General features: G+C 64.3%; 100 protein-coding genes, 1 tRNA gene and 2 pseudogenes (1 of these 103 running past the window's edge). 43 read left to right on the forward strand and 60 right to left on the reverse strand.

Features of this window, described 5'->3' with window-relative positions:
- Positions 1–112: 112 nt before the first annotated feature.
- From LB557_RS22480 to leuS, 3 genes are all read right to left on the reverse strand, one after another.
- A complete protein-coding gene (locus LB557_RS22480) occupies positions 113–2,587 on the reverse strand; it encodes a DNA translocase FtsK (protein WP_224643380.1) in 2,475 nt (824 codons plus the stop codon).
- Positions 2,588–2,863: 276 nt separating this feature from the next.
- On the reverse strand, positions 2,864–3,442 hold the full coding sequence (locus LB557_RS22485; protein WP_015315162.1) for an LPS assembly lipoprotein LptE: 579 nt from the start codon (positions 3,440–3,442) through the stop codon (positions 2,864–2,866).
- Positions 3,429–6,053 (reverse strand): leucine--tRNA ligase, encoded by a 2,625-nt coding sequence (gene leuS, locus LB557_RS22490; RefSeq protein WP_224643379.1) that lies wholly within the window; start codon positions 6,051–6,053, stop codon positions 3,429–3,431. Before leuS ends, LB557_RS22485 begins: the two co-directional genes overlap by 14 nt.
- 153 nt (positions 6,054–6,206) lie before the next feature.
- Between leuS and LB557_RS22495 the strand changes: the two genes are divergently transcribed.
- Together LB557_RS22495 and LB557_RS22500 are read left to right on the forward strand one after the other, a co-directional pair.
- Positions 6,207–6,869, forward strand: coding sequence for a YggS family pyridoxal phosphate-dependent enzyme (locus LB557_RS22495; protein WP_224643378.1), 663 nt, complete (start codon positions 6,207–6,209; stop codon positions 6,867–6,869).
- A 128-nt stretch (positions 6,870–6,997) separates the two neighbouring features.
- The gene (locus LB557_RS22500; protein WP_140822680.1) at positions 6,998–8,047 is read left to right on the forward strand and encodes an aldo/keto reductase; all 1,050 of its coding nucleotides are present in this window, start codon (positions 6,998–7,000) and stop codon (positions 8,045–8,047) included.
- Positions 8,048–8,107: 60 nt separating this feature from the next.
- On the opposite strand, the gene LB557_RS22505 is transcribed toward LB557_RS22500, so the two are convergent.
- Positions 8,108–9,013: a LysR family transcriptional regulator gene (locus LB557_RS22505; protein WP_224531008.1), complete on the reverse strand. Its 906-nt coding sequence runs from the start codon at positions 9,011–9,013 to the stop codon at positions 8,108–8,110.
- 121 nt (positions 9,014–9,134) lie between these two features.
- Here LB557_RS22505 and LB557_RS22510 point away from each other — a divergent pair, with 121 nt between their 5' ends.
- Entirely contained in the window at positions 9,135–10,316 is a 1,182-nt protein-coding gene (locus LB557_RS22510; protein ID WP_140719877.1) for an MFS transporter, read from the forward strand.
- A gap of 56 nt (positions 10,317–10,372) precedes the next feature.
- Complete coding sequence (locus LB557_RS22515; RefSeq protein WP_224643377.1) at positions 10,373–11,407, forward strand: aldo/keto reductase; 1,035 nt, start codon at positions 10,373–10,375, stop codon at positions 11,405–11,407.
- 207 nt (positions 11,408–11,614) lie between these two features.
- On the opposite strand, the gene LB557_RS22520 is transcribed toward LB557_RS22515, so the two are convergent.
- Entirely contained in the window at positions 11,615–11,887 is a 273-nt protein-coding gene (locus LB557_RS22520) for an usg protein (RefSeq protein WP_140874681.1), read from the reverse strand.
- Between the two features lie 318 nt (positions 11,888–12,205).
- On the opposite strand from LB557_RS22520, the gene acs reads away from it, so the two are divergent.
- Positions 12,206–14,161, forward strand: a complete 1,956-nt coding sequence (acs, locus tag LB557_RS22525) for an acetate--CoA ligase (RefSeq protein WP_015315154.1) — start codon at positions 12,206–12,208, stop codon at positions 14,159–14,161.
- Positions 14,161–14,907, forward strand: coding sequence for an MOSC domain-containing protein (locus LB557_RS22530; protein WP_140662531.1), 747 nt, complete (start codon positions 14,161–14,163; stop codon positions 14,905–14,907). Before acs ends, LB557_RS22530 begins: the two co-directional genes overlap by 1 nt.
- A 15-nt stretch (positions 14,908–14,922) precedes the next feature.
- Here the strand turns inward: LB557_RS22530 and LB557_RS22535 are convergent, their stop codons facing one another.
- From LB557_RS22535 to LB557_RS22545, 3 genes are all read right to left on the reverse strand, one after another.
- The gene (locus tag LB557_RS22535; protein WP_224643376.1) at positions 14,923–16,191 is read right to left on the reverse strand and encodes an SAM-dependent methyltransferase; all 1,269 of its coding nucleotides are present in this window, start codon (positions 16,189–16,191) and stop codon (positions 14,923–14,925) included.
- A gap of 333 nt (positions 16,192–16,524) precedes the next feature.
- Positions 16,525–18,003 carry a TadE/TadG family type IV pilus assembly protein gene (locus LB557_RS22540; protein ID WP_224643375.1) on the reverse strand — a complete coding sequence of 493 codons (1,479 nt, stop codon included), beginning with the start codon at positions 18,001–18,003 and terminating at the stop codon, positions 16,525–16,527.
- Positions 18,004–18,387: 384 nt separating this feature from the next.
- Entirely contained in the window at positions 18,388–19,257 is an 870-nt protein-coding gene (locus LB557_RS22545; protein WP_015315150.1) for a transglutaminase-like domain-containing protein, read from the reverse strand.
- A gap of 193 nt (positions 19,258–19,450) precedes the next feature.
- On the opposite strand from LB557_RS22545, the gene LB557_RS22550 reads away from it, so the two are divergent.
- Positions 19,451–20,116 (forward strand): HAD-IA family hydrolase, encoded by a 666-nt coding sequence (locus LB557_RS22550; RefSeq protein ID WP_015315149.1) that lies wholly within the window; start codon positions 19,451–19,453, stop codon positions 20,114–20,116.
- A 9-nt stretch (positions 20,117–20,125) separates the two neighbouring features.
- Here LB557_RS22550 and LB557_RS22555 read toward each other — a convergent pair whose 3' ends face one another.
- Positions 20,126–20,347 (reverse strand): DUF1674 domain-containing protein, encoded by a 222-nt coding sequence (locus tag LB557_RS22555; protein ID WP_015315148.1) that lies wholly within the window; start codon positions 20,345–20,347, stop codon positions 20,126–20,128.
- Positions 20,348–20,452: 105 nt separating this feature from the next.
- Here LB557_RS22555 and htpX point away from each other — a divergent pair, with 105 nt between their 5' ends.
- Entirely contained in the window at positions 20,453–21,475 is a 1,023-nt protein-coding gene (htpX, locus tag LB557_RS22560) for a zinc metalloprotease HtpX (RefSeq protein WP_224586336.1), read from the forward strand.
- Complete coding sequence (locus tag LB557_RS22565) at positions 21,472–22,860, forward strand: RsmB/NOP family class I SAM-dependent RNA methyltransferase (protein ID WP_224643374.1); 1,389 nt, start codon at positions 21,472–21,474, stop codon at positions 22,858–22,860. The genes htpX and LB557_RS22565 overlap by 4 nt, the downstream gene beginning before the upstream one ends.
- A gap of 88 nt (positions 22,861–22,948) precedes the next feature.
- On the opposite strand, the gene LB557_RS22570 is transcribed toward LB557_RS22565, so the two are convergent.
- Positions 22,949–23,881 carry a phytanoyl-CoA dioxygenase family protein gene (locus LB557_RS22570; RefSeq protein ID WP_224643381.1) on the reverse strand — a complete coding sequence of 311 codons (933 nt, stop codon included), beginning with the start codon at positions 23,879–23,881 and terminating at the stop codon, positions 22,949–22,951.
- A gap of 421 nt (positions 23,882–24,302) precedes the next feature.
- Here LB557_RS22570 and LB557_RS22575 point away from each other — a divergent pair, with 421 nt between their 5' ends.
- Together LB557_RS22575 and purH are read left to right on the forward strand one after the other, a co-directional pair.
- Entirely contained in the window at positions 24,303–26,027 is a 1,725-nt protein-coding gene (locus LB557_RS22575) for a heparinase II/III family protein (RefSeq protein ID WP_140712389.1), read from the forward strand.
- Positions 26,028–26,130: 103 nt separating this feature from the next.
- Entirely contained in the window at positions 26,131–27,747 is a 1,617-nt protein-coding gene (gene purH, locus LB557_RS22580; protein ID WP_224643373.1) for a bifunctional phosphoribosylaminoimidazolecarboxamide formyltransferase/IMP cyclohydrolase, read from the forward strand.
- Between the two features lie 40 nt (positions 27,748–27,787).
- Here purH and LB557_RS22585 read toward each other — a convergent pair whose 3' ends face one another.
- Entirely contained in the window at positions 27,788–29,161 is a 1,374-nt protein-coding gene (locus LB557_RS22585) for an MFS transporter (RefSeq protein ID WP_224643372.1), read from the reverse strand.
- An 85-nt stretch (positions 29,162–29,246) separates the two neighbouring features.
- A complete protein-coding gene (locus LB557_RS22590) occupies positions 29,247–34,034 on the reverse strand; it encodes an NAD-glutamate dehydrogenase (protein WP_224643371.1) in 4,788 nt (1,595 codons plus the stop codon).
- A gap of 138 nt (positions 34,035–34,172) precedes the next feature.
- Between LB557_RS22590 and LB557_RS22595 the strand changes: the two genes are divergently transcribed.
- Both LB557_RS22595 and LB557_RS22600 read left to right on the forward strand, forming a co-directional pair.
- Entirely contained in the window at positions 34,173–34,736 is a 564-nt protein-coding gene (locus LB557_RS22595) for a peroxidase-related enzyme (RefSeq protein ID WP_224643370.1), read from the forward strand.
- Positions 34,737–34,873: 137 nt separating this feature from the next.
- Positions 34,874–36,694, forward strand: a complete 1,821-nt coding sequence (locus LB557_RS22600) for an aromatic amino acid ammonia-lyase (RefSeq protein ID WP_224643369.1) — start codon at positions 34,874–34,876, stop codon at positions 36,692–36,694.
- Between the two features lie 2 nt (positions 36,695–36,696).
- Here LB557_RS22600 and LB557_RS22605 read toward each other — a convergent pair whose 3' ends face one another.
- On the reverse strand, positions 36,697–37,308 hold the full coding sequence (locus tag LB557_RS22605; RefSeq protein WP_015315138.1) for a LysE family translocator: 612 nt from the start codon (positions 37,306–37,308) through the stop codon (positions 36,697–36,699).
- Between the two features lie 439 nt (positions 37,309–37,747).
- Between LB557_RS22605 and LB557_RS22610 the strand changes: the two genes are divergently transcribed.
- Positions 37,748–38,374, forward strand: coding sequence for a DUF1062 domain-containing protein (locus LB557_RS22610; protein ID WP_224643368.1), 627 nt, complete (start codon positions 37,748–37,750; stop codon positions 38,372–38,374).
- Between the two features lie 57 nt (positions 38,375–38,431).
- Here LB557_RS22610 and typA read toward each other — a convergent pair whose 3' ends face one another.
- Complete coding sequence (gene typA, locus LB557_RS22615; RefSeq protein WP_015315136.1) at positions 38,432–40,261, reverse strand: translational GTPase TypA; 1,830 nt, start codon at positions 40,259–40,261, stop codon at positions 38,432–38,434.
- A 198-nt stretch (positions 40,262–40,459) separates the two neighbouring features.
- Here typA and LB557_RS22620 point away from each other — a divergent pair, with 198 nt between their 5' ends.
- Complete coding sequence (locus LB557_RS22620; protein WP_140874660.1) at positions 40,460–40,741, forward strand: hypothetical protein; 282 nt, start codon at positions 40,460–40,462, stop codon at positions 40,739–40,741.
- Positions 40,742–40,934: 193 nt separating this feature from the next.
- Here LB557_RS22620 and LB557_RS22625 read toward each other — a convergent pair whose 3' ends face one another.
- On the reverse strand, positions 40,935–42,218 hold the full coding sequence (locus tag LB557_RS22625) for an MFS transporter (protein ID WP_181172862.1): 1,284 nt from the start codon (positions 42,216–42,218) through the stop codon (positions 40,935–40,937).
- A gap of 74 nt (positions 42,219–42,292) precedes the next feature.
- On the opposite strand from LB557_RS22625, the gene LB557_RS22630 reads away from it, so the two are divergent.
- Both LB557_RS22630 and LB557_RS22635 read left to right on the forward strand, forming a co-directional pair.
- Positions 42,293–42,910: a TetR/AcrR family transcriptional regulator gene (locus LB557_RS22630; RefSeq protein ID WP_140712373.1), complete on the forward strand. Its 618-nt coding sequence runs from the start codon at positions 42,293–42,295 to the stop codon at positions 42,908–42,910.
- Positions 42,911–42,954: 44 nt separating this feature from the next.
- The gene (locus LB557_RS22635) at positions 42,955–43,548 is read left to right on the forward strand and encodes a hypothetical protein (protein ID WP_224643367.1); all 594 of its coding nucleotides are present in this window, start codon (positions 42,955–42,957) and stop codon (positions 43,546–43,548) included.
- A gap of 9 nt (positions 43,549–43,557) precedes the next feature.
- On the opposite strand, the gene ppa is transcribed toward LB557_RS22635, so the two are convergent.
- From ppa to LB557_RS22665, 6 genes are all read right to left on the reverse strand, one after another.
- Positions 43,558–44,091, reverse strand: coding sequence for an inorganic diphosphatase (gene ppa / locus LB557_RS22640; protein ID WP_140616548.1), 534 nt, complete (start codon positions 44,089–44,091; stop codon positions 43,558–43,560).
- Positions 44,092–44,281: 190 nt separating this feature from the next.
- Positions 44,282–44,788, reverse strand: a complete 507-nt coding sequence (locus tag LB557_RS22645) for a GNAT family N-acetyltransferase (RefSeq protein ID WP_015315131.1) — start codon at positions 44,786–44,788, stop codon at positions 44,282–44,284.
- Between the two features lie 244 nt (positions 44,789–45,032).
- Positions 45,033–45,671 carry a TPM domain-containing protein gene (locus LB557_RS22650; protein WP_224643366.1) on the reverse strand — a complete coding sequence of 213 codons (639 nt, stop codon included), beginning with the start codon at positions 45,669–45,671 and terminating at the stop codon, positions 45,033–45,035.
- A gap of 9 nt (positions 45,672–45,680) precedes the next feature.
- The gene (locus tag LB557_RS22655; RefSeq protein WP_224643365.1) at positions 45,681–46,568 is read right to left on the reverse strand and encodes a TPM domain-containing protein; all 888 of its coding nucleotides are present in this window, start codon (positions 46,566–46,568) and stop codon (positions 45,681–45,683) included.
- 4 nt (positions 46,569–46,572) lie between these two features.
- A complete protein-coding gene (locus LB557_RS22660; RefSeq protein WP_411970566.1) occupies positions 46,573–47,406 on the reverse strand; it encodes a TPM domain-containing protein in 834 nt (277 codons plus the stop codon).
- Between the two features lie 77 nt (positions 47,407–47,483).
- A complete protein-coding gene (locus LB557_RS22665; protein ID WP_015315127.1) occupies positions 47,484–48,122 on the reverse strand; it encodes a LemA family protein in 639 nt (212 codons plus the stop codon).
- A gap of 163 nt (positions 48,123–48,285) precedes the next feature.
- Here LB557_RS22665 and LB557_RS22670 point away from each other — a divergent pair, with 163 nt between their 5' ends.
- From LB557_RS22670 to LB557_RS22695, 6 genes are all read left to right on the forward strand, one after another.
- Entirely contained in the window at positions 48,286–48,537 is a 252-nt protein-coding gene (locus tag LB557_RS22670) for a hypothetical protein (RefSeq protein WP_015315126.1), read from the forward strand.
- 13 nt (positions 48,538–48,550) lie between these two features.
- On the forward strand, positions 48,551–49,435 hold the full coding sequence (gene pdxY / locus LB557_RS22675; RefSeq protein ID WP_015315125.1) for a pyridoxal kinase PdxY: 885 nt from the start codon (positions 48,551–48,553) through the stop codon (positions 49,433–49,435).
- Positions 49,432–50,223, forward strand: a complete 792-nt coding sequence (locus LB557_RS22680; protein WP_140822725.1) for a DUF429 domain-containing protein — start codon at positions 49,432–49,434, stop codon at positions 50,221–50,223. The genes pdxY and LB557_RS22680 overlap by 4 nt, the downstream gene beginning before the upstream one ends.
- 147 nt (positions 50,224–50,370) lie before the next feature.
- Positions 50,371–51,015, forward strand: coding sequence for a carbonic anhydrase (locus LB557_RS22685; protein ID WP_140616544.1), 645 nt, complete (start codon positions 50,371–50,373; stop codon positions 51,013–51,015).
- Positions 51,012–51,446, forward strand: a complete 435-nt coding sequence (locus tag LB557_RS22690; protein WP_224644327.1) for a nuclear transport factor 2 family protein — start codon at positions 51,012–51,014, stop codon at positions 51,444–51,446. Before LB557_RS22685 ends, LB557_RS22690 begins: the two co-directional genes overlap by 4 nt.
- An 89-nt stretch (positions 51,447–51,535) precedes the next feature.
- The gene (locus LB557_RS22695; RefSeq protein ID WP_224713095.1) at positions 51,536–53,590 is read left to right on the forward strand and encodes a M3 family metallopeptidase; all 2,055 of its coding nucleotides are present in this window, start codon (positions 51,536–51,538) and stop codon (positions 53,588–53,590) included.
- Between the two features lie 34 nt (positions 53,591–53,624).
- On the opposite strand, the gene LB557_RS22700 is transcribed toward LB557_RS22695, so the two are convergent.
- From LB557_RS22700 to LB557_RS22715, 4 genes are all read right to left on the reverse strand, one after another.
- Positions 53,625–55,109: a M81 family metallopeptidase gene (locus LB557_RS22700; protein WP_224644055.1), complete on the reverse strand. Its 1,485-nt coding sequence runs from the start codon at positions 55,107–55,109 to the stop codon at positions 53,625–53,627.
- Between the two features lie 78 nt (positions 55,110–55,187).
- Complete coding sequence (locus LB557_RS22705; protein WP_015315119.1) at positions 55,188–56,012, reverse strand: carbohydrate ABC transporter permease; 825 nt, start codon at positions 56,010–56,012, stop codon at positions 55,188–55,190.
- A complete protein-coding gene (locus tag LB557_RS22710; protein WP_015315118.1) occupies positions 56,009–56,878 on the reverse strand; it encodes a carbohydrate ABC transporter permease in 870 nt (289 codons plus the stop codon). Before LB557_RS22710 ends, LB557_RS22705 begins: the two co-directional genes overlap by 4 nt.
- A gap of 432 nt (positions 56,879–57,310) precedes the next feature.
- A complete protein-coding gene (locus LB557_RS22715; RefSeq protein ID WP_224644056.1) occupies positions 57,311–58,537 on the reverse strand; it encodes an ABC transporter substrate-binding protein in 1,227 nt (408 codons plus the stop codon).
- Positions 58,538–58,718: 181 nt separating this feature from the next.
- Between LB557_RS22715 and LB557_RS22720 the strand changes: the two genes are divergently transcribed.
- Genes LB557_RS22720 through LB557_RS22730 form a run of 3 tightly spaced genes read left to right on the forward strand, consistent with a single transcriptional unit; the run spans position 58,719 to position 61,460 of the window.
- On the forward strand, positions 58,719–59,489 hold the full coding sequence (locus tag LB557_RS22720) for an SDR family NAD(P)-dependent oxidoreductase (RefSeq protein WP_224586370.1): 771 nt from the start codon (positions 58,719–58,721) through the stop codon (positions 59,487–59,489).
- A gap of 2 nt (positions 59,490–59,491) precedes the next feature.
- The gene (locus LB557_RS22725) at positions 59,492–60,562 is read left to right on the forward strand and encodes an ABC transporter ATP-binding protein (RefSeq protein WP_140616538.1); all 1,071 of its coding nucleotides are present in this window, start codon (positions 59,492–59,494) and stop codon (positions 60,560–60,562) included.
- Positions 60,563–60,578: 16 nt separating this feature from the next.
- A complete protein-coding gene (locus LB557_RS22730; RefSeq protein WP_140662492.1) occupies positions 60,579–61,460 on the forward strand; it encodes a MurR/RpiR family transcriptional regulator in 882 nt (293 codons plus the stop codon).
- 163 nt (positions 61,461–61,623) lie between these two features.
- Here the strand turns inward: LB557_RS22730 and LB557_RS22735 are convergent, their stop codons facing one another.
- Both LB557_RS22735 and LB557_RS22740 read right to left on the reverse strand, forming a co-directional pair.
- A complete protein-coding gene (locus LB557_RS22735; RefSeq protein WP_224644057.1) occupies positions 61,624–61,938 on the reverse strand; it encodes a DUF167 domain-containing protein in 315 nt (104 codons plus the stop codon).
- Positions 61,939–61,945: 7 nt separating this feature from the next.
- Positions 61,946–62,239, reverse strand: a complete 294-nt coding sequence (locus LB557_RS22740; protein ID WP_015315112.1) for a YggT family protein — start codon at positions 62,237–62,239, stop codon at positions 61,946–61,948.
- 148 nt (positions 62,240–62,387) lie between these two features.
- Between LB557_RS22740 and LB557_RS22745 the strand changes: the two genes are divergently transcribed.
- The 4 genes from LB557_RS22745 (at position 62,388) to LB557_RS22760 (ending at position 64,300) form a co-directional block, all read left to right on the forward strand.
- Positions 62,388–62,463: transfer RNA gene (locus LB557_RS22745), tRNA-Ala, on the forward strand.
- A gap of 321 nt (positions 62,464–62,784) precedes the next feature.
- On the forward strand, positions 62,785–63,534 hold the full coding sequence (locus tag LB557_RS22750) for a helix-turn-helix domain-containing protein (protein WP_224713096.1): 750 nt from the start codon (positions 62,785–62,787) through the stop codon (positions 63,532–63,534).
- Between the two features lie 242 nt (positions 63,535–63,776).
- Positions 63,777–63,980, forward strand: coding sequence for a nitroreductase family protein (locus LB557_RS22755; protein ID WP_224529567.1), 204 nt, complete (start codon positions 63,777–63,779; stop codon positions 63,978–63,980).
- 68 nt (positions 63,981–64,048) lie between these two features.
- Positions 64,049–64,300 (forward strand): hypothetical protein, encoded by a 252-nt coding sequence (locus LB557_RS22760; RefSeq protein ID WP_015315110.1) that lies wholly within the window; start codon positions 64,049–64,051, stop codon positions 64,298–64,300.
- 51 nt (positions 64,301–64,351) lie between these two features.
- Here the strand turns inward: LB557_RS22760 and LB557_RS22765 are convergent, their stop codons facing one another.
- The 4 genes from LB557_RS22765 to LB557_RS22780 form a co-directional block, all read right to left on the reverse strand.
- Positions 64,352–65,296, reverse strand: a complete 945-nt coding sequence (locus LB557_RS22765; RefSeq protein WP_224644059.1) for an energy transducer TonB — start codon at positions 65,294–65,296, stop codon at positions 64,352–64,354.
- Positions 65,293–65,760, reverse strand: coding sequence for a TonB system transport protein ExbD (gene exbD, locus LB557_RS22770; protein ID WP_140616534.1), 468 nt, complete (start codon positions 65,758–65,760; stop codon positions 65,293–65,295). Before exbD ends, LB557_RS22765 begins: the two co-directional genes overlap by 4 nt.
- A 13-nt stretch (positions 65,761–65,773) precedes the next feature.
- Positions 65,774–66,700, reverse strand: coding sequence for a tonB-system energizer ExbB (gene exbB, locus LB557_RS22775; RefSeq protein WP_224644060.1), 927 nt, complete (start codon positions 66,698–66,700; stop codon positions 65,774–65,776).
- A gap of 65 nt (positions 66,701–66,765) precedes the next feature.
- Positions 66,766–67,557 (reverse strand): ATP-binding cassette domain-containing protein, encoded by a 792-nt coding sequence (locus LB557_RS22780; protein WP_181166325.1) that lies wholly within the window; start codon positions 67,555–67,557, stop codon positions 66,766–66,768.
- A 289-nt stretch (positions 67,558–67,846) separates the two neighbouring features.
- On the opposite strand from LB557_RS22780, the gene LB557_RS22785 reads away from it, so the two are divergent.
- The gene (locus LB557_RS22785) at positions 67,847–68,581 is read left to right on the forward strand and encodes a cysteine hydrolase family protein (RefSeq protein ID WP_140616531.1); all 735 of its coding nucleotides are present in this window, start codon (positions 67,847–67,849) and stop codon (positions 68,579–68,581) included.
- On the opposite strand, the gene LB557_RS22790 is transcribed toward LB557_RS22785, so the two are convergent.
- The 9 genes and pseudogenes from LB557_RS22790 to LB557_RS22830 all read right to left on the reverse strand — a co-directional run bounded on the left by LB557_RS22790 (position 68,539) and on the right by LB557_RS22830 (position 77,823).
- Positions 68,539–69,480, reverse strand: coding sequence for an LLM class flavin-dependent oxidoreductase (locus LB557_RS22790; protein WP_224644061.1), 942 nt, complete (start codon positions 69,478–69,480; stop codon positions 68,539–68,541). The two genes, LB557_RS22785 and LB557_RS22790, sit on opposite strands and share 43 nt — an antisense overlap.
- A gap of 138 nt (positions 69,481–69,618) precedes the next feature.
- Positions 69,619–69,774, reverse strand: coding sequence for a hypothetical protein (locus tag LB557_RS22795; protein ID WP_015315103.1), 156 nt, complete (start codon positions 69,772–69,774; stop codon positions 69,619–69,621).
- Positions 69,775–70,037: 263 nt separating this feature from the next.
- Positions 70,038–70,982, reverse strand: coding sequence for an ABC transporter permease (locus tag LB557_RS22800; RefSeq protein ID WP_224644062.1), 945 nt, complete (start codon positions 70,980–70,982; stop codon positions 70,038–70,040).
- Positions 70,979–72,034, reverse strand: coding sequence for an ABC transporter permease (locus LB557_RS22805; protein ID WP_224644063.1), 1,056 nt, complete (start codon positions 72,032–72,034; stop codon positions 70,979–70,981). The genes LB557_RS22800 and LB557_RS22805 overlap by 4 nt, the downstream gene beginning before the upstream one ends.
- Positions 72,035–72,270: 236 nt before the next feature.
- Positions 72,271–73,617 (reverse strand): annotated as a pseudogene (locus LB557_RS22810) (ABC transporter ATP-binding protein); the annotation flags it as partial.
- A gap of 160 nt (positions 73,618–73,777) precedes the next feature.
- Positions 73,778–74,809, reverse strand: a complete 1,032-nt coding sequence (locus tag LB557_RS22815) for a BMP family protein (protein ID WP_140662476.1) — start codon at positions 74,807–74,809, stop codon at positions 73,778–73,780.
- Between the two features lie 152 nt (positions 74,810–74,961).
- Positions 74,962–76,167, reverse strand: coding sequence for a 3-oxoadipyl-CoA thiolase (gene pcaF / locus LB557_RS22820; protein WP_224642653.1), 1,206 nt, complete (start codon positions 76,165–76,167; stop codon positions 74,962–74,964).
- Position 76,168: 1 nt separating this feature from the next.
- On the reverse strand, positions 76,169–76,969 hold the full coding sequence (locus LB557_RS22825; protein WP_224642652.1) for a CoA-transferase subunit beta: 801 nt from the start codon (positions 76,967–76,969) through the stop codon (positions 76,169–76,171).
- Positions 76,966–77,823: a CoA transferase subunit A gene (locus tag LB557_RS22830; protein ID WP_224642650.1), complete on the reverse strand. Its 858-nt coding sequence runs from the start codon at positions 77,821–77,823 to the stop codon at positions 76,966–76,968. The genes LB557_RS22825 and LB557_RS22830 overlap by 4 nt, the downstream gene beginning before the upstream one ends.
- A gap of 122 nt (positions 77,824–77,945) precedes the next feature.
- On the opposite strand from LB557_RS22830, the gene LB557_RS22835 reads away from it, so the two are divergent.
- Positions 77,946–78,716 (forward strand): IclR family transcriptional regulator C-terminal domain-containing protein, encoded by a 771-nt coding sequence (locus LB557_RS22835; protein ID WP_015315095.1) that lies wholly within the window; start codon positions 77,946–77,948, stop codon positions 78,714–78,716.
- Positions 78,717–78,770: 54 nt separating this feature from the next.
- Here LB557_RS22835 and LB557_RS22840 read toward each other — a convergent pair whose 3' ends face one another.
- The 9 genes and pseudogenes from LB557_RS22840 to LB557_RS22880 all read right to left on the reverse strand — a co-directional run bounded on the left by LB557_RS22840 (position 78,771) and on the right by LB557_RS22880 (position 88,223).
- Positions 78,771–80,069, reverse strand: coding sequence for an NAD(P)/FAD-dependent oxidoreductase (locus tag LB557_RS22840; RefSeq protein WP_224642648.1), 1,299 nt, complete (start codon positions 80,067–80,069; stop codon positions 78,771–78,773).
- 2 nt (positions 80,070–80,071) lie between these two features.
- Positions 80,072–81,442, reverse strand: a complete 1,371-nt coding sequence (locus LB557_RS22845; protein WP_318013365.1) for a glutamine synthetase family protein — start codon at positions 81,440–81,442, stop codon at positions 80,072–80,074.
- A gap of 5 nt (positions 81,443–81,447) precedes the next feature.
- Positions 81,448–81,732: pseudogene (locus LB557_RS31875) on the reverse strand (glycosyl transferase family 1); the annotation flags it as partial.
- A 592-nt stretch (positions 81,733–82,324) separates the two neighbouring features.
- Positions 82,325–83,146 (reverse strand): hypothetical protein, encoded by an 822-nt coding sequence (locus LB557_RS22855; protein WP_140719804.1) that lies wholly within the window; start codon positions 83,144–83,146, stop codon positions 82,325–82,327.
- A gap of 285 nt (positions 83,147–83,431) precedes the next feature.
- On the reverse strand, positions 83,432–84,193 hold the full coding sequence (locus tag LB557_RS22860; RefSeq protein ID WP_140874621.1) for an SDR family NAD(P)-dependent oxidoreductase: 762 nt from the start codon (positions 84,191–84,193) through the stop codon (positions 83,432–83,434).
- A gap of 10 nt (positions 84,194–84,203) precedes the next feature.
- Positions 84,204–85,016: an ABC transporter permease gene (locus LB557_RS22865; protein WP_023771844.1), complete on the reverse strand. Its 813-nt coding sequence runs from the start codon at positions 85,014–85,016 to the stop codon at positions 84,204–84,206.
- The gene (locus LB557_RS22870; protein ID WP_181173941.1) at positions 85,016–85,906 is read right to left on the reverse strand and encodes an ABC transporter permease; all 891 of its coding nucleotides are present in this window, start codon (positions 85,904–85,906) and stop codon (positions 85,016–85,018) included. The genes LB557_RS22865 and LB557_RS22870 overlap by 1 nt, the downstream gene beginning before the upstream one ends.
- A 36-nt stretch (positions 85,907–85,942) precedes the next feature.
- Positions 85,943–87,106 (reverse strand): PotD/PotF family extracellular solute-binding protein, encoded by a 1,164-nt coding sequence (locus LB557_RS22875; protein WP_224642642.1) that lies wholly within the window; start codon positions 87,104–87,106, stop codon positions 85,943–85,945.
- Positions 87,087–88,223 carry an ABC transporter ATP-binding protein gene (locus LB557_RS22880; protein WP_140822759.1) on the reverse strand — a complete coding sequence of 379 codons (1,137 nt, stop codon included), beginning with the start codon at positions 88,221–88,223 and terminating at the stop codon, positions 87,087–87,089. Before LB557_RS22880 ends, LB557_RS22875 begins: the two co-directional genes overlap by 20 nt.
- A 114-nt stretch (positions 88,224–88,337) precedes the next feature.
- Between LB557_RS22880 and LB557_RS22885 the strand changes: the two genes are divergently transcribed.
- Positions 88,338–89,150, forward strand: a complete 813-nt coding sequence (locus tag LB557_RS22885) for a response regulator transcription factor (protein ID WP_140719800.1) — start codon at positions 88,338–88,340, stop codon at positions 89,148–89,150.
- A 27-nt stretch (positions 89,151–89,177) separates the two neighbouring features.
- Here LB557_RS22885 and LB557_RS22890 read toward each other — a convergent pair whose 3' ends face one another.
- The 5 genes from LB557_RS22890 to LB557_RS22910 form a co-directional block, all read right to left on the reverse strand.
- Complete coding sequence (locus tag LB557_RS22890) at positions 89,178–91,238, reverse strand: 3-hydroxyacyl-CoA dehydrogenase NAD-binding domain-containing protein (protein WP_224642641.1); 2,061 nt, start codon at positions 91,236–91,238, stop codon at positions 89,178–89,180.
- 119 nt (positions 91,239–91,357) lie between these two features.
- Complete coding sequence (locus LB557_RS22895) at positions 91,358–92,305, reverse strand: ABC transporter permease (RefSeq protein WP_015315084.1); 948 nt, start codon at positions 92,303–92,305, stop codon at positions 91,358–91,360.
- Positions 92,306–92,308: 3 nt separating this feature from the next.
- The gene (locus LB557_RS22900) at positions 92,309–93,289 is read right to left on the reverse strand and encodes an ABC transporter permease (protein ID WP_015315083.1); all 981 of its coding nucleotides are present in this window, start codon (positions 93,287–93,289) and stop codon (positions 92,309–92,311) included.
- Between the two features lies 1 nt (position 93,290).
- Positions 93,291–94,811 (reverse strand): sugar ABC transporter ATP-binding protein, encoded by a 1,521-nt coding sequence (locus LB557_RS22905; protein WP_224642639.1) that lies wholly within the window; start codon positions 94,809–94,811, stop codon positions 93,291–93,293.
- A gap of 49 nt (positions 94,812–94,860) precedes the next feature.
- Entirely contained in the window at positions 94,861–95,874 is a 1,014-nt protein-coding gene (locus LB557_RS22910) for an ABC transporter substrate-binding protein (RefSeq protein ID WP_015315081.1), read from the reverse strand.
- A 210-nt stretch (positions 95,875–96,084) separates the two neighbouring features.
- Here LB557_RS22910 and LB557_RS22915 point away from each other — a divergent pair, with 210 nt between their 5' ends.
- From LB557_RS22915 to LB557_RS22950, 8 genes are all read left to right on the forward strand, one after another.
- On the forward strand, positions 96,085–98,502 hold the full coding sequence (locus LB557_RS22915; RefSeq protein ID WP_224642637.1) for a glucan 1,4-alpha-glucosidase: 2,418 nt from the start codon (positions 96,085–96,087) through the stop codon (positions 98,500–98,502).
- 49 nt (positions 98,503–98,551) lie between these two features.
- The gene (gnd, locus tag LB557_RS22920) at positions 98,552–99,568 is read left to right on the forward strand and encodes a phosphogluconate dehydrogenase (NAD(+)-dependent, decarboxylating) (RefSeq protein ID WP_140618400.1); all 1,017 of its coding nucleotides are present in this window, start codon (positions 98,552–98,554) and stop codon (positions 99,566–99,568) included.
- Between the two features lie 22 nt (positions 99,569–99,590).
- Positions 99,591–100,967 (forward strand): glucose-6-phosphate dehydrogenase, encoded by a 1,377-nt coding sequence (zwf, locus tag LB557_RS22925; RefSeq protein WP_224642635.1) that lies wholly within the window; start codon positions 99,591–99,593, stop codon positions 100,965–100,967.
- Between the two features lie 14 nt (positions 100,968–100,981).
- Positions 100,982–101,686 (forward strand): ROK family protein, encoded by a 705-nt coding sequence (locus tag LB557_RS22930; RefSeq protein WP_015315077.1) that lies wholly within the window; start codon positions 100,982–100,984, stop codon positions 101,684–101,686.
- Between the two features lie 189 nt (positions 101,687–101,875).
- The gene (locus tag LB557_RS22935) at positions 101,876–102,358 is read left to right on the forward strand and encodes a MucR family transcriptional regulator (RefSeq protein WP_224642633.1); all 483 of its coding nucleotides are present in this window, start codon (positions 101,876–101,878) and stop codon (positions 102,356–102,358) included.
- A gap of 125 nt (positions 102,359–102,483) precedes the next feature.
- Positions 102,484–103,584, forward strand: coding sequence for an aminotransferase class I/II-fold pyridoxal phosphate-dependent enzyme (locus LB557_RS22940; RefSeq protein WP_224642631.1), 1,101 nt, complete (start codon positions 102,484–102,486; stop codon positions 103,582–103,584).
- Positions 103,585–103,742: 158 nt separating this feature from the next.
- The gene (locus tag LB557_RS22945; protein WP_015315074.1) at positions 103,743–104,981 is read left to right on the forward strand and encodes an MFS transporter; all 1,239 of its coding nucleotides are present in this window, start codon (positions 103,743–103,745) and stop codon (positions 104,979–104,981) included.
- Between the two features lie 15 nt (positions 104,982–104,996).
- Positions 104,997–105,266 carry a hypothetical protein gene (locus LB557_RS22950; protein ID WP_051041236.1) on the forward strand — a complete coding sequence of 90 codons (270 nt, stop codon included), beginning with the start codon at positions 104,997–104,999 and terminating at the stop codon, positions 105,264–105,266.
- A 37-nt stretch (positions 105,267–105,303) separates the two neighbouring features.
- On the opposite strand, the gene LB557_RS22955 is transcribed toward LB557_RS22950, so the two are convergent.
- From LB557_RS22955 to hemC, 6 genes are all read right to left on the reverse strand, one after another.
- On the reverse strand, positions 105,304–106,020 hold the full coding sequence (locus LB557_RS22955) for a glutamine amidotransferase (RefSeq protein ID WP_224642629.1): 717 nt from the start codon (positions 106,018–106,020) through the stop codon (positions 105,304–105,306).
- Positions 106,021–106,035: 15 nt separating this feature from the next.
- Positions 106,036–106,515 carry a TerB family tellurite resistance protein gene (locus tag LB557_RS22960; RefSeq protein WP_015315071.1) on the reverse strand — a complete coding sequence of 160 codons (480 nt, stop codon included), beginning with the start codon at positions 106,513–106,515 and terminating at the stop codon, positions 106,036–106,038.
- Positions 106,516–106,551: 36 nt separating this feature from the next.
- Positions 106,552–108,144 carry a heme biosynthesis protein HemY gene (locus LB557_RS22965; protein ID WP_224642628.1) on the reverse strand — a complete coding sequence of 531 codons (1,593 nt, stop codon included), beginning with the start codon at positions 108,142–108,144 and terminating at the stop codon, positions 106,552–106,554.
- A gap of 10 nt (positions 108,145–108,154) precedes the next feature.
- Entirely contained in the window at positions 108,155–109,633 is a 1,479-nt protein-coding gene (locus LB557_RS22970; RefSeq protein ID WP_224642627.1) for a COG4223 family protein, read from the reverse strand.
- A 109-nt stretch (positions 109,634–109,742) separates the two neighbouring features.
- Positions 109,743–110,459: a uroporphyrinogen-III synthase gene (locus tag LB557_RS22975; RefSeq protein WP_224642626.1), complete on the reverse strand. Its 717-nt coding sequence runs from the start codon at positions 110,457–110,459 to the stop codon at positions 109,743–109,745.
- A gap of 2 nt (positions 110,460–110,461) precedes the next feature.
- Positions 110,462–111,388, reverse strand: coding sequence for a hydroxymethylbilane synthase (gene hemC / locus LB557_RS22980; RefSeq protein WP_224642625.1), 927 nt, complete (start codon positions 111,386–111,388; stop codon positions 110,462–110,464).
- A gap of 101 nt (positions 111,389–111,489) precedes the next feature.
- Between hemC and tsaD the strand changes: the two genes are divergently transcribed.
- Both tsaD and LB557_RS22990 read left to right on the forward strand, forming a co-directional pair.
- The gene (gene tsaD / locus LB557_RS22985; protein ID WP_224642657.1) at positions 111,490–112,575 is read left to right on the forward strand and encodes a tRNA (adenosine(37)-N6)-threonylcarbamoyltransferase complex transferase subunit TsaD; all 1,086 of its coding nucleotides are present in this window, start codon (positions 111,490–111,492) and stop codon (positions 112,573–112,575) included.
- On the forward strand, positions 112,572–113,483 hold the 5' portion of the coding sequence (locus tag LB557_RS22990; protein ID WP_224642624.1) for an NAD(P)H-dependent glycerol-3-phosphate dehydrogenase. It continues 111 nt past the right edge of the window; the window shows 912 of its 1,023 coding nt (coding positions 1–912); its start codon is at positions 112,572–112,574; its stop codon lies off the right edge, out of view. Before tsaD ends, LB557_RS22990 begins: the two co-directional genes overlap by 4 nt.

A 113,483-nucleotide genomic window follows, 5' to 3' on the forward strand; every position in this document is an offset into this window, starting at 1 on the left:
TCAGGGGCGGGTCGCTTCAACATGACCCAGTGAATCAAAAACCCCCGGCAAAAGCCAGGGGTTTGTCAGCAATCTGAAGGCCGGGCAACCGGCCTTTTTTATGCGTTGCTGATCAAGGGGCCGATCGATCCGTGCCGTCATCCCCAGGGATGGTTACCGGTGGGCGCTTGCCCGCCATGATCTCGCGCTTGCCGACATGGTTCGGTGCGCCGACCAGACCCTCCTTCTCCATCCGCTCGACCAGTGAAGCGGCGCGGTTGTAGCCGATGCCAAGGCGGCGCTGGATGTAGGACGTCGAACATTTCTTGTCGCGCAACACCACCTTGACCGCCTCGTCATAGCTGGAATCGCCGTCCTCGGCGGCAACGGCTCCCTTGTCGAAGACCGCTCCCTGGTCGTCTTCCTCTTCCTCTTCATCCTCGTCGGCCGTCACGGTCTCCAGATATTCGGGGCGGCCCTGCGCCTTCAGATGCGCCACGACATGCTCGACCTCGGCGTCGGACACAAAGGGGCCGTGCACGCGGGCGATGCGCCCGCCGCCCATCATGTGCAGCATGTCGCCCTGGCCGAGCAGCTGCTCGGCACCCTGCTCGCCCAAAATGGTGCGGCTGTCGATCTTGGAGGTGACCTGGAAGGAGATGCGGGTCGGGAAGTTGGCCTTGATCGTGCCGGTGATGACGTCGACGGAAGGCCGCTGCGTTGCCATGATCAGGTGGATCCCGGCGGCGCGCGCCATCTGCGCCAGGCGCTGGATTGCGCCTTCGATCTCCTTGCCGGCGACCATCATCAGGTCGGCCATCTCGTCGACGATGACGACGATGTAGGGCATCGGCGCTAGGTCGATCTCCTGCTGTTCGAACAGCGGTTCGCCGGTGCCCTTCTCGAAGCCGGCCTGCACGGTCATGACGACCGTCTCGCCCTTGTCGCGGGCAGTGGCGGCACGCTCGTTGTAGCCGTCGATGTTGCGCACGCCGAGCCGCGCCATCTTGCGATAGCGGTCTTCCATCTCGCGCACCGCCCATTTGAGCGCGGTAACCGCCTTCTTGGGATCGGTGACGACGGGCGTCAGAAGGTGCGGGATACCGTCATAAACTGACAGCTCGAGCATCTTCGGGTCGACCATGATCAGCCGGCATTCTTCCGGCTTCAACCGGTAGAGCAGCGACAGGATCATGGTGTTGATGGCGACCGACTTGCCGGATCCGGTGGTGCCGGCGACGAGCAGATGCGGCATTTTCGCCAGCTCGGCGATGACAGGTTCACCGCCGATCGTCTTGCCGAGGCAAAGCGCCAGCTTGCAGCTGGTCTTGCGGAAGCCCTGCGATTCGATCAGTTCACGGAAATAGACGGTCTCGCGTGTCTCGTTCGGCAGCTCGATGCCGATGACGTTGCGGCCGGGCACCACGGCGACGCGCGCCGAGACCGCCGACATGGAGCGGGCGATATCGTCGGCAAGACCAATCACGCGGGAGGATTTGACGCCCGGGGCCGGCTCGAACTCATAGAGGGTAACGACCGGGCCGGGGCGAACATGGATGATTTCGCCGCGCACGCCGAAATCCTCCAGCACGCTTTCCAGGAGATCGGCATTCTGCTCAAGCCGCTCCTGCGACATGTAGAAGCCCTGCCCTTCCGGCGGCTGCTGCAGCAGCTCCTCCGAGGGAAGCGCGTAGCCTTCGCCCGTCACCGGCTGCACAACCTTTCCGGCCATGGGCAGCGACGGCGAACGCACGGCGGGAACGGTTTCCTCCACGCGTTGCAAAAGTGGCGCCGGGGCGGCGCTGGCTGCGGCAGGCGCCGTCGCGGCCGTTGTCCGACCCAGCCGGGCGGCTCTGCCCGCCGGGACGGGCGGCTCGACCACCACCTTGTTGGAGTTGGCCGGAGAGACGCCCGGCAGGGCAAGTGGAACCTGGCCAGGAAGGCATTCGATGACACGGAACAAGGCGGTGACATCGGCCACCGCCGGTCCGGAGACATCGGCCCGCGCGGTGGCAACCGGCGGAGCCGGGACCGGTGCACGCGGGACCGGGCTGACTTGGCGGGCGGGCGTCACGTCGACCAGAAGCGGCGCCAAGCCCTCGAAGAAGGCGTGATCCGAAAGATAGGGCCGCCGGGCTTTTTCAGCGGGGGCTGCTTTGACCGGCGCGCCATTCCCGCCAACGGGCGCCGGGCGCGTGGCCGCCCGTGCCGTTGCTGGCACCTTTAGAGCCGCCGGCGCAACGCCTTGCGCCGTCTCCCCGCTACGCGCCGGCTGAGCGGGCCCGGCCGGTGCCGGTCCGCGATGCATGACGGCGCCAGGGCCGACCTGCTGTGTCGGGAGCGCCTGCCGTGCGTCCTGCTCGGCAACGTCGTCCTGCGGTTGGCGGTGCTTTGGCTCATAGTCCGGCGTGCGTGTAAAACGCACATTGGGCGCAAGGAAAAAATACTCTTGCCACGCCGGGCTTTCGGTGTCGCCACCCTGCGGGAAAGAAGCGCCGGACTGGCGGACATCGACCTTGCCGCGCGGGCCGCCGGAACGCTCTCCTTGGGGGTCATCGGGCGCAGCTGTGTGCAACGAATTGATCCGAGAAAAACGCCTGGCTTCCATGCTCAAGACTCACTGTGAAACGACTGCCGAGCAATAGGGAGCGAGTGGTTAACAGTTGCTTCCCGTCAGCGTCGCTGGAGCGATCGAGACGCATCTTTCGCGGCGAAGCGCTGGGCTGGAAAGCGGGGCGAACCTTGGTCACGGGAAAAACCCGCGGACAGCATTCACATGGCGCCAAAAGCCCAGCTGCCGGCGCGTTTCCGTCGCCCGGACACAGGATCGGGACATCGAGAGGATGAAAGAGGGCGTTCGGCCCTCTTTGAGACGGCGAACGCGCTAGCTGGCCGCCTTGCCGTGCCGGGCCAGATCCTGGGCGATCGACAGCTGCAGGGCTTCAGCCAGTTCGCGCGCGGCGCGGTTCTCGGCGTCGATCTGCGCCCGGTAGGAGGCAAACTCCTGACGCGGCCTGTCGAAGGACGAGGTGATCGCCCGCTTGCCGACGGCGATCACCGCGCCGGTTTTCACATCGGTCAGCGTGTAGCCCGCGGTCAACGTCACCGAACCGGCGGTCGGCTCGTCCTGATCGGTTCCATTCTGTACCAGCGCCGAGGATTCAACGCCTTCGCTCACGCCGAGGTCGAGGGAATAAAGCGGCGAGGCGGGCTCGCCTGCGCCGCGCCCGAACCCGAAGATCAGATTGTTACGCACCTGCTGGGCATAGCGCGTCCGGACCGGCTTGACGGCGATCGATGCCATCTCGGCATTGGCGGTCGAGCCCGTCGACAACGGCGCGCTCGAATAGAGCGGCCGCACCTGACAGGCCGAAATGAGCGCCAGCGAACCGACGAGGCCGGCAAGCGCGATGCGGCGCAGCAGACGGCCCAGCTCTGTCTTTTCCCGATCAGGCAACGACATTGACGATCCTCTGCGGCACGATGATCACCTTGCGCGGAGCCTTACCTTCAAGTGCTTTCTGCACGAAGTCGAGAGCCAAGACCGCTTTTTCGACCGCACCTTGGTCCGCGTCGCGGGCAATTGTCAAATCCCCCCGCTTCTTGCCGTTGACCTGCACCGGATAGGTGACTTCGTTGTCGACGACCAGTGCCGGATCGAAGACCGGCCACGGCCGTTCGGCCACCAGATCGACGCCGCCCAGCGTCTCCCAGCACTCTTCGGCCAAGTGCGGCATCACGGGCGCGATCAGATGCACCATGATCTCAACCGCCTCGCGGCAGGCGCTTTTCAGCGCCGGAACGGCCTTGCCTTCCGCCACTTCGTTGAGCGGGGCTGTCAACGCGTTGGCAAGTTCATAGATGCGAGCAATGGCGCGGTTGAAGGCGAGCTTCTCGATGTCTTCGCCGACCGCCTTCAGGATCTTGTGCGCGGCCTTGGAAACCGCCGCGGCCTCGCCATCATTGGCCGCCTCGGGCGCAACCCCTGCCAGCGTCTCGGCCGCCGTCGACACCAACCGCCAGATGCGCTGCATGAAGCGATGCGCGCCGGCGGCACCGTCGTCGGTCCACTCGACATCGCGCTCGGGCGGCGAATCCGACAGCATGAACCAGCGCGCCGTGTCGGCGCCGTAGCCATCGGTGATGTCTTCCGGGCTCACCGTGTTCTTCTTCGACTTCGACATCTTCTCGAGCGGGCCGATGGTGACCGCCTCGCCGGTGGCGACGTCGATGGCGCGGCGCTTGCCGTCGACGTCCTCCAGACGAACCTCGGTCGGCGCCAGCCAGCGCCCATTCGACGCCGAGCCGACACGGTAGGTTTCGTGCACCACCATGCCTTGCGTGAACAGGCCTTTGAACGGCTCGGCCAGGGCAACATGGCCGGTCTCGCGCATGGCGCGGGTGAAGAAGCGCGAATAGAGCAGATGCAGGATCGCATGCTCGATGCCGCCGATATATTGGTCGACCGCCAGCCACTCGTTCGCTGCCTTGGGATCGGTCGGCTCATGTGCCCAGGGCGCGGTGAAGCGGGCGAAATACCAGGACGAATCCACGAACGTATCCATCGTGTCGGTTTCGCGCCGCGCGTCCTTGCCGCATTGCGGGCACTTCACATGCCGCCAGGTCGGGTGACGGTCGAGCGGATTGCCTGGCCGGTCGAAATCGACATCGTCGGGCAGCTTGACCGGCAGATCGGCCTTCGGCACCGGCACCACACCGCAATCCTCGCAATGGATCATCGGGATCGGGCAGCCCCAGTAGCGCTGGCGCGAAATGCCCCAGTCGCGCAGGCGGAAATTCACCTTGCGCTCGGCCATTGGCCGGTTGCCGATGGTCTTTTGCTCCAGCAGCCTGGCGACTTCATCGAAAGCGCTGTCCGGCGTCATGCCGTCGAGGAACCCCGAATTGATCATCGCGCCATCGTCGACATAGGCCTCGTCGACGATCTGGAACGTCTTGGGATCGGCGCCGTCAGGCATCACCACCGGCACCACCGGCAGGCCGTATTTGTTGGCGAAGTCGAGGTCGCGCTGGTCATGCGCCGGGCAGCCGAAGATGGCGCCGGTGCCGTATTCCATCAGCACGAAATTGGCGACGTAGACAGGCAGCGTCCAACTGTCGTCGAAGGGATGGACGACGCGGATGCCGGTGTCGAAGCCCTTCTTCTCGGCCGTCTCGAGCGCCGCCACTGAAGTGCCCATATGGCGCACTTCGTCGATGAACTTCGCCAGGGCCGGATTGGTCGCCGCGGCCTTCTTGGCCAGCGGATGATCGGCGGCGATTGCCATGAACGAGGCGCCGAAAATGGTGTCCGGCCTTGTCGTGTAGACTTCCAGCTCATGCTCGCCGGCGATTTCCGAGGCCAGCGGCCAGCGGATCAGCAGGCCTTCCGAACGGCCGATCCAGTTCTGCTGCATTAGCTTCACTTTTTCGGGCCACTCGTCGAGACCGTCCAATGAATCCAACAAATCCTGGGCAAAGTCGGTGATCTTGAAGAACCATTGCGTCAGCTCGCGCTGTTCAACCAGCGCGCCGGAGCGCCAGCCGCGCCCGTCGATGACCTGCTCGTTGGCGAGCACCGTCATGTCCTCCGGATCCCAGTTGACCTTGGAGGATTTGCGCGTCACCAGCCCCTTCTCGACGAAGTCGAGGAACAGCATCTGCTGGCGGTGGTAGTAATCGACGTCGCAGGTGGCGAATTCGCGCGCCCAGTCCAGCGACAGGCCCATTACCTTGAGCTGCTCGCGCATGGCGGCGATGTTCTGGTAGGTCCATTCCTTGGGATGCACCTTGTTCTGCATCGCGGCGTTCTCAGCCGGCATGCCGAAGGCATCCCAGCCCATCGGATGCAGCACGTTGAAACCCTTGGCGCGCTTGTAGCGGGCCACCACGTCGCCCATCGTGTAATTGCGGGTATGGCCGATATGGATGCGCCCCGACGGATAGGGGAACATTTCCAGCACGTAGTATTTCGGACGCGGATCGTCGTTGTGCGCTTCGAAAAGCTTCTTCTCGGCCCAGGCCTTCTGCCATTTGGGTTCTGACGCGCGCGGGTTGTATCGTTCGGTTGCCATGGGACGTTTTTCACTTAAAAGCATACGGACTGCGGGCAAGAGCCCGGCAGTTCATGAAATGTGGTCCGGGTGTTCACCATGGTTTGGCAAACCCGTCAACCATATGGGCATCGCGGCTGACAAAAACGCGGGTCAAAACAGCGGGATTTGCATATGGGCGACACCGTTCAGCAGTTTTTCGCGGTCAAGGCGAAGATCGCCGCCGCCGAGCGGGAGGCCGGCCGTAAAGCCGGCGCGGTGACGCTGGTGGCAGTCTCCAAGACCTTCGACGCCGCCGACATAGGCCCGGTCATCGAGGCCGGCCAGCGCGTCTTCGGCGAAAACCGCGTGCAGGAAGCGCAAGGCAAATGGCCTGACCTGAAGGAAGCTTTCCCTGGCATCGAACTGCACCTGATCGGCCCGCTGCAGTCGAACAAGGCGAGGGAAGCGGTGGCGCTGTTCGAGGTCATCGAGACGCTCGACCGCGACAAGATCGCCGCGGAGCTCGCCAAGGAAATTGTCCGGCAAGGCCGTGCGCCAAAACTCTATGTCCAGGTGAACACCGGTTCCGAACCGCAGAAAGCCGGGATCGAACCGAGCGAGGCGGTCGCCTTCGTCAGACGCTGCCGGGAAGTGCACGGCCTCGGCATCGAAGGCCTGATGTGCATCCCGCCGGCGGACGAGAACCCCGGCCCCCACTTCGCCTTGTTGGAGAAACTCGGCAAGGAGGCCGGGGTCGCCAAACTGTCGATGGGCATGTCCGGCGACTTCGAGACCGCGATCGCCTTTGGCGCCACCAGCGTCAGGGTCGGTTCGGCGATTTTTGGAAGCCGGTAGTCCGAATTTCCAGCTTGCCGTGCATATCGCTAGGCCTGATCCACAAGCACCATTATACCAGTGCTTGAAACGAAACGTGCCGTTCCTATTTGCCTTGATGTCACCGCACATCCTCCTGGAGTCTCACGATGCGTTACAATCAGCTTGGAAACACGGGGCTATTCGTCTCCGAACTTTGCCTCGGCACCATGACCTTCGGCGCCGCCGGCCAGAACGCCCAATGGGGCCTGATCGCCAGCCTCGACCAGAAGGGCGTCAACGAGATCGTCGGCCGCTCGATCGCCGCCGGCGTCAACTTCTTCGACACGGCCGACGTCTATTCCGTCGGCGAGTCCGAACGCCTGCTTGGTCAGTCGCTTAGGGATCTCGGTGTTACCCGGTCAAACGTGGTCATCGCCACCAAGGTCCACGGCGCCATGGGTGAGGGACCAAACCAGCGCGGCTCCTCGCGCGGCCATATCATGGATTCGGTCGACGCCAGCTTGGAGCGGCTGCAGCTCGACCATATCGATCTCTATCAGTTGCACGGCACCGATGCGGTGACGCCGATCGACGAGACGCTGCGGGCACTTGATGATCTCGTCTCCAGCGGCAAGGTCCGCTATGTCGGTGTCTCCAACTGGCAGGCTTGGCGCATCGCCAAGGCGCTCGGCATCGCCGACCGCAAGGGCTTTGCCCGCTTCGAGACCGTCCAGTCCTATTATTCGATCGCCGGCCGCGACCTCGAACGCGAGATCGTGCCGCTGATCAACGAGGAGAAGCTCGGCCTGATGGTGTGGTCGCCGATGGCTGGCGGGCTGCTGTCCGGCAAATATGGGCCCGGCGCGCCGGGCAATGGCGAGGGCCGCCGCGCGTCCTTCAACTTCCCGCCGGTCAACGAGGACCGCGCCTGGGCGGCGGTCGCCGTCATGCGGGAGGTCGCCGAGAAGCATGATGTCGGCGTCGCGACCGTGGCGCTCGGCTATGTCCTGGCAAAGCCTTTCGTGATGAGCGTGATCATCGGCGCCAGCCGCATGGACCAGCTCGAGCAGAACCTTGCCGCCACCAGCCTCAAGCTCGATGCCGACGATCTCGCCAGGCTTGACGAAGTGAGCGCACTACCCGCCGAATATCCCGGCTGGATGGTCGAACGCCAGGGCGCCGGCCGTCGTCCGGGGCCTTTCGTGCCGAAGGCATAGCGCGTACCGCTGGCAAGTCGGTCCTTCAACGCCGCGCGTCTCATCGACGCGCGGCGTTGATTACAGCCGAACGGTCTCGGCAAGAAAGTCGAGAAAGGCCCGCACACGTGCCGGCAGGTGTTTGCCCTGGCCGACATAGACGGCATGCGTCGGCTCTTCGTCGCCGGGGTTGAAATGTTCCAGCAGCGGCACCAGCCGGCCGGCGGCAATGTCGGGTTCGACATGCCAGCGCGCCAGTCGGGCGATGCCGGCCCCGGCGACGGTCGTTTGGCGCATCGCCTCGCCATCGGTCAATGCCAGGTTTCCGACAACCGGGGTGATCACCGGCGCGCCTGCCGTATCGATAAAAGGCCAGCCGTCGATATGCCGCGCGAAACTGAAGGCGAGCATGTTGTGACGCCCGAGATCGGACAGCGTGCGCGGCGTGCCATGTGCTTCGAGATAGGAAGGTGCCGCGACCACCACCATTCGGCTTTGACCGAGCTTGCGCGCCACCAGCCTCGATTCGCGCAGCGGCCCGGCGCGGATCGCTACATCGGCCCGCTCTTCCAGCAGGTCGATCACGCTGTCGGTCAGCACAGCCTCGACGAAAATTTCGGGATAGCGCTCCAGAAAGCGCGGCAGCAGTTCCATCAGCCGGTGTTGGCCGAACGGCACGTAGCTGTTAACTCTCAGCCTGCCGCGCGGCGCGGCTCCTGCCGCCGCTTCACGCTCGGCCTTATCCATGTCGGCGAGCACGCGCACGCCGCTGTCGTAGAACGCCGTCCCTTCCGGCGTGAGCTGGAGCTTGCGCGTCGAGCGGCTGACAAGCCGCGCCCCAAGCCGGGTTTCGAGCCGTGCTATCAGCTTGCTCACCGCCGATGGCGTCATCCGCAGCTGCCGCGCCGCGGCCGAAAAACTACCCGCCTCGACGACGCGCACGAAGACTTCGATCTCGCCGGAACGGTTGATGTCGGGCCTGGCCATCTGTGAATCTATTTCACAAGAAGTGTGCCTTGGGCAAGTCTGGTTCACAACATCGCGGATCATGATCTTCAGGGCCGGGGCGCGGACTGAGCGTCCTTCGCCGACAGATGGGACCATCGCCATGCCTCTTGCTCTTTATGCCCTCGCCGCCGGTGCTTTTGGCATCGGTGTTACCGAATTCGTCATCATGGGCCTGCTTATCGATGTCAGCAAAGACCTCGGCGTGTCGATCTCCGCCGCCGGCCAATTGATCTCTGCCTATGCGCTCGGTGTCGTCATCGGTGCACCCTTGTTGACCATTGCCACGGGCAACTGGCCGCGCAAAACCGTGCTGCTGGCGCTGATGGCGATCTTCACGATTGGCAACCTCGCTTGTGCGCTGGCGCCCGATTACTGGACGCTGATGGGTGCCCGCATCATCACCGCCTTCGCCCACGGCACCTTCTTTGGCGTCGGCTCGGTCGTCGCCACTGGTCTGGTCGCGCCCAACAGGAAGGCTTCGGCGATCGCGCTGATGTTCACCGGCCTGACCATCGCCAACATCTTAGGCGTGCCCTTCGGCACCTGGCTCGGCCAAGCCTTTGGCTGGCGTGCGACCTTCTGGGCGGTGACCGCCGTCGGCCTGGCGGCCTTCGCCGTCATCCTCGCCCTGGTGCCGCGCGGCCAGGCAGCGCCCGAGAAGAGCGATCTGCGCGCCGATCTCGCCGTTCTGCGCCGCACGCCCGTCCTGCTCGGCCTCGCCACCACGGTGCTCGGCTATGCCGGCGTCTTCGCCGTCTTCACCTACATCGCCCCGTTGCTCACCGAGATCAGCGGCTTCAGCGAAGCCGCTGTATCGCCGATCCTGCTCGTCTTTGGCGGCGGCCTCATCGCCGGCAATCTCGCCGGCGGCAAGATCGCCGATCGCTGGCTGGTGCCGGCGGTGCTCGGCAGCCTCGTGGTGCTGGCGCTGGTGCTTGCCACGATGAGCTTCGCCATCCACAGCCAGGTCATGGCCGTGATCTATGTCGGCCTGCTCGGCGCCGCCGCCTTCGCCACAGTGGCGCCGCTGCAGATGTGGGTGCTGGAAAAGGCGCAAGGCGCCGGCCAGAGCCTGGCCTCATCGTTCAACATCGCCGCCTTCAATCTCGGCAATGCGGCCGGCGCCTGGCTTGGCGGCGCGGTCATCGCCCATGGCCTTGGACTGGGTTCGCTCACCTGGGTCGCCGCCCTGCTGCCGCTCGCGGCGCTCGCCGTGGCTGGACTGGCGCTGCACCTTGATGGTGGCACCACATCAGGTGCGCCTGTCTCCGTCCGGTCGTGACGCCAGCCGGCACCCGAATCCTCTCGACCTCTTCACAAACCACCAGGAGCAAGAAAATGGACTATCGACGTCTCGGCGCATCGGGCCTGAAAGTCCCGGCGCTTTCATTCGGCGCGGGCACCTTCGGCGGCTCCGGCCCGCTGTTCGGCGCCTGGGGCAACAGCGATGCGCAGGAAGCGCGGCGGCTGATCGACATCTGTCTCGAGGCCGGCGTCAACCTGTTCGACACGGCGGACGTCTATTCGAACGGCGCCTCGGAGGAGGTGCTCGGCGAAGCGATCAAGGGCCGTCGCGATGCGGTGCTAATCTCGACCAAGACAGCGCTGCCGATGGGCGACGGGCCGGGCGACTACGGCTCCTCGCGCTCGCGGTTGATCAAGTCGGTCGACGCCGCGCTGAAGCGCCTCGGCACCGACTATATCGACCTTCTACAACTGCACGCCTTCGATGCCGGCACGCCGATCGATGAGGTGCTGTCGACGCTGGATGACCTCGTTCGCTCGGGCAAGCTGCGCTATGTCGGCGCCTCCAACTTCTCCGGCTGGCAAGTGATGAAGTCGCTCGGCTTGGCGGAGAAGCACGGCTATCCCCGCTACGCCGCGCATCAGGTCTACTATTCGCTGCTCGGCCGCGATTACGAATGGGAACTGATGCCGCTTGGCCTCGACCAGGGCGTCGGCGCGCTGGTCTGGAGCCCGCTCGGCTGGGGCCGCCTGACCGGCAAGATCCGCCGTGGCCAGCCTCTGCCGGAAAAGAGCAGGCTGCACGAGACGGCTGATTTCGGGCCGCCGGTCGGGGACGAGCATCTCTATCGGGTCATGGATGAGCTCGACGCGGTGGCGCAGGAAACCGGCAAGACGGTTCCGCAGATCGCCATCAACTGGCTGCTGCAGCGCCCGACCGTTTCCTCCGTCATCATCGGCGCCCGCAATGAAGAGCAGCTGCGCCAGAACCTCGGCGCCGTCGGCTGGACGCTAACGCCGGAGCAGGTGAAGAAACTCGATGCCGCAAGCGAAGTCACCGCGCCCTATCCGTACTTTCCCTATCGCCGCCAGGAAGGCTTCGCCCGCCTCAACCCGCCGGCGGTTTGAGCCGCGCTGGCGTTGAAGCTGCCATCTCCCCCCTTGCGGGGGAGATGTCCGGCAGGACAGAGAGGGGTGTGAAGGAACGCGGCGTTGACTAGAACCACTAGCGGCGAACGGCCCCATGGATAATTGCTGAGATGTCGACGGGACAGCACCCCCCTCTGCCCTGCCGGGCATCTCCCCAGCAAGGGGGGAGATCAGCTGTATCACCGCTCAATGCAGCACGAACTCGCCATCCACCTTGCGCCATTCATTCGGCGCGATCAGCTTCTGGTGCGTGTAGACCACCGAATGCAGTGGCCCGTCGAGCTTGGCTTTCCAGAATTCGATGAACCGGATCAGCACCGGAAACCTCGGAGCGATGTCGTAGTCCTGCCAGACGAAGCTCTGCAGGAGATGCGGGTGGTCGGGGAAATGATAAAGAATCTTGGCCGTGGTCAGGCCGTAGCCTTTGAGCATCAGGTCCATTTCAAGATGGTGGTGCATTATGGTCCCCTTGGGCGGTCCCCTGGTTGATTCTCCTTTCCTCCCAGCTGCCAATTGTGCGCGCCGTTACTTAACTGTCTATTGATTTTTGTTGATCTCAAAGGGAACTTTTCGCGTAAAAACATGCGGTTAGCAGCGAACCGCGTCGAGTGCTGACAGTTCCGGAAAGCGCCCCTGCGGCATCCCGCCGCGCGAATCCAACGTCTAATGTTGCCGTCGCGACGGAACTGGTAATAATGCCGCCGAATTCGCGGCTGCGTCGCCGCGATCCCGCGGGCGTTTCAAGCCGGCGGACTGGTTCGGGAGGAAAGCCAAGAAATGTCCGAGGTTCATGTCCATCGCGTCCAGCCGGCGTGGAAGAAGAACGCCCTGATCGACAATGACACCTACCTCAAATGGTATGCCGACAGCGTGAAGAACCCGGACAAGTTCTGGGGCAAGCACGGCAAGCGCATCGACTGGTTCAAGCCCTTCTCCAAGGTCAAGAACACCTCCTTCGACGGCAAGGTCTCGATCAAGTGGTTCGAGGATGGCCAGACCAATGTCTCGTACAATTGCATCGACCGCCACCTGAAGAAGCGCGGCGACCAGACCGCCATCATCTGGGAAGGCGACAACCCCTACGACGACAAGAAAATCACCTACAACGAACTCTACGGGCACGTCTGCCGGCTCGCCAATGTGATGAAGAAGCACGGCGTCAAGAAAGGCGACCGCGTCACCATCTACATGCCGATGATCCCGGAGGCGGCCTACGCGATGCTGGCCTGCACGCGTATCGGCGCTATCCATTCGGTCGTCTTCGGCGGCTTTTCGCCGGACGCCTTGGCCGGCCGCATCGTCGATTGCGAATCGACCTTCGTCATCACCGCCGATGAGGGTCTGCGCGGCGGCAAGCCCATTCCACTCAAGGAAAACACCGACAAGGCGATCGACATCGCCGCCAAGCACCATGTCAAGGTCAAGACCGTTGTGGTCGTGCGCCGCACCGGCGGCAAGATCGGCTGGGCGCCGGGACGCGATGTCTGGTATCACGACGAAGTCGCGACGGTTAAGTCTGATTGCAAGCCGGAGAAGATGAAGGCGGAGGATCCGCTGTTCATCCTCTACACGTCGGGCTCGACCGGCAAGCCGAAAGGCGTGCTGCACACCACCGCCGGCTACCTCGTCTATGTGTCGATGACGCACCAATATGTCTTCGACTATCATGACGGCGACATCTATTGGTGCACCGCAGATGTCGGCTGGGTGACCGGCCACAGCTACATCGTCTACGGGCCGCTCGCCAACGGCGCCACCACGCTGATGTTCGAGGGCGTGCCGAACTACCCCTCTCAGTCGCGCTTCTGGGAAGTCATCGACAAGCACAAGGTCAACATCTTCTACACCGCGCCGACGGCGCTGCGCGCGCTAATGGGTGCCGGCGACGCGCATGTGAAGAAGACCTCTCGCAAGTCGCTGCGCGTGCTGGGCTCGGTCGGCGAGCCGATCAACCCGGAAGCCTGGGAGTGGTATTTCAACGTCGTCGGCGACGGCAGGGTCCCGATCGTCGATACATGGTGGCAGACCGAGACCGGCGGCATCCTGATCACGCCGCTGCCGGGCGCCACCGACCTCAAGGCGGGTTCGGCGACACGGCCCTTCTTCGGCATCAAGCCGCAGCTGGTCGATAGCGAGGGCAAGGTGGTGGACGGTGCGGCCGACGGCAACCTCTGCATCACCGATTCCTGGCCCGGCCAGATGCGCACCGTCTATGGCGATCACGACCGTTTCGTGCAGACCTATTTCTCCGCCTACAAAGGAAAATACTTCACCGGTGACGGCTGCCGCCGCGACGCCGACGGCTACTACTGGATCACCGGCCGCGTCGACGACGTCATCAACGTCTCCGGCCACCGCATGGGCACGGCCGAGGTCGAATCGGCCCTGGTCAGCCATGACAAGGTTTCCGAGGCCGCCGTCGTCGGCTATCCCCATGATATCAAGGGCCAAGGCATCTATTGCTACGTCACCCTGATGGCCGGCGGGCAGCCGAGCGAGGATCTGCGCAAGGAGCTTGTCGCCCATGTCCGCAAGGAGATTGGCGCCATCGCCACGCCGGACAAGATCCAGTTCGCGCCCGGCCTGCCCAAGACGCGTTCGGGCAAGATCATGCGGCGCATCCTGCGCAAGATCGCCGAGGATGATTTTTCCGCGCTCGGCGACACCTCGACGCTTGCCGATCCGGCCGTGGTCGACGACCTCGTTGCCAACAGGCAGAACAAGAAGGGCTGATGCGGGAAGACGCGGTATTGGGCACCGTCACTCAGTTGTGGCGCTATCCGGCAAGTTCGCTCGCCGGCGAGCGCCGGGACACCATCCTGGTTGGACCGGCTGGGATCGAGGGCGACCGCCTGTTCGGCCTTGTCGATGCTTCGGACAATGAGATCGCCCGGCCCGATCGTGACGCCAAGTGGAACAAGGTGCCGCGCATCCGCACCCGGCTGAGCCGCGACAGCGAACTGGAAATCGCCGTCCCCGATGGCGACTGGCTCGCCGCCCCCGGCGCCGAATGCGACCGCGTCGTGTCGGCCTATCTCGGCTTCCGCGCCTCGATCCGGCCGTTCCGCGGGGAGAACGCGGCCGGCTATGCCGGGCCGCTGACCGCGGAGCGCTACCGCAAGGCGCCGATCCATCTCCTGACCACCGCCTCGCTGGCACGGCTGGAGGCGCTCCATCCGGAGGGGGTCGCCGATCCGCGCCGCTTCCGTCCCAACATCGTCGTCGACATGGCCTCGGTCGACGGCTCGTTTCCTGAAACCGAATGGATGGGCAAGAAGCTCGCCATCGGCGACCTCGTCCTGACCATCTCGGAGCCGTGCCGCCGCTGCGGCTTCACCATCATCGCCCAGGATGGTTTCGACCATGACCCCGCCATCCTGCGCAATCTGGTCCGCCACAACGCCCACAACCTCGGCGTCTACTGCACCGTCGACCGGCCCGGTCGTGTCGAGACCGGCGCGCCGATGCGGTTCGTCTGACCTTCCGGCCCAAGCCTATCGATAAAGATCCGCCCGCGTCGGTGGCAGGCCGCTCGGGCCTCGCGCGCGTTTGGTGGCGACAGTCTGGAATATCTGCGCCGAGGCGCGTTCGAAGGTGATGGAGCAGCCGCTCAGGTAAAGCAGCCACAGCCGCGCCTTGGCTTCGCCGACCTCGGCGATCGCCTCGTCGAACCGCGCCTGCAGACGCTCGGCCCACAGCCTGCAGGTGCGGGCATAGTGCTCGCGCAAATTCTCGACATCATAGACGAGGAAGCCGTGTGCTTCGAGATTGCTTGATGTCATGCCGATCGTGTCGAGTTCGCCACCCGGGAAAATGTATTTGATCAGCGCCTTGTATTCCGGCCCCTTGCGCAGGGTCTTCTTGACGTCGCCCTTGCTGCGCCTGGTGATGGCGTGATGCAGATAGATGCCGCCCGGTTTCAGCAGCCGGTGGACAGCGGAGAAATAAGCGGCATGGTTTGCCAGGCCCAGATGCTCGAACATGCCGATGGACGATATCTTGTCGAAGGTGCCGGTGAGCTCCGCATAGGACTTTATCTCGATGGTGATCTTGTCCTCCAGACCCTCGGCGCGAATGCGCTCGCGCGCTAGTGAGGTCTGGGCTTGCGAGAGCGAGACGCCGTGTCCGACGACACCATAGTTTTTCGCGGCGTGGATCAGCATCGCGCCCCAGCCGCAGCCGATGTCGAGCAATCTTTCGCCGGGCTTCAGCCGAAGCTTGCGGCAGATATGGTCGAGCTTGTCGACCTGCGCCTCGTCGATGCCGTTTGCGAAATCCTGGAAATACCCGCAGCTATAGACCATGCGCTCGTCGAGAAAGAGCCCGTAAAAGGCATTCGAGATGTCATAGTGATGCTGGATCGCCTCCTTGCTGGAGCCGCTGACGAACGGGTTGCGCCCCGCGAGATCGACCCGCGACGCCATCTGCTTTCTCGAAAACAGCACCGCCGGCAAGTCACGCAGAAGCGCCCGTTTGGGCAACGCCTTCAGCTTCGACCGCAGCTTGCCCGTCGAAGGCAGGGCATAGAAATCGAACAGCGATCCGTCCTCGATGTCGACGGCCTTGGATATCCACATCTCGATAAGGGTCGACAGGGACGGTCGGCGAACGATCTGCCAGACAATGTCGTGGTCGTTGATGACCAGCACGGGGCCGGTGGCGGGGCCGATCCGCTCGCCGGTCCACAGCCTGATCGCGAAGCCGGGCTTGATCGCCTCGACTACCGTTCGAACGATGCGCGCAGCTCTTTCGGTGGCGTCCATGCCCTTCCCCGCGGTCGATGACGCGATGTTGTCCTTTTGGGCCGCGGATCGCAAGCACGTCACGCTTTTTCCACCCGGCATCTTGTCATTTGCTGCAACGCACCCCATCATGAGTGTGTGTTCAACAAATCGAAAGGAGGTGATCCGATGTCGAGTGATTTCGTTTTCCAGAACGTGGGCTCAGCGGATTGCACTTTCGGGAAGCAGTCTTCCCGTTAAGGCGCGAGATGCGCGGTTGGTGACGTAAGCGTCACCACCATTGAGCCGCGCCATGGACGGAAACACGGAAGGCCGCCGGCTTCGAAAGAAGCGGCGGCCTTTTCCTTTTTACGTCTATTGGGTCAGTACGACCTTTTCGGTGTTGCGGATGATTTCCTGAAAGGCATTATCCAATTCCAGCCCGGTGGACACCTCGAAATAATGTCTCTCGGCGGCGGAGGCGTCTTTCGAAGAACAATCCTTTAGCACCGCCTTTGCCTGATCCCTCTCGGTTGCCGACATATCCTTATCGTTGAGGTCGAAGCCGATGGTGAAAATCTCGATGTCGTCATTTTTCATATTGTCGCACAGCGTTTCAGCATTGCCGCGCGCAAGATTGCCCTGGCTGTTGTATCTCCCAGCAACACCCGCGAAGGCGGTATTGAACTGGCCATCGGTCATCAGGATCGCAACCTTGGCGACCTTCTTCGCATCGGCGTTCGAAGCGCCGTTGCCGAGACCGGCATTCTCGATCGCAGCGCGCCATTGCGGCGACAGCATATAATACGTCCACTGAATGGCGATCGCGCCGGCCGTATAACCATCGGCCTGGAAGTCGTCGATCGAATCAAGCAATGCCTCAGAATCCGCGGTCAGCGGGATCACTTGCGCGTCAGGACACTTGTTCATTCCCTGGTCGCTGAGATGATCGTCCCGATTCACCAGGGCATAATATTTCTTGCCGTTCCTGTCTGTGCGAACCGTGTCAGGGCCATCGGCGCTCAAGTCGGCATCGCCGTTCTTATTCTTGCGCTCTGTAGCGCAATTATCCGGGTGTGGCATGGCCGCCCCAACAATGGAGACGTAGTCGCTGAAGGACGGCAGCAGATTTTTGCCCGTCTTGGCAACGAGAAGCGAACTGCCGGCGACGGGTGGTAGTTCAGAACTCCCTTGCTTCTCGGCATAGACGTTTTCGGCCAGTTTTCCGGCGTTCACGCCAGATGCATAGGGCACAATCGCGACACGGACGCGGGGGTTCTTCGGGTCTTGGTTCTCGAGCATCGTCTTGACGGCGTTCGTCGCAGCGACTTTCAGATCGCCGATCTTGTTGACGTTGCCCCGCCTGGCCATCGATCCCGTTATGTCGAGCATCATGGCCACCTCTATCTGCTTGTCGGAATAGAGCGCTTTGGTGGAAGCGCCGACGCGCTGCATGTCACTGGTGCTGAACAACGGGAAATAGAGGCCGACATCGACGTGGGCATCCGCCTGGACCGTGTTGGCGGTCCTGTCGACGATCAGCTTGTCGAGCACGATCTGGCCAGCGTGCAGAATGCCCCCCGTGCCGTTGGCGTCGAGAAAGGCCTGCACGGATTTGTTTGCGTCGGCCTCCTTGATGGCGCCGGTGGTCAGGTCACGTGCCGTCGATGTCACTGCCGCGTCGAGCACGCCCTGCAGGCTCGATCTGGCGTTGTAGAGCTGCGTGATATTGACCGAGAAGCCTGCGGCCAGCGCCAAGACCGAGGCAGCAAAGCCGAACAGGACCGCGAAATTTCCACTGCGGTCTCTGGCGAAGCCGCCGACCGCGTGAACAAGACCCCCGTAATTCCGCATCCAACAGCCTCCACTTGCCTCGGCCTCGTCGCCGCATCGGGGGCAATGCAGGATTCCAGCCGGAACGGGAGGCGACCCGATCCGCGATCGGGAATTCACCCGCAGAACATTGCTTTTATTGGATTTTCACGGGGTAAGAAGGTGAACGGTCGGTAAACGTCAGCGTGTATCCGCGCGCACCTTTACCGGACGCTTACCATGCCCATAGCGAAGTGCTGGTCCGGTGTCCGGCGACGTCTTGTTGCGGCACAGCATCTCTGTCCCGAAGCGGGCCAACTGTCCCAGGATTGCGAAGCATGTCGAGGCACAAACCCGGTCAGGTGTGTTGAGATTCAGGTCAGGCCAAGCCATTTGCAGCCCGGCCTCACCTGAATATCAACGCAGCTAGGCCAGCATCCGCGCGCTGACCGTCCTGTCGATGCCGTGATAGGGTGGATTGAACAGCCTGCCTTCCTGTTCGTAGGTCCATACCTTGAACAAGCTCAGCCGGTGCGGGCCGAAACTGTGCAGCAAGGGAACGTCGGTGGCGTCGCGGCCGCGCGCAATGACGACGCGACCGGTCCTCGGCCGGTTGTGGCGCGGGTCGAACGTATACCACTTGCCGTCCAGGAAGGCTTCCATCCAGGCCGAGAAATCCATCGGCGCGGGATCCGCCGGCACGCCGATATCGCCGAGGTAGCCGTTCACGTAGCGCGCCGGAATGTTCATGCAGCGGCAGAGCGTGATCGCCAGATGGGCAAAGTCTCGGCACACCCCGACACGTTCCTCGTGCGCTTGCGCGGCGGTGCGGGTCGAACGGGCATAGCCGTAGCCGAAGGACAGGCGGTTATGGACATAGTCGACGATCGCCTGCACCCGCGCCCAGCCGGAAGGAAGATGGCCGAAGAGCTGCCAGGCAAGGTTACTCAGATGATCCGTCTCGCAATAGCGGCTGCCCAGGAGATAGAACAGCACCTCGTCGGGCAGCTCGGCGACGGGCATTTCCCGGGCCAGCGTATTGACCTCATCCGTCTCGCCGCTGTCCTCCACGACCGCGTCATAAAGGATGCGAAAGCCGCCGGCCGGCGCAGTGAAGCGGCGGCAGGCATTGCCGTGCAGGTCATGATAGAGTCTGGTCGGCACCGAAGGCGAGGTCAGGACACGCGTCTGCCGCTTGATGTCGGCCTGCCTGTCCTTGTGAATCTCGAGCAGCGAAATCACCGGAGTGGCCTCGGCGCACTCGATGGCAATCTCATAGCCGAGGCGTATCAGCATGGGCGTCGTCCCTTGGTTCGCGTGGTGGGAATTGTACGTTTGAAACGTTGCAAGGTGACGGTGGTTCCCTGGATCGCGCCCCAAATGCGCTCGCGCGCCTTTCCCCAAATGCGCTCGCGCGCCTTTCCATGTCACCGCCTTGGCGTTACGGTTGCGTCCTCCTCGACCCCTCCCCCGCACTTCAAGGAAAATCATGTTTGCTGGCAGAAAATTCGCCGCCTTCCTCTTCGATATGGACGGCACGCTCATCAATTCCATCGCCTCGGCGGAGCGGGTCTGGGGCGATTGGGCGCGGCGCCACGGCCTCGATGTCGCGGCCTTCCTGCCGACGATCCACGGCGTACGGGCGATCGAGACCATCACCGCCCTGGCGCTTCCGGGCGTCGACCCGGGACACGAAGCGGATCTGCTGCTGAAGGCCGAGGCCGACGATCTCGACGGCATCGTCCAGATCGCCGGCGCCGTGGCATTCCTCAATTCCCTGCCGCCGGAGCGCTGGGCGATCGTAACCTCGGCGCCACGCTCGTTGGCGCTTGCACGCATGAAGGTCGCCGGCATTCCCGTCCCCGCGGTCCTCGTCGCGGCGGAGGACGTTTCCCGCGGCAAGCCGGCGCCAGATTGCTTCCAGCTCGGCGCAAGACGCCTTGGCTTCGACGCGCGCGATTGCCTGGTGTTCGAGGACGCCCCGGCCGGCATCGCGGCGGCGGAGGCGGCGGGCGCTTCGGTCATGGTGATCAACGCCACGCACCAGCACCCCCTGGCAACACAGCACGCCGCGATATCAGGTTATGACGCAATCGGCATCACCGTCGACGAGCGAGGCTGGGTTGCGCTCGAGCCGCAGCGCAACGCTGCTTGAGATCAGTCGCTAGAAATCACTGGTCAGGCCTTTGACCTCCCAGTCACCATAGCGGCCGGGCTCCTTGCCGCCACGGCCGCCGATCTCCCGCGGAAGTGCTGCTTCCTTGCGGCGGTAGTCCTGCCGCCTTGCCTCGGCTTCCTGCAGCGCGCGGCGGGCGGCGGGCGTCAGCTCCCGTGGCGGCGTGCCATCGTCCGGGCCGGGCGGCGTTTTACTGGTTTCGTCGTTCATGCGATATTTCCAGTGGATTGAAACGGGAACGGGCGTTTCCCATCATATAGCGATGACCTCACGAGGATCGAGCCTTTTTCACCACCATCCGGACAGGAGCAGACGATGAACACCATTCGCACCGCCATGCTTCTCGCCGCCATGACGGCGCTGTTCATGGGCGTCGGTTTTTTGATCGGCGGTTCGGGCGGCATGATGATCGCGTTGGTCATTGCCGCCGGCACCAATTTGTTCAGCTACTGGAACGCCGACAAGATGGTGCTGTCGATGAATCGCGCCGTCGAGGTCGACGAGAAAAACGCGCCGGAATATTACGCCATCGTCCAGGCGCTGGCCAAACAGGCCGGCCTGCCGATGCCCAGGACCTATCTGATCGACAATCCGCAACCGAATGCCTTTGCCACCGGCCGCAATCCGCAGAACGCGGCGGTCGCCGCCTCCACCGGCCTGCTGCAGCGGCTGACCCATGAGGAGGTCGCCGCCGTGATGGCGCATGAGCTCGCCCACGTCCAGCACCGCGACACGCTGACCATGACCATCGTCGCCACCTTTGCCGGCGCCATCTCGATGCTCGGCAATTTCGCCTTTTTCCTCGGCGGCAGCCGCGAAAACAACAATCCGTTCGGCTTTGTCGGCGTGCTGGCGGCGATGATCGTGGCGCCCTTCGCCGCCATGATCGTGCAGATGGCGGTCAGCCGTACTCGCGAGTACGAGGCCGACCGGCGCGGCGCCGAAATCTGTGGACACCCGCTGTGGCTGGCCTCCGCGCTTGACAAGATCGCCCGCGGGGCCGAACGCATTCCCAATCCCGATGCCGAGCGCAATCCGGCGATGGCGCATCTCTTCATCATCAACCCCCTGCATGGCGAGCGCATGGACAGTCTGTTCTCCACCCATCCGAGCACCGACAACCGCATCGCCGCGCTGCAGGCGATGGCACAGCGGATGGGAGAAGGCGCTCCGCCAGCCACGCAGCGCCAAGCGCCGATGTCAACGCAGGCTGACGAGCCGGAGATGACCGGGCCTTGGGGCAAGCCAACCGCACCGGAACGGGCGACCGAGCCGGCCAGCCCAAAATCCAATCCGTGGGGTCGCAATCCGACCGGGCCCAAGGGCCGGTGGTCGTGAGCGTCGCGGGCAGGGCACCTCGACGCACGGTTTCAGGCGATCAGGATCACAATGCCGGCGGCGAATTCGTTGCCGGCCTTGCCGCGCGCAAGACGGCGGCGCGGCTGCTGGCCGCCGTCATCGACGCCCGTACGCCGCTCGACGGCCTGACCGATCACGAGAACGGCCATCCGCAATACAAGGCGCTCGATCTGCGCGACCGTGGCTTGGTCCGCGCCATACTGGTCACCGCGCTGCGCTACCGCATGACCATAGCGGGGCTCCTGGCGCGGCGCCTGGAAAAGCCGCTGCCGCCCAACGCGACCGCCTTGTCGCATATCCTGCATGTGGCGGCGGCGCAGATCCTGTTCCTCGATATTCCCGACAGCGCCGCCGTCGACCTCGCGGTGACGCACGCCAAGTCCGATCCGCGCACGCAGCGTTTTTCCGGCCTGGTCAACGGGGTGCTGCGCACGCTCGCGCGGGCCAAGGAATCCGAGCTTCCGGCCGCGCTTGCCGCCACCAACGAAGCGCCGAAATGGTTTTCCGACCGGCTGAAGGCCGCCTACGGCGCCGAGAAGGCCCGGCGGATCCTGGCTGCCCACCGCCACGAGGCGCCGGTTGATTTCTCGGTCAAGGCCGATCCCGAACTCTGGGCCGAAAAGCTTGGCGGCATTGTCCTGCCGACGGGCACGGTTCGGGTGGAGAAGCTTGCCGGCGCCGTCACCGAATTGCCGGGCTTCGCGGAGGGTGCATGGTGGGTCCAGGACGCGGCCGCCAGCTTGCCGGCAAGACTGTTCGGCGATGTCAGCGGATTGCGCGTCGCCGATCTCTGCGCCGCGCCCGGCGGCAAGACCGCGCAGCTCATTCTCGCCGGTGCCAAGGTCACCGCCGTCGACACTTCGAAGAACCGGCTGGCGCGGTTGACGCAGAACCTTGCCCGCCTCGGCCTCTCCGCCGAAATCGTCCAGGCCGATCTGCTCAAATACGAGCCGGCGGAGTTGTTCGACGCCGTGCTTCTCGACGCGCCATGTTCCTCGACCGGCACCGTTCGGCGACATCCCGACGTGCCGTGGACCAAGACGGCGGCGGACGTCGAAAAACTCGCCGACCTGCAACGCAGGCTGCTCGCCCGCGCCGTGATGCTGGTCAGGCCCGGCGGCCGGATCGTCTTTTCCAATTGTTCGCTCGATCCGCGGGAAGGCGAGGAACTCTACCGCGCCTTCCTGGTCGACAATCCGGGGGTGACCACCGATCCGATCCGGCCGGGTGAATTTGCCTGTCTCGACCCGTTCCTCACATCCGATGGCGCGCTGCGCACCACGCCCGCCGACATGGTGCTGGGCGCACCCGCGATTTCCGGCCTCGACGGCTTCTACGCGGCCCGCATGCGGCGTGCCGGCTAAAGCAATCCCAGGAAAAGCGTGTAACGGTTTTCCGTCCGGAATTGCGTGAAGACAAAGAGCTAGAGCGGCGGCTATCCCATCGAACGCTCTAAAGCATGTCATCAAGGCTCCAATGATTGCCCCAGCGGGCATCGATTTCGTCGTCGACATTCTGGTAGCGGATATCCGTCGACAGGCGGATCAGCCCATCGAGGCTCTGGTTGGTCGTCGAGGCATGGATCATGTAGGGCGAGTGAAGGACGATGTCGCCCGCTTCGAAATCCGCCATCAGCCAGCGCGTGTCGAACCGCTCCGCCATATCGGGCAGGTCCTTCGACACCCAGCCGCCCTCACTCATGTTGCGATTATAGGCACTGATGCGCTCCTGCGGACTGAGAGCGGAATTGTCCTTGTTGAACTGTCTCTCCAGGGCGGCGCCGACGGCGTGTGATCCCTCCAGGTAGACCAGGCCGCCCATGTCGATGGTCGCGTCGCCGATCGGTATCCAGGTCGTCACCACCCGGTTGGTGCCTCCGCGCAGATAGACGAGATCGTAATGCGCCGGCGTCGCGGTGGCCGTTCCAGGCAAGGTGAAGCGCATGATCTTGCGCTTGTGCAGATAGGATAGGCCGCCCACGAAAGCGTCCATCAAGCGCGACAGGCGCGGCTGCGCGCAAAAGCCTTCATAACCGGTTGACCGGACCACCGACATCAGCCGGCGCTCGGCGAGCTGACGGTCGATGGCACGATCCGAAGCGATGCCGAGCGAGGGATCCGTCCCGGGTTCCAAAAGCCCGCTCTCTGCAAGATGGGAAAGCACCCAGCCACGAAAATCGATCATTTCCCTGCGGGGCAAAAGGCCCTTCAGCCAGACATAGCCTTGGGTCGCATAAAGATGCCGGATGGCTTCAATGCCGACGGACGGGTCGGTCGCGGAAAGGTATCCGAGCCTGTTCGGCATTGTCGACAGCAGCTTGCCGTCAGCTGTGAGGGCAACCGGCGGGGTGTCCGGAAATGCCTGCTCATCCGTTGATACCGACATTTCAATCACCTGGATCGTTTCGACCTTGGCCGGAGAATAGCTTATCATTCGGCCCCTTCCTATGGATAGGAAACCGACCTCCATTTGCTCATGCCGTTTCAGCTGCGCATCCTGTTCGCGAGGCAATTGCTGGCTACCGATTCGATCGAACGGTCGCGACGAGGGTCGGTATCGCCGATGCCTTCCGCGTTCCGCGGCCCTTTCGGGACCGCGAAAACTGCTGGCCCAGCGCGTTGGCCGCCGCCGCAAGAAGACATAAGTCGCAGGAAAACCGGCTGTATGGCCCGGAAAAGACGTGACTTTTTTAGGGGCGACCCGGCCACGGCCCCGTTGCGCGCCTTACCGAGGCGAAATCCGCCTTCGCATAAGTTCTTGAATCATATAAGCTTGTGCTTGGGATAGAGGACGACCAGGAGGGGTTTTGGCACTTGCTGCCGGCAACACGACGCGTCTGTGGACGCTGGTCGCGAAGGAGTTCTGGCGCAAGACGCGCCGGCGCCTGCGCGCCGGGCCGATCTATCGCTGGCGCTATTCGGGCCGCACGCCCGAACGTGTCCTGATCGCACCGCCGGACCTGCGCCTCGCCGATCCGCAGATCGCGCTCGAGATCTACTACGGCCGTTATCCCCTGTCCGGCCACCTGGTCGAGACCGGCGGCAAATCCCCTTTCCAGATCAATGTCCCCAATCACGGTTGGCAGAAAACGCTGCATGGCTTCCGCTGGCTGCGCCATATGCGCGCCGCCGGCACCGAGCTTGCCGCCGCCAACGCCCGTGCCCTGGTTTCGGACTGGATCGCCATGCATGGCAATCATATTTCGGGCGTTGCCTGGGAGCCAGGCACGACCGCCAAACGCATCATTGCCTGGCTGCAGCACTCCTCCATCGTGCTGCAGGGTGCCGAGTTCCCCTTCTACCGCGCTTTCCTGAAATCGCTGGCCATGCAGATCCGCTATCTCAGGTCGATGGCGCGCGAAATGCCCGACGGCAAGGACCGGCTGCGCGCCCGCATCGCCCTGGCCTTCGCGGCGCTGTCCCTGCCGGCGCCGGCCTCGGCGCTGCGCGGCGCCACCCGCAACCTCGCCGGGGAACTCAATCGCCAGATCCTTGCCGACGGCGGTCACATCTCGCGCAATCCAATGGCGGTGCTGGAAATCCTCGCCGACCTCCTGCCGCTGCGCCAGACCTATGCCAACCAGGCCGAAGCGCCGCCGCAGGCGCTGATCGGTGCCATCGACCGCATGCTGCCGGCATTGCGTTTCTTCCGCCACCAGGACGGCAGCCTCGCCCGGTTCAACGGCATGGGCGCCACCATCCATGACCGCATCGCCACCATCCTGCGCCATGACGACACCGCCGGCGCACCGCTGCTGCATGCGCCGCATTCGGGCTATGAGCGGCTGGCGATGGGCGGCACCACCGTCATAGCCGATACCGGCCTGCCGCCACCGGTCGACGTGTCCAATGCAGCGCATGCCGGCTGCCTTGCCTTTGAACTGTCGTCGGGCCGCCAGCACTACATCGTCAATGCCGGCATCGACACCTACGGCGCCGCCGAGTTCCGGCCGCTGGCCCGCGCCACCGCCGCGCATTCGACGGCCACCATCAACGACACGTCTTCGGCGCGTTTCACCCACGCGCTGCGGGTAAACGACCAGTTGGGTTCACCGTTGATCGGCGGCCCGCAGCAAGTGCAGTGCAAGCGCATCGACCAGAAGGGCGTCCACGGCTTCATCGCCCGTCATGACGGCTATCTCCAGCGTTTCGGCTTCCTGCATGAGCGCGAGCTGAAACTCTCCTCGGACGGCAATGTGCTGGTGGGCCGGGACCGGTTCCAGCGGCCGGGCAGCACAGCGATCCGCAACAATGGCCGCGATTTCATCACCGTGCGCTTTCACATCCACCCCGACATCAATCTGCTGCAGGACGAGCAGGAGCGGCTGGTCCTGACCGGCGATCAGGCCGATACCTGGGTGTTCACCTCCAGCGAAGTGGTGCCCGAAGTTGAGGAATCGATCTATTTCGCCGGTCTTGGCGGTCCGCGCCGCAGCCGCCAGATCGTGCTCGCCTTCAAGGCGTCCGAAATTGCCGACGTCCACTGGCAGCTGACCCGCACAAAGATCGCCGGTTATTCCGAAAACAATTGAGCTTGCGGCGGCAATGGCATGCCGCGAAAAGCCAACGCTTGATTTCCGAGCCTCATGTGCTACGGCGCGGGCACGCTCCTCCAGACAAGAAAGGCCGCCAGCCATGGCCGTTCCTGCCAAGAACATTCCCGCCCCGGACCTCGTTCCGGTCCGCCGTGCGCTGCTCTCCGTCTTCGACAAGACGGGCTTGATCGACTTTGCCAGGGCACTGGCCGCGGCCGGCGTCGAGCTGGTCTCCACCGGCGGCACGGCAAAAGCGATCGCCGAGGCCGGCATGGCGGTGCGCGACGTCTCCGAGCTCACCGGCTTCCCCGAGATCATGGATGGCCGCGTCAAGACGCTGCACCCGTCCGTGCATGGCGCGCTGCTTGGTGTGCGCGACGACCCCGAGCACGCATTGGCGATGCGCAAATACGGCATCGAGCCGATCGATCTCGTCGTCTCCAATCTTTACCCGTTCGAGGAAGTCCGCCGCTCCGGCGCCGACTACGCGGCGATCGTCGAGAACATCGACATTGGCGGCCCGGCGATGATCCGCGCGTCGGCCAAGAACCACGCCTATGTCGCCATCGTCACCGATCCCGGCGATTACGCCGCTGTGCTCAACGCGCTGGAGATGAACATCGGCTCTCTGTCGTTGGATTTCCGCAAGAAACTGGCGGCGAAGGCCTTCGCCCGCACCGCCACCTACGATGCGGCGATCTCGGGCTGGTTCGCCGAGGCGCTGGAGATCGAGCATCCAACCTGGCGCGCTTTCGGCGGCAGGCTGGCCGAGGTGATGCGCTACGGCGAGAACCCGCACCAGGGCGCCGGCTTCTACGTCAATGGCGACAAACGGCCGGGCGTCGCCACGGCGCGGCAGCTGCAGGGCAAGCAGCTATCCTACAACAACATCAACGATACCGACGCCGCTTTCGAACTGGCCGGCGAATTCGATCCCAATCGCTCGGCCGCCGTCGCCATCATCAAGCACGCCAACCCGTGCGGCGTAGCCGAAGGCACATCGCTGAAAGCGGCCTACGCAAAGGCGCTCGCCTGCGACCCGGTCTCGGCCTTCGGCGGCATCGTCGCCTTGAACCGCACCCTTGACGCGGAGGCGGCTGAGGAAATCGTGAAAACCTTTACCGAGGTGATCATCGCGCCCGACGCCACCGACGAGGCCGCGGCAATCATAGCTGCCAAGAAGAATTTGCGCCTGCTGGTCACCAGCGGCCTGCCGGACCCGCGCACGGCCGGCACGACGGTCAAGTCGGTTTCAGGCGGCCTGCTGGTCCAAGGCCGCGACAATGCCGTGGTCGACGACCTCGACCTGAAGGTGGTGACGAAGCGCGCGCCGACGCCGGCTGAAATGGCCGATCTCAAATTCGCCTTCCGCGTCGCCAAGCACGTCAAGTCGAACGCCGTAGTCTACGCCAAGGACGGCGCCACGGTCGGCATCGGCGCCGGCCAGATGAGCCGGGTCGATTCCTCGCGCATCGCCGCGCGCAAGGCGATCGACGCGGCGGAGGCGGCAGGCATGGCGGAGCCGTTGACCAAGGGCTCGGTGGTCGCTTCGGACGCCTTCTTCCCCTTCGCCGACGGCCTGCTGTCGGCCATCGAAGCCGGTGCCACCGCCGTGATCCAGCCGGGCGGTTCGATGCGCGACGACGACGTCATCGCCGCCGCCGACGAACATGGCATCGCCATGGTGTTCACCGGCGTGCGGCATTTCAGGCACTAACCTGCCGCTCGGCGGCCAGTGGGATGAATTATCGAAGCATCTACTCCGGCCGATCCGCCGGATAGGGTGTGCGAACCAGGATCGCCATGCCGATGGCCAGGAACAAAATAATCGCCGCCATGCCAAGCCGGGCCGAGCCGCTGGTGGCGGTAATCGTCGCCACCATGAACGGCGCCAGGAAACTGGTCGCCCGACCGGCCAGCGCATAGATGCCGAAATAGCGACCGGATTCGGCTGCGGTCACGCTGCGCGCCATGTAGGAGCGCGACGAGGCCTGCACCGGCCCGAAAGCCAGGCCGATCAGCAGGCCGTACATGATGTAGGCCTTTTCGGCCGCCGTACCGAACAGGCCGCCTGAATCGGAGGTCGAAAGCTGGATCAGGCCGAGCAGCGTGAACCCAGGGCCGGTCGAGACCACGCCGATAGTGGCGATGGACAGCATGACCAGCGAAATCATCACCACCGCCTTGGAGCCCAGCGCGGTGTCCAGGCGGGCGGCGACCCAGCAGCCGAAGATGGCGACGACATTGAGGATGATGCCGAACATCCCGATCTCGGTGATCGACCAGTGGAACATGCCCGCCGCGAAGGTGCCGCCCAGCGCCAGCAAGGCATTGACGCCATCCTGGTAGATCATGCGGGCGACGAGAAAGCGGAAGATGCCGCCGCGCTTGCGCACCTCGGCCAGTGTCGATTTCAGCTCCGACAGGCCTTCGCGCACCGCCGGCCCGATCGGGATGCCCTTGATGGCGTCGGGCGTAAAGAAAAACATCGGCAGGATGAATAGGAAATACCAGCCGGCCGACAGCGGCCCGGTGGCGCGAGCATCCTCGCCCAGCTGCGGATCGAGCCCGAACAGCGGGGTGATGCCGATGATCGTCTTGCCGGTCTCCGGTGAGCCGGCCAGGCAGGTGACGACGAAGATCAGTGCGATCATGCCGCCGAGATAACCGAGGCCCCAGGCCATGTTGGAGATGCGGCCGATCTCGCTCTTTGGCACCAGCCGCGGCATCATGGAATCGTTGAAGACAGTGGAGAACTCCGCCGCCACCGACGCCAGCGAGAACAGCGCCACGACCAGGAACAGGTTGGAACCCGGCGCGGCGAACCAGAGCAAGGTGAGACTGGTGATCTTGATCGCCGCGAAAAACGCGATCCACGGCTTGCGCGGCCCGGTCTGGTCGGCGATCGATCCGAGGATCGGCGATAGCACCGCGATGACCAGCCCGGCCGCGGCGATGCCATAACCCCAGACGGCCTGGCCAGTGGTTGGATCACCCGCCATGCGCGAAACGAAATAGGGGCCGAAGATGAAGGTGGTGACGACCGTGAAGAACGGCTGCGCCGCCCAGTCGAAGAACATCCACCCCCAGATGCCGCGCCCGGATGCCCGCTGCACTGTCTCTACCGCCATAGTGATTCCCCCGGCGTCCGCTCCGCCCATTTCGGGCGCCATGTCTGCATGTTTCGAATGATCATGCAAACGGACAACCGCTGGCTCACATGCCCGTCAGATCGCTCATCAGCCCCGACGCAACCGACAGCCGCGACACGGTGATGTCGCCGCCCTCCGTCAACGCCTGCAGCCGTTCGCGGATGCGCGCCACCCGCTCGCCACCGGCTTCGAGCCAGGCCGCCACCGGATCGGCCGCCTCGGCATGGCCGGTAAGCGCGGCGATAGCGATGCCGCGCCGCGCCGCGCCGATCGTGTCGGTGGCGCGGGACAGAGCGAGCTGGTCATAATAGTCCGATGGCGTGATCGAGCGCGCCGCATCCTCGACGCGCGGGATGCGAAAGGCATCGCTGACGGCGAAGAACGCCTTGGCCGCCGCGACGATATCGGCACCGGCGGTGCGGGCCGTCAGCGCGACGTCCGGGATGAGCTCCGCCGCCTCGCTCATCGCCAGCTGCTCGGCCAGCTTTTCCGGTGCGCCCGCCTTGAACAGCCCGTGCCGCTTCTCCTCGATCCGCTCGCGCGAAAAAGCCGGCAGCAGCGAAACGAGCTTGGGCTCCAGCGCCTTGCGCGCATCCTGCAGTTCGGCGATGCGCTGGCCGAGCGGTGCCGTGCCGGCATCGTTCTTCAGGTACCAGCCGCTGCTCATATAGATAAGCCGGCTCACCATCTGATAGAGATCGAGTTGCACCTGGCCGTCGACCAGGTTGTCGAGCGCGTCGATCTCGCGATAGAGCGCGGGCAGCGCAAAGCCATCGCGCACCACGGCGAAGGTGCGCACCACATCGGCTGCGGTGCGCCCCGTCGCCTCCTGCAGCCGGTTGACGAAGGACGGCCCACCGCGATTGACCAGATCGTTGGCGACGACACGCGCGATGATCTCGCGGCGCAACCGGTGGCCATGGATCTCGGAAGCGTATTTCTTCGCCATCCGGTCCGGGAAATAACCCATCAGGTCGCGGTCGAAATGCGCATCGTCAGGCACGTCGCTGGCGACGATGTCGGAAAACAGCACGATCTTGGCATAGGCGAGCAGCACGCCGAGCTCGGCCCGGGTCAACGGCTCGCCGCGCGCCTCGCGCTCGGCAAGCGCTGCCGGCGACGGCAGTGTTTCCACGACACGATCGAGCAGGCCGCGTGCCTCCAGCGCCGTCATGAAGCGGCTCTGATGCGCGATGTCGGCGAGGCCGCGCTTGCGGGCGATCGAAAGCGCCAGCGTCTGCTGGTAGTTGTTGGACAGCACCAGCCCGCCGACCTCGTCGGTCATCTCGGCCAGCAGCTTGTTGCGCGCCGGCCGCGTCAGCGATCCCTTGCGCATTGCCGACGCCAGCGCGATCTTGATGTTGACCTCGACGTCGGAGCAGTTGACGCCGCCCGAATTGTCGATCGCATCGGAGTTGCAGCGGCCGCCATTCATGCCGAACTCGATGCGCGCCCGCTGCGTCACACCCAGGTTGGCGCCCTCGCCGATCACCTTGGCGCGCACCTCGAGCGCCGTGATGCGGATGGCATCGTTGGCACGGTCGCCGACCTCGGCATTGGTCTCGGTCGATGCCCTGAGATACGTGCCGATGCCGCCGAACCACAAGAGGTCGACCGGCGCCTTGAGGATGGCGGTCATGATCTCGACCGGCGTGGCGGTCGTCTTGGCAAGTCCGATCGCCGCCGCCGCGGCAGCCGGCAAGGTGATCGATTTCTGGCTGCGCGAAACGATGACGCCGCCATCCGACAGCTTGGTCTTGTCATAGTCCTGCCAACTCGAACGCGGCAGCGCGAACATGCGCTCGCGCTCTGCCATCGAGGCCGCCATGTCGGGATCGGGATCGATGAAGATGTCGCGATGGTCGAAAGCGGCGATCAGCCGCGTTTTCGGCGACAACAGCATGCCATTGCCGAACACGTCGCCCGACATGTCGCCGACGCCCACGACAGAGAAGGGCGAGGTCTGGATGTCGCGGTTCATCTCGCGGAAATGCCGCTTGACCGCTTCCCAGGCGCCCTTGGCGGTGATGCCCATCTTCTTGTGGTCGTAGCCGGCCGAACCGCCGCTGGCGAAGGCATCGTCGAGCCAGAAGCCGTGCTTTTCGGAGATGGCGTTGGCGGTGTCGGAGAAGGTTGCCGTGCCCTTGTCGGCGGCGACGACGAAATAAGGATCGTCCTGGTCGCGGCGCACGACACCTGCCGGTGGAATGACGCCGTCCAGGCCGATATTGTCCGTGATCGAGAGCAGGCTGGAAACGAAGTTCTTGTAAGCCGATGTGCCGGCCTCGAAGATCGCGTCGCGTCCGGCGCTCATCGGCAGTTTCTTGGGATAGAAGCCACCCTTGGCGCCGACCGGCACGATGACGGCGTTCTTGACCTGTTGCGCCTTGACCAGGCCGAGCACCTCGGTGCGATAGTCCTGGGCGCGGTCGGACCAGCGCAAGCCGCCACGCGCAACCGGGCCGAAGCGCAGGTGCAGGCCTTCGACCTCCGAGCCGTAGACGAAAATTTCGCGCCATGGCCGCGGCGCCGGCAATCCCTCGACCGCCTGCGACTCGAGCTTGATCGCCAGCGACTGGCCTTTCTCTTTCGTATCGGCAACGAAATGATTGGTGCGCAGCGAGGCTTCGATCAAATTGAGGTAGCGGCGGATGATGGTGTCGTCGTCAATGTTGGGCACATCCTCCAGCGCATCCTTGATCTTGGCCTTGAGGTGCTTTGCCGCCACCACGCCTTCGGTTTCGGCCGTCGGGCCGAGCCGGGCGATGAACAGCGCGTGCAGGCCGCGCGCGATCTCGGGATAGCGGTTGAGTGCGGCGGCGATGAAATCCTGGCTCTGCGGGATGCCGACCTGCTGCAGGTAACGGCCATAGGCACGCAGGATGGTGATCTCGCCCGACCACAGGCCGGCGGTCTGGGCGAGGCCGTTATAGCCGTCATTGTCGACGTCGCCCCGCCACACCGACAGGAAAGCGTCCTCGAACAGAGCACCGCCGTCGGCGAGGTCGATCGGCTTGCCGTAGCTGTTCTCCAGTTCCATGTCGTGGATGAAGACCAGGCCCGACTGGTCGTCGCCGACTTCGAAAGTCCGCTCGCTGATGACGCGGAAGCCGATGTTCTCCAGCACCGGAACGCGCCGCGACAGTGCCACCGGGCTGCCATGGTGATAGATCTTCAGCGCCGCCTGGTGCGGCTTCTGCTCGGCATGGCGGTAATAATCGATGGCGATCGGATTGCCGGCGCTGATCTTGGCGATTCGTCCGGCGTCGGCCAGCGCCACGCCAGCGCTGAACGTATCCCGGTAGCTCTCTGGCAGCCGCGCGGCGATGGCTTTCAACGCCGGGTCGCTGCCGCTGGCTTCGGCCGCATCGGCAAGCGCATCTTCCCAGGTGCGCACGATGTCGCGGATCGCCGCCTCTATCGTCGCCTGCTCGACCTTCGGCGTCTTGCCGCCGGAGCGGCCGATGATGAAGTGCACGCGCGCCAGCCCGCCTTCCGGGAAAGCCGGGTAATAGGCCGACAGCCGGCCCTCGAACGCGGTTTTCAGATAGGTGCCGATCTTCTCGCGCACGACGCTGTCGTAGCGGTCGCGCGGCACGAAGACGAGGATCGAGACGAAACGGTCGAACTGGTCGACGCGCACCAGCGCCCGCACGCGCGGCCGCTCGACCAGGCCCAGAATGGCAGCGGCATGCTTGCGCAGGATCGGCACCGGAACCTGGAACAGCTCGTCGCGCGGATAGCTTTCCAGCACGTTGATCAGCGCCTTGCCGGAGTGGTCGTGGCGGTCGAACCCCGACTTGGCGATGATGGTTTCGGCCTTGGACCTGAGATACGGGATCTTCATCACCGAGCGCGTGTATGCGGTCGAGGTGAACAGGCCGACGATGCGCAGTTCGCCCGCCAACGCACCTTTGGCGCTGTAGGTCTTGACGCCGATGTAATCGAGATAGATGCGCCGGTGCACCAGCGACTTGGCATTGGCCTTGGTGACGATCAGCGGCTCCGGTCCGTGCAGGAAAGCGCGGATTTCCGGCGTCGTCGTCACCGCTTCGGTGCCGCGTCTCAGCACCAGCACGTCCGGGTCGGTCAGGATGCCGAGGCCGGGTTTTTCGGCCCGCTCCAGATTGCCGCTTTCCTCGCCGCCGGTGTACTTGAATTCACGCATGCCAAGGAAAGTGAAATTGTCGTCGCGCAGCCACTCCAGGAAGGCGATCGCCTCGGCGACGCTCTTCTTGTCGAGCGGCACCGCCGAATAGCGGAATTCGGAGATGGCCTGATCGAGCCGGGCTAGCATCGGCCGCCAGTCGTTGACGGCGGCATGGACCTGGCCGAGCATCTTGCGCAGCCGCTCGGCCAGGCCATTTGCTTGTTCGGGCGTCAGCCGGGGAATATGGACATGGATCACGCTGAGCCGGTCGTGGCTGCCGTCATCCCTGGCGAAATTGCCATCGCCGAGGATTTCGTCGACACCCGTCTTGCCATGGCGGACCGTAATCACCGGATGGGTGACCAGGGTCGGTTCGCCGGCGGTTTCTGTAACCTCGCCGAGGATGGAATCGAACAGGAATGGCATGTTGTCGTTGACCACCGTGATGACGGTCACCGGACGGCCTTCGCGAACCACGCCCGAATCGGCGTCGACGGCGACGACGCACTCACCCTTTTTGTGGGCGGCGACCGCCTGGCCGGCGAGATCGGCGGCACGCTCGAGGTCGGCCACGTCATAGGCGGCGATATCCTCCGCCGGCGCGCGGGCGAGCAGGTAATCGGCGAGCCTGGCCGGTCTGTCATCGGCCTTTGCCGCAGGTGCCTTCTTCTTCGACTTAGCTGCGGATTTTACGCTGGCCATGACGCTTCTTCCCTCCCGTCGCATGCTTTTGCGACTATGGTAGCAGATGACCGCTGTTTGGCGACAAAGGTTTGACGGCTTGCCAAGAATTCTCGGAATTCGGCGGCAAGGCTTCGCATGACGAGGAGAAATGACACGATGACGGGCAAAATCACCGCGCTAGACCTGGCCGCCGGAGAACTGAGCGAGCCGACAAAAGCCTATTTCGCCAAATGCGAGGAAAAGCTCGGCCTCGTCCCCAACGTGCTCAAGGCCTATGCCTTCGAGGACAAGAAACTGCGCGCCTTCACCGACATGTACAATGATTTGATGCTGGGCGAGTCCGGCCTGTCGAAGCTGGAACGCGAGATGATCGCGGTCGCCGTCTCCTCCATCAACCACTGCTACTACTGCCTGACCGCGCATGGCGCGGCGGTGCGCCAGCTCTCGGGCGATCCCCTGCTTGGTGAGATGATGGTGATGAATTTCCGCGCCGCCGATCTTTCGCCGAAGCAAACGGCAATGCTCGACTTCGCCGTCAAGCTGACGGAGGAGCCGGCCAGGATCGTCGAGGCCGATCGCGCGGCCCTGCGCCAGGCCGGCTTCAGCGATCGCGACATCTGGGATATCGCCTCGACCGCGGCCTTCTTCAACATGTCGAACCGTGTCGCGGCCGCGATCGACATGCGGCCGAACGACGAATACCACGCCATGGCGCGATAGGGCCACGCGCGTTCCACCATCGGTCCTACTTCGCATCAAGCGTTGACAGGCGAATGCCGCCGGCTAGTTTTCCGGGAAAATTTCCGAGGGGTGAACTTGATGCCCGAGGCCAACGCTTCGTGAATGGGAGTCCCCCTATGCTTGATGCAATTGCCAAACCCGGGGTTTTTCTCCGCGCCCTGACCATGACGCTGGCGCTTGCCACTCCACCCGCCCACGCCTTCGAGGCGGTGACAGCCTACCAGCCCATTTTCGAGACAGCCGCGGCCAAGACGATAACGCTGACTGGCCATGACCTGACCGTCGAACAGGTCATCGACATCGCTCGCAACGGCGCCAAGGTCGAGCTCAGCCCCGAGGCGCTGCAACGTTCGGCGGACGCTTATGGCCTGCTGCTCGAAGGTGCTGCCGAAGGTGCCACCATCTACTGGTTCAACCGTGGCGCCGGCGACCAGCGCGAGACGGTGATCTTCTCGGGCGATCCGACGACGCCGGAAAACAGTAAGCTGCTCAAGGATCAGCAGCTCGCCCGCTTCAAGGGCGGCGTCAACAGAGGCTACGGGCCGGAGCTGCAGGAAGAAGCGCTGGTACGCGCCATCATGGCGATCCGCGCCAACACCATGTCCTACGAGGCTGCCAGCCCGCAGCTGACGCATATGCTGGTCGACATGCTGAACAAGCGGGTGACGCCGGTCGTGCAATCGCGCGGCACGCTCGGCGAAGGCGACCTCGCGACGCTTGGCAATATCGGCGCGGCCATGGTCGGGGAAGGCGAAGCCTATCTCGATGGCGTCAGAATGCCGGCCACACAGGCCCTTTCGCAGGCCGGTCTGAAGCCTCTCGAGCCTTTCGCCGCCGACCAGGCCGCGCTGATCAGCACCAATGCCTACGCACAGGCACAGGCCGTGCTTTTGCTGGAGGACGCCCGAAAACTGCTGGAGTGGACCGACCTCAGCTACGCCATGGGGCTGAACGGCATGAATTCCAGCGTGACGCCGATTTCCGCACCCGTGCAATTCATGCGGCCTTACCCATGGCTGACATGGGATGCCGCGCGGGTCATGGACATGATCAAGGGCAGCTATCTCTTCGACGAGGATCAGGCCCGCATCATCCAGGATCCGGAAAGCATGCGCGCCTCCAGCCAGCGCCAGGGCTCGGCCTGGCAGGCCTGGGCGGATCTGCGCCAATCCGTGCTGCTCTCCATCAATTCGTCGGATCACAATCCGGCCGTGCTGCCGGGCCTGACGCCGCAGAGTTCGCCGGAGCTGAGCACGCCGCAATTCATGAAATATTACATCAAGGGCGGGCCGCTGAGCGGCGGCAAGTCCGGCTACATCTTCTCCAACGCCAACTGGGATCCCTATCCCATGGCCAATCAGGTCGAGGCTTTCACCATCTCTCTCACCAATCTCGGCGTCGCGGTGGCGCAGCGCATCGAGCGCTTCCGCAATCCCTTCTTCACCGTGATCAAGCCGACCGATGCGCTGAAGCCCGACGAGCGCAAGGACATCCCGACCTTCGACGGCTATCTGCCGACCGATCTCTGGCAGGAACTGGCCGACCTCGGCACGCCGGTGACGCCGAATGGCCAGGCGATCGTCGCCACCGTCGAGGACCTGGAAGGGCAGACCCGCATCAAGACGCAACGCGCCCGCGAGGCGGTCGACATATCCTTCCATCTCTTGGCGCAGGACCTGTTGACGGCAAGCTATTGGATGGAAATCCGCAAGGCGCAGAACCCGCAGCGGAAATTCGGCGAGGCGCCAACCGCGGCGCTCGAGGCGCTGCGCCAGGTGATCCCCTGGCACCAGGCGGCATCGGAACGGCAAAAGCGGCCGCTCGGCATGGTCGCCTACGATTTCATGCAGGAGAACCCGGCCTCGAAATTCTATTCCGGCGGACCGCAGGCGCCGAAGGCGGCCGCCATGCCTGCGGCCGGCGTCTTGCCCAGATAGCCTTACCGCGCCGCGATGGCCGCCGCCGCACCGGCCATCGTCGTGGCGCTGACGCGGTTGGCGATCTTCATGGCGCGCTTGCTCCTGAGGAGCTTGCGCGCCTGCGAGGCGGCGAGCACCCAGGCGAGATCGATGGCGATCAGCACCACCGCCATGGTCGCCGTCAGTTCGACCCAGCCGACGAGACTGACCGAAGCGAGGTCGATGATGGTCGGCAACAGCGCCAGGTAAAACATCATGATCTTGGGATTGCCGAGCGTGACGGCCATGCCGGCGAAAAAAAGCTTGCCGGCCGAATCCTCACGCGGCATCTCGCCCTCCTTGGCGTCGACAGGCGCCGTCCACATCTTCCAGGCGAGATAGGCCAGGTAGAGAACGCCGATCCATTTCACAACGACGAAAGCGAGATGGAAGGTCTGCGCCACCACGGCCAGCCCAAACACCGCCAGCGACAGCCAGATGCCTTCGCCAATCCACATGGCAAGCAGGAACGGAAACACATCGCGAAACCCCTTCGAGATAACGCGCGCGACAAGCGCCGCGATCGATGGGCCAGGCGAACCGGCGGCCACGAACAAGGCGGCGGCGAAAATCAGCAGCGAGGCGAGGTGCATGGCGAGGGTCTCCGCGTCAGGGCTTCATCAATCACAATAACCCGACAGCTGCGTCTCTGGCAAAGGCAAGACAATATGAGCCATGGGCGCTGACCCCCTCAGCGTGACTTGCGGAGCCCCTTGCAGCCCCAGCATCACGCCGCTAGAAGGGCCGCCGCGAAACAATTTCGAGCTTCACTTTGCCCCAGTAACCACCGGTCTCGTCAACTCCCCCGACACACCTGCATGGCGCCGCATCAGCGGTGCCTGTTTGTTTTTTTGATGTGTTCCTCTGGGCGGCGGTTCGAGACCGGTTTGGCACTGCTGAACCGCTGTCGCTCGGCTTACCGCCAGCGACACCTGACGTCACAATCTCCGCAGCCGCCCGCCACGCCGCGCCCGCATGGGCATCTCGATAGCGCCGACCGGATGAACTTCCCAACGGGAAGGACTTACCGGCATGTCTTGCGCCCTGCGCGTCCACTGGGCGATCGCGCCAGAAATCGCACCACGACCCCTGATCAACTGCAATCGCTGTGGCTTCGTGAAAGCCTACCGCTGCAGCGAGAAATTCCGCGTCAACGCCAACGGCAAGCGCATCGACGCGTGGCTGATCTATCGCTGCGTCGACTGCGACAATTCCTGGAATTTCGGCATTTTCGAGCGCTGCAACCGGCGCGATATCGCGCCGGCACTGCTGGCGGCGCTCGAAAGCAATGATCCGGCACTGGTCCGGAGCCATGCCTTCGACATCGTCGCCCTGCGCAACCAGGTGGGACGCGTCGAAGAGTTCCCCGACGCCGTCGTGCGCAAGCAGGTGATCGGCGGGATTAAGCAAGGCGCGACGGTGCTGGATCTCCGGCTTGGTCTGGAAATACCGGTATCGTTGAGGCTCGACCGGCTGCTTGCCAACGAACTCGGCATCTCGCGGTCGCGCCTTCACGCACTGGACGAGCGGAGGCTGCTGACCATCGAGCCGGATGGAGCAAAGGCCCTGCGCAAACCGGTCCGAGAGGGAGCGACAATCCGCATCGATCTCGCCAGCGAGCCCGACCGGCGGACCATCATCTCGGCCGCTGGTGGATGAACGAAAGAGGGCGGAGAACAAGTGCTCCGCCCTCTCAAACTCTCGGAAAGGGAAACTTTACGCCGCGCCGACCGCCTTCGACGACTTCTCGAAACGCTTGCGCTCGTTCGGGTCGAGATAGAGTTTGCGCAGGCGAATGGTCTTCGGCGTCACCTCGACCAGTTCGTCGTCCTGGATCCAGGCCAGCGCGCGCTCCAGCGTCATGCGGATCGGCGGGGTGAGCTTGACCGCCTCGTCCTTGCCGGCGGCGCGGATGTTGGTCAGCTTCTTGCCCTTCAGCACGTTCACTTCGAGATCGTTGTCCCGGCTGTGGATACCGATGATCATGCCCTGATAGACCTTGACGCCGGGATCGATGACCATCGGACCGCGATCTTCAAGGTTCCACATGGCGTAAGCCACCGACTCGCCCTGTTCGTTGGAGATCAGCACGCCGTTGGTGCGGCCAGGCAACTCGCCCTTGTAGGGCTCGTAGGCATGGAACAGCCGGTTCATCACGGCGGTGCCGCGCGTATCGGTCAACAGTTCCGACTGGTAGCCGATCAGGCCGCGCGTCGGCGCATGGAAGACGATGCGCTGGCGGTTGCCGCCCGAGGGACGCAGCTCGACCATTTCGGCCTTGCGTTCCGACATCTTCTGCACGACGACACCGGCATGCTCCTCGTCGACGTCGATGACGACTTCCTCGACCGGCTCCAGCAATTCGCCATTCTCGCCCTTCTGCATGACGACGCGCGGACGCGAGACGGCGATCTCGAAACCTTCGCGGCGCATGGTCTCGATCAGGACGGCGAGCTGCAATTCGCCGCGGCCGGAAACGAAGAACGAATCCTTGTCGGGCGATTCTTCGATTTTCAGCGCGACATTGCCTTCGGCCTCGCGCAGCAGACGGTCACGGATGACGCGACTGGTCACCTTGTCGCCTTCGGTGCCGGCCAACGGGCTGTCGTTGACGAGGAAGGACATGGTCACGGTCGGCGGATCGATAGGCTGTGCATGCAGCGCCTCGGTCACCGCCAGGTCGCAGAACGTGTCGGCGACGGTGCCCTTGGACAGGCCGGCGATGGCGACGATGTCACCCGCCTGCGCTTCTTCGATCGGCTGACGCTCGAGGCCGCGGAAAGCGAGAATCTTTGAAATGCGGCCGGTCTCGATCTGGGTGCCGTCATTGTGCAGCACCTTGACCGCCTGGTTAGACTTCAGCGTGCCGCTCTCGATGCGGCCGGTGATGATGCGGCCGAGGAACGGGTTTGCTTCCAGGATGGTGCCGATCATGCGGAACGGACCGGGATGAACGGTCGGCGCCGGCACATGCTTGATGACGAGGTCGAACAGCGGCGCAAGCTGCTGGTCCTTCGGGCCTTCCGGATTTTCCGACACCCAGCCGTCGCGGCCCGAACCATAGAGGATCGGGAAGTCGAGCTGCTCGTCGGTGGCGTCGAGCGCGGCGAACAGGTCGAACACCTCGTTGACCACCTCGACATGGCGCGCGTCCGGCCGGTCGATCTTGTTGATGACGACGATCGGTCTCAAGCCGACCTTGAGCGCCTTGCCGACGACGAACTTGGTCTGCGGCATCGGGCCTTCGGCGGCGTCGACCAGCACGATGGCGGAATCCACCATCGACAGGATGCGCTCGACCTCACCACCGAAATCGGCGTGGCCGGGCGTGTCGACGATGTTGATGCGCGTGTCCTTCCAGTCGACCGAGGTCGCCTTGGCCAGGATGGTGATGCCGCGTTCCTTTTCGAGATCGTTGGAATCCATGGCGCGCTCGGCGACGCGCTGGTTGTCGCGGAAGGAGCCGGACTGTTTCAAAAGCTGGTCGACCAAGGTGGTCTTTCCATGGTCGACGTGCGCGATGATCGCGATATTACGGAGGTTCATGATTCTGGTCTCGGAAGCGTTGCAGGCAGCAGGCCAAGGGCGCTGCCTCTTTCGGTTGCGCGGCTCATACAGGGTTTTTCGCAGTTGCGAAAGGGGACGCGCGACACCAAATACTCATCAAATCTTAAGCATCTGCGTGTGAAATGATTTTGTTAACCAAGGCGGGAACCTTTTCAGGGCCCGGACAGTTCGAACGTGATGACCGATAGACTCAACCGATTTTGGCCGCTTATCGCTTCCGCCGCCTTTGCGATGCTGCTGGCGGCCAACGCCGCGCAGTCGGCCGCGACGCTGGAGGAAACGCGCCCTGTCCTGCCGGCTGATGCGCCTTCCGCACAACAGGCCTTTGCCGACGCGCCCGACGGCGTCGACCCCGTGGTGACGGGGCCGGTCAGTGCCGCCTTCAAGCAGAGACAGGCGAGCGCCAACTGCGACGCGGCGGTCTGGCCCAACATTCCAATGGTCTGCTACCCCGACTGATCGTCCGCGCCCGTTCTTACACGCCGAGGTGTGTTGAGATTCAGGTCAGGCCGGGCCGAAAATAGTGGTTTTCGAGAATCCGAGCGGAGCGTACATTTTGTACGTGAGCTCAATTCTACTGCGACGCAGTAGAATTGAGAAGCGCAGGAATCCGCCGTTTGCAGGCCGGCCTCACCTGAATTATCGACGCGCCTCAAGCCGCCTGCGGTTCGGGATCGAAGGCCGGCCGGCTGGTGTTGATCAGGAGCGAAATACAAGCCGCCGCGATCGCCGTCATGCCGGCAATCAGGAACGCCAGTTCGTAGTTGCCCTGCAGTTCGCGCATGGTGCCGCCGAAGGCAGCAGCGGTGGCGGCACCCACCTGATGGCCGGCCACGATCCAGCCGAACACGATCGGCCCGCTGCGGTCGCCGAAGGCTTCGTTGGCGAGCCTTAAAGTCGGCGGCACGGTGGCGATCCAGTCGAGACCATAGAGCACCGCGAAGATGATCAGGCTGGTTGCCGAGAAACCTGAATAGGGCAAATAGATCAGCGACAGGCCACGGATGGCATAGTAGACGCCGAGCAGCTTGCGCGGATCGTAGCGGTCGGTGAGCCAACCGGACAGCGTGGTGCCGATCAGGTCGAAAATGCCCATCATCGACAACAGGCCGGCGGCCTGCACCTCGCCGATGCCCATGTCGCCGCAGAAGGCGATCAGATGGGTGCCGACCAGCCCGTTGGTGGTGAAGCCACAGACGAAGAAGGTGGCGAACAGGTACCAGAAAACCCGCGTGCCGGCGGCGCGGCGCAGCGTGCTGAGCGTATGCGCCAGGAAATTGCCCTGTGACGCGGGCGAAGTCGGCGGCACATCATCCGCCTCGGCGCCATAACGCACCATGCCAATCGAGGCCGGGCGCTCCGGCACCAGCAACCAGACCAGAGGGATCAACGCCGCGGTGGCGATCGCGACAGCGATGACGACAGGCTGCCAGCCGCCTGTCTGGGCGAGCGAGGCGATCAGCGGCAGGAAAATCAGCATGCCGGTGGCGCTGGAGGCCGACATCAGCCCCATGACAAGACCGCGATTGGTCTTGAACCAGCGGTTGACGATGGTGGCGCCAAGGACGCTGGCGACAGCGCCGGATCCGATGCCGGAAAAAACGCCCCAGGTGATGAACAGATGCCATGGCTTGGTCATCAGCAGGCTGAGCGTGGTCGAAGCCGACATCACCACCAGCGACGCCAGCAGCGTGCGGCGCAGCCCGATGCGCTCCATGAGCGCCGCGGCGAACGGACCGGTCAGCCCATAGAGCAGGATGCCGACGCCCGCGGCCAGCGAAATGACGTCGCGCCGCCAGCCGAAGCTGTTTTCGAGCGGCAGCATCATGACGGAAGGCGCCGAGCGCAGGCCGGCCGCGATCAGCAGGCAGAGGAAGATGACGCCCACCACCACGAACGCGTAGCGCTGGCCAAAGGGACGGGATTGAGCTATCATGTTACTGACCGGTACGTTGCAAGATGGGAGCATGTATACGTACCGATCGGTAACATTGTCAATCGAGTCCCATGATGCCAAGCGACAAAAATATTGAACTGACCATCAGCGACGGTCATGCGTCGGCGCCACCGAAGGCCGCCAAGAAGATCCTCGACGTGGCCTATGACCTGTTCTACCGGCGCGGTATCCGGGCGATCGGCGTCGACGAAATCGTCAAGCGTGCCGGCGTCACCAAGCCCAGCCTCTATCGCAGCTTTCCCTCCAAGGACGAGCTGGCCGCTTCCTACCTCAGGCAATACGATCGTGAATATTGGGAGCGTTTCGACGAGGCCGTCGCCGCCAATCCCGGCGACCCGCGCGCTCAGATCAAGGCTTTCCTGACCCGCATCGGCAAGCGAACGCAGGTGGCGGACTATCGCGGCTGCGGCATGACCAATGCGGCGGTCGAATATCCCGACCACAGCCATCCGGCTCGCGTCGTCAGCGAGGCCAACAAGCAGGAATTGCGCCGCCGCCTGCGCGCCATGGCGGCTGCGATGGGCGCGCAAGACCCCGACACGCTGGGCGACGGGTTGCTGCTGCTTATCGAAGGCGCCTATATCAGCGGCCAACTGTTCGGCCTCGGCGGCCCCGCGCAGTCGGTTGCCCGCAACGCCGACCTGCTGATCGAAGCCAGCTTGAAGAAATAGCGATTGGCGATACGCTGGGACGACCTCCAAGGGAGATCTCCGCCATGCGCAGCCTGTTGATCCCGCTCACCTTCGCCGGCCTTTGCCAGGCGGCGCAGGCCGGCGACATATCCAGCACCTACACCGACCTCGACTGGAAGAAGGACTGCGTGACCTATGCGCAGGCCGAGCAGGGCGACGGCGACTGGGCCGACCTCGCCTGCTCCGGCTATCGCGGCTATCCCGTGCTGGTCGGATATGACGACGCCCGCGAATCGCTGTTCTATGGTTTTCCGCCCGGCGGCGACATGACGTCCACCTGGGAAAGTTTTTCCGCCTTGAATTCGTCCGGAGCCAAGGTCGAGTGGCGCGTCGAAACCAATGGCGACAAAGCCGCGCCGTTCGCGGTCATCCACCGCCGCTCGATCAGCAATGGCGAGGACGAGACCAAGAAGACCGAGGTGCTGCTCGTCGCCAAGGTCGCCCAGATGGACGCCCGGGACGGCTGCACCGTCGGCCTGGTGTTGGCCACCGGTAACCCCGCCGCCAACGACCAGGCGCGCAAGATCGCCGACGAGAAGGCGAAAGGCTTCGCCTGCGGCAAGGACAAGCGCGTGGTGATTGGCGACGTGCCGGCTTTCGGCCGGGTCGATAACTGACCGCTCGAGCTACTTGCTCGCCTTCGCCCGGTCGATCGCGTCCATGATCATCTTCTTGGCGTATTTGGAATCATGCCAGCCCTCGATCTTGACCCATTTGCCGGGTTCCAGATCCTTGTAGTGCTCGAAGAAGTGCTGCACCTGCTGGCGCGTGATGTCGGGCAGCTGCGTGTATTCGGTGACGTTCTCGTAGCGCAGTGTCAGCTTCGGTGACGGCACCGCGATGATCTTTTCGTCCTGGCCGGCATTGTCTTCCATGATCAGCACACCGATCGGCCGCACGTTGATCACGCAGCCCGGCACCAAGGCGCGCGTGTTGCAGATCAGCACGTCAATCGGGTCGCCGTCGCCCGAAAGCGTGTGCGGCACGAAACCGTAATTGCCGGGGTAGCGCATCGAGGTGTGCAGGAAGCGGTCGACGAACAGCGTGCCGGCCTCCTTGTCCATCTCGTACTTGATCGGCTCGCCGCCGATCGGCACCTCGATGATGACATTGACGTCCTCAGGCGGATTCTTTCCGGTGGCTATGGCTTCGATGCGCATGTCTTTTGTCCCTCTCTCGGTCGGCAGGAGATAGCGGGCGGCGCAAAATGGTGCAATGCGGCGAATGGTGCTTACAGGCGTCCGGCGAGACGCGATGGCGGTCAACCCGTTCAATCATCGGCACAAGATGTTTCAAGGTCGTGATGTGCGTGAGCCCGGGACCACGCGTTCCGCGATTATCCCCAGGCGGTCACTCCCAGACGAAGGCGACCTTCTTCAGCGCCTTCTGCTCGAAAATCTCGACCCCTTCGGCGATGTCGCGGCCGCCGGCCCCGGCATAGAAGGCAAGTGCGTTCTGATTGTCTTCCAGCGCCCACACCACCATGCCTTTCAGCCCATGGTCGGCGAGACGTGCCCTGGCCGCCGAAAACAGCCGCCTGCCGAGCCCGATGCCCTGATATTCCGGGCGCAGGTACAATTCGTAGATCTCGCCCTGCTGCTTGAGCTCCTTGGCGCGATTCTTGCCGATCGTCGCATAGCCGGCGATCGTGCCGCCGATCTCGACGACGAGGACGGTGGCGGCGCGGCGGATGGCGTTGGCCCACCAGTCGCTTCCGCGACGGTTGATCATAGATGTCAGCGTGCGGTGCGGAATGATTCCGCTATACGCGCCGCGCCAAGCCTCGAGGTGCACTTCGGCGATGGCGCCGGCATCGCGCGGGTCTGCCTTCCGAATGTCGATCGTCAGCGTATTCATGATTTGTTAACCATAAACCCGCATCGCCCGATTGCAAGAGTCCCGGCGGCCGATGGTCCGCTTTCGCACAGACGATCATGACACTGCCGACATTGGCCAAAGCCTGCCTGAAAACGCGCTCAGCCGAGGCGGATGGCGCGGCTTTCGAGTACCGAAACCCAGCGGACTTTTAGGTCCGTGGGCATCGGAAGCGCAGAAAGCCGCGTCAGGCGTCCGGCTGAGTAGCGTTTGCAGGTAGGGCTTTTCAGATTTCGACCAGATGGTCGTCGAGCTCGTTGGTATCGCCCGAAGTAACCGGAAAGTGCTCGGCCAGCACGGCCCCGACCCCCTCGATCGCCTTGACGAAACCGTCGGCAAGCCGATCGTGGCCGGCATGCGCGGTCAGATCGCGCACCACGCCGTCCCAGACATGCTGGCCGACCTTGGCGTCGATGCCCGAATCGGCGACCACTTCTGCGTAGCGCTCGGCGATCGAGACGAAGATCAGCACGCCGGTGCGCGCCGTGGTGCGGTGGACGTTGCGGGCGAGGAACTGCTTGACCGCATTGGCGTGCGCGGCCTGATAGCGCAGCCGACGCGGCACCATATGGATGCGCAGGCCGGGCAGCGTCCACAACATGGCCAGCACGCAGGCCATGGCCAGCAACTGAGCGATGACGAAATGTGGCAGGCGGATGGTGAGCCACCAGGCCTCCAGCCCATAGGCGACCGCGAGACTGACGACCAGCATGCCGAGGGTCGCCATCAAGGCTGCGGGAGCGAAGTAGCCGTCGCTGGCATGCGCCACGACGCAGTAGATCTCGCCGTCGGTTTGCGCTTCGGCGGCGCGGATCGCAGCGGCGATGCGCTCATGATCCTGCGGGCTGATCGGTCGTGTCGCCATGATCTTGTCTCACCAGCTTCCTGAAGAACCGCCACCGCCGGACGAGCCGCCGCCACCGGAAAACCCGCCGCCACTGCTTGAGCCCGACGACCAGCCACTGCCGGAACCGCCCGAGGACCAGCCGCCGCTCGACGACCTCGTCCAGCCGCTGGCTCCGGATGATCCGCCCGCTCCCTGGCCATAACGAAACGTCATACCCAGCCATCGATACACGCCCGGCGACAGCTTTGTGCCGAACATCGGCGGCAGGAAGGCCATTGCCAGGCCACCGAAGAACATCGTCGCCCACAGGATCAGGAACACCGCGACGACCGGATCCATGGGGGTGCTGCTGTCGGCGGGATTGCGCCGGCCGCGCGCCTCCAACTCCTCCGGATTGCCGTTCAGCACCATGATCATGTCGTCGACGGCCTTGGAGATGCCGCCCGGGAAATCGCCGGCGCGGAAGGCCGGCACCATGTCGTTCTCGATGATCAACTTGGTGTGCAGGTCGGTCAGCGTGCCTTCCAGCCCATAGCCGACTTCGATGCGCATCTTGCGGTCGTTTGGCGCGACCAAAAGCAGGACACCGTTGTTCTCCTTGGCCTGGCCGAGCTTCCAGAAGCGGAACAGCCGGTTGGCGTAGGGCTCGATCTCCTCGCCGCCGAGGCTGGGAATGGTGGCGACGACGATCTGGTCGGAGCCCTTGGTTTCGAAGTCCGCCAGCTTCTGCGTCAGCGCGGCACGTGTGCCGGCATCGATGATGCCGGCATTGTCGACCACGCGGCCGGTGAGAGCCGGAAGGTCGGCGGCCACGGCGGCGATCGAGGCAAGCAGCAGAGACGCCAGGATAATCAAGGCCAGGCGCAGCCGCGAAGCGCATTGGCCGGGCATTGAAGGGACGGCAGCTCTGGCCATGGCCTTACCAGCCTCCCGAGGAGCCGCCGCCGCCGGACGAACCGCCGCCGCCCGAAAAACCGCCACCGGAGGACCCTCCGCCGGAGGACCAACCGCCGCCGCCGGACGACCAGCCGCCGGACGATGATCGCCGGTGCGGCTTGAAGGTCATGCCGAGCCAGCGATAGCGTCCGGGCCCGAGTTTCTGGCCGAAGATCGGCGGCAGGACCGAGGCCGCGATGCTGCCGAAGAAAATGATCGCCCAGATGCCGATAAAAATGGCGAAGAACAGGTCGTCGGAATTGAATGGTGCCTGCTCGTTGCGCTTGCCGCGCGCTTCCAGTTCTTCCGGATTGCCCTCCAGCACCATGATCATGTCGTCGACGGCCTTGGAGATGCCGCCCGGGAAATCGCCGGCGCGGAAGGCCGGCACCATGTCGTTCTCGATGATCAGCTTGGTGTGCAGGTCGGTCAGCGTGCCTTCCAACCCGTACCCGACCTCGATGCGCATCTTGCGGTCGTTTGGCGCGACCAAAAGCAGGACGCCGTTGTTCTCCTTGGCCTGGCCGAGCTTCCAGAAGCGGAACAGCCGGTTGGCGTAGGGCTCGATCTCCTCGCCGCCGAGGCTGGGAATGGTGGCGACGACGATCTGGTCCGAGCCCTTGGTTTCGAAGTCGGCGAGTTTTTGGGTCAGCGCCGCACGTGTGCCGGCATCGATGATGCCGGCATTGTCGACCACGCGGCCGGTCAGCGCCGGAAGATCGGCGGCGAAGGCGGCGAACGGGAGGAAGAGGATGCCGGCAAGAAGGCCAAGAAAGGAAAGGTAGGCGTTCCGTAGCGCCCCCCTTGAGGAGGAGATGTCCGGCAGGACAGAGGGGGGTGTTTGCACGCCGGCGGTCCGTCTTTTCGGGAATTCGTTCCGAGGACAGTCGCCGTTCACCCGCCCTGCTTCGTGCCGAAATCGACCTTCGGCGGCTGCATCTTGTCTTCGTCGACGGTGAAGTTGGCGAAGGGCTCGTTGCCGCGGAACCAGAATGTCGCCCACAGCACCGACGGGAAGGTCTTCAGCGTCAAATTGTAGTCCCTGACCGCCTGGATGTAGTCGCGCCGCGCCACCGCGATGCGGTTCTCCGTGCCTTCGAGCTGCGCCTGCAGCGCCAGGAAATTCTGGTTGGCCTTGAGGTCGGGATAGGCTTCCGACACCGCGATCAGCCGCGACAGCGCGCTGGTCAGCCCGGCCTGGGCATCCTGAAACTTCTTGAGGGCTTCCGGATCCTTCAGCGTTTCGGGCGTCACCGTGATCTGCGTCGCCTTGGCGCGCGCTTGGACAACCGCGTCGAGCGTGTCCTTTTCATGCGAGGCATAGCCCTTGACCGTCTCGACCAGATTGGGAATGAGGTCGGCGCGGCGCTGATACTGGTTCAACACCTCGCTCCATGCCGCCCTGGCGTTTTCTTCCGCCGTCGGGATCGTGTTGTAGCCGCAGCCGGCAAGCAGCGGCAGCACGATTGCCATCATCAGGAAGGCGGGCAACGTGCGAAATGTCGATGGTCGAGCAAGGCGCTGGGCAAGCATGAAGGGATCCCTCGATAGAAGTTGCATCCGAAGCATTACCACAATCGGCGCGCAAGAAAACGGCCTCGGCCTCTGAAGCAGGCTCGGCATGAATTGTGCCCGCGCAAGGCCCTGTGATTGGCCCGGTGAACGCGATAAGGTTCGATCAGAACGGGATATCATCATGGCGAAACGCCAGGACAGCGACAGCGAATCGCGCCGTATCCTCCAGCGCGTCGCGCAGGAGACCGATCCGGCCGGCAATTCTTTCGTGGCACGGACGACGAAAGGCATGCGCGACCACGTCTCCGCGGCCGATGCCGATCGCACGGATCCGATCGAAGTCTGGGGTACGCGTGTTGGCAGGATACTCGGCCTGCTTCTGGCGCTGGGCCTGATGGTCTGGCTCGTGCTTTTCCTCACCCGGGGCAGCTAGGAATCAAGAGACAATGAGCGCCGAAAAAGCCGACGCGCCGCGCGCGGTCATCGTCATATCCAGCCATGTCGCCCGCGGCTCCGTCGGCAACCGCGCGGCCGTCTTCGCGCTGGAGACACTGGGCTTTCCGGTCTGGGCCGTACCTACGGTCACCCTGCCCTGGCATCCCGGCCATGGCCGCGCGACCCGCATCGTGCCGCCGCTCGACCAGTTCAAGGCGCTGATGGCCGATCTGGAGCGCGCGCCGTGGCTGGGTGAGGTCGGGGCCGTGCTGTCGGGTTATCTCGGCGAGGCCGGCCAGGCCGAGGCGGTCGCCTCGCTGGTCGCCGCGGTCAAGGCGAGGACGCCCGATGCCGTCTATATCTGCGATCCGGTGATGGGTGATTCCGGCGGCCTCTACGTGCCCGAGCCCACCGCCGCCGCCATGCGCGACCGGCTGATGCCGATCGCCGACATCGCCACGCCCAACCGCTATGAGCTGGAATGGATGGCCGGCGCGCCGCTGCCCGATCTGAAATCGGTGATCTCGGCCGCACTCCATGCCGGACCGTCGACCATGCTGGTCACCTCGGCTCCGTCGATGATGTCAGGCGGCACAGGCAATCTGCTGCTCGACGGCACCCAGGCGCTGCTGGCCGAACACCGCCTGATCGACAAGCCGCCGAACGGCCTTGGCGACTTGACGGCAGCGGTCTACCTGGCGCGCATCCTGTCCGGCCAGCCGGCGATCAAGGCGCTGCAGTCAACGACGGCGGCGGTCTACGAAATCCTGGCGCGCACCGCAAAACGCGGCGGCGACGAACTGCAGCTCGAAACCGACGCGCAGAGCCTGTCGCACCCGATGGCCATGGTCCAGCTTCGCCACCTCACGCATCCGGGGCGGGATCGCCGGGCGTGACCCCGGCCAAGGTCGTGCTCGTCGGCGCCGATGGCTGCAAGGCCGGCTGGATCGCCGTGCGGAGCGAACCCGGTTCGACACGTCGTGACCCAGATACGGCGCCTTCGGTCGATGTCTTCCCTTCGTTCGCCGCCCTGCTGGCGGCGATCCCCGATGACGCGATCGTCGCCGTCGACATGCCGATCGGTCTACCGGAATTTTCGCAAAAGGGCGGACGCGGGCCGGAAGCGCTGGTGCGGCCGCTGCTTGGCGCTCGCCAGTCCAGCGTCTTCTCGATTCCGTCCCGTGCCGCGCTCTATGCCGACACCAGCGGCTTCACCACGATCGAAGCCTGGTACGCGGCGCATATCAGGGCAAGCGAAGCGGCCAAGGCCACATCCAACCCGCCGCGCGGCGTTTCCATCCAGGCCTTCGGCATCTTTTCGAAAATCCGCGAGATCGACACATTGCTGATCGCGCGGCCCGAACTGCGCGGCCGCATCTTCGAATCGCATCCGGAAGTCGCCTTCTGTCGCCTGAACGGCGATCAGGCCATGCGGTTGCCGAAGAAGATCAAGGGCAGCGTCAATCTGGCCGGCATGGCGGAGCGCAAGGCGCTGCTTTGCCGGCACGGCTATGACATGGATTTCCTCGACCAGCTGCCGCCACGTGGTGCGGCCGCCGACGATTTCCTCGATGCGGCGGCCATGATGCTGATTGCCGGCCGCATCGCCAGCGGCGACGCGAAGCCGTTTCCCGACCCGCCTCGCGCTGACGGTTTTGGCATACCGGTCGCCATTTGGGCGTGACAATGTCGGCGGGCGTCCCGCTCTGGCGCATGGCATTTATAGCTAGCCCCTACAATTCTGCATTGCTCGTAACGGGTTTTTGCCGTTAGAGGCTTTCCTCGACCGCAACGAGCTGCCGCCTCCAACCCGGAAAGGCCTTAGCCGCCCATGCCTCATCTTCCCGAACACCTCCTCGCCGGCTACCGCAATTTCATGAACGGCCGCTACCTCACCGAGAGCGGCCGCTATCGCGAGCTCGCCCGCGAAGGCCAGGCGCCCGAGACCATGATCGTCGCCTGTTGCGACTCGCGATCCGCGCCCGAGGCGATCTTCGACGCCGGCCCCGGCGAACTCTTCGTCTTGCGCAATGTCGGCAATCTGGTGCCGCCTTACGAGCCGGACGGCGAGTTCCATTCGACCTCGGCCGCGCTCGAATTCGCGGTGCAGAGCCTCAAGGTCAAGAATATCGTGGTCATGGGCCACGGCCGCTGCGGCGGCATCCGGGCCGCGCTCGACACCAACTCCGCGCCGCTGTCTCCCGGCGACTTCATCGGCAAGTGGATGAGCTTGATCGCGCCGGCCGCCGAGACGGTGTCGGCCAGCACCTTCATGACGGCGACGGAACGCCAGACGGCCCTGGAGCGCATCTCGATCCGCTACTCCCTCGCCAATCTCAGGACCTTTCCCTGCGTCTCGATCCTTGAGGGCAAGGGGCGGCTGTCATTGCACGGAGCCTGGTTCGACATTTCGACCGGCGAGCTCTGGGTGATGAACAAGGAGACCGGCGATTTCGAGCGGCCGGTGCTGGAATGAACGGTGGGGCGCGCCAGGCGATGAGCGTCCGGCCGGTCGTTTTCTCGGCGGCCGCGCTGATGATAGCGATCGTTGCCGCTCGCGCCGATGACCGCGCCATCATAAGCCGCTGGTATTCGGCGCTGCTGGTCGCCGATCGCACCGAGCTGGCGGACCTGCTCGCCGACGACGTCCGCATCAAGCTCGACGACCTCGGCGTTGTCCAGAGCAAGCAGGAATTCATCGCCTCGCTCGACGAATGGAAAGGTGCGGTTGCGGGAGCCGCGATCCGCCACCGCATCGAGAAGACCGAAGGTGGGGTCATCACCGTGATCGCCTGCTACGACTTCCCCAACAATGACATGCTGATGCAGGAGACCTTCGCGGTGAGCGACAACCGCATCACCGCCAGTTCGCAGGCGGCAATCGCTGAAAACTGCGAGGGCTACTGAGCGGAGCGGCCAACTGGCATATTGCGGGCCCGCGGACCGCGCCCTACATCGGTGACACCCTCCTTCCTGACGCCAGCGAAAGACCCTCCATGCCCTCTCCGAAAGCCGTCGATCTCGCCGCCCATCCGTTGACCGCGTGGCGAGGGCCGCTCGGCCTGCCCGATTTCGCCCATATTGGCGACGGTGATTTTTCTCCCGTCTTCGACGCCGCGCTGAAGGCGCATGAGGCCGAGATCGACGCGATATCAAGCAACAAGGATACGCCGAGCGTCGAGAACACGCTTGCCGCGCTTGAGCTCGGCGGCGAGGCGCTGGATCATGTCTCATCGATCTTCTGGTGCCGCGCCGGCGCCCACACCAACGAGACCATCCAGGCCCTGGAGCGTGATATTTCGCCGAAGATGTCGCGGCACTTCTCGGCCATCTCGATGAACGAGAAGCTGTTTGCCCGCATCGACGATCTCTACCAGCGCCGCGAGAGCCTTGACCTCGATCGCGAGACGCTGCGCGTCCTGGAGAAGACCTGGAAAGGCTTCGTCCGTTCCGGCGCCAAGCTCGACGCCGACGGCAAGACGCGGCTGGCCAAAATCAACGAGGAGCTGTCGTCGCTCGGCACGACTTTCGGTCAGAACGTGCTCGCCGACGAGCGCGACTGGGCGCTGTTCCTCGACGAGGCCGATCTCGCCGGCCTGCCGGATTTCGTGAAAAGCTCGATGGCCGAGGCCGCCGAGATGCGCGGCCAGAAGGGCCGCTACGCCGTCACCCTGTCGCGCTCGATCTATGAGCCGTTCACAACCTTCTCCGAACGCCGCGACCTGCGCGAGATCGCCTATCGCGCCTTCACCATGCGCGGCCAGAACGGCGGTGCGTCCGACAACACGTCCGTGGTGCGCGACATGCTGAAGCTGCGCGCCGAAAAGGCGAAGCTGCTCGGCTACGCCTCCTTCGCCGCGCTCAAGCTCGACGACACCATGGCCAAGACACCGAAGGCGGTGCACGCACTGCTCGACCCGGTTTGGGAAAAGGCATTGGAAAAAGCCGCCGCCGACCAGAAGGAGCTGGAGCGTCTGGCGGCCGAGGCCGGCAGCAACGAAAAATTCGCCGCCTGGGACTGGCGCTTCTACCAGGAGAAGCTGCGCGCCGAGAAGTTCGCTTTCGACGAAGCGGAGCTGAAACCCTATCTGCAGCTCGACCGCGTCATCGACGCCTGCTTCGACGTCGCGACACGGTTGTTCGGCGTCACGTTCGAGGAGAAGAAAGGCATCGCCGCCTGGCATCCGGACGCGCGCGTCTTCGTGGTCAAAAATGCCGACGGCAGTGAGCGCGGCCTGTTCCTCGCCGACTATTTCGCGCGGCCGTCAAAACGCTCCGGCGCCTGGATGAGCGCGCTGAAGTCCGGTTACAAGCTTGGCCATGGCTCGAAGCCGGTGATCTACAACATCATGAACTTCGCCAAGCCGCCAGCGGGCGAACCGGCTTTGCTGTCGGTCGACGAAGCGAAGACCTTGTTCCACGAATTCGGCCATGCGCTGCATGGCATGCTGACCGACGTCACCTGGCCGTCGGTGTCAGGCACCTCGGTCAGCCGCGACTTCGTCGAACTGCCCTCGCAGCTCTACGAGCACTGGCTGACGGTGCCGGCGGTTCTGGAAAAGCACGCGCTGCATGTCAAGACCGGCAAGCCGATGCCGAAGGCGCTGCTCGACAAGATGCTGGCCACGCGCACCTTCGGCGCCGGCTTCGCCACCGTCGAGTTCACCGCCTCTGCCTTGATGGACATGGCCTACCATGCACGGCCCGACGCGCCGGAAGAGCCGCTTCGTTTCGAGACCGAAACGCTTGCGACGCTGCATATGCCGGATACGATCGCCATGCGCCATCGCACCCCGCATTTTGGCCATGTCTTCGCCGGCGAGGGCTATTCGGCCGGCTACTATTCCTACATGTGGTCGGAGGTGCTGGACGCCGATGCTTTCGCCGCCTTCGAGGAAACCGGAGACCCCTTCAACCCGGCGCTGGCCGAGCGGCTGAGGAAGAACATCTACGCCGCCGGCGGCTCGAAGGATCCGGAAGAGCTCTACACGGCGTTTCGCGGCAAAATGCCGTCGCCGGAAGCGATGATGGTCAAGCGCGGATTGGTGTAGGCAATCGCCGAAGTCGGCGCCGACGTTAACCTCGTTATCCTTGGCTGCCGACCCAAGGATCCTTTACCCTTGGCCACACCGGCCGCGTCAGCTTCGTGTAATTCGTCGCCGCCGGATTGCTGGGATAGGAACTCGGCGCCGCGACATAGATGATCTCGGCGGCGATCGGCTCGAAGCCGGCGTAGAAATGGTTTGTCGACTTGATCAGCAAAATGTCTTTCGACAGCGGATCGATGCCGATGTTGGAGAAGACATCCGGCTCGAAGGTCTGGGTGCGGTTGGTGTTCAGGATCACATCGACTTCGGTGCCCTCGATGCGCACCACCGCTGATGGTCCCAATGTCACCCGGCTCGGGCCAAAACTCTGCCAGCCCTCGGCAACCGCTTTCAGTACCTTGACGCGTGCATCGATCGGTTCGCCCGCCTGCGGGCCGGCCTTGCCGCCGAAACGCAGGTCGATGACGGCGCCCTCGCCGGCCGCCTGGCAGAAAGTCACCGCGATCGGATCCCAGATCGTCGCCACGCCGAACTTGTCCAGGCCCCGCGCCAGCATCTGGCGTAGCACGAAGGTGCCGTCGCCGGGAACGCCTCCGCCGGGGTTGTCCCAGATATCGGCAATGACCACCGGCTTGCCCGGTCTTTGCTTGCGCACGGCCAGCGCCCGATCGATGCCGTCGGCCGTACTCAGCATCGTCATCGCGGTCGTTTCGCGCATGGCATAGAGCTCGCGTCCAAGCCGCTCCGCCAGCGCATCGCCCTTGGCCTTGTCATTGTCGGTAACGACAAGGATGCGCGTGCCCATTTCGGGCACGTCGGCGGCCATGAAGCCGTGGATGACCGAGACCGACAGCACGCCGTCCTTGCCGTGCAGCGCCTTGATGCGGTCGACGAAGGAGCGCATCGGTTCGCGGCTGGTCGGCAGCACCTGGATCATGCGGCAGTCGAAAGTTGAGATGACCGGCTTGATCTCGCCGCGCGCCGCGGCCAGGCCAAGCGCGACCACATGCTCGCCGCGCTCGTAGAAATCGGTGTGCGGGAATTCGAGGAAATAGGCCATGATGTCGGACGCCGCCACGCGCTTCGGCGTCAGATGGCTGTGCGGATCGAACTCGCAGGCAATCACCACGCTTGGCCCGACAATGCCACGCACGCGCTCCAGCAGGTCGCCCTCGCAGTCGTCATAGCCTTGCGCCACCATGGCACCGTGCAGGCCCAGAATGACGGCATCGACCGGCAAGGCGGCCTTGAGCTGGCCGAGGATTTCGTCGCGGAGCGCCTCATAGGTCTGCCGCTGCACGAGGCCGCCGGGCTCTGCCCAGGTGGCGGTGCCTTCGATCACGGTCAGGCCTTCGGCGGCCGTGCGGCGGCGCAGCGCCACCATCGGCGAGGAGCACAGGGTCGGCGTTTCCGGATGCTTGCCCGGCCCGGCATAGAACGCCATCTCGAAAGAGGCCCGGTCGGTTGGCACCGGCGAGAAGGTGTTGGTTTCCGTCGCCAGCGAGGCGGTGAAGATACGCATGAAAACTCCGTGGACTTCTTGTTTTCGCAATTCCGGACGGATAACCGCTGGGCACTTTTCCTGGAATTGCTGGGATTGCTATTTGACAGCCCCGAGCGCCAAGCCCCGGACAAGATAGCGCTGCAGCCAGATGAACAGGATCGCCACCGGCAGCGTCGCCAGCAGCGTCGCCGCCATCACATGGTGCCATTCGATCGTGTAGCGCCCGGCAACCAGCGAGAACACCTGGATCGGCAGCGTATAGCTCTCCTGGCTGCGCAGCATGGTGAGCGCCACGACGAATTCGTTCCAGGCATTGATGAAGGTGAAGATCGCCGTCACCGCGATCGCCGGCAGGCAGAGCGGCAGGAACACTTTTCGCAGCGTCAGCCAGCGGCCGGCGCCTTCCATCCAGGCGGCTTCCTCGAGGTCGCGCGGAATGGTGTCGAAATAGCTCTGCAGCATCCACACGGTGAAGGCGACGTTGAACGCCATGTAGATGAAGCCGAGCGCGGTGGTCGATTCGACCAGTCCCCAGGCAGCCATCAGCCGGAACAGGCCGAGCACCAGCACGATCGGCGAGATCATCTGTGAGATCAGCAGGAACTGGCGGAACGCTCCATATCCGGCAAAGCGGAAGCGCGACATGGCATAGGCCGCCGGGACGGAGATGAGGATGGCGCCAACGGTGGCGATGACAGACACATAGAGCGAATTGGCCAGCGCCCGGCCGAAGCCGGTCGCCACCCACATGTCGGCAAAATTCGACCACCGGAACTCGCTCGGCCACCAGGTCGGCGTCAGCACTTCGGTACGCGGCTTGACCGCTGTCAGGAACATCACCGCGAAGGGAAAGATCGTCACCACGATCAAGGGCGCCAGCAGCAGCCAGGCGATGATGGTGCGCTTCAGCTTGGCCTTCATGCGCGTTGCTCCCGCATGGCAAGGCGCACATAGATCATGGTGAAGATCAGCAATATGGCGAACATCACCAGCGAGACCGCCGACGCCTCGCCGAGTTTGCCGATACGGAATGCCAGCTTGTAGAGGTGGGTGACCAGTATGTCGGTCGAGTTGGCCGGCCCGCCCTGCGTCATCACCCAGATAATCGGGAACGAGTTGAAGACGTAGATGGTGTTGAGCACGATGGCGATGTTGATGAAGGGTTTCAGGAGCGGAAAGGTGATCTCGCGGAACTGCTGCAGCGGCGTTGCCCCTTCGAGCGCCGCCGCCTCGTAGAGATCGTCCGGGATCGACGACAGGCCGCCGAGAAAGATCGTCGTGGTGAACGGCACCGTCACCAATATGCCGATCAGCACCTGCATCGGAAACGCCGTCTCGGCGCTCGCAAGCCACTGGATGTTGTGGTCGATCAGGCCAAGTCCGATCAGCGCCGAATTCAACATGCCGCTTTCACCGCTCAGCGCCCAGCGCCAGACCACGGCCGTCATGGTCAGCGACACTGCCCAGGGCAGCATGATGATGACGCGGGCAAGGCCACGCCCATAGAAATCGGTATTGAGGATCATCGCCACCGGGACCGAGAGCAGCAGCGCTCCGCCGACCACCAGCACCGTCCACAGCCCCGTGCGCCAGAGCGCGGCGACGAAGTCGGGATCGGCGGCCAGCGCGGCGAAATTGGCAAGACCGCTGAACTCGCGCAGCTGACCAAAGCGATTGACGTCATGCGTGGCGATCTGGATCAGGTCCCAGACCGGCCAGAAGATGACCACCGCCGCCAGGAACAGACTGGGCAAGGTCAGGAGGTAGGGCAGGAAGCGATTTTGCATCGGCTGATTTTATACCGCGTTGCGAGGCATCAGTAGCACTGGTTGGCCAGTTGACCTGTTCTTCCCAGGCGCTCGGTTTCGAACTCTTCCCCGGCGTCGGCGCCGCCCCTCACCTGCCTGCCGGCATCCTCTCCCCGTATAGAGACGGGGAGAGGGGAGCTTTCATCACCGCTTTCGCCAGTCACCAGCGTCCCAGAAAGGCTCCGAGATGCCGGCCGCCCTTTCTCCCCGTCACTATACGGGGAGAAATGCCCGGCAGGGCAATGAGGGGCGGCGCTGACGTCGACAATTCGTCCAAAGTGGTTGCTTGTCAGTCTTCGTTATTTACGTGGAGCGCAGCCAAATGTCTGTTTTGGAAATGTGGCGCGCCCCACCTGAGTCGGGGGCGCGCCACGGGCGCAGGGAGATACGCCCTATTGTGGGGCGCGGCCCCTACTTCTTCAGCACTGCGTTGGCCTTCGCCGCCGCTTCCTTCAAGCCTGCCTCGGGATCGCCGCCGAGATAGATCTTCTGCATGGCATCCGACGTGATCTGGGCAACTTCTTCCCAGCCTGGGATGACCGGCGCGAAACGGGCATCCGGCAGCAGGGCGGTAAAGGCGGCCAGGTCGGCGTTGTTGACGTAATAGTCCATCTTGGCCTCTTCCTTGTTCACCGGCAGGAAGCCTTCGCCCTGCGTGAACTTGGCGCGCTGTTCCGTGGTGAACAGGAAGTCCATCAGCTTCCAGGCCTCGTCCTTGTTCTTGGAGTTCTTGAACATGATCATGGAGTCTGTGACGCCATAGGTGCCGCGCGCACCGGTCGGACCGGCCGGAATGGCGGCAACGCCATATTTGAGGCTCGGCGCCTCGTCCTTGATCTGGTTGGACAGGAAGGGCGCCGTGATCATCATGCCGACCTTGCCCTGCTTGAACAGGTTCTGCACGTCCTCGCGATTGTTGGAGGTGACGCCGGGCTCCGTCAGCCCCTCGTCGATCATCGACTTGTAGAGCTTGGCCGCTTCGAGCGCGCCCGGCGTGCTCAGGCCCGACGTGCCGTCCTTGTTGAGGATCTCGGTGCCCTGCGACCACATCGCGTAGTAGTAATAGACGTCGGTCTCGATCTCCTTGCCCTGAAGGCCGAAACCGAAGGCACCCTGCGCCTTGATCTTGCGAGCATCCTCCTGCAATTCGGTCCAGGTTGCCGGTGGCTTGGCGATGCCGGCCTTCTCGAACAGCTCCTTGTTGTAATACATGGCGCGCGCCGAGGCGGCGATCGGCAGGCCGTAGGTCTTGCCGCCCATGATCGAGGGCGACAGGAAGGTGTCGATGAAGCGACCCTTGAATTCGGGCGTGATGTAGCTGTCGAGCGGCTCGGCGACGTCCTGCTGGACGAAGTCGATCAGCCAGCGCGTGCCTATGATGGAGAGATCGGCGTTGGTGCCGGCGGTGATGTCGGTGGTCAGCTTCTGCAAGAGCACATCCCACGGCACCACCTCGAATTTGACCGTGATGCCAGGGTTCTTCGCCTCGAACTCGTTCTTGACCTGCTCGAAATACGGACCGGTCTTGGCGCTGTATTCGGCGACGGTAACCCGCACTTCGCCGGCCTCTGCCTGCGCCGCGAAGGCCAGAATGCCCATTCCGGCGATCAGGCCGGCAGTCCATTTCGCAAGGTTCATCCGATCTCTCCCATTGTTTCGCGCATTCGCGCTCCTTGTGCCGGTGCCGGCACAAGATTTATGTGACTTTCCTACATTATCGATGAATTCGCCGCGCGCAAGCGGATTAATATGTTGCTTAATTACATCCTGTTCTTTAGCCTCTCCGGCATCTGCCTGACCTGCGGGAGGAGCAAGCGCCGTGGTTTCGAGAGCCGAATTCGAAGGCAGGACCGCCGTCGTCACCGGCGCCGGTGGCGGCCTTGGCTCGGCGATCGTCGCACTGCTGGCCGGCAGGGGCGCGCGGGTGGTCGGCTGCGACCAATCAGAGGAGGCGCTGGCGAGCCCGCACCTTGCCTCGCGGCATGTCTTCGACCTTCTCGACCGGGCTTCCATCGAGGCGGGGATCGCCGCCGTTCTCGATCGGGACGGCGTGCCAGATATCCTGGTCAACAATGCCGGCTGGACGCGCGCCGAAACGCTCGATGCGCTAACGGCGGACACGATCGAACATGAGCTCGACCTCAACCTGACCGGTGTGATGACTTTCGCCGACCCGCTGGTTAAGGCGATGGCTGCACGCGGTTCGGGCAGCGTCGTCTTCATTTCTTCCGTCAACGCCATCGCGCATTTCGGCAATCCGGCCTACGCCGCCGCCAAGGCCGGCATCAACGCCTATGCCAAGTCGATCGCCGTCGAGCTCGGCCGTAGCGGCGTGCGCGCCAATGTCGTCTGCCCCGGATCGATTCGCACCGCCGCCTGGGACCATCGCCTTGCCAAGAACCCTGACATAATCGGCAAGCTGCAGCGGCTCTATCCGCTCGGCCGCATCGTCAACGCCTCGGAAGTCGCCGAAGCGGTGGCTTTCCTTGCCTCGGACCGCGCCTCGGGCGTAACAGGCGTGGTGATGCCCGTGGATGCGGGACTGACCGCCGGCTGCCTGCCGTTCATCGACGACATACTGGGAGCGTGACCATGACCGACGTCGAGTTTCGCAACCTCTCGAAATCCTTCGGCCAGCACAAGATCCTCGAGGAGATCAGCCTCGACATCAAGAGCGGCGAGTTCGTCGTGCTCGTCGGCCCGTCCGGCTGCGGCAAGTCGACCTTGCTGCGCATGCTGGCGGGCCTGGAGACCATCAGTTCCGGCGACCTCCTGATCGGTGGCACGCGCGCCAACGACCTGCCACCACAGCAGCGCAACATCGCCATGGTGTTCCAATCCTACGCGCTGTTCCCGCACCTGAAGGCTTCCGACAATATCGGCTTCGGTCCGAAAATCCGGGGCGAGAGCCGCGCCGCCATCGACCAGAAGGTCAAGAAGGCGTCCGGCGTCCTCAACCTGTTCTCCTATCTCGACCGGTATCCCCGCCAGCTCTCGGGCGGCCAGCGCCAGCGTGTCGCCATGGGCCGCGCCATCGTTCGCGAACCCTCGGTGTTCCTGTTCGACGAGCCGCTCAGCAATCTCGACGCGCAGTTGCGCGTGCAGATGCGCACCGAGATCAAGGCGCTGCACCAGCGGTTGAAATCCACCATAGTTTACGTCACCCACGACCAGATCGAGGCCATGACCATGGCCGACCGCATCGTCGTGATGGACCGCGGCAGGATTCAGCAGGTCGGGCCGCCGCTGGAGCTCTATGACAGGCCGGCCAACAAGTTCGTCGCCGGCTTCCTAGGCTCGCCGTCCATGAGTTTTGTATCCGGGGCACTGAAGACGACGCCCGGGACGACCTGGTTCGAGTCGGTCGGCGGCGGCCGGCTTGCGCTTGCCGGCGACCCGGTGCCGGCAGGCAGTGCCGTTGAGGCGGGGATCCGGCCGGAGCATTTCATCGTCGGTGAAGCCACCGACGCCATGACGCTCAAGGTTGATGTGGTCGAGCCGACCGGCTCCGAAACCCATGTCTACGGCGCCATTGGCACCGATACGGTGCGCGCCGTGTTCCGCGACCGGGTGCCGGTGCGGCCGGGCGACCTGCTGCCGGTCTCGGTCGACCCCGGCAACATCCATCTGTTCGACACGGCGACGGGCCTGCCGCTGAGATGACGACGGAAACGCGGATATGAAGACGCCGGCCGATATCATCACGCGGCTGCAGCTGATGTCGCAGGACGGCACCAAGTCGGATCGCCGGCTGGCGAGCCTCGTCCTGTCCGACCTCGACTTCGCCTCCAAGGCCGCGATCTCCGAGATCGCCGCGCGGGTCGGTGTCAGCGAACCGACGGTCACCCGCTTCTGCCGCAATCTCGGCTGCGAGGGGTTGCGCGACTTCAAGTTCTACCTGGCCCAGGCCATCGCCATCGGCGGCCAGTATCTGTCGCCGGAGCCACTGAGCCGCGACGCCCGCGAACAGCGCATTGCCTCGACCATCACCGAAGCGGCGGTTACAGCCATCCAGCGCGCCAGCGAGAACCTCGACATGACGACGCTGGTCGACGTCGCCGCGCGCCTTGCGGCATCAGGCAATGTGCTGTGCATAGGTTCGGGTGGCATTTCCTCGATGATGGCGACCGAAATGCAGAACCGGCTGTTCAGGCTCGGCCTGCCGGTTCTGGCACAGATCGACGGACAGTTGCAGCGCATGTATGCCGCCGTTGCCACGCCAGACACCACGGTGGTCGCCTTCTCGGTCTCCGGCTATGCGCGCTCGGTCATCGAGGCGGTGCAGGTCGCCCAACAATATGGCGCCGCCACGGTGGCGGTCACCGCGCCCGACTCCGCACTGGCCAAGGTCGCCGACACTGTCATCCACCTGCAGCCGTTCGAGGACGGCAACATCTACAAGCCGACATCGTCACGTTACGCGTTGCTGGCGATCGTCGACATGATCGTGACCTCGGTCGCCGAGACACGCGGACCGAAGGTGCTGGAGAACCTGCGCCGCATCAAGCAGAGCGTGAACACGCTGAAGGTCGACGACCCCCGTTTGCCGCTGGGCGATTGACGAGCCGGCGCCGAAACCGCCAATTTCTCCCCAAGCGGGGATAAGGAGTGGTCCGCGCAGCGGACGGAAAGCCAACTGATTGGCTTCCGAACGACCAATGCCCGGAGCGACGGCGCAGGACCGGGTCCGGCAGGACAGAGGGGGGCGCTGTCCTGCCTGCATCTCAATTTTGGAAAAGCGCTTCGACACCTGTTACCAGCGCCTCCGGATCACCCAATATTCGCAACGTCTTGAGGCGGGCCGTACCGCCGGCGACGACCGAAACGGCCGATGCCGGAACACCTAGCGCCTTGGCGACCAGCCTCTCCAGCGCTTGATTGGCGGCGCCATTTTCCGGCACGGCGCGGACCCGCGCCTTCACGTGACTTCGTCCGTCCGCCAATGTTTCTACAATGTCGAGCCGGTCCACGGAAGACTTCGGCGTCAGCCGCACGAACAGATCGACGCCGTTCTCGCGCATGCGGAACGGCGCGCTCATGCGATCGTCAGGCCAGCAGCAGCGGCGCGACCGTGGTGAGAATGAACTGCCTGAGGAAGAACAGGATCAGCAACAGGATGATCGGTGAGATGTCGATACCGCCAAGGTCGGGCATGAAGCGGCGGATCGGCCGCAGCGCCGGCTCGGTCAGGCGGTAGAGCATGTTCCCGATGCTGCCGACGAACTGGTTGCGCGAGTTGACGACATTGAAGGCGTAGAGCCAGGAAAAGATCGCCGAGGCGATGATCACCCACCAATAGAGGTCGAGCGCCATGACGATGGTTTGTATGAGGGCGAGCATGCCGGACTCCAATTGTTGCCGACATGTAGCCATTACGCGCCAAACCGGCAAGGGCAGGGTTCCGCCACGCGACCGGCAGCCGGTTTTTCGGTGAAGCGCCGCCTTGACAGGAAACCGCGGCGCCCGATAAATGCGCCATCCGCTGGACGGGGCTGTAGCTCAGCTGGGAGAGCGCGTCGTTCGCAATGACGAGGTCAGGAGTTCGATCCTCCTCAGCTCCACCAGCGGAATAATCGTCCGGCTTTTGACCGTCCCGGCAAGGCGCGGCCGGCATCCGCCACGGCGCGATGCAAGGCGTAGCCCCGATCCCCCCAAAAATGGCCAAATGGCATTTCGCCGTTTCCGAGGCGAAATGGTTGTCAATTGGACTTATGGCGATGGCCGGTGTCCGGTAGGCGCTATTTTTTTTGGAAGCCGCCCCATTAGAGTGGCGTTCTCAAATCAGTTTTTTCTGTGTGTTGTGACAGGGCGTTTCGGCGGGGGCGACCGAAAGCGCTATACGGATTCCGAGTCGAAATGAAGTATCCGCCTGCGAAAGCAAACTAGTGTCCATTCGCCAGAATCTTGCTGCAAATCTCAGGCGGCTCTGCAAGGACCATGCTTCTGTCAGCGCGGTATGCCGCGAGCTTGGCATCAACCGCACACAATTCGAGCGTTACCTGCAAGGGCAGACCGTGCCCAACAAGGCCACCGCCAAGCTGATCTGCGATTATTTCCGCGTCGACGAAGCCGAGCTGTACCGGTACCCCGGCGCCCCCTCGCCCGCGGCTCCCGGTCTGCCGCCGATCTCCGAAAGCCTGTTCACCCAGATGATCCGGCCGCCCGCTCCGTCGATTGCGGGCGGCACCTATTTCACCTATTTTTCGATCCCCGGCAGATCCGATCTGCTGGTGCGGGCGATCACCTTCGTGCGTCGCGAAGCCGAGCTGGTCACGTTCCGCAGGGTCACCGGATGGTCGGAGCATCATCGCTCGACATGGGCGCGGGCACGCGGCAATCATTATGGCGTGGCGATCTCGCGCCTTAACTGGATCTATTTCAGCGGCGTCAACCGCCGCCAGACAGGCGAGCCGTCGCTGATCTCGGTGCAATGGGCGCCTATCTCCGAACCGGTGCTGACAGGCAAGGCCATGCTTCTGACCGAAGCCGGGCCGGCATTCGTGTCGGTCATCATGCGGCAGGATAGGTCCAATATCCGGCCCAGGCATGCGATCCGCATGGCGCATGTCGTCAGGCTCGATGATCCCAGCCTCGACCAGCTCGTCGTCAGCCTCGCTCGCGACGGGCTGGGTTAGCCGCTTGCTTACGCTGAATAAGAACAAGAATATCCCGAAAAAGCGTATGCCAGCGATTGCCTACTCCATAACCGAGTAAAATCGATTTTTTTAGACTTTCTAGCCAAGAAAGATATTTTAGCTCATGGCTGATTTACTACAGTTTTAACAAACCAGTAACTCTTCCGACCTTACCTTTCTTCCCGCGGATCCCTTTCCGGGATCTTTCAACAGATCCCTGGGGGTCGGGGAAAGGGACGAAAATGACCAAGAAAGTGAACATTGGCCAGAACATGATGTTGGCGGCAACCAGGCACGGCTTGTCGGCCTGCCCCACGGCGGCGCTGAGCCATTCGGCGATCAAGCGCCTTCTGGGCCTCGACCGCCTCACCGACGCGCCCATCTATGCGTTGACCCTCTCAATCCCGGAACTTGATCCGCATTCGGCCGGTCGATCGATCAATTAGCCGGCGTAGTACATCTAGTGCAGCCAGTACGCATTCCCTAAAGTTCCATTCGATGACAGGAGCAGAACATGTCAAATCAGGCCTTACGTCAGTCAGAGCTCGACAGTCTCCAATATATCGCGACGATGACCAATGAGCTGGTGCAGATGGCCGAAGCGAGCCGCTTCCCCATGATCTCCTATCTGCTCGGTATGGCCTATGCCGAAGCCTTCGACGTCTTGCGCGGCGCACGGCCGGCACGACACGCGCAGCTCAGCGGCAATCCGATGCACCCCAAGGCACACCCGAAAGACAACCACGCTCAGCCAAGAACAGCGTAGCGCGATGCAATTGTCGGGCTTGCGGGACGGCTCGCACGGATTTGAGGGGCATTAGTCCCGCAAACTGAACACGAATGGCGCTGTACGGCTGACGCGCGGGCCGAGTTCCGCCGGTGGCGCCGGCACGGTCGCGCCCTGCAGCACCGCAAGTGCTGCTCGGTCGAGTTCGGCATCGCCGGACGAACGGGCGACCCGGGCCGACAGGACCCGGCCGGATGGGTCCATTGTAAAAGTCACGTTCACATTGCCCTGCGCGCGCCGGGATTTCGCGGCGCTCGGATAGCGCTTGTGGCGATTGATCCACGCCGTCAGCCGCGATTCCCATTTGGCCGGGCTGACACCCGAGAACCCGGCCGCCGATTTCGTCGCCGCCGCCTTGGCGGCAGGCTTGGCCTCGGCTCTCGCGGCACTTGCCGTCTTCGGTGGCTCGGCCTTTTCCTTCTTCGGCCTTGGCTTGGGCTTGTCGACCGGCTTTTTAACCTTGGCTTCGGCCGGTTTCTTTTCCTTGCGCCGTTCCGTCGGCTTTGCCCGCGGCAGCGGAACGACAGCCTCCGGCGCGACGGTCTCGACAATATCGGGGACGACCTGTTCCAGCGGCGGCTGTTCGACCGGTTCGGCCTTCGTCATCTCCGTAGGTTCGTTCGGCGGCACCATCACGGCCTCGGTAACAGGCTCCGCTTGCTCGACCATCTTGTCAGGCTCGGCCTCGGCGGCCTTCTCGGTCTGTTCGACTGGCTCGGCCCGGTCGGGAATGGCCGCGTCGGGCATCGCGGCCTGTTCGGGCACCGACGGCGTCACCATCATCGGCGCCATCTCGACCACTAGGGCCGGCGGCGGCCCGCCATCCGACAGGTCGACTGGATTGAAATTCTGCACGGCATACGCGACCGCGACATGAGCCCCAAGCATCAGCACCGCCGCGCATGCCCATAGGCCAAGGTCGCGCCAGTCGAAGCGCGACAGCACCACCGTGGGCGAGGCGGCGGATGGCGTCATGGAGCGGCCGCTTTGCCTGGCGCCGGTGCGGCGATATCACCTGCCGGCGCGGCCTCCAGGCCGACCAGCGCGATCTTCAGATAGCCGGCGGCCCGCAGCAGGTTCATCGCCTCCATCAGCTCGCCATAGGCGACCGCCTTGTCGGCTCGCAGGAATATCCGCGTCTGCTTGTCGCCCTTGGTGCGGCTGTCGAGCGTGGCGGCAAAAGCCGGGCGCGGCACCGTGTCGTTGCCGATCGCCAGGCTGAGATCGTTCTTCAGCGTCAGGAACAGCGGCGTCTCCGGTCGCGGCGCCGGCGTCGCGGTCGAACCGGGCAGGTCGACATTGACATCCACCGTCGCCAGCGGTGCGGCGACCATGAAGATGATCAGGAGCACAAGGATGACATCGATGAAGGGCGTGACGTTGATCTCGTGGCTTTCCTCGAGGTCGTCGTCCAGGGTCTGTCGAATTCTGCTCCCCATGGCGTCGCTCCCGCTACTCCGCCGCCAAGGCTGTCGCCGGCGCTATCGTGCGGAAATCAAGGTCGCGGCTGACCAGCCGTTCGACGCCGGCCGAGGCGTCGGCGAGGATCTGCCGGTAGCCGGCTATCGAGCGGGCGAAAACGTTGTAGATCACCACCGCTGGGATTGCCGCGACCAGACCCATCGCGGTGGCCAGCAGGGCTTCGGCGATGCCCGGCGCGACCACGGCGAGATTGGTGGTCTGAGCCTGCGAGATGCCGATGAAGGCGTTCATGATGCCCCAGACGGTGCCGAACAGGCCGACGAAAGGCGCGGTGGAACCAATCGTCGCCAGCAGGCCGGTGCCGCGCGACATGCGCCGCGACGCAGCCGCCTCGATGCGCGACAGGCGCGAGCTGACCCGTTCCTTCAGTCCGTCGCCGCCGACGTGGTCGAGCGCATTGGCCGAAAGCGCGGCCTCTTCTTCCGCTGCCCGCACCAGGAGCGCGCCGGGATCGCCACAGCGGTCGAGCGCGCGGCTCGCCTGCTTCAGCGTGGCGGCATCGCCGATCGCGCGGACGGCACGGCGGAGGCGCAGCTTGCCGCCGAAAATCTCCAGCGATTTGGCCAGCCATATCGTCCAGGTAACGAGCGACGCGAAAGCCAATCCAGTCATCACCGCCTTCACGATGATGTCGGCGGCCTTGAACATGCCCCATGGCGACAGGTCATTCGGCAGGTTCAGGTCCATAGCCCCCGCAGGCGCGGCCTCGGCCGGCGCTGTCGCGCTCGGCTGGCCGGCTGGTTGCGCGGGCGCCATGGCAGCCGGTGCAGCTTGTGCCGGCGCGGCAGGGGCCTCAACCGCTGGAGAAGAGCCGGCCGGTTGCTCCTGGGCCGTGGCGCCGGTCGCCCCCAGGACAAGCGATGCGACCAACGCCGCCAACAAACCATATCTCGACATGAGCTTCTTCCTTGTTCTCACGGCGGCCAGCCGCTTGCCGGTTCCTGCAACCGCCGGCGACGACTTCACTGCACATAGCCGACGGGTTGGCCGGTGACGGGATGCGCGAACACACCCATCTCGACGCCGAAAATGTCCTTGAGCACATCGCTCAGCATGATCTCGCTCGGTGTGCCGCGCGTCAGCAGCCTGCCGTCCTTCAGCGCGATCAGCTCATCGCAGTAGCGCGCCGCCATGTTGGGGTCGTGCAGCACCACGACGACGCACAGGTCGCGCTTGCGGCTGAGCTCCCTGACCAGGCCCAGCACCTCGACCTGATGCGCGATGTCGAGCGCCGAGATCGGCTCGTCGAGCAGCATGACGCCGGCATTCTGCGCCACCAGCATGGCCAGCCAAGCGCGCTGGCGCTCGCCGCCGGATAGTTCATCCACCAGCCGCTCAGTGAATCCTTCCATGTCGGTCAGCATAAGGGCCTGCTCGACATGGCGCCTGTCCTCGGCGCCGAAACGGCCAAGCGCACCATGCCATGGATAGCGTCCGAGCGTTGCCAGCTCGCGCACGGTCAAGCCCGTCGCCGCCGGCGTCGTCTGCGGCAGATAGGCAAGAGCCCGCGCCAGCTCGCGCGCGCCCCATTGCGATAGCGGCCGTGCGGCGAAAGTGATGGCGCCGGAGCTTGCCGGCTGCTGGCGCGCCAAAAGCTTGATCAGCGTCGATTTGCCCGAACCGTTATGGCCGATCAGCCCGTAGACGCGCGCGCGCCGCAATTCGAGCGAGACCGGACCGAGCAGCGTCCGTTCGCCGACAGCGAAACGCACGGCATCGATATCGAATGCGGTCTGGCTATCGGCTTCGGCCATGGTCACGGCATTTCTCCAGCCCCGCCGCCGCATTCCGATCCTGTCTGCGGAGGCAGGTCCCCGGTTGACTATGAAACATGATATTGTTAGTCAAGATTTAAGATGGGAATGCACCGCAAAAACCTGAAACGCTCCGGGGCCGGTGCCATTGTTGCCGCGTACGGGCCCTCACCCGCGCAGCCGGCCGATCCGCGCCGGCGATCTCGGTCCCGGGCCACACGATGTCGGCATCCGGTGTCGCCGCATCGATGCGGACACGCTAGGGTGAGCCGGCGGCAAGGAGCTCCGGATGATCAAGGCGACACCCTTCGACTACCCCTATGACGGCAGGCTGGTTGCCGAAAACACCGCGCTCGTCGTCATCGACCTGCAACAGGATTTCCTGTCGACATCGGGCTATTTCGCCAGGAAGGGGTATGACCCCTCGCCGCTGCGGGCGATCCTGCCCGCCGTGAACCGCCTGATCGCGGCCGCGCGCAAAGCCGGCGTCACGGTCATCCACACAAGACAGGGTTACCGCGCCGACATGGCCGACATGACGCCCTACGAGAAATGGCGCCGCAAGCGTTCCGGCCTCGACGGCACCGACGTCCTGCTGCGCTCAGGCGCTGGGTTCCAGATCGTCCCGGAGATCGACGTCGCGCCGCACGACATCATCGTCGACAAGACCTGCAACAGCGCCTTCACCTATACGGATTTCGAGCTTGTGCTGCGGGCGCAAGGCATCACGCATCTGATGTTTTCCGGATGCACGACGGATGTCTGCGTCCACACCACGCTGCGCGAGGCCTGTGACCGCAATTTCCAGTGCCTGACGATTTCGGACGCCTGCGCCAGCGGCGACAGACAAGCGCATGAAGCGGCGTTGCACATGGTGACGGTCGAGGACGGCGTCTTCGGCGTGCTGGCCGATTCGGACGCCGTCATTGAAGGCCTGTCGCGGCTTGGCGACAGCCTGAAGCAGCAGACGATTGATGGGCTTCACCCCGCTGCTCGCGTCTCCAATCCTGGGCGAGGCGCATAAGCTCTAGGCTGGAACTCGCTGGCCTCCCGGCGCGCCAGGGAGTTGCGCAGCAGCGCCAATGTTTCCCGGCCGGCCGTCGCGATCTCGCGCGGCGTGTCGACGCCGACGATCATGAACTCATCGATCCCGAGCCCGGCATAGGCGAGCAGCGACAGCGCGGCCTGAGCAGGCGGGCCGGATAGGTCGACCGCCTTGTGGCCGGCGGCGGAAACACCCTGGTGGATCCTGACCGGAAGCGCGAAGCGCAGTTTGCCCGCACGGCCATGTTCGGCCGCGGCGCCACGTGCCCGCTCCATCAATTGCCTGATGTCGTCGATCGGCCCCGGCGCCAGTTCGAAGACATCGGCATGCCGGCCGGCCACCTTCAGCGCCGTTCCGGATTGCCCGCCCATGCGGACCACGAGGTCGGCGCCATGCGGGCCCTTGCGCGGCACATAACCGCTTTTGATGCTGTAGAAAGCGCCTTCGTGATCGAAGGGCCGGTCGTTCGACCACAGCCGCTTCAACAGCACCAGATATTCGTCGATGCGCTGCCAGACGACGCCATGTCCGACCGGCCGTGTCTCGGCATCGTCGTCGTTCAAGGGCTCGCTGATCATCCTGAGCGTCAGCCGTCCGCCGCTCTCCCTGTCGATGGACGCCAGCTGGCGGGCAGCGACCGTGGGTTCGATCACGCCGGCCCAGTGGGTGAGCACCACTTGCAGCGAAGCGGTGCGGTTGAGCACCTGCGAGGCCAGATCCATGTTGGTCAGCAGCCCGGCCGAATCGTCGACGACGATCTTCTGGAAACCGCCGTCCTCGATCAGCCCGAGCTTGGTCGAGGTCTCGGCGAAGTCATAGAAAAAGGGAACCGCCGCGTCGGCGGTCTTGCCGGGTACATGCGTGAATTCGATCGGCATTGTCATCTCCTCCATCACTGGAATCACTGATGCTGTGAAATGCGAATCCTCAGGCGCGCGAAAACGCCCCGGGATCCGGCTCATTCAACTCCGATTGCCTGAAAGCTGTGGGGCAGCAGCCCCTGTCGATCCCGCGCCTTAGGGAATAAGGCCCAGCACGACTGCCCCGGTGAACACGAACGCAAGGGCAAAGACGAGATAGGCGAAAGCGCCGGCATAGGCCGGGCGAAAGCCCTGGGCATTGGCCACTCGCTGGCCGTTGCTGTCGGTCTGGGCGTTCTGGAAATAGGACATGTCGACCTCCGTCTCGCCGCTTAATCTATAAAACTTGTAGACTTTGTCGATTGCTATTTTTGGGCAACTGACAGAATTATTTTCTCGTTGACCGCCAAAAATTGGTGTGAAGTTGCTGTGAGCTGGGTCCCAGGCAATCGATCGGAAAAGCGCGGGGGTATCGATGTGAGGCGTCCCAAGGTCCAGCTTCTTCATTCCGGGACAGCTTGACGCCCTTCCTCTCCCCCTCCGGAGGGATAGGAAGGACACCAAATCCTACTCGTCTAACGCTCTTCCCTTCGAAACGGCTTGAGCAGCGCCGATGGCGCCACAGCGTTGCGCGACATGACGGCCATGGCGACGATGGTGAAGATGAACGGCAGCATCAGGAACGCCTCGTAGGGGATGTGTCCAAGCCCACTCGCCTGCATTCGCAATTGCAAGGCATCGACGAAGGCGAACAGCAGCGCGGCCCCTGCCGAGCGCCAGGGATCCCAACGGCCGAAGACGACCAGTGCGATCGCCACCCAGCCGCGCCCGGAAACGACGCCGAAGGTGAAGGCGTTGAACTGCGCCATCGACAGGAAAGCACCAGCGAGCCCCATCAGGGCGCCACCGAGAATGACGGCCTGGAAGCGCGTGGCGATGACGCTGACGCCGGCGGAGTCGGCCGCGCGCGGGTTCTCGCCGACCATGCGCACCGACAACCCCCACGGGGTGCGGTAAAGGATGAAGGCCGCCAGAGGAATGGCCAGAATGGCCATGTAGACCAGCGCGAACTGGTTGAACACCGCAGGTCCCAGCACGGGAATGTCCGAGAGAACCGGGATCGGCAGCGTCTGAAAACCCTTGATGCTCGGCGGCACCGATTGCTGGCCGAAGATCAGCCGGTAGAGGAAATAGGCCAGCCCCGACGAGAACAGGGTGACGCCGATACCGCAGACATGCTGGCTGAGACCGAGCACCACCGTGAACAACGCATGCAGCGCGCCCATCAGCATGCCGGTCACTACCGCCACCAGCACACCGAGCCACAGGCTTCCACTGAGGCTGGTGGCGGTGAAGCCGGTCATGGCGCAAAGCAGCATGATGCCTTCGATGCCGAGATTGAGCACGCCGGCCCGTTCGGAGAACATTTCGCCGAGCGTGGCGAAGGCCAGCGGCGTGGCGATGCGGATGATGGCGGCGAGAAAGCCGACCTGAAAAATCTGCTCGAACACCGCGCTCATCCGATGGCTCCGACGCGGCGGATGCGATAGGCCGTGAACAGCAGCGCCACCAGCATGGCAAGCAGCGCCGTGCCCTGGATGACGTCGCTGAGGAAGGCCGGCACGCCGGTCGCGCGCGACATAGCCTCGGCGCCGGTCATCACGGCTGCAAGGAAGATCGCCGCCGGCACGACGCCGAGCGGGTTGAGCCGCGCTAGCATGGCGACGACTATGCCGGAATAGCCGTAGCCCGGCGAAATATCGCTCATCACCTGGAAATGCACGCCGCCGACCTCACCGACGCCGGCCAGCCCCGCCAACGCGCCCGACAGCAGCGCCGTCGACAGCAGCACGCGCTCGACATGGATGCCGCCATAGCGTGCCGCTTCCGGGTTTTCGCCGGTGACCCTGATCCGGAAGCCCAGCGTCGTGCGCACGATCAGGAACCAGATAACCGGGGCCGCGATCAGCGCCGCGACGACACCGAGATGCAGCCGTGTGCCTTCGATCAGCACCGGAAAGTTCGCCGAATCCTCGATCGGCGGCGAGATCGGATAGCCGCTGAAGCTGTCCTTCCACGGTCCCTCGATCAGTGCCATCAGGGCATAATAGATGACCGAGTTGAGCAGCAAGGAGCTCACGACATCGTCGACCTTGAACTTTACCCGCAGCGTCGCAGGCACCAGCGCGACCGCCGCGCCCGCGGCCGCCCCCGCCAGCGCCATGAAAAGCATGGCAAGCGATCCTGGCATCGGGATCGCACCAACGAAACAGCTCGCCACCGCGCCGGCCAGCAATTGCCCTTCCGCGCCGATGTTCCAGAACTTTGCGCGGAAGGCGACCGCTACCGCAAGTCCGGTAAAGATCATCGGGGCGGCGCGGACCAGCGTTTCGGTGACGGCGTAGCTGTCGCCAAGCGAGGCCGTGAACATCACGCCGTAGGATTCGAACACCCCGGCCCCGGCCAGCGCGATCAGGCCGCTGCACAGGATGAGCGTGGCGACGATCGCCAGCAGCGGCAGCGCGAGGTTGAACCAGGCGGGCGTGGACGTGCGGACTTCGAGGCGGAACATCAGTGGCCCTCCGCGCCGGTCATCAGCAGGCCGAGCCGGGCGACGGTCGCATCGGCACTGTCCAGCGTGCCGACGATGCGGCCCTCATACATCACCGCGATGCGGTCGCAGAGCACCAGCAGTTCCTCCAGATCCTCGCCGATGACGATGATGCCGCAGCCCTTGGCGCGCATGTCGAGGAATTTTTCATGGATGAAGCGCGCCGCACCGATGTCGAGGCCACGTGTCGGCTGTGAAACGATCAGCACCTTCGGATCGAAAGCAAGCTCGCGCGCCAGAAGCGCTTTCTGCAGATTGCCACCGGACAGCGCGCCGGCGCGCGTCATCGGCCCGGGACATCTGATGTCATAGGCCTTGATCTGTTCCTCGGCGAAAGCGCGGATCGCATCCGGCTTGAGCAGGCCCTTGGCGGAGAAGGCTGAAGTGCCGATGCGCGGCAGCACCATCGAATCGGCGAGCGGCAAATTGGTGACCAGCCCCGTCGTCATGCGATCTTCCGGGATGCGGCCAAGGCCGAGCGCCTGCACCTCGCGCGGCGAGAATTTTGCCACCTGTTTGCCGGCTATCGTCATTCGGCCCGTCTCGGGCGCCAGCACGCCGGAGATCACCTCCGCCAGCGCCCGCTGGCCATTGCCGGAGACGCCGGCGATGCCGAGGATTTCGCCTGCACGAACCGCAAGCGACACGTCGCGCAACGCCGTGCCGGAATGCTTCGAGGTTGAAACACCGTCGAGCGTCAGCACATCGGCGCCGGGCGTCGACGATCCCCTTGCCGGCGGCACGATCTCATGGCCGCACATCAGTTCAGCCATTGCAGCCGACGTCGTGTTGGCGGGGTCGTCGACACGGCCCGCGACGCGGCCATGCCTCAGCACGGTGCAGCGATGCGTCAGCGCCCGCACCTCGTTGAGCTTGTGCGAGATGAAGATGATGCCCAGGCCTTGCGCCGCCATCGAGCGCAGGGCCGAAAACAGTCCGTCGACCTCGCTCGGTGCCAGCACCGCCGTCGGCTCGTCAAGGATCAAGAGCTTGGCACCGCGAAACAACGCCTTGACGATCTCCAGCCGCTGTTGCTCGCCGACCGACAGCGCCGAGACCGGCAGATTGGGATCGAGCGTCAGCCCGTGCCGGCTGCTGATTTCAGCAAGCCGCGCCAGCCCGCCGCTGCGGTCGATCCGTCCCGATTTGCCCGGAATACCAATGAGCAGATTTTCCAGCACGGTGAGCCGTGGTGCCAGATGAAAATGCTGATGCACCATGCCGATGCCCGCGGCCAGCGCATCGGCCGAGCTGGTGATCCTGACTGGCTGGCCCTGGATCAGGATCTCACCGGCATCCGGCGCGTAGGCACCGAACAGCACGTTCATCAATGTCGTCTTGCCGGCGCCGTTCTCGCCGAGCAGCCCGAGGATTTCGCCCGGCGCCACGCTGAGATCCACAGCCTCGTTTGCCTTGACGACGCCGAAGCTCTTGGTGATGCCGCGCATTTCGATGAGAGGGGCGGACAAGAATGCTCCTGATTTTTCCGATCCGGCCTTAGCTGCGGAGGGCGGCGCTGTACCCCCCTCTGTCCTGCCGGACATCTCCCCCTCAAGTGGGGAGATTGGCAGCTTCGCCGACTTCGCTTATGTTTCAAGGTCGGCGATTGGCGAAAGCCGAAGTGACATCTGATCTCCCCCCTTGAGGGGGAGATGGCCGGCAGGCCAGAGGGGGGCGCCACGCGCCAGCCCCTCAATCATGGCGTCAATCCGAAACCGGCGTGTTCTCGTCGACATCGACGCGGAAATTGCCTTCCAGGATCTCGGCCTTCTTCTTCTCGACCAGATCCTTGACCTCGGCGGGCAAAGTCTTGTCGAACTTGTGGAAGGGCGCCAGATACGAACCGCCCTTGGCCATGCGCGAGAAATCGCCATAGTCCTGCGCGGTGTAGACCCCCGCCTTGACCAGCTTGATCGCCTGCTCGACCGTCGGATACATGTCCCAGACCGGACCGGTGATGACGGTATCGGGGCCGAGGCTCGACTGGTCGGACATGTTGGAGATGGCGAAGATCTTCTTTTCCACCGCCGCCTCGATGACGCCGAAGCGTTCGGCATAGATGACATCGACGCCGGCATCGATCTGCGCCACCGCGGCTTCCTTGGCCTTCGGCGGATCGAAGAAGGAGCCGATGAAGGCGACCTTCTTCTTGACGTTCGGGTTGACCTCCTTGGCGCCGGCGAAGAAGGCGTTGACCAGCCGGTTCACTTCCGGAATGCCCATCGCCGCCACCGCGCCGACCGTGCCCGATTTCGACATCTTGCCGGCGATCATGCCGGAGAGATAGGCGGGCTCGTGGATCCAGTTGTCGAACACGCCGAAATTCGGCTCGGCCGGCCCGGCGCCGGAGCCGAACAGCCAGGCTGTCTTGGGGAACTGCTTGGCCGTGCGGCGCGATTCACGCTCGGCGGCGAAGGCATCACCCAGCACCAGCTGGTAGCCGCCCTGCGCATATTCGCGCATGACGCGGCTGAAGTCGGCGGTCTGGACCTTCTCCGACCATTTATATTCTATGCCCAGTTCCTTCTCGGCCTTCTGCAGGGCGACGTGGATCTGGTTGTCCCAGGGTTCCTCGATCGGCGTGGCGAAGATCGCCGCCACCTTCAGTTTTTTGCCCGCCGCGAAGGCCGCACCCGGCAGCATCGTCGCGGCCAGGCCAAGCGCGCCCAGCTCCAGCACGTTGCGTCGCGACAGCCCTTCGCGCATCGAATGAGATCTGTTCTTCCGGTCTTCCATTGAAGTGCCCCTCTGTTTGACAGCCGTGTCGAGCCGGCCGTTCCTGAAATCAGACGGGGAACTATGGAACGGGTCCGGACTTTTGTCCACATGGTCAAATTTGGCAGGATCGAGCATATCCACTCTCCTGGCCTGCCAGGAAGAGCGATTGCTCAGGCCCGTTCGAGCGCGATGGCAATGCCCTGGCCGACGCCGATGCACATGGTGGCCAGCGCATAGCGGCCGCCGCGCTCGCGCAGCTCCAGCCCCGCCGTGCCGGAGATGCGCGCGCCCGACATGCCTAGCGGATGGCCAAGTGCGATGGCACCGCCATTCGGGTTCACGTGCGGCGCATCCTCGGCAATGCCGAGTTGGCGCAGCACGGCGATGCCTTGCGAGGCAAAGGCTTCGTTGAGTTCGATGACATCGAATTGTTGCGGCGTCAGGCCAAGCCGCGCACAAAGTTTCTGCGTCGCCGGCGCCGGACCGATGCCCATGATGCGCGGCGCGACCCCGGCGGCGGCCCCGCCAAGAATACGGGCGATCGGCGTCAGCCCGCATGTCTTCACCGCCGCTTCCGAGGCAACAATGAGCGCCGCAGCGCCGTCATTGACACCAGACGCATTGCCGGCCGTCACCGTGCCACCTTGCCGGAACGGCGTCGGCAATTTGGCCAGCGCCTCGACGGTTGTGCCGGCGCGAGGATGTTCATCCTTGCTGATAGTGACCGCATCTCCCTTGCGCTGTGGGATGGTCACCGGGGTGATCTCCTTCGCCAGCCGGCCATTGGCTTGTGCCGCGACGGCCTTGTCCTGGCTGCGCACGGCGAAGGCATCTTGGTCCGAGCGGGAAACAGCGAAGTCTTCCGCCACATTCTCGCCGGTTTCCGGCATGGAATCGACGCCGTATTGCTTCTTCATCAGCGGGTTGACGAAGCGCCAGCCGATGGTGGTGTCATAGATCTCGGCATTGCGCGAGAACGCCGTGTCGGCCTTGGGCATGACGAAAGGCGCGCGGCTCATCGATTCGACACCACCCGCGATCATCAGTTCCGCCTCGCCGGCCTTGATGGCACGCGCCGCGATGGTCAGCGCGTCCATGCCCGAGCCGCACAGACGATTGACCGTCGAGCCTGGTATCTCCTTCGGCAGCCCAGCTAGCAGCAAGGCCATGCGCGCCACGTTGCGGTTGTCCTCGCCGGCCTGGTTGGCGCAGCCATAGACGACGTCGTCGATCCGCTGCCAGTCGATGCCGGGATTCCGCTCAAGCAAAGCCTTCAGCGGGATGGCGGCAAGATCGTCGGCACGAACCGAAGACAGCGAACCGCCGAAGCGGCCGATCGGCGAGCGGATGTAGTCGCAGATATAGGCCTCGGCCATTTTATGCAGCCTTTGTTTTTCCGGTTCCCTCATGCGCCGCCTTGGTGCGGGCCTGCAGGTCGCGCAATGTCTTCAGTTCGAGTTCGCTTGGCGCGGGTGTTTCGTCAAGCGCCTCGGCGAACTTAACAACCCAGCCACAGCGCTCCTGCACCTGCTGACGGGTTACCTTGGGGTGCAGCGACACGACCGTGAATTCCTTGGTCACCGGATCGGGCTTCCAGATGGCAAGATCGGTGATCAGCAGCGTGGGGCCCGCGGTCTCGATGCCCAACCGCTGTCGGTGATCGCCGCCCTCGCCATGGCCGAAGGAGGTGACAAAGTCGATCTTCTCGACCATGCCGCGCTTGGTCTGCGCCATGGTGATGTAGATCTCCTTCGACGATGTCGCGATCTCCGGCGCGCCGCCGCCGCCGGGCAGTCGGGTCTTGGGATGGAAATAGTCGCCTATCACAGTGGTGTTGATGTTGCCGAACTTGTCGAGCTGCGCCGCACCGAGGAACCCTATGGAAATGCGGCCGCCCTGCAGCCAGTAGCGGAACATCTCCGGCACCGCGACGGTGGTGACGGCGGTTTCGCACAATTCGCCATCGCCGATCGACAGCGGCAGCACGTCGGGCGCCGTACCGATCGTGCCGCTCTCATAGATCAAGGTGATGTCGGGCGCATGCGTCAGCCGCGCGACGTTGCATGCCGCGGACGGCGCGCCGATGCCGACGAAGCAGACATCGTCATTCCTCAGCGCCCGGCTCGCGGCGATCGTCATCATCTCGTTGGGGGTGAAGCCCGGCTGATTGTCGCTCATGCCGCGTTCCGCAGATGCGAGACCCGGGCCGCGAAATCGTCGGGACTTTTCTCGATCACGTTTGCCTGCATCCAGGCCCGGAATTTCTCGCGGTCGGCCGCGACCTCGTCCCATTCGAGATAGGCGGCATTGTCGCGCGCATAATAGCCATGGGCATAGGAGGGGTGCGAACCGCCGGGCACGACCGAGATCGCCGCGATCGTCCAGCGCGGCAGCACGGTCAGATTGGGGTGAAGATCGTCAAAATTGTCGACCACCTCCTCCACCGTCACCACCGCGCGCCTCGCCGCCAATACCGCCTCCTTCTGGACGCCGATGATGCCTTCGACCAGCACATTGCCTTTCCGGTCGGCTTTCTGCGCATGGATGAAAGTGACATCGGGCCGGATGGAAGGCACGACCGCCAGCATCTCGCCGGTGAACGGACAGGTCACCGCTTTGATGTTCGGATTGACATCAGCCAGCCCCGTGCCGCGATAGCCGCGGAACACCGCGCAGGGCAGGCCGGCCGCACCCGCCTCATAGCCATTGGCCATGCCGGCATGGCTGTGTTCCTCGACCGCGATCGAGCGGGGAAAACCGTTCTCGATCGCATCGCGGGCGCGCCGCAGCAGGCCGACACCGGGATTGCCGACATAGGAGAAGACGATTTTCTGGGCCATGCCCATGCCGATCATCTGGTCGTAGATCAGGTCCGGCGTCATGCGGATCAGGGTCAGGTCGCGATATCCCTGGCGGATCGCCTCATGCGCCGCAGCCGTCGGGATCAGGTGGGTGAAACCTTCGAAGGCAGCGGTGTCGCCATCGTTCAGGTTCTCCGCCACGGCCTGTTTGAGCGGCAGGAACTTGACCATCGCGGCGACTCCCAGAGTCCAAAAAGTTCGTATTGCGAACACATGTATTGAATGCGATACTTTCTAAACTCCGTTGAGCCGGGGTGTCAATCGTGGCGAGATCGCCCGGACCGAGAGATGAGATGGACGACGAGACCGTTTCCCGTGATCACGTCGGCTCGCTCGAGCGCGGACTCGGCGTGATGGAGATATTGGCCCGCCATCCCTCCGGCATGACCCTGACCGAAATGGCCGAACAAGCCGGCCTGACCCGTGCCGGCGCCCGGCGATTCCTGCTGACGCTCACCGCTACCGGCTATGCGACGCAATCCGGGCGTCTATTCTCCCTGTCCCCGCGCCTGCTGACCGTTGCCCGCACCTGGCTCGGCGGCGCCTCGCTGTGGAGCTTCGCCGCGCCGATCATGCGCGCGGTCGCCGCGCAACTGAACGAGGCCTGCTCTGCAGCGATCCTGTCGGGCCAAGATGTCGTCTATGTCGCCCGCATTCCAGGCCGGCGGATCCTGAGCGTATCGCTCGATGTCGGCACCAGGCTACCCGCTTATTGCACCTCGATGGGGCGGATGCTGCTGGCGGGGCTGACACCGGCGGAATTGGACGCCTTCTTCCGTAAGGCAACGGTCGAGCGGCGGACGCCGAAGACAATTGTTGAAAGACCGTTGCTGGCAAAGGCCATTGCCAAAGCCAGAATGGATGGCTTCGCCATCGTCGACGAAGAGCTGGAACTCGGCCTGCGCTCCATCGCCGTGCCGATCCGCGACCGCGCTGGGCGCACGGTCGCGGCGATCAATGTCTCGACCCAGTCGGCACGGTTTTCCGTCGCGGATATGGAGCGGGAGATCTTGCCTGCGCTGCTTGAGGCCAGACAGCGTGTCGAGGATTTCTTTGTCGTCTGATAGAGGCCTGTTAGGCTTCCCTGGCGTTGGCCCGCCAGCGTCTAAATAGCGCCCTCAATGCTTGATCCGGTCCCGCATCGCGTACCACAGCATGCCCAGCACATAGAGCGGCCCGCGCAGCGCCGTGCCGCCCGGGAACGGCATTGGTGTCAGCGTCGAGAACAGGTCGAGCCGTGAGGCATCGCCGGTGATCGCCTCGGCCAAAAGCTCGCCCGAGAGCGTCGACAGGATGACGCCCTTGCCTGAATAGCCGTGCGCGAAATAGACCTCGCCATAGTGCCCGACATGCGGCAGCCGCGACGTCGTTACCGACACCAGCCCGCCCCAGGCATGGTCGATGCGGCAGCCCTTGAGTTGCGGAAAGGTGCTCTCCATGTGCGGCCGCACGAAGCCGGCAATGTCGGCCGGCGGTGACGGCGTGTAGCGCTCGCCGCCGCCGAACAGCAGGCGTCCATCGGCGGACATCCGGTAATAGTTGACGACGAAGCGTGTGTCGGACACCGCGACATTGGCCGGGATGACGTTGCGCGCGCCCTCCAGCGGCTCGGTGGCGACAATGTAGTTACCGACCGGCATGATGCGACTGTTGACGCGCGGCTCCAGCCCGTTGAGCAGCGCGTCGCCGGCCAGCACGACATGTCTGGCCCGCACCGATCCCTTTGCCGTCGAGACCCGGATCGAGGGTTCGCGCTCCAGCTTCACGGCCAGCGAGTTTTCGTGGATGACCACGCCGGCCGCGACAGCCGCGCGGGCAAGCCCAAACGTGTAGTTGAGCGGATGCATGTGGCCGCCGAGCGGCTCATACATGGCGCCATGATAAGGCGTGTCGACCTTGGCCCGAGCCGCCGCCGCCGAGAGTATCTCGACATCGCGGAATTTCATCACGCTCTCGAGGCACTTGGCCTCTTCTTCCAGATCCCTAAGGTCGGATCCGTTGACCGCGCCGACCAGATGGCCGGTCAGCCTGAGATCGCACTCGATGGCATTGCGTTCGATGATGTCGAGCACCAGGCCGCGCGCCTCGAAAGCGAGGTCGAACAGCACCTTGGCCCGCTCGGCTCCGTAGAGCTTGACCAGACCCTTGGCGCCCTTGCGCAGGCCGGGGATCATCTGGCCGCCATTTCGGCCCGATGCGCCCCAGCCGATCTTGCCGCCTTCGAGCAGCACCACCTTCAGCCCGCGTTCGGCGGCGTGAAGGGCGGCCGACAGCCCGGTGCAGCCGCCGCCGACGACGACCAGGTCGGTTTCGGCATCGCCGACGAGCGCTGGATGGTCCGGCGCCGGATTGGCGGTGGCGACGTAGTAGGATTTGCCGATGTCGAGACCGGAATTGAAACCCGTTGAAGATGCCATGATCACACCTTCAGCAAGAGATGGTCGCGTTCCCAGCTCGTCACCACGCTTTGGAATAGGTCGAGTTCGACGCTCTTGACGCGCAGATAGGTCTGGAAGAAGTCCTCGCCGAGCAGCTCTCGCACCGGGGCACAAGCCTCGAAACGATCCAGCGCCTCCTCCATGGTCTTAGGCAGCGTGCTCCTGATCTTGTAGGCATTGCCCGACGCCTCGGCCGAGCGCGCCAATTTCTGCTCGACGCCCAGATAGCCGGCTAGCAGCGACCCGGCGATCGCCAGATAGGGATTGCAATCCGCCCCAGGCAGCCGGTTCTCCACCCGCCGCGCGGCGCGTCCCCCCGCCGGCACACGCAGGCCGCAGGAGCGGTTGTCATGCGACCACTCGATATTGGCGGGTGCGCTGTGGTTGGGCCTTATGCGGCGGAAAGAGTTCACGTTTGGCGCGAACAGCGGCATGATTTCCGGAACATATTTCTGCAATCCGCCGATGAAGTGGCCGAACATCCTGGTGTCGGCATCGTCGCCGCTGGCGAAAAGCGCATTGCCGGCCTCGTCGACGACCGACATGTGCAGATGCATCGAGCTGCCGGCCTGGGCCGCGATCGGCTTGGCCATGAAGGTCGCATGCATGCCGCATTGCTGCGCGGCCTGGCGCGTAAACCGCTTGAACAAAAGCACCTGGTCGGCCAGCGGCAGGGCGTCGCCATGCAGCAGGTTGATTTCCAGCTGCGCCGTGCCCGATTCATGGATCAGCGTATCGAGCGGCAGACCGGCCGCCGCTGAATAGTCGTAGATGCGCCGGATCACCGGCTCGAATTCTTCCAGCGCGGCCATGTCATAGGGATGCTGCACACCCTCGGCGCGGCCATTGGCGCCGACCGGGGCGGTCAGCGGTCTGTCCGGATCGGGATTCGGCGCGGCCAGATAGAATTCGAGTTCCGGCGCCACCACCGCGCGCCAGCCGCGCTGGCGATAGAGATCGAGCACGGCGCGCAGCACATGGCGTGGCGAGGCCATCCATGGCCTGCCGTCCATGTGGAAGGCGTCGGCGAAGACATAGGCCTTGCCCGCCCCCGCACCCGGCGCCAGGCACAGCGTCGAGACATCGGGCACCATGCGCATGTCGGGGTCCGAATAAGCAAAACCCTCGTCGATAGAGCCGGAATAGCGACCGTCGATGCTGACCAGGAAGGCGCTACTCGGCAGGTAGAGCGCGCGGTCTTCCAGCGCCTTGAGGAGTTTGGCGGTCGGCAGCGCCTTGCCGCGCAACACGCCGTTCATGTCGGGCACCAGGCACTCGACCTCGGTGATGCCGTGCTGCGTGAGCCAGGTCTTGGGGTCGTTGATTGCGGTATTCGTGTTCTTATCAAGCATTTCGTTCATGTCCGTTTCGGGGAGAGAATGGCTTGCGCGGCCACGTCCATTCCGGATTTCAGCACCATCTCGGCTGCATTGTCCCTGAGGCGGGCGGGCGTGGCGTCATCGGCCAGCTGGCCGAGAATGGCTCTCTTCAATCCCCCTTCGGTCCAGCCGTCGCGGCCGATATGATCGCCGGTCTCTCCGGCGCATTGCGCATTGTCGTCCCAGCAATAGAGCATGATCAGCGACGGCACGCCGAAGCGCAGCGCCTCGCAAAAGCTTTTATTGCCGCCGTGGTGGATGAAGGCTGGGCGCCCCGGGTGGGCAAGGCCTGTGCGATGCCAATGCAGTTTAGCGCGGCGCCAGAGCCCGCCTTGGAAAACAGCGCGATGGTCGGGCTGGCTTTACGCGTCAATTCATCCTCTTCAATCCGGCCGGCTGATCACGCCGAACAGTGCGGCTCCTTGCCTGGCCGCCTGCGGCCGCCGGCTGCGGGAGAGGCGCAGGTGGATGCGAAACAGATCGGCACCCATTTCATATCGCCGGTTGTCGAGATGGTCGAGTGTATTGAGGTGCTCGCGCAACGATTGCTTCGGCCGGAAGACGTTGATGCATGACCCGGAACGGCTCATTGGTACTGCCGCGCTCGCCGGTCCGGTCTTGTCGCCGCATTTCCAGCCTCTCGGCAGGCCCGCCCTGATGCGCTCACCACCGGTCTTGTGGGCCACCAGCCAGTCGACAAGCCGCGCTCGGCTTTTTTCGCCGACAATCAGGTCGAAGCGAGAAGCGGTTCTGCGTTGTCGTTGAACGGGAAGGGCTCCAGGAGGAAAACAATGCCGCCGGGCCAAGCCCAGCGGCATCTCCTTTGGTGACTACTGCCTTTTCAGCGACGAACCGCTACGGCGTCGTTCCCGCCTGAAGCTTGGCCGCCGTCTGGTCGATCTTGCCGGCAAGAACACCTTGGGCCCAGGCCGTGACCTCGGCGTCGACCGGCTTGTTGGCCATGTCGGTCAGCGCCGCATCGAGCGATGCATCATCGGTGCCGACCGCTGCCGCCGCAGCCGCGGCCGCAGCCTCATCGGCCGCAGTATTGTCGGCGTCGACCACCGCCTGCTGGGCAGTGATGTCAGCCTGCAGAGCCGATATCTGGCCGGGCAGGGCCGCCTGCTGTTCGGCTGTCATGGCGTCGATTTCGGCCTGAGACAGCGACGTCAGTGCGCTCAACTGCGAATTCAGCGTATCCAGTTGAGCCTGGGCCGCGGCAGCTGTGGCAGCGGCCGCCGCAGCCGCGGTCTGCGCGTTCTTGGCTTTCGCGGACTGCGTCACGAATGCCTGAACGGCGGCGAACTTCTTGCTCTTGGAGTTCATATAGGCGTTGACGTTGCGCTGCAGCGAATTCAGCCGGCCAAGCTTGGCGTGGATATTCTTCTCCTTGGGCACGGACGAGACCTTTGTGTTCGTATCGACCGTGGCGTCGGCCGTTGTGTCCGTGTCCGTCTTGGCTGCCCGTCCCGGTGCCGACGATGACTTGCCGTGCGAAGCACCGCTGTTGCCGTTGCCATTCCCATGGGTGCCGCCATTGCCGCCGCCATTGCCGTTGCCGCCGCCATTGCCTCCAGCATTGCCGCCGCCATTGCCATGCCCATTGCCGGCGAGCGCCGGAGACGCCAGAAGCGCCAATGCGGCCACGGCCGCGAACAGTGTTTTCCGGTTTGTCATGCTAATCTCCTCGGGAATCGCCGCACTCGCCCACCGCTGAACCACCTGCGTATGAGAAATCACTAATCATACCCGGTAAACTTTAGACAAATGCGGTCTCAATCCGAGAGCGCGCGCTGCATCGGATCAATAACCAATTGAAAAGACAAGGAAATATACCGCTTTGACCTGGCTTGGCACTGAAGTCCCATGCCCGCCAGACCATGGTCTTGTGCCGTCCGGCATCCCGCGAAACGACAGAAAAAGCGGGGCTGAACTGGGAAAGGTCGATCGATCAAAGCAGCGTCAGCCGATGCTCTCGCCGCCGTCGATCACCAGCGCTTGCCCGGTCATGAAGGATGAACGGTCCGAGACCAGGAACAGGATCGCCTCGGCGATCTCTTCGGCCACCGCCCAGCGCCCCATCGGGATCTTGGTGCGGACATAGGTTTCGATCGCCTCGCGTCCGCCCATCTGGGCGATGAACGGCTCGTTGAATGGAGTGTCGACCCAGCCCGGGCAGAGCGCGTTGACGCGCACATTGTGCCGGGCATAGTCGAGCGACATCTGCCTGGTCATCGCCACCACGGCATGTTTCGACGTCGCATAGGCGATCATCTCGCGGTCGTAGAACACACCCGAATTCGAAGCCGTGTTGAGGATGACGCCGCCGCCTTGCGCGATCATCGACGGCATGACGATCCTCGCCGCGAGGAATTGCGCCCGCACATTGACCCGCCAGGAGGCGTCCATGCCGGCGGTCTCGACCTCGGTCAGCGTGCCGCCGACCTGGATGCCGGCATGATTATGCAGGATGTCGATGCGCTGATGTCTGTCGAGCGTTCCGACGATGAGCTGGTCGATCGCATTGTCGTTCGAGACGTCGGTCGCGATCGCCTCGGCCCGGCCGCCCGCCGCCCGGATATCCGCGGCCGTTGCCTCGCCGGCGGCTCCATCCCTGTCGGCGATAACGACCACCGCGCCTTCCCTGCCCATGATCATGGCTCCGGCACGTCCGATGCCGGAGCCGGCGCCTGTCACCACGGCGATGCGGTCTTTGAGGATCATGGAGCGGCTTTCAGTTTGACGGCTTGCGCTGGCGCAGTTGCCATTGGGCAAGCACCACGAGCAGGACGGAGGCGACGAGCACGATCGTCGCGATGGCGTTGATCTCCGGCGTTACGCCGCGCCGGATAGAGGCAAAGACATAGATCGGCAGCGTCGTCTGCGCGCCGGCGACGAAGAAGGCGACGATGAAGTCGTCGAAGGAGAAGGTGAAGGCGAGCAGGAAACCGGCGACCACCGCCGGCATGATCTGCGGCAGGACGATCGAGCGGAAGGTCGTTAACGGCGTGGCGTATAGATCGCTGGAGGCCTCGACCAGATTGCGATCGAGGCTGCCGAGCCGCGTGCCGACGATCATCGTCACCAGCGCCATCGAGAACAGGCCATGCGCGGCGATGATCGAGCCGTAGCCGAGCGACAGGCGCGGCGGCTGGTCGCCCGGCCAGACCGAGGCGAGGAACGGATTGACGACCGCGAACAGCTGAACGAGCGCGACCAGCGTCGAGATGCCGATGACGACGCCCGGAACGACGATCGCCGCGCCAAGCAGCCCGTCGAAGACGGCGCGGGTTCTGGCGCCGACACGCGCCAGGCCAAGCGCCGCCGCGGTGCCGAACACCGCCGCCAGCAGGGCGCTGGTGGTGGCGATGAACAGGCTGTTCTTCAGCGCCTCGACCAGGAACGGGTTGGACAGGGCCTTGCCATACCACTGCACCGAGAAACCGGTGAACTCGCTGGCATGGTGGCCGGCGTTGAAGGAAAACAGCACGACCAGCACGATCGGCAGATAAAGGAACGCAAAGACGGCAATGACGAAGGCGCGCATCAGATGAGGTCCACCCGGCGAGCGCCCGCAACGCGGTTCGAAATGCGGTTGGCGACAATCAGCACCACCACCGAGACCAGCACCAGCGTGATCGCGATGGCCGACCCGAACGGCCAGTTGCGCGATTGCAGGAAGAGGTCGACCAGCGCGTTGCCGATGAAGAACACCTTGCCGCCGCCAAGCAGCGTCGGGATCAGGTATTCGCCGAGCAGCAGGATCATGACCAGCGAGAAGCCGGTCATCACGCCCGGCAGCGACAGCTTCAGGGTCACGCCGAGAAAGGTCGACAACGGCCTCGCGCCGAGATCGGCGGAGGCCTCCAGCAGCCTTCGGTCGAGCCGTTCGAGGCTGACATAGATCGGCAGGATCATCAGCGGCAGATAGCCGTAGACGATGCCGAGCAGGACCGCGCCCGGCGTGTTGATCAACCTGACATCCTCGATGCCGGCAAAGGCGAGCAGCGCCGGGATGCCGCGTCCACCCAGAATGTACATCCACGCATAGGTCCGCATCAGAAGGCTGGTCCAGAACGGAATGACGACCAGCGCGAGCAGGATCAGCCGCCAGCGCTGCGGCGCCTGCAAGGCGAGGTAATAGGCGACCGGATAGGCGACAAGCAGGCAGGCGAGCGCGCCCACTGGCGCCAGCACCATCGTGTTCCAGAACGCGGTCGCCCGTGCCGGGAGATTGGCATATTGCGCCAGCGTGAAGGCTGCCTGGTAGCCGCCCTCCGGCGCCCGCTCGCCGACGCTGAACACGGCGATGGCGATGAATGGCAGCACCAGGAACACCACCAACCATGCCGTCGCCGGCGCGAGCAGCAAGGCGGTCAGGAAATTACGCCGAAATCTGTTGCCGTGCATCGAAACCGCCCCGGTGCCGGCGGGCATGGGCCCGCCGGTCGATTGTCTTTATCCAGGCCAGTCTCAAGCCGATTTGAAGCGCGCCATCAGTTCGGCACGGCCCGGGTCGGTCAGCGTTGCCGCCGCGCCGAATTCAAGCGGCGTCAACAGCTCCGCCGCCGGATAGAGGATCGGATTGTCGAGCACTTCCTTGGGCAGCAGCTTGTTGACGCGCGCATCCGTCGAAGGCGCGCCGTTGGCGAGGTGCTCCTTCACTGCGACCTGCGGGTTCATCAGATAGTTGAGCAGCGCATAACCGGCGGGCTTGTTGGGCGCGTCCTTCGGGATGGCATAAAAATCGGTCCAGATCTCGCCGCCTTCCTTGCCCAGCACATAGGCGATCTCGGGAATGTCGCGATGCAGTTGCGCGCCGTCATTGGTCCAGCACATCGTCATCCACGCGTCGCCCGCACGCATACCCGGCTGGTAGTCGGACGAGACGGCGAACAGATGCGGCTTGACCTTCAGCAGCAGTTCCTCTGCCTTGGCGAGCTCGTCCTGCTTCAGCGAATTGAACGAATAGCCGTAATATTTCAGCGCGTTGCCGATGGTGGTGAGCTGGTAGTCGTGCACCATGGTGCGGCCATCGCCCTCGGCCAGGGCGGTATCCCAGAACTCCTTCCAGCTCGTCATCGGCTTGGTCAGCTTCTTGGTGTTCACTGCAAAGCCCGTGGTGCCCCAGTTCTTCGGCACGGCGTAGATCACCTTGTCGATCGTGCCCTCGGAGGTGAAGCGCGGATCTTCCTGCGTACCGTCGAAATTCGGGAGCTTCGCCATCTCCAGCGGCTCGATAATGCCGAGCTTCCTGTAGGTCGAGATCGTATAGTTGGTCGGCACGAACAGGCTCCAGCCCGAGGCGCCGGCCTGCAGCTTGGCCAGCATCTCCTCGTTGGAGCCGAACACGTTGACCTCGACGGCGACACCGGTGTCCTTTTTGAAGTTCTCGAAGGTCTGCGGGTCATGGTAATTCGGCCAGGTGGCGATCGACATGCGGTCGCCAAGGCTTTCGGCGGCGAAGGCAGGGGTCGGCATGATGCCGATCTCGCGCGCCATCACCGCCGTTGCGATGCCAAGGCCGGTGAGGCCAAGGAAGTCGCGGCGGCCGATCGAGCCGCGCTTCAGGCGCATCAGCTGGTCGACGAAATTCTCGGGGCTTATCGGCAGTCCGTCACGATATGATTTCGACATGTTTGTTTACCCTCTGGTTGGTCCCGTTGTTCTTGGTTTCCGGAAACGCCAGCGGCGTTCCCATGGCATAGCCGATGGCGACGGGTTCACCCGGCTTGAAGAGATTGCCTTGGCCGATCAGGTGATCGGCCTTGGCGAGCAAAGTGCCGATGCCCTGCACTTCGATCGCGTATTCCGCGGTCGAGCCGAGGAATATCCGGTTGCGGACGATGCCTTTGAGCGGACCGCTTTCGGGAGCGCCAAGGCTGAGTGATTCGGGACGCAGACTGACCGAGACGGTCTCGCCTTGTCGAAGCGCGGTTCGCTTGCGCGCCGCGATCACAGTGCCGTCCGCCAGCGCCACGTCCACCAGGTCGCCCGTGTGCCCGGCGACGGTGCCGCTCAAGAGATTGGTCTTGCCGACGAAATCGGCGACGAACAGGTCGGCCGGCTCGTCATAGATCTCGCTCGGCTGGCCGAGCTGGACGATGCGCCCGCCATTCATGACGCAGACGAAATCGCTCATCGACAGCGCTTCCTCCTGGTCGTGGGTCACCAGCACGAAGGTGATGCCGATCTCGCGCTGCAGGTTCTGCAGCTCGATCTGCATGTCGGTGCGCAGCTTCTTGTCGAGCGCCGCAAGCGGCTCGTCGAGCAGCAGCACCGCCGGCTTGTTGACCAATGCACGCGCCAGCGCGACACGCTGCTGCTGGCCGCCGGACAGTTCGTGGATCTTGCGGCCGCCATAGCCGGCGAGCCGCACCATTTCGAGCGCTTCGCCAGCCCGCCGGCCGATATCGCGCGACGACAGCCGTGGCCTTGCCTGGCGCAGCCCGTAGGAAACGTTGGCTTCGACATCGAGATGCGGAAACAGCGCGTATTGCTGGAACACCATGTTGACCGGCCGTCGGTAGGGCGGCGTGCCGGCCATGTCCTGGCCACGGATGAACACCTGGCCTTCGCTCGGCTGTTCGAACCCGCCGATCATGCGCAGGCAGGTGGTCTTGCCGCAGCCGGACGGTCCAAGCAGCGCAACGAAGGCGGAGGGCGGCACGGCAAGGTCGATGCCGCTGACCGCGGTCACCGCGCCATAGCGCTTGGCGACGCCGCGAAATTCGATGTCGGGCACTGCGGTCAAGGCTGCGGGCTCCAGGACGATGCGATTTCAAGACGCTACCAGAGCTAATGGCAGCTAGTATATACCTCGCAGGTGGTATATCTGATCTATTTTCCCGTTTAAGGGGGTATTGGATTGAGCGCTTCCCGCAGCGACGAATACCGCCGGCTCGCCACGCTTGTCGCGGCGACGCGGGAGACGAGCGGGGATGTCTTCGGCCAAGCGATGGTCGATTGGCTGCGGCAGCATGTCGGCTTCGACCATTGCGTGATCTTCGGCTATCGGGGTGCCGCGCGCCCGCCACTGCTGTTCGAGACCTTCACGCCGGCCGAAAGCCACGTCTTCGTCGCGCTCTATCAGGAAGGCCCCTATCTGCTCGACCCCTTCCATCACGCGGCGGTCGAGCGCAAGGAAGGGTTCTGGCGCATGCGCGAACTGGCTCCTGATCGTTTCTACGCCAGCGAATATTTTCGCTCCTATTACAGCCAGACCAGGCTCGCCGAGGAAGTCGGCTTCTTCGTGCCGCTGCCGGGCAAGGACGCGCTGGTGCTGTCGCTGATGCGGCTCAGCGCTTCCGGTCCGTTCGGCACCGCCGATGCCAGGCTGCTGCGCGACATGGCGCCGGCGGTGATCAGCTTCACCAGGTTGCGCTGGCCAACTCTTCCCGCCGACGAACCGGCCGAGACGAAGCAGGACGAGGAAATCACCGAGGTCAACGAGTTCGACCGCGCCCATATCTGGAAAAGCCTGTCGCTGACGCCGCGCGAAAAACACGTCGTCGACCTGGTGCTGCAGGGCCATTCGACGGAATCGATCGCCAGGGCCATGCGCATCGTGCCGGGAACCGTGAAGGTCCATCGCCGCAACATCTACCGCAAGCTCAACATCAAGTCGCAGGCCGGCCTTTTCGCCCGCTTCGTCGAGATCATCGACGCGCGGATCCGGTGATTCCCGCAGGCCGCTGACTACCCCGGGTCAGGCTTCCCACGAGTCGGTTTTGGCCATCCGCTCGAGCAAGGGCGCCGGTTTGAAAACATCCTTGCCCGTCCGCTCATGCCAATACCTGAGTCGCCCGACGATCCTGGCCGCGCCTTCGAGGCCGGCCCAGAACATCGGGCCGCCCTTGCCGATGGGAAAGCCATAGCCATTGACCCAGACGACATCGATGTCGGACGCACGGGCCGCGATTCCCTCCTCCAAAATCTTCGCGCCTTCGTTGACCAGGGGATAGAGTGTGCGCTCGATGATTTCGTCGGCGTCTATCGTGCGCGGCACGATGCCCTTTTCCGCCGCCTTGTCGCGGATCAGCGCCTCGACCTCGGGATCGGGCACCGGCGTGCGCGAACCGTTCTCGTAGAGATAGAAGCCACGGCCGGTTTTCTGGCCGAAGCGCCCCTGTTGGCAGAGCGTGTCGGCGATGGGGGCCGTGAGGCCCCGCGCCTTGCGGTTACGCCAGCCGATGTCGAGGCCGGCAAGGTCGCCCATCTGGAAAGGACCCATCGGCCAGCCAAAATCGGTGAACGCCTTGTCGATCTGGCTGGGGGTTGCGCCTTCGAGCAGCAGCGCTTCGGATTCCGAGCCGCGCGCGGCCAGCATACGGTTGCCGACGAAGCCGTGGCAGACGCCGACGACGACAGCCACCTTGCCGATCCGGCGCGCAAGGTCGATCACGGTCGCCAGCGCATCAGGCGCCGTTTTTTCGGCGCGCACGATCTCCAGCAGTTTCATGACGTTGGCCGGCGAGAAGAAATGCAGGCCGAGCACATCCTGCGGCCGCGAGGTCGAGGCGGCGATTTCGTCGATGTCGAGATAAGAGGTGTTGGTGGCGAGGATGGCGCCCGGCCTCGCCACCGCGTCGAGCTTCCCGAAGATTTCTTTCTTGACCGCCATGTCCTCGAACGCTGCCTCGACGATCAGGTCGCAATCGGCGAGATCGGCATGATCGATCGTGCCTTTGAACTGGGCGAGCCGCTGCCGCTTGGCATCCTCGCTCAAGGAGCCGCGTGCAACCGAGACGGTGTAATTCTTCTCGATCGTCGCCAACCCGCGCCGCAGCGCCTCCTGGCTGGTTTCCAGCAAGGTGACGGGAAAGCCGCCATTGGCGAAGGCCATGGCAATGCCGCCGCCCATCGTGCCGGCGCCGATGACGCCGACGCGGGCGATCCTGCGCTTGACGACGTCCTTGCCGGGAAGCTTGGCCGCCTCGCGTTCGGCGAAAAACAGGTGCCGTTGGGCGCGCGACTGGTCGCTGGCGACAAGCTTGACGAACAGCGCCCGCTCCTCCGCCAGCGCCTCGTCGAAGGGCAGCGTGACGGCATTGCGCACCGCCTGCGCACAGGCGATTGGCGCTTCGAGGCCACGCGCTTTGCGGGCAAGATCCGCGGCCTCCGCATCGAAGGCGGCAAGGTCGGTCTCCTTCAGGACGTCGTCGCGGTCGCGCACCGGCGGGAACGGACCGCCCTTGCGGGCCATTTCGCGGGCGAAATTCACGGCGTGGGTGGTCAGATCGCCTTCGAAAACGGCGTCCACCAGGCCGGCGCCGTATGCCTCATCGGCACCGATCGGTGTACCGGAAACGATCATCTTCAATGCCTTGGTGGCGCCAACCAGGCGCGGCAGCCGCACCGTGCCGCCGCCACCGGGCAGGATGCCGAGCTTCACCTCGGGCAGGCCGAGCCTTGCGCCTTGATCGGCAACCCGGAAATGGCAGCCGAGCGCCAATTCCAGCCCGCCGCCGAGCGCGGTACCGTGGATGGCGGCGACCGTCGGCTTGGCAATGGCTTCCAGCACCGCCACGATGGCGCGCAATTCCGGCTGCTGCATCGGCTTGCCGAATTCGGTGATGTCGGCGCCGGCAACGAAGGTCCGGCCGGCGCAAGCGATGACGATGGCCGCGACCGATGCGTCATCGCGCAAAGCGACCAGAGCCTGCATCAGCGGTTCGCGGACGTGGAAACTCAGCGCGTTTACCGGCGGATTGTCGATGGTGACGATGGCGACGCCACCCTCGTTCGCGACGCTGACAGAACTGGACAAGTGGGGGCCTCCCAAGACCGACTGAGATCGGGGACCGGTTTACAAGGCCACGCCGCGAATGGGAACCGGCTGGTCCAATGGTTGGCGGATAGGCTGCGGTCGCGCCGGAGACGTTGCGGTCAGCGCACCGCCTTCTCGCCGCCCGCAGCCGTAATCACCCCTACGATGATAAGCCCGGTCAGCAGGAGACGCACCCCGGCGCTGACGCCGAATGTGTTGAGCATGGTGAGCAGCAGCACCAGGAACAGCGCCGCGCCCCAGACGCCCGGCACATTCGCCTTGCCGCCCGCCACCGACGTGCCGCCGATGACGACCACGGCGATCGAAGCGAGCAGGTATTCGTTGCCGATGTCGACATTGGCGCCGCGGAAATAACCGGCGAGCAGCGCGCCATCGATGCCGCCGAGCGCGCCCGACAGCGTATAGGTGAGAAAACGGATCCGCCCGACATTGACGCCGGCGAGCCAGGCGGCGCGGATGTTCTGGCCGATCGCCAGCACCGAGCGGCCATAGATCATGCGCTGTAAGGCGATGGCCGCACCGATGGTGAACAGCACAGTGAGGATCGCCAGCACGGGCACGCCCAGCACCTGCCAGTTGGTGAAATCGGCGAAGCCAGGCGGCGGCTTGATCTGCAGTCCGCGCCCATAGCTGATGTCGACCGACTGGATGATGAAGCTCGCCGACAGCGTGGCGATGATCGGCGGAATGCGCAGCGCCCAGATCAAGAGATAGTTGATGGTCCCGATCGCGGCGCCACAGGCGAGCGCCGCCAGCAATCCGACCAGGATCATGGCATCGCTGCCGCCCATCACCTTCATGGCGACCGCGCTGGCGAGGCCGATATTGGCCGGCAGCGACAGGTCGACATTGCCAGGTCCAAGCGTAATGACGAACATCTGGCCGACGCCGACGATGACGGTAAACACGGCAAGCGACAATGCCGCCGTGACCATGCCGCCGCCGCCATAGCCCCCGGTGAAGGCGATCGTCGCCAACCACACCAGCAGCGCACCGACAAACGACCAGATCCAGGGTTTTGTGAGCAGGGTTTTCAGCGAAGCCATCGCTCACCTTTCCCTGCGGCTGATCAGCACCCGCGCCGCAAGCACGATGATCAGGATGGCGCCGTTGGCGGCCACCTGCCAGTCGGGCGGAATGTGCATGAAGGTGAGCAGCGGCGAGGCGGCCAGCGCCAGCGTCAGCGCGCCGATGACGGCGCCGATCGGCGAGACCCGGCCGCCGACGAACTCGCCGCCGCCGAGGATGACGCCGGCGATGGCCAGCAGCGTGTAACCATTGCCGATATTGGCATCGGCCGAGGTGGTGATGCCGATCAGCGCCATGCCCGACAGAACGCCGAACAGGCCGGCCAGCGCAAACAGCACGATCTTGGTCTTGAGCAGCGACCAGCCGGCGCGCTTGAGCGCCGCGGGATTGCCGCCCGAGCCGCGCAGGATCACCCCGTAGGAGGTACGCATCAGGCCGAAATGCACGACGGCCGCGATCAGCAGCGCGGCGATGATCGGAAACGGAATGAAAGGCGGCTTGAACGACATGATCGCCAGCAGCCAGTCCGGCGCCTTGCCGCCCGGTTTTGGCAGGACGAGAATGGCGAGGCCCTGCCAGACGAAGCTCATGCCGAGCGTCACCACGATGGAGGGCAGGTTGCGCAGATGGATCAGCGCGCCGAGCAGCGCATAAATGCCGATCGATCCGGCGAGAATGAGGATGCCGATGAGCGGCGCATCCTTAAGCCAGGTCGCGGTGACGCAACCGACAAAACCGACAAAGGTGCCGATCGAGAGATCAAGCTCGTTGCCGGCGATGACGAACATCTGCGCGATCGTCGCCAGCGCGATCGGAATCGCCAGGTTCAACATCAGGCTGAAGCCGAAATAGCTGATGGCGCGCGGATTGAGCCAGGCGATCGCGAGCAACACCAGCGCCAGCGATAGCGCGGGCAGCAGGCCGCGCAACAGCCGCGCCCGCGCCGCCGCATTGCGTGCCGCCGATCCCTTGAAGCCATTGTCGATTGGCGTCGCCGTCATCTCAGGCCGCATCGCCGAAGGAGGACTGGATGATCTTCTCTTCGGTCAGCTCGTCGCGCGTCAGATTGGCGACGATGCGGCCGTTCTTGAAGACATAGATGTGGTCGCAATTGTCGAGCTCTTCGGTTTCGGTCGTGTACCAGAGGAAGGTGCGTCCGCGGCCCGCCTCCTCGCGCACGAGATCGTAGACCTCCAGCTTGGTACCGATGTCGACGCCGCGCATCGGGTCGTCCATCAGCACGATCTGGGCATCGGAGCCGAGCGCCCTGGCGAACAGCGCTTTCTGCTGGTTGCCGCCCGACAGCGAGAAAATATTGTTGTTCATGTCAGGCGTGCGGATGCCGATCTTCTTCTGCCAGAACGCGGCCAATTCGGCCTCACGCTGGGGTGAAATCAACAGCCCGTTGCGCAAGCGCGCCAGCGAGCGGATGCCAATGTTTTCGGCAATCGACCATTGCGGGAAAATGCCATCGGACTGGCGGTCGCCTGCCACCAGGGCCACCGGCGCCGTCACCTCGATGCCGGCCTTGGCGCGTGCGGCGGCATCAAAGATGCGCAGCAGCAAGTCGGTCTGTCCGTGACCGGCCAGGCCGGCAAGGCCGATGATCTCGCCCGCGCGCGCGACGAGGTCCTTGCCATCCGCCTGTCCGGCCGGCCGCGCCCGCACGCGCAGCGGATTGGCGCCTGTCTTGGCGGCGGCGGCCTGCGCGGCGGTCTTCGCACGCGCCTCGGCTCCGCCCATCACGGCTACCAGCCGGTCGCGATCAAAGGCACCAGCCGCGTCCGACGCCACCACCTTGCCGTCGCGCATCACCACGATCCGGTCGGCGTTCCGCAGCACCTCGCCCAGCACGTGCGAGATCAGGATGCAGCTTTTGCCACCAGCGACGAAGCGGCGCACGAAGGCCAGCAACTGGCCCGATGTGTGCGCGTCGAGCGACGAGGTCGGTTCGTCGAGGATAACCAGGTCGAGCCGGTCGTGCGTCACGGTGAAGGCACGCGCCACCTCGACCATCTGGCGCCGGCCGATCGACAGATCGCCGACAATGTCCCAGGCCGAGATGCCATGGTCCGGAAAGATTTCGTCCAGCTTGGCGGTGATCAGCTCTGCCGCCTTGCGCCGCCAGCCGAAGCCGGTGAGCGAAGCATGGTTGATACGCGTGTTTTCGGCGACGCTGAGATTGGGGCACAGCGACAGTTCCTGGAACACGCAGCGTATGCCGCGCTGCTGCGCCCGCGACACCGAGTAGTTGTCCTCGATGCCGCCATGCACGGTGATCGTGCCGCTGTCGGGCGTCGAGGTCCCGGCCACCATGTGCATCAGCGTCGACTTGCCGGCGCCGTTATGGCCGACGAGGCCGACGCATTCGCCGGGCCCGACATGGAAATCCACCCCGCCCAGCGCCCTGACGGCGCCGAAATGCTTTTCGGCACCGTCAAGTCTTACGATATCAACACTGGCGGCGCCGAATTGGTTTTCGGCGCCGCCCAGTCTGATGATGTCCGTGTCGCCTGCAGCCATGCTCAACGATATCCGCTCGGTGATGCCCGCGGCAACGCGTCTGCGACTTTCACTTGATATTGGCTTTGATCGCCGCGATGGCATCTTCCTGCGTGTATTCGTGGGTGGCGACACCGCCCTCCTTGATCTTGGGCAGGGCCGCCTCGAAATCGTCCTGGGTGAAGGCCAGATACGGCACCAGCAGATCGTGCGGAATGTCCTTGCGGCCATCGAGCACTTGCTGCGCCACCCAGAAGGCGAGCGTCGATACGCCCGGCGCGATCGAAGCCGACCAGGTCTGGTAGCCGTCCTTGTCCTTCTGTTCCTTCCACCACTTCAATTCGTCCTGCCGGTTGCCCATGATGATGGTCGGGCGCGGCTTGCCGGCGGCGGCGAAGGCTTGCGCGGCGCCATAGCCGTCACCGCCCTGGTCGACGATGCCGACGACGTCGGGCAGCGACGGCAGGATGGTCGCCACCGCCTTCTGAGCCGTGGTCTGGTCCCAGTCGCCGGTGACAGAACCGACGATCTTGAATTCGGGATGCGCGGCCACGCCTTCGAGGATGCCTGCATGGATGGCATCGTCGATCGAGGTGCCGGCAAGCCCCCGGATTTCAAGCAGATTGCCGCCCTTGGGCTGGAACTTGGCCATCTGCTCGACTTCCTGCTTGCCCATGTCCTTGAAGTCGACGACGACGCGGTAGGCGCAGGGCTCGGTGACGGTGCCGTCGAAGGAGACGACGGTGATGCCGGCATCGCAGGCCTGCTTGATGGCGCCGTTGAGCGCATCCGGCGAGGCGGCGTTGATGACGATGGCGTCATAGCCCTGCAGGATCAGGTTCTGCACCTGGGCGGCCTGGGTCGGCACCTCCTTGTCGGCGGTGGTGAAGACATCAGCCGCGCCGACGATCTTGTCGTCGACGGCCTTCTTGGTGACGATGCCATAGCTGTCGAGCATCGCCTGCCGCCACGAATTGCCGGCATAATTGTTGGAGAACGCGATCTTCTTGCCGCTGGTGTCGGCAAAAGCCGTACCGGCCGCGAGCACCGCCGCAAGCGTGCTGAGAACCAATAGTTTCTTCATGTGATACTCCTCCCGAGAGTTGCTGATCAGTTTGATTGTCGACGAATTTCGCGATTGAGATCCTGTTTTTTATCTATTGTCAGACAAAAGTGCAGAAGGCCGGCGGGCTGTCAACTGCAATCCGATGTGCGCCGGCGATCAACTTGCGGTGCGCTGATTGAAATGGCTTCGTTTGATGGCTAGGCATGCGGGCCAGGAGAGCGAACAAGCATGGCAGTGACGCCGACTGTGCCGCCGGGCGCACCGGGAATTCCCGCGCGCTGGACCTCTAGCGCCAAGAGCGGAGTCGGCTCGGCGCTTTCGCCGTCCAGCCGCGTCTGGTTCACCATCAGCCACGGCATCCTGAACGAGGTGTACTATCCGCGCGTCGACAGCGCCTGCACGCGCGACCTCGGCCTGATCGTCACCGGCATGGATGGCTATTTCTCCGAGGAGAAGCGCGATGCCTCGCACGGCATCGAGCCGTTCGAGGACGGCGTGCCCGCCTACAGGCTGGTCAATACAGCCGACGACGGCGCCTACCGGATCGAGAAGCGTATTCTGGCCGATCCGGCGCGCCCGACCGTGCTGCAGGAAATCACCTTCAGTCCGCTCAAGGGCTCCGCGGCCGATTACCGCGTCTACGCGCTTCTGGCGCCGCATCTGGTCAATGCCGGCATGGGCAACACCGCCTGGGTCGGCGAGTACCAGGGAAAGCCTGTCCTGTTTGCCTCGGGGCGCGGCACCTGCCTGGCGCTGGCCTCGTCCCTGCCCTGGCGGGATTGCTCGGCCGGCTATGTCGGCTTCTCCGACGGCTGGCAGCAACTCGACAATACCGGCAAGCTCGACACGGCTTGCCGGCGTGCCGAGGACGGCAATGTCGCGCTGACCGGCGAGATCGGCTTCACCGCCGCCAACACAAAAACCGTGCTGGCGCTGGGTTTTGGGACGACACCGGACGAAGCCGCCGAAAACGCCTTCGCCAGCCTGAAGCGGGGTTTTGAACCGGCGGCGAAATCCTACGTCGAACAATGGCGCGAATGGCAGGCCGGGCTGCTGCCACTGGACCGCCACGCGGTCCCCGGAGTGAACAGCTACCGCGTCTCCACCGCGGTGCTGGCAACCCACCGGTCATCGGCGATGCCCGGCGCGGCGGTGGCCAGCCTGTCGATCCCATGGGGATTCAACAAAGGCGACGATGATCTCGGCGGCTATCATCTTGTCTGGCCACGCGACCTGGTCGAAACAGCGGGTGGCTTTCTCGCCGCCGGCGATGCCGCCTCGGCACTGCGGATCCTGGAATATCTCCGCTCCATCCAGCAGCCGGACGGTCATTGGCCGCAGAACGCCTGGCTCGACGGCTCCGCCTATTGGCCCGGCATCCAGATGGACGAATGCGCCTTTCCCTTGCTGCTGGCGGATGCCCTGCATCGCGCTGGCCACTTGCCGCGTGCCAGGCTGAAGGCCTTCCTGCCGATGATCGAGCGCGCCGCCTCCTATGTCGTGCGCAATGGTCCGGTCACTGGCGAGGACCGCTGGGAAGAAGACGCCGGCTACAGCCCGTTCACGCTGGCCGTCGAGATCGCGGCACTGCTTGCCGGCGCCGACCTGCTCGATGCCTGCGGCAAAGCGGCGGAGGCGGCCTACCTGCGCGAAACCGCCGACTGCTGGAACGACCAGGTCGAACGCTGGACCTATGTCACCGGCACCGCCATCTGCAAGACCGTCGGTGTCGGCGGCTATTACGTCCGCATTGCGCCGCCAGACGACCCCGATGCCGGCTCGCCGAAGGACGGCTATGTGCCGATCAAGAACCGGCCACCCGGCGACACCGACCGGCCGGCCGAGGAAATCGTCAGCCCGGACGCGCTGGCCCTGGTGCGCTTTGGCCTGAGAGCCGCCGACGATCCGCGCATCGTCGATACCGTCAAGGTTATCGACGCGCAGCTGCGCTGCGAACTGCCGCAAGGGCCGCTCTGGTACCGCTATAACAGCGACGGCTATGGCGAGCACGAGGATGGCACGCCCTTCGACGGCACCGGCCAGGGCCGGCCCTGGCCCCTGCTGGCCGGCGAAAGGGCGCATTACGAGCTGGCCGGCGGGCGCAAGGACAAGGCGGCCAGCTTGCTCGATGCGCTGGAGCGGTCGGCCGGGCCTGGCGGCCTGCTGCCCGAACAGGTGTGGGACGGCGCCGATATTCCCGAGCGCGAGCTGCTGCATGGCAAGCCATCGGGCAGCGCCATGCCACTGGTCTGGGCGCATTCCGAACACATCAAGCTGCTGCGCTCGCTACGCGACGGCGCCGTCTTCGACATGCCGCCGCAAGGCGTGAAGCGCTACATCCAGGACAAGACCGTATCGTCGTTCAGGGCATGGCGCTTCAACAACAAGATCCGCGCACTGCCCGAGGGCAAGACATTGCGCGTCGAGCTGCTGACGGCGGCCACCATCCACTGGAGCACGGACAATTGGGCAACCGCCCACGACAGCCGGACAGCGGAAAACGCTTTCGGCCTTCATCTTGTCGATCTGCCCACGGCCAGCCTCCCCAACGGAAGCACGCTGATCTTCACTTTTTTCTGGCCCGGAACCGGCGATTGGGAGAATGTCGACTTCTCCATCATGTCAGGCGCTCAGGACAGCCAGTAGATCCTTCCTCGACAACCCCAGAAAATCTCTAGGAAACAGGGACGAAACCATGCAGATCGGAATGATGGGACTGGGCCGGATGGGCGCCAACATGGTGCGGCGGCTGATGCGCGACGGCCACGAATGCGTCGTCTATGACATCAACCCGGCCAGCGTCGCGGCGCTTGTGAGCGACGGCGCCTTGGGGGCGGCATCCCTGGAGGAATTCGTCGGCAAGCTGGCCAAGCCGCGCTGTGTCTGGCTGATGCTGCCGGCGGCGATCACCGGCAGGATCATCGATCAGGTCGCGGCGCTGATGGAGCCCGGCGACATCGTCATCGACGGCGGCAATTCCTACTATCACGACGCCGTCGACCAGGCCGCGAAACTGGCCACCAAGGGCATGCATCTTGTCGATGTCGGCACCAGTGGCGGCGTCTGGGGGCTGGAGCGCGGCTACTGCCTGATGATCGGCGGTCCCGACGTGGCGGTGCAGCACCTCGATTCGGTCTTTGCCACGCTGGCGCCTGGCGCTGATGCCGGAGCGCCCACCCCGGACAAGACCGCCGGCACCGCGCCCTATGGCTACCTGCATTGCGGACCGAGCGGCGCCGGCCATTTCGTCAAGATGGTGCACAACGGCATCGAATACGGCGTCATGGCCGCCTATGCCGAAGGCATGAACATCCTGAAGTCGGCCAATGCCGGCAAACGGCAGCGGACGGCGGACGCCGAGACAAGCCCGCTGGAAAACCCGCAATACTACCAGTTCGACATCGACCTTCCGCAGGTGGCCGAGGTGTGGCGGCATGGCAGCGTCATCGGCTCCTGGCTGCTCGATCTCACCGCCGGTGCGCTGAAGAGCGATCCGGGTCTGGCGCAATTCGGCGGCCGGGTCTCGGATTCCGGCGAGGGCCGCTGGACGCTGAAGGCGGCGATCGACACCGGCGTGCCGGCACCGGTGCTGTCGTCGGCCCTGTTCGACCGCTTCTCCTCGCAAGGCGAATCCGAATTCGCCGACAAGCTGTTGTCCGCCATGCGCTATGCCTTTGGCGGGCACATCGAAAAGCCGAAGGGCGGCAAGTGACGGCGACAGGGGAGACGCAAGCATGAGCCAGGAACGGTCCGATACGCTGGTGCTCTTCGGAGCGACCGGCGACCTCGCCCACAAGAAGATATTTCCAGCGCTTTACCAGATGGTCGCCAAGGGCACGCTCACCGAACCGGTGATCGGCGTCGCCTTCGACGCCTGGGATTTGAAGCAGTTGCAGGACCGCGCCCGCGACGGCATCGTCCATGCCCTCGGCGCCGTCGATGAGAAGGTCTTCGCCAAGTTCGCGTCGCTGCTGCGCTATGTCAGCGGCGACTATCGCGATCCCACGACCTTCGAGAAGCTGAAGACGGCACTCGGCAGCGCCCAGCGGCCGCTGCATTACATGGCGGTGCCGCCGTCCATGTTCGAGACCGTCGTGCAAGGGCTGGAGCAATCCGGCACCGCGCATGGCGCGCGGCTGATGGTCGAAAAGCCGTTCGGCCACGATCTGCAGTCGGCACGCTGGCTGAACCGGGTGCTGCACCTGGTGTTCGACGAACAGTCGATCTTCCGCATCGACCACTATCTCGGCAAGGAGGCGATCCAGAACCTGCTCTATTTCCGCTTCGCCAACTCCCTGCTGGAGCCGATCTGGAACCGCAATTACGTCGAGAGCGTGCAGATCACCATGGCCGAGGATTTCGGCGTCGAGGGGCGCGGGCGGTTCTACGACGATGTCGGCGCCATCCGCGACGTCATCGAGAACCATCTGCTCAACATCCTGCTGCTCCTGGCCATGGAGCCGCCGGTCGGCCGCTCCGCCGACGACCTGATCGACGAGAAGGTGCAGGTGTTGCGCGCCATCCGGACATTGACGAAAGACGATGTCGTGCGCGGCCAGTTCACCGGCTATCTCGCCGAGCCCGGCGTGGCGCCGAACTCGCCGGTGGAGACCTTCGCGGCGGTGCGCTTCTTCGTCGACACCTGGCGCTGGCAGGACGTGCCGTTCTTCATCCGCGCCGGCAAGAACATGCCGGTGCATGTCACCGAGGTGGTGGTGCGGCTGAAACGGCCGCCGCTCGACGTCTTCGACCCGATCAAGCCCGCCGACCAGAATTACGTCCGCTTCCGCATCGACCCGCAGGTGATGATCGCCATCGGCGCCCAGCGCAAGGCGCCGGGCGACGACATGATCGGCGAGCAGGTGGAACTCACCGCGCTCGACGATTCGAAGGGCGACATGCCGCCCTATGAACGGCTGATCGGCGACGCCATGAACGGCAACGGCCAGCTCTTCACCCGCCAGGACGCCGCCGAACTCGCCTGGCGCATCGTCGGTCCGGTGCTCGGCGACACCACGCCGCCGCATCTTTACGAGCCGAAGACGTGGGGGCCAGCGGACGCCATGGCCGGCTTCGGGCCGCCCAATGGCTGGATCGACCCGGTCGCATGAGTGGAGGGGACGAGATGGCCAAGGTGGTTAAGAAGGCTGCGTCGGACACCGGGCAGGTAGTCCTTTCGATCGACATTGGCGGGTCGCACGTCAAGATCCTGACCAGCGACGGTGGCACCGAGCGCCGGACGGATTCCGGGCCTGACCTGACGCCAAGGCAGATGATCGACAAGGTAAAGAAGCTCGCCGACGGCTTGTCCTACGACGTCATCTCGATGGGCTATCCAGGCCCCGTGCGTCAAAACAAGCCGGTGCTCGATCCCATGAATCTCGGCAAGGGCTGGGCCGGCTTCGATTTCACCGCTGAGTTCGGCAAGCCGGTCAAGGTGGTCAATGACGCGCTGATGCAGGCCCTCGGGAGCTATGAGGGCGGGCGCATGCTGTTCCTCGGCCTCGGAACCGGCCTCGGTGCCGCGATGGTCCTCGACAATGTCGGCCAGCCGATGGAACTCGCCCACCTTCCCTACAGAAAAGGCCAGAGTTTCGAGGACTATGTCGGTGAACGCGGCCTCGTAAAGCGCGGCAAGAAGAAGTGGCGCGGTCATGTCTTCGACGTCGTCAACCGGCTGCGCGCCGCCCTGCAGCCAGACTATGTCGTCATCGGCGGCGGCAATGTCGACAAGCTGGACGAATTGCCCCCCGACTCCAGGCGCGGTGACAACACACGCGCCTTTGAAGGCGGATTTCGTCTGTGGCGCGACAAGGCCCTGATCGTCTGATATTATTACAGCTTAGTATAGTTGTTCAAAATGCCGTGTTGTGTCGCGGCGATAGATTGCATTGCGCAGATTTGCCGACTAGGAAGTCAGCCCCACTACATCGCGTCGCGCGCGACGCACGAAGACGACGCACTTTAATTTCGCGCATCATCCTTTTTGAAAACGGCCCCATTTTCGAGGTTATGCGCCATGGATGGAGGAAATAGATTGACCGACGAAAACAGCCACGCCAGCAAGACCCTCGACCTTCTCGAGCTGACGGCCCATATCGTATCGGCCTATGTCGAGAAGAACCGTCTGCCTGCGTCCGGCCTTCCCGAGCTGATCGCCAGCGTCAGCGCCTCGATCAGCGGGCTCGGCCAGCCGGTCGCCCCGGTGGCGCCGCCGCTGGTCCCGGCCGTCAACCCGAAGAAGTCGGTGACGCCGGATTTCATCATCTGCCTCGAGGACGGCAAGAAATTCAAATCGCTGAAGCGTCATCTCGGCGTCCATTTCGGCCTGACGCCGGACGCCTATCGCGCCAAATGGGGCCTGCCTTCCGACTATCCGATGGTTGCCCCCAACTACGCGGCTTCGCGCTCCGAACTGGCGAAGTCGATCGGCCTCGGCCGCAAGGCCGCCGTGGTCGCCCCCGTCAAAGGCAAGGGCCGGAAGGCCAAAGTCCCGGCCTGAGGCGATTTGGACGCTGAGCCAATTGTTAGGACGACTGGAATAGAAGCCTGCCGGCGAATTCGCCTTGGCAGGCTTCGTGCTTTTGTGGCTTGGATAACCTGGGACAAGACGATCTGGGGGAAGCCATGAACTACACCAGGATGGTGATCGAGAAAGAAGCGCCGGAGGAGTACGGTTACGACCGCATCCGTTACAACCTCTCCGAAAGTTCGATCGCCGATCAGAAACTCTCCGACATTGGCCTCTCGCTGCCTGATCTGACCCTCTTCTATGGCGAGCATCGCGGCGACAGGGAATTGCGCGCGCTGATCGCCGCGCAAGATGCCGGCATCGCGCCCGACGACGTGCTGGTCACGGCCGGTGCGGCCGGCGCGTTGTTCATCATCTCCACCTCGCTGCTCTCGGCCAGCGATCACCTCGTCGTCATCAGGCCCAACTACGCCACCAACATCGAAACGCCGCGGGCGATCGGCTGCGCCATCAGCTTTGTCGACCTCGCCTTCGACGAAGGCTTCGCCATCGACGTCGAGCGCGTCAGGGCCGCGATGCGGCCGAACACGAAGCTGATCAGCGTTACTTGCCCGCACAATCCGACCGGCACCATGATGAGCCGTGCCGAATTGGACGCGCTGGTCGCGCTCGCCGAGACCAGCGGCTGCTATCTGCTGGTCGACGAAACCTATCGCGATCTCTCCTATGGCAGGCGCCTGCCTTCCACGGCCACGCTGAGCAAAAAGGCCATCAGCGTCTCGTCGCTGTCGAAAGCCTTCGGCATTCCCGGCATCCGCATCGGCTGGCTGATCACCAGGGATGCGGCCCTTCAGGAGACATTTCTGGCCGCCAAGGAGCAGATCGGCATCTGCGGCAGCGTCATCGACGAAGGCATAGCGCGCGGCATGCTGGAAGGCCGGGACGCTTTCCTGGCAAAGCTGCAGCCCGAAATGGCCAGGCGCCGGGACATCGTCCAGGCCTGGATCGACCGCGAGCCGCTGGTCGACTGGGTGCGGCCCGAAGGCGGTGTCGTCGGTTTCCCGCGCCTCGATGTCGAACCCGGCTTCGACCTCGATCGCTTCTATGTCAGGCTGCTGGAAGATCACGGCACCTATGTCGGGCCCGGCCACTGGTTCGAAATGGAAAAGCGCTTCTTCCGCGTCGGCTTCGGCTGGCCGAGGGAGGCCGAGTTGAAAGGCGGGCTGGACGCGATTTCAGCTGCGCTGCGGCAGTAACTTCCGCGTGCTATCGGTGGTGCGGATCAAAAGTCCCTTGATCCGGATCTGATTTTAAAGCATATCCGCCCCGAACTTTACCAAGTTCCATTGGTCGAACAGCGCCCATTCGGGAAGTGCCCCGCGAGCCGATGCCCACCGCAACGGGGCCTCACTTCATGATACCAGAACAAACCTTGCCGGAGCAGCGCTATGCCGCTTTCCGGCACAGAGCCTTCCTCAGCTACTGGACGGCGCGCTTTCTCACCACTTTCGCGACCATGATCGTTTCGGTGGCCGTCGGCTGGCAGGTCTATGATCTGACGCGCGATCCGTTCGATCTTGGCATTGTCGGCATCGTCCAGTTCCTGCCGTCGCTGCTTCTGGTGCTGGTTACAGGTGTCGTCGCCGACCGTTTCGGCCGCCGGCTCATCATGACCTTGGCGACCTTGGTCGAAGGCGCCTGCGCGCTGGCTCTGCTGTTTTTGACCCTGCGCGGCCTTACAACCCCGCTCCCGATCTTCGCCGTGCTGGTCATGTTCGGCATTGCCCGCGCCTTCTACGGGCCGGCTTCGTCCTCCCTGTTCGCCAATCTCGTGCCGCAGCGCGATTTCGCCAATGCCATCGCCTGGAACTCCTCCGCCTGGCAGACCGCGACGATTGTCGGCCCGGTCGCCGGCGGCTTGCTCTATGGCGTGTCGGCGGAAGTGGCCTATGCGACGGCCGCAGTCCTGATGCTCGCCGCCGCGTTGCTGATCTTCACCATTCCCAAGCCCGCGCAACAGACCGCCACCGACAAGCCGACAATGGAGACGCTGTTTGCCGGCTTCCGCTACATCTGGAGCGAGAAGATCGTGCTTGGCGCCATCTCGCTCGACCTCTTCGCCGTGCTTCTGTCCGGCGCCTCGGCGCTGCTGCCGGTCTATGCGCGTGACATCCTCCAACTTGGCCCCTGGGGCCTCGGCCTGCTGCGTTCGGCGCCTGGGATCGGCGCCATCTGCGTCGCCGTCTGGCTTGCGGGCCATCCGATCCGCGACCGTGCCGGCAAGATCATGCTGAGCTTCGTGGCGGCGTTCGGCGCCTGCACCGTGCTGTTCGGCCTGTCGACGCTCACCTGGCTCTCGATCGTAGCACTTGCCCTGCTCGGAGCCACCGACATGTTCAGTGTCTACATCAGGGAGACGCTGATCCAGCTGTGGACGCCCGACGAGGTGCGCGGCCGCGTCAACGCCGTCAACCAGGTCTTCGTCGGCGCCTCCAACGAAGTCGGCGAATTTCGCGCCGGCACCATGGCGGCGCTGATCGGCACGGTTCCGGCGGTGGTCATCGGCGGCATCGGCGCCGTCGCGGTTGCCGGCCTGTGGGCCTATCTGTTCCCGGCGCTGCGCAAGGTGAGGCACCTCAAAGGACGAAACTGACGGGGCAGCGAATCTATGCTAAGCCGCCGCCGAACCAACCAAAGGACGACACAAGTGAGCGAACCGACCGTGGCCGAAGCGACCGAAAATATCTACGCGTCGCTCAGGGCGGACAATGCCGACATCGACGCCCATATCGCGACGCTCAAGGCAGCGCTGGCGCGAGAGGGGATAAAACAGGCGGTGTTCGATCCTGCCAAATTGGCGCAGAGCAACCGCTCGGGCCGCAAGTTGATGCAGGCTTATTTTCGGCAGCGCGGCGTGAGCGTAACGTTTTCGGACTAGTTTTTAGGCGTCGGCGGTTCAGAGCACCGGCCCGGCACTACCGCGCCACAGGCTCGCCAAAAATCGTGCGCAAAAACTCGTCGAGCCAGCGCTTCAAATGCATGTCCCAGATCAGCCGGCCGCCGAGATGGTCGCGGCCGGGCTGCGCACCGGGCAGCTCGAAGCGGTGGGCGCCGCGCACCACCCAGCGCTGCATCATCACTCGGGTCAGTTCGCCGTGGAACTGGATGCCCCAGGCATTATCGCCATAGCGGAAGGCCTGGTTGGGATAGGTCTCGTTCGTGGCCAGCAGCGTCGCGTCGCTCGGCAGCGAAAAGCCTTCACGATGGAACTGGTAGACCATCTCTGGCCAGTGCATCAGTTTCTTGCCGGCCTCGGTCGCTTTCAGGGGATACCAGCCGATCTCGACCAGCCCTTCGCCATGGCCCTCGACCTTGCCGCCGAGATGATTGGCCAGCATCTGCGCCCCAAGACAGATGCCGAGCAGTGGCCGGTTCTCCCTGAGTGGAACCTGCAGCCAGTTGGTCTCGCGACGGACGAACTCGTCCTCGTCATTGGCGCTCATCGGACCGCCGAAGACGACCGTGCCGGCGTGGCCATCCAGCGTTTCCGGCAAGGCGTCGCCGAGCGGCGGGCGGCGGATGTCGAGATCGAAGCCCTCTTCGAGCAGCATGTGACCGACGCGTCCGGGGCTCGAATTCTCCTGATGCAGCACGATCAGGACTTTTGGTTTCGACCTCGTCTGGCGCGGCATGGGACGGCGAAAATCCTATTCGTCCGAGGATGTTCCAGTGGCGCCCGGCGCGTGCGCCGCCGCCTTGCGGCGCGCCTCGACGCGATCGTGGCGTTCGACGCCGATCAGCTCGGCGACACGCCACACCGTGTTGTCCTCCAGCTCATGCAGCTCGCCATCGGCATAAACGATCTCCCACATCAGGCCGATGAACGCCTTGCGCCCCTCCGCGTCGAGGTGGCGCTTGAGCACGCTGGTGAAGGCGTAGAGGTCGATTGCCTCGTTGTCGGCCCGCTCGCCGGCGGCGGCGAGTGCTTCGAGTTCGGCGCCGCTGATCGAATAGCTTTGCGCCAGCACCGCCTTGAACCGCTCCCATTCGACATCCTGGCGCACGCCGTCGGCATTCATCACGTGATAGAGCAGCGCCGAGGCCGCGACGCGCGGATCGTCCGTGCTGGCATGGCTGCCGGAGCCGGCCGGCAAATCCCTGAGAAACGACAGAACGCGCTCGAACATCAATTCATTCCCAAACGGCCCAACGGCCTGCCCAAATCAAAACAGCCGGAACCGGCGTGTCGACTTTTCCGCCTCGTCGTCCGGATCGACGCCTGGATCGTCCGGCAGCCGCGCCAGTTCTTCCGCCGGCTCGACGGCCTCGGCGTCGGCGGGCACCGCGGCAAAGGCGGCGGCCGTGACCGGGGCGACATGATCCTCGCGGCTTTCGGCGTCTTTGCCCGTCGCCTCGTCGCCCGGTGCGGCGTGATCGATCACCTCGACCGGCCTTTCCGGCCTGCCCGGCGCCTCGATGGCCACTGCCGGGGCGTCCGGCTCATCGTGGCTGTCGATCAGCTGGCCAAGCCGCTCCATCGGCGCGCGCCATTCGAAGGCGTCGAGCCGGCCGGTGACCGGCGAGACCGGCGCCCAGCGCTCGGAGACGACGCCGTCGGCGACCCAGGCCGGATCGCGCGGGGCTCGCACCGCCTTGGACAGCAGCTGCCGCACCTTGCCCTGGTCGCCGGTCTCGGCCTCCTCGATGTCGGCGAGCAGCAGATAGGCGCCCTCGCGTCGGTCCATGCGGATCGCGGCCTCTGCCTCGCGGCGGGCGGTTGAAAAATCCTGCGCGTCGAGCGCGGCACGCGCCACCGTCATTGACGATTCAGCGTGGTTCTTCTTCATCTCCTGCAGCTTCTTTGCCCGGTTGAGCCGATCGAGCACGGCGTCACCCGGCCTCGCATGGGTGTAGAGCTCGGCAATCTCGGGATGCGGCTCGGCCTTCCATGCCGCTTCGAGGATCTTCGAACCCTTGCGCACGTCGTTCTGCCTGAACAGCGCCGCGGCGGCGGCAACGGCGGCGGGGGCAAAATCCGGCTGTAATCTGTTGGCCTCGATCGCCGCTGTCCTGGCAGCCGCGGGATCGCTGTCCGCAAGCGACTGCGCCTTGGCGGTCAACAGCACCGCGCGGCGGCGGTTGGCGGCGTCACGCTCGATCTGCCGCGTCGACTTCTGCGCGTCGACCAGTTTCAGCGCGCCATCCCAGTCGCCGCGCGCGGTCAGTTCCTCCAGCGTCGATTCGGCCGCCCAGGCCAGTTGCGGCGCCACTGCGGCGGCACGGCCGGCATAGTGCCGGGCGGCGTTGCGGTCACCCAGTCGTTCGGCTTCCAGGTAAAGCCCACGCAGGCCAAGCAGCCGCATTTCGGGATCGTCGAGCATGCTCTCGAATTTTTGGCGCGCGCCTTCATGGTCGCCTTCGAGCAGCGATGCCTGTGCCTCGAGCAGATGGATCAGCGGCTCCTGGTCGGAGCGGATCAGCTTGGCCGCTTCCTTGGTCTTCTTGCGGGCCAGCGCCCCGTCGCCGGCGCCGGCGGCGATCATGCCGGTCGACAGCGCCTGATAGCCACGGTCGCGGCGGCGCACGCGAAAATAGCGCGAGATGGTGTAGGGACTGTTCCACAGCGACTTGATGAGCCACCAGACAATCATCACCGCGGCGACGACAGCGACGACGGCAACCGCCGCCACCATGAGGCTCACCTGGTACTGATAGCCGTTGAAGGTAACGACCATGTCGCCCGGCCGATCGGCCAACCAGGCAAAGCCCAGCCCGAGCGCGAAGACGACGATGAGGAAGGCGAGCAGGCGGATCATCGTGTTGCCCTCATGCCTTCATCGCGCCGGAGATCAGCGCGTCGACCTGGCTTTCGACCTCGATGCGCGCCTTCAGTTTGCCGGCAAAGTCGGCGCCCGCGGCCTTCGCGGCTTCCGGCAGCGTGTCATATTCGCTGAGTGCCTTGGCATAGTCGCCCTGCGTGACCGCAACCTCCATGCGCGCCACGGTTTCCGGTGCGCCGGGGCCTTCGACGGCACCGATCGGCCGGACCTTGACCAGCGATTCAGCGCTCGACATCAGATTCTGAAGGAAGCCGGCATTCTGATCGACCGGCGTCGCGGCGGCGACCATGGCATTGGCGGCGGCATCCATCTGCGATGCGATCTCGGTACGGGTCGGCACGCCCTTTTCGGCATAGGGCCGCAAGGTCGCGAGTTCAGGTGCATTAGGCGAAATCGCGGCCAGCGTATCGAGTTCGGCTGAAAACGGCGCGCCGCGGTCGAGCGCCGCCTTCAGCGCCGAGGCCGCGATGGCGAGTGCGATCTTTGGCTGCGACGCCTGCGCATCGACCTTGCCGGAAAGCTGCGACACCGACTGCTCCAGTGCGGAGAGACGGCCTTCCTGTGCCTTCGCCGCCTCGCCCGTCGACTTCACCAGCGCATCGAGACCCGCCAGCTTTTCGTTGAGCGGGCCGAGATCGACAGGCGCCGCGCCGCCGGCCTTGCCGAGGGCGGCCATCGAGGTTTCGATCTGCTTGACTTTGTCGCCCATCGCGGCAAGCCCGGCATTGTCGCCCGCGCCCCCCTGTTCGACCGCCGATTTCAGCGCCGCGACATCGCTCTTGACCTGATCCAGCGCCGACGACAGGCCGTCGACCTTGGCCGATGCACCGCCGCTGCCGCCGGCTTCCCGCATATCCGCGATTTCGCTTTTCAACGAGGCGATCTCGCTCTTGACGCCGTCGAGCGAGACACCGGGAGCGGCACCCGGCGCACCGAGCAGGCCGGCAAATTGCAGGCCACCGGCCCCGACCAGGGCGATGACACCACCGATGATGCCGGCGGCGATGCCGTTGAGGCCGCCCCGCTTCGGCTGCGTGGCCATCGGTTCGCTCCTTGCATCGGCTTTACCGGAATCCGCCTTGGTCTCGGCGGTTTTGGCGGTTGCATCCTCGAAATTGTAGTCGGAAGCCTTGGCGCGGTTGGGAGGTGTATCCGAACCGGGATAAGGCATTTCCGGCTCAGTGGATTTGGCCTCGGCTTGCGGTGGCGCGTCGGTGCCAGGCTGCCCGGCGGCTGCATCGCCATGCTCCCAAGGTTCGAGATCCGCCTGATCGGCATGTACCGGCTCGTCGGGCGGCTCTGGCCGCGAGGCGTTCGCCGCTTCCTCGGCCTTCGCCTCGTCGGTCTGGGCGGTATTCTTGGCGGCATCCTCGTCGACGATGCGTGAGACGGCGCCCGGATCGAGATCGATGGTCACCGGCTCGCGGCGGCCTTTCGAGTGTCGCATCTTCGGCGTCTTGACCATGCAGGGGCTCCGCAAATTCGCTTCGTCTCAACGCCTGGCGGCGCGTGATGGTTCAGAAAGGGTCTAGCACATCACCAAGCGGTGAAAAGGGGCGGTGTGATGACGCGGGTCAGGGCCGTGCCCGCAAAAGTGCCAGCAGCGCCTCCTCGTCGGGCCGCGCGGCAACGTGCATTGCTTTGCCGGTGCCGCCGCCGAAAGCGGCGGCAATGCGCGCGGAAAGAGCGAAAAAACGTGTCTTTTCAAAGGCCTGCTGCAAGGTAAGTCGCCTGGCCAGTGTCTGCATTTCGGCAGCGGCCATGGCCGAATAGAGCAGCACCACATCGACGGATTGGCCGGATATCAGAGGAAGGATCGCTTCGTCCGAATAGCTCACCGCAAGCGTGTCATAAGTCTCGACGGCATGGGCCTGGGCGTGAGCTGCTTCCAGCTTCTGCTCGAAGGCGGGAAATCGCACGCGCCCGCAGAGATAGACGATTGTTTTGCCGGAAAACGCGATTGCCATGCCGTCGGCCAGCGCCTCGGCATCGCCGGGTCCCTCATTGACCGAGAGAAAGCCGGCTTTGCGCGCGGCCTCCGCGGTCCTCCTGCCGACAGCATGACAAGGCAACTTGGACAGCACCGCAATCAGATCTCTGGGGGCATGGCGCACCGCATTAGCGCTGGTGATGGCGACGGCTGCCACGTCTTCCGGAATCGCCTTGGCATCGACCGGCAACGCCATCGTCTCCGTCAAGGGCAGGAGAAGAGGCTCAAAACCCATCTCCTCCAGCTTTCGCGCGGTGCGCGACGCACCCGGCTCCGGTCTGGTGACCAGCACGCGGAGCATCTTCAGAGCCAGCCGTGGAAGAACTTTTCGCCGGCCTTGGCACGCGCCGTCCGCGCCGCTTCATCACCGATGCGGGCGGCGTCCTGTGCCAGCCCTTGTAGCTCGACCGCGTGCGACTGCGTGCCGTCGGGCGAGATGATCAGCCCGGCGAAAGAGAGCTTTCCGGCCTCGATCGCGGCATAGCCGGCGATAGGCGTGCGGCAGGAGCCATCGAGCGCCGCCAGGAAAGCGCGCTCGCAGGCGAGTGCCTGCCCGGTCGCCACATCGTGGATCGCCACCAGCATCTTCTCGACATCGCGGTCGCCGATCCGTGTCTCGATGCCGATCGCACCCTGGCCTGGTGCCGGCGGGAAGCTGTCCAGCGGCATCAAATCGGTGGCAACATCTTCCAGGCCCAGCCGCTTCAGGCCGGCATAGGCAAGGATGGTGCCGCTCGCGACCTCTTCGTCCAGCTTGCGCAGCCGCGTCTGCACATTGCCGCGGAACATCACCACGTCGAGGTCCGGCCGCATGCGGCGGATTAACGCCTGCCGCCGCAGCGACGAGGAGCCGACTTTCGCCCCTTGCGGCAGTTCCGCGATCGTCTTCGCCGCCCTGCCCACAAAGGCATCGCGCGCATCCTCGCGCGGCAGGAAGGCGGAGAGTTCCAGGCCGGGCGGCAATTGCGTCGGCATGTCCTTCGACGAATGCACGGCGATGTCGATCGCGCCGGCGAGCAGGGCTTCCTCGATTTCCTTGGTGAACAGGCCTTTGCCGCCAGCTTCCGACAGCGGCCGGTCCTGGATGCGGTCGCCGCTGGTCGAGATGACGACAACCTCGAACGCCTCCGCCGGCATGCGGTGCGCGGCCATCAGCCGCGCCTGTGTTTCATGCGCCTGCGCCAATGCCAGCGGGCTGCCGCGTGTTCCGATTTTCAAGATTGTTTGCATGGCGCGCGGTCCGTGATAACCCCCGGCTGGCTTTGCGTTTCCGGGCACTCTCCTAACGAGGAACGCCCTGACATACAATCTCTGGAGACAGCGACGAATTGATCCGCGTTCTGGGCATTGAGACGAGTTGCGATGAGACCGCCGCCAGCGTCGTGGCGCTGGAGGGCGATGCCGCGCCGAAAATCATGTCCAACATCGTGCTCTCCCAGATCGAGGAACATGCCGCGTTCGGCGGCGTCGTGCCGGAGATCGCCGCGCGCGCCCACGTCGAGGCGCTGGACGGGATTATCGAGGCCGCACTCGCCGATGCGGGCGTGGCGCTGGCCGAGCTCGATGCGATCGCCGCGACCGCCGGACCAGGCCTCGTCGGCGGACTGATCGTCGGCCTGATGACGGCTAAGGCGATCGCCGCGGCGGCCGGCAAGCCGCTGATCGCTGTCAATCACCTCGAAGGCCACGCCTTGACGGCGCGACTGACCGACGGGCTCGAATTCCCCTATCTCTTGCTGCTGGTCTCCGGCGGCCATACGCAGATTTTGGCCGTGCGCGGCGTTGGCGACTACCAGCGCTGGGCCACCACCATCGATGACGCGCTCGGCGAAGCCTTCGACAAGACCGCCAAAATGCTCGGCCTGCCCTATCCCGGCGGTCCCAATGTCGAGAAGGCAGCGCTGTCGGGCAATGCCTCGCGTTTTGCCTTCCCGCGGCCGATGAAAGGCTCGGCGCAGCCCGATTTCTCCTTCTCCGGCCTGAAGACCGCGGTGCGCCAGGCGGCGACAGCGATCGAGCCCTTGAGCGACCAGGATGTCGCCGACATCTGCGCCTCGTTCCAGGTGGCCGTCGCCGATGCGCTCGCCGACCGTGTTTCTCGCGCGCTGGAACGCTTTCGCGAAACATTCCCTGGCACGAAAAACCCGGCGCTGGTCGTCGCCGGCGGCGTCGCCGCCAACCGCACGGTCAAGACAACGCTGGAGCGGCTTTGCACCGACGCCGGTTTCAGCTTCGTCGCGCCACCACTGAAGCTTTGCACCGACAACGCGGCGATGATTGCCTGGGCCGGTATCGAACGCCTGCGAGAAGGCATGGCGCAGGAGAACGGCTTCGATTTCGTGCCGCGCTCGCGCTGGCCGCTGGACAGCGTCTCGGCGCCAATGGTCGGCTCCGGCCGTCGCGGAGCCAAGGCATGACCGATCGAGCCATGAAGGGTGGGGGTCCGGGCAAAAGCGGCTGGCATGTCGCCGTGCTCGGCGGCGGCGCCTGGGGCACGGCGCTGGCGCTGGCCATGCTGCGCGCCGGCCATACGGTGCGGCTGTTCGCGCGTGACCCTGAAACCGTGGCCGCGATCGGCCGGGGCGAGAACCCACGCTATCTCCCGGGCATCGCCATCGCGCCCGGCATCGAGGCGACGAGCGACATGGAGGCAGCCCTCACTGGGGCCGATTGCGTGCTGACGGTGACGCCGGCTCAGGCGTTGCGGGCCACGCTGGCCGCCGCCAGGGATCATATGCCGGCCGGCATTCCGCTCGTGCTCTGCGCCAAGGGCATCGAGCGCGACACCGGCGCCTTGTTGTCGGCAATCGCTGCGGAAATCTTGCCGCCAAACCCGGTCGCAGCGCTGTCGGGGCCGAGCTTTGCCAGCGATGTCGCCCGCGGCCTGCCAACGGCGGTGGTGGTGGCCGCCGGCGACGAGGCGCTTGCCGCCAACCTTGCCGCCCGATTTTCGGCTGAAAACCTGCGCTGCTATTCGAGCGACGACTTGATCGGCGTCGAGATCGGCGGCGCCTTGAAGAACGTCTTCGCCATCGCCGCCGGCGCTGTCACCGGGGCCGGGCTCGGCGCCAGCGCACAGGCGGCCATGGTGACGCGCGGCTTTGTCGAACTGCGCCGCATCGGTGCCGCCTTCGGCGCCAGGCCCGAGACCCTGATGGGGCTTTCCGGGCTTGGCGACCTGCTGCTTACCTGCTCGTCGGCGCAGTCGCGCAATTTCGCCTATGGGCTGGCGCTCGGACAGGGCAAGGCACTTTCCGGATTGCCGCTGGCCGAGGGCGTGCCGACCGCGGCGATCGCCGCCCGCATCGCCGCCGAGCGCGAAATC

It is taken from the genome of Mesorhizobium sp. BR115XR7A, assembly GCF_020165315.1.
In the GTDB taxonomy this organism is placed as follows: domain Bacteria; phylum Pseudomonadota; class Alphaproteobacteria; order Rhizobiales; family Rhizobiaceae; genus Mesorhizobium; species Mesorhizobium australicum.

What these genes read in the sequence shown, in the direction of transcription:
- LB557_RS22865 (WP_023771844.1), bottom strand. Translation starts at nt 85,016, where the DNA reads ATGCGCGCCTTCGTCATTGCCGTCTTTGCGTTCCTTTATCTGCCGATC.
- htpX (WP_224586336.1), top strand. Translation starts at nt 20,453, where the DNA reads ATGAACACCATTCGCACCGCCATGCTTCTCGCCGCCATGACGGCGCTG.
- LB557_RS22935 (WP_224642633.1), top strand. Translation starts at nt 101,876, where the DNA reads ATGGATGGAGGAAATAGATTGACCGACGAAAACAGCCACGCCAGCAAG.
- LB557_RS22635 (WP_224643367.1), top strand. Translation starts at nt 42,955, where the DNA reads ATGCGCAGCCTGTTGATCCCGCTCACCTTCGCCGGCCTTTGCCAGGCG.
- LB557_RS22645 (WP_015315131.1), bottom strand. Translation starts at nt 44,788, where the DNA reads ATGAATACGCTGACGATCGACATTCGGAAGGCAGACCCGCGCGATGCC.
- LB557_RS22670 (WP_015315126.1), top strand. Translation starts at nt 48,286, where the DNA reads ATGGCGAAACGCCAGGACAGCGACAGCGAATCGCGCCGTATCCTCCAG.
- gnd (WP_140618400.1), top strand. Translation starts at nt 98,552, where the DNA reads ATGCAGATCGGAATGATGGGACTGGGCCGGATGGGCGCCAACATGGTG.
- LB557_RS22515 (WP_224643377.1), top strand. Translation starts at nt 10,373, where the DNA reads ATGGACTATCGACGTCTCGGCGCATCGGGCCTGAAAGTCCCGGCGCTT.
- LB557_RS22835 (WP_015315095.1), top strand. Translation starts at nt 77,946, where the DNA reads ATGGACGACGAGACCGTTTCCCGTGATCACGTCGGCTCGCTCGAGCGC.
- LB557_RS22710 (WP_015315118.1), bottom strand. Translation starts at nt 56,878, where the DNA reads ATGCAAAATCGCTTCCTGCCCTACCTCCTGACCTTGCCCAGTCTGTTC.
- LB557_RS22695 (WP_224713095.1), top strand. Translation starts at nt 51,536, where the DNA reads ATGCCCTCTCCGAAAGCCGTCGATCTCGCCGCCCATCCGTTGACCGCG.
- LB557_RS22665 (WP_015315127.1), bottom strand. Translation starts at nt 48,122, where the DNA reads ATGCTTGCCCAGCGCCTTGCTCGACCATCGACATTTCGCACGTTGCCC.
- LB557_RS22875 (WP_224642642.1), bottom strand. Translation starts at nt 87,106, where the DNA reads ATGTCGAAATCATATCGTGACGGACTGCCGATAAGCCCCGAGAATTTC.
- LB557_RS22840 (WP_224642648.1), bottom strand. Translation starts at nt 80,069, where the DNA reads ATGGCATCTTCAACGGGTTTCAATTCCGGTCTCGACATCGGCAAATCC.
- LB557_RS22975 (WP_224642626.1), bottom strand. Translation starts at nt 110,459, where the DNA reads ATGCTCCGCGTGCTGGTCACCAGACCGGAGCCGGGTGCGTCGCGCACC.
- exbB (WP_224644060.1), bottom strand. Translation starts at nt 66,700, where the DNA reads ATGTCGAGATATGGTTTGTTGGCGGCGTTGGTCGCATCGCTTGTCCTG.
- LB557_RS22595 (WP_224643370.1), top strand. Translation starts at nt 34,173, where the DNA reads ATGACGGGCAAAATCACCGCGCTAGACCTGGCCGCCGGAGAACTGAGC.
- LB557_RS22605 (WP_015315138.1), bottom strand. Translation starts at nt 37,308, where the DNA reads ATGCACCTCGCCTCGCTGCTGATTTTCGCCGCCGCCTTGTTCGTGGCC.
- LB557_RS22495 (WP_224643378.1), top strand. Translation starts at nt 6,207, where the DNA reads ATGGGCGACACCGTTCAGCAGTTTTTCGCGGTCAAGGCGAAGATCGCC.
- purH (WP_224643373.1), top strand. Translation starts at nt 26,131, where the DNA reads ATGGCCGTTCCTGCCAAGAACATTCCCGCCCCGGACCTCGTTCCGGTC.
- LB557_RS22630 (WP_140712373.1), top strand. Translation starts at nt 42,293, where the DNA reads ATGCCAAGCGACAAAAATATTGAACTGACCATCAGCGACGGTCATGCG.
- LB557_RS22915 (WP_224642637.1), top strand. Translation starts at nt 96,085, where the DNA reads ATGGCAGTGACGCCGACTGTGCCGCCGGGCGCACCGGGAATTCCCGCG.
- LB557_RS22795 (WP_015315103.1), bottom strand. Translation starts at nt 69,774, where the DNA reads ATGTCCTATTTCCAGAACGCCCAGACCGACAGCAACGGCCAGCGAGTG.
- LB557_RS22895 (WP_015315084.1), bottom strand. Translation starts at nt 92,305, where the DNA reads ATGGCTTCGCTGAAAACCCTGCTCACAAAACCCTGGATCTGGTCGTTT.
- LB557_RS22955 (WP_224642629.1), bottom strand. Translation starts at nt 106,020, where the DNA reads ATGCCGCGCCAGACGAGGTCGAAACCAAAAGTCCTGATCGTGCTGCAT.
- LB557_RS22785 (WP_140616531.1), top strand. Translation starts at nt 67,847, where the DNA reads ATGATCAAGGCGACACCCTTCGACTACCCCTATGACGGCAGGCTGGTT.
- LB557_RS22510 (WP_140719877.1), top strand. Translation starts at nt 9,135, where the DNA reads ATGCCTCTTGCTCTTTATGCCCTCGCCGCCGGTGCTTTTGGCATCGGT.
- LB557_RS22755 (WP_224529567.1), top strand. Translation starts at nt 63,777, where the DNA reads ATGACCAAGAAAGTGAACATTGGCCAGAACATGATGTTGGCGGCAACC.
- LB557_RS22910 (WP_015315081.1), bottom strand. Translation starts at nt 95,874, where the DNA reads ATGAAGAAACTATTGGTTCTCAGCACGCTTGCGGCGGTGCTCGCGGCC.
- LB557_RS22655 (WP_224643365.1), bottom strand. Translation starts at nt 46,568, where the DNA reads ATGGCCAGAGCTGCCGTCCCTTCAATGCCCGGCCAATGCGCTTCGCGG.
- LB557_RS22585 (WP_224643372.1), bottom strand. Translation starts at nt 29,161, where the DNA reads ATGGCGGTAGAGACAGTGCAGCGGGCATCCGGGCGCGGCATCTGGGGG.
- LB557_RS22620 (WP_140874660.1), top strand. Translation starts at nt 40,460, where the DNA reads ATGACCGATAGACTCAACCGATTTTGGCCGCTTATCGCTTCCGCCGCC.
- LB557_RS22965 (WP_224642628.1), bottom strand. Translation starts at nt 108,144, where the DNA reads ATGATCCGCCTGCTCGCCTTCCTCATCGTCGTCTTCGCGCTCGGGCTG.
- leuS (WP_224643379.1), bottom strand. Translation starts at nt 6,053, where the DNA reads ATGGCAACCGAACGATACAACCCGCGCGCGTCAGAACCCAAATGGCAG.
- LB557_RS22780 (WP_181166325.1), bottom strand. Translation starts at nt 67,557, where the DNA reads ATGGCCGAAGCCGATAGCCAGACCGCATTCGATATCGATGCCGTGCGT.
- LB557_RS22570 (WP_224643381.1), bottom strand. Translation starts at nt 23,881, where the DNA reads ATGTCGGTATCAACGGATGAGCAGGCATTTCCGGACACCCCGCCGGTT.
- LB557_RS22825 (WP_224642652.1), bottom strand. Translation starts at nt 76,969, where the DNA reads ATGAGCGACAATCAGCCGGGCTTCACCCCCAACGAGATGATGACGATC.
- exbD (WP_140616534.1), bottom strand. Translation starts at nt 65,760, where the DNA reads ATGGGGAGCAGAATTCGACAGACCCTGGACGACGACCTCGAGGAAAGC.
- pcaF (WP_224642653.1), bottom strand. Translation starts at nt 76,167, where the DNA reads ATGGCCGAGGCCTATATCTGCGACTACATCCGCTCGCCGATCGGCCGC.
- LB557_RS22625 (WP_181172862.1), bottom strand. Translation starts at nt 42,218, where the DNA reads ATGATAGCTCAATCCCGTCCCTTTGGCCAGCGCTACGCGTTCGTGGTG.
- LB557_RS22855 (WP_140719804.1), bottom strand. Translation starts at nt 83,146, where the DNA reads ATGACAAACCGGAAAACACTGTTCGCGGCCGTGGCCGCATTGGCGCTT.
- LB557_RS22800 (WP_224644062.1), bottom strand. Translation starts at nt 70,982, where the DNA reads ATGAGCGCGGTGTTCGAGCAGATTTTTCAGGTCGGCTTTCTCGCCGCC.
- LB557_RS22970 (WP_224642627.1), bottom strand. Translation starts at nt 109,633, where the DNA reads ATGGTCAAGACGCCGAAGATGCGACACTCGAAAGGCCGCCGCGAGCCG.
- acs (WP_015315154.1), top strand. Translation starts at nt 12,206, where the DNA reads ATGTCCGAGGTTCATGTCCATCGCGTCCAGCCGGCGTGGAAGAAGAAC.
- LB557_RS22520 (WP_140874681.1), bottom strand. Translation starts at nt 11,887, where the DNA reads ATGCACCACCATCTTGAAATGGACCTGATGCTCAAAGGCTACGGCCTG.
- LB557_RS22530 (WP_140662531.1), top strand. Translation starts at nt 14,161, where the DNA reads ATGCGGGAAGACGCGGTATTGGGCACCGTCACTCAGTTGTGGCGCTAT.
- LB557_RS22815 (WP_140662476.1), bottom strand. Translation starts at nt 74,809, where the DNA reads ATGGAAGACCGGAAGAACAGATCTCATTCGATGCGCGAAGGGCTGTCG.
- LB557_RS22610 (WP_224643368.1), top strand. Translation starts at nt 37,748, where the DNA reads ATGTCTTGCGCCCTGCGCGTCCACTGGGCGATCGCGCCAGAAATCGCA.
- LB557_RS22550 (WP_015315149.1), top strand. Translation starts at nt 19,451, where the DNA reads ATGTTTGCTGGCAGAAAATTCGCCGCCTTCCTCTTCGATATGGACGGC.
- LB557_RS22960 (WP_015315071.1), bottom strand. Translation starts at nt 106,515, where the DNA reads ATGTTCGAGCGCGTTCTGTCGTTTCTCAGGGATTTGCCGGCCGGCTCC.
- LB557_RS22930 (WP_015315077.1), top strand. Translation starts at nt 100,982, where the DNA reads ATGGCCAAGGTGGTTAAGAAGGCTGCGTCGGACACCGGGCAGGTAGTC.
- LB557_RS22765 (WP_224644059.1), bottom strand. Translation starts at nt 65,296, where the DNA reads ATGACGCCATCCGCCGCCTCGCCCACGGTGGTGCTGTCGCGCTTCGAC.
- LB557_RS22860 (WP_140874621.1), bottom strand. Translation starts at nt 84,193, where the DNA reads ATGATCCTCAAAGACCGCATCGCCGTGGTGACAGGCGCCGGCTCCGGC.
- LB557_RS22690 (WP_224644327.1), top strand. Translation starts at nt 51,012, where the DNA reads ATGAACGGTGGGGCGCGCCAGGCGATGAGCGTCCGGCCGGTCGTTTTC.
- LB557_RS22500 (WP_140822680.1), top strand. Translation starts at nt 6,998, where the DNA reads ATGCGTTACAATCAGCTTGGAAACACGGGGCTATTCGTCTCCGAACTT.
- LB557_RS22760 (WP_015315110.1), top strand. Translation starts at nt 64,049, where the DNA reads ATGTCAAATCAGGCCTTACGTCAGTCAGAGCTCGACAGTCTCCAATAT.
- LB557_RS22535 (WP_224643376.1), bottom strand. Translation starts at nt 16,191, where the DNA reads ATGGACGCCACCGAAAGAGCTGCGCGCATCGTTCGAACGGTAGTCGAG.
- pdxY (WP_015315125.1), top strand. Translation starts at nt 48,551, where the DNA reads ATGAGCGCCGAAAAAGCCGACGCGCCGCGCGCGGTCATCGTCATATCC.
- zwf (WP_224642635.1), top strand. Translation starts at nt 99,591, where the DNA reads ATGAGCCAGGAACGGTCCGATACGCTGGTGCTCTTCGGAGCGACCGGC.
- LB557_RS22730 (WP_140662492.1), top strand. Translation starts at nt 60,579, where the DNA reads ATGAAGACGCCGGCCGATATCATCACGCGGCTGCAGCTGATGTCGCAG.
- LB557_RS22705 (WP_015315119.1), bottom strand. Translation starts at nt 56,012, where the DNA reads ATGAAGGCCAAGCTGAAGCGCACCATCATCGCCTGGCTGCTGCTGGCG.
- LB557_RS22650 (WP_224643366.1), bottom strand. Translation starts at nt 45,671, where the DNA reads ATGGCGACACGACCGATCAGCCCGCAGGATCATGAGCGCATCGCCGCT.
- typA (WP_015315136.1), bottom strand. Translation starts at nt 40,261, where the DNA reads ATGAACCTCCGTAATATCGCGATCATCGCGCACGTCGACCATGGAAAG.
- LB557_RS22790 (WP_224644061.1), bottom strand. Translation starts at nt 69,480, where the DNA reads ATGCCGATCGAATTCACGCATGTACCCGGCAAGACCGCCGACGCGGCG.
- LB557_RS22945 (WP_015315074.1), top strand. Translation starts at nt 103,743, where the DNA reads ATGATACCAGAACAAACCTTGCCGGAGCAGCGCTATGCCGCTTTCCGG.
- LB557_RS22845 (WP_318013365.1), bottom strand. Translation starts at nt 81,442, where the DNA reads ATGCTTGATAAGAACACGAATACCGCAATCAACGACCCCAAGACCTGG.
- LB557_RS22940 (WP_224642631.1), top strand. Translation starts at nt 102,484, where the DNA reads ATGAACTACACCAGGATGGTGATCGAGAAAGAAGCGCCGGAGGAGTAC.
- LB557_RS22700 (WP_224644055.1), bottom strand. Translation starts at nt 55,109, where the DNA reads ATGCGTATCTTCACCGCCTCGCTGGCGACGGAAACCAACACCTTCTCG.
- LB557_RS22545 (WP_015315150.1), bottom strand. Translation starts at nt 19,257, where the DNA reads ATGCTGATACGCCTCGGCTATGAGATTGCCATCGAGTGCGCCGAGGCC.
- LB557_RS22480 (WP_224643380.1), bottom strand. Translation starts at nt 2,587, where the DNA reads ATGGAAGCCAGGCGTTTTTCTCGGATCAATTCGTTGCACACAGCTGCG.
- LB557_RS22735 (WP_224644057.1), bottom strand. Translation starts at nt 61,938, where the DNA reads ATGAGCGCGCCGTTCCGCATGCGCGAGAACGGCGTCGATCTGTTCGTG.
- LB557_RS22685 (WP_140616544.1), top strand. Translation starts at nt 50,371, where the DNA reads ATGCCTCATCTTCCCGAACACCTCCTCGCCGGCTACCGCAATTTCATG.
- LB557_RS22715 (WP_224644056.1), bottom strand. Translation starts at nt 58,537, where the DNA reads ATGAACCTTGCGAAATGGACTGCCGGCCTGATCGCCGGAATGGGCATT.
- LB557_RS22555 (WP_015315148.1), bottom strand. Translation starts at nt 20,347, where the DNA reads ATGAACGACGAAACCAGTAAAACGCCGCCCGGCCCGGACGATGGCACG.
- LB557_RS22725 (WP_140616538.1), top strand. Translation starts at nt 59,492, where the DNA reads ATGACCGACGTCGAGTTTCGCAACCTCTCGAAATCCTTCGGCCAGCAC.
- LB557_RS22590 (WP_224643371.1), bottom strand. Translation starts at nt 34,034, where the DNA reads ATGGCCAGCGTAAAATCCGCAGCTAAGTCGAAGAAGAAGGCACCTGCG.
- LB557_RS22830 (WP_224642650.1), bottom strand. Translation starts at nt 77,823, where the DNA reads ATGGTCAAGTTCCTGCCGCTCAAACAGGCCGTGGCGGAGAACCTGAAC.
- LB557_RS22900 (WP_015315083.1), bottom strand. Translation starts at nt 93,289, where the DNA reads ATGACGGCGACGCCAATCGACAATGGCTTCAAGGGATCGGCGGCACGC.
- ppa (WP_140616548.1), bottom strand. Translation starts at nt 44,091, where the DNA reads ATGCGCATCGAAGCCATAGCCACCGGAAAGAATCCGCCTGAGGACGTC.
- LB557_RS22540 (WP_224643375.1), bottom strand. Translation starts at nt 18,003, where the DNA reads ATGCGGAATTACGGGGGTCTTGTTCACGCGGTCGGCGGCTTCGCCAGA.
- LB557_RS22805 (WP_224644063.1), bottom strand. Translation starts at nt 72,034, where the DNA reads ATGTTCCGCCTCGAAGTCCGCACGTCCACGCCCGCCTGGTTCAACCTC.
- LB557_RS22905 (WP_224642639.1), bottom strand. Translation starts at nt 94,811, where the DNA reads ATGGCTGCAGGCGACACGGACATCATCAGACTGGGCGGCGCCGAAAAC.
- LB557_RS22870 (WP_181173941.1), bottom strand. Translation starts at nt 85,906, where the DNA reads ATGCCCGCCGGCACCGGGGCGGTTTCGATGCACGGCAACAGATTTCGG.
- LB557_RS22600 (WP_224643369.1), top strand. Translation starts at nt 34,874, where the DNA reads ATGCTTGATGCAATTGCCAAACCCGGGGTTTTTCTCCGCGCCCTGACC.
- hemC (WP_224642625.1), bottom strand. Translation starts at nt 111,388, where the DNA reads ATGCAAACAATCTTGAAAATCGGAACACGCGGCAGCCCGCTGGCATTG.
- LB557_RS22740 (WP_015315112.1), bottom strand. Translation starts at nt 62,239, where the DNA reads ATGCTCGCCCTCATACAAACCATCGTCATGGCGCTCGACCTCTATTGG.
- LB557_RS22505 (WP_224531008.1), bottom strand. Translation starts at nt 9,013, where the DNA reads ATGGCCAGGCCCGACATCAACCGTTCCGGCGAGATCGAAGTCTTCGTG.
- LB557_RS22485 (WP_015315162.1), bottom strand. Translation starts at nt 3,442, where the DNA reads ATGTCGTTGCCTGATCGGGAAAAGACAGAGCTGGGCCGTCTGCTGCGC.
- LB557_RS22950 (WP_051041236.1), top strand. Translation starts at nt 104,997, where the DNA reads ATGCTAAGCCGCCGCCGAACCAACCAAAGGACGACACAAGTGAGCGAA.